The following is a 115,343-nucleotide window of genomic DNA, read 5'->3' as shown; positions in this document are numbered from 1 at the left end:
CGAACTGAGCGCTGGCGGCTATCGGCTGGCCTGATGACCCTCGATTCACAAGACGAACGTCGCTGGCGCGGTGACGGGTCTGGCGCCATAGTTTTGCTTCCGTGGCCAACGTTGCCCGCCCATAACAAGACAGAGACTGGCCATGACCAAGACTCTCCATCATCGTGCATGCCATTTGTGCGAAGCCATCTGCGGCCTGACCATCGAAACCACCGAGGTCGAAGGTGGTAACGTCCAGATCACATCGATCAAGGGCGACCCCCAGGATACGTTCAGCCGTGGGCACATCTGCCCCAAGGCCGTGGCCCTGCAAGACATTCAGAACGATCCGGATCGCCTGCATCAGCCCATGCAGCGGGTGGGCAATGAGTGGCAGCCCATTGAGTGGGAAGCGGCATTCAATCTGGTCGCCGAACGCCTCGCCGCCATTCAGGATCGTCACGGGCAAAATGCCGTGGCGGTCTATCAAGGCAACCCGAGCGTGCACAATTACGGGCTGATGACCCACAGCAATTACTTCCTCGGCCTGCTGAAAACCCGCAACCGGTTTTCTGCCACCTCGGTCGATCAATTGCCCCATCACCTGACCAGTCATTTGATGTACGGCCACGGTTTGTTGCTGCCAATCCCGGACATCGATCACACCGATTTCATGCTGATCCTGGGCGGCAATCCACTGGCTTCGAACGGCAGCATCATGACCGTGCCGGATGTGGAAAAGCGCTTGAAGGCGATACAGGCTCGAGGCGGCAAAGTGGTGGTGGTCGATCCGCGCCTTAGTGAAACGGCTGCGATTGCCGATCAGCATCTGTTCGTGCGCCCTGGCGGCGATGCGGCGTTGTTGTTCGGCCTGCTTAACACGTTGTTCGCTGAAGGTCTGACCTGCGACAGCCATCTGCCCGTAGACGGTCTGGAGGACGTGCGGGAGGCCGTCGCGCGGTTCTCCGCCGAGGCCATGAGCCCGTTGTGCGCCGTACCAGCGGAACAGATCCGCCAATTGGCGCGGGACTTCGCCGCGGCACCGAGTGCAGTCTGCTATGGCCGCATGGGCGTCTCGACCCAGGCCTTCGGTACGCTGTGCCACTGGGTGGTGCAGTTGATCAACCTGGTCACCGGCAACCTCGATCGCGTGGGTGGGGCCTTGTGCACTGAGCCGGCGGTGGACCTGGTGGCGACGACTTCGGGCGGGCATTTCAACTTGTGGCAGAGCCGGGTTTCCGGGCGCCCGGAATACGCCGGAGAGCTGCCGGTATCGGCGCTGGCCGAAGAGATGCTCACCGAAGGGGACGGGCAGGTACGGGCGTTGATCACCGTGGCGGGTAACCCGGTGCTGTCCACACCCAATGGCCGAAAACTCGAGCAGGCGCTGGACGGGCTGGAGTTCATGGTCAGTATCGACTTGTACATCAATGAAACCACGCGTTACGCCGACCTGATCCTGCCGTCCACATCGGCGCTGGAAAACGACCATTACGACACGACGTTCAACCTGTTTGCAGTGCGCAACGTCAGCCGTTTCAACCGCGCAATCCTCGCCAAACCCAAAGGTGCATTGCACGACTGGGAGATCTTCGTCGGGCTGGCCAAGGCATTTGCCGCCAGGACCGGCAAAGAGTTGAAGCCGACCATCGCCCCGGCGCAAATAATCGATCGCGGCCTGCGCATGGGGATGTACGGCGACACTTCAGAGCACAAGCTGTCATTGGCGACTTTGTTCGATCATCCCCATGGCGTCGATCTGGGAGCGCTCAAGCCCAACCTGGCACCACGCCTGAAGACGGCCAATCAACGCATCCAGGCCGCGCCGGCCGCGATTCTCGCTGACCTGACGCGCTTCGCAGCCTTGCAGGCGCCGGCCGCCGACGAGTTGTTGATGATTGGCCGCCGACATGTGCGCAGCAACAACTCATGGATGCATAACTATCATCGGTTGGTGAAGGGCAAGCCACGTCACCAGTTGCTGATGCATCCGGACGATCTGGCCAGTCGCGGGCTCAGCGACGGGCAACGTGTGCGGGTCAGTTCACGGGTGGGTGTGATTGAGGTTGAGGTGCTTGGCAGTCTGGATATGATGAAGGGAGTGGTCAGCCTGCCGCACGGCTGGGGCCATGCGCGGCCGGGTGTGCAAATGACGATTGCCAGCAGCCAGCCGGGGTCCAGCGCCAACGACCTGACCGACGACTGCCAGATTGACGAGTTGTCGGGCAATGCCGCGCTCAATGGCGTGCCGGTGACCGTAGCGGCGGCTTGAATCAGTCTGACGGAGAGACCAAGCAGGGCGCTCGGCTTTCCGTTACAATGCGCCACCGTGCCGACCCATGAGTCGGAAAGTTCAGCCGAGGTGCTCCATGGATATCATCGAAACGATTAAAGAGCAGATTGCCAACAACACCATTCTGCTTTACATGAAAGGCTCGCCGAATGCCCCGCAGTGCGGCTTCTCCGCGAAAGCCGCGCAGGCCGTGATGGCGTGTGGCGAAAAGTTTGCGTACGTGGACATCCTGCAGAACCCGGAAATCCGCGCCAACCTGCCAAAATACGCCAACTGGCCAACCTTCCCACAGCTGTGGGTTGCCGGTGAGCTGGTCGGCGGTAGCGACATCATGACTGAAATGGCTGCTGACGGTTCGCTGCAGAGCCTGATCAAGGAAGCCGCCGCCAAGGCCGCTGCTGCCAAGACCGAAGCCTGACCGACACCTCCTATGGGAGCGAGCTTGCTCGCGATGGATTTGAGGTTGACGCGTTTAATCAGGAAGCACGCGTTATCGTTAACGTCCATCGCGAGCAAGCTCGCTCCTACGGAGACAGCAGGTATTAAAAAGCCCCGCCACTCGAAAGAGGGCGGGGCTTTTTATTGCGGCAGCTCCTACTCGTCTTCGCCCATCTGCGATTGCAGGTAGTTTTCGATACCGATTTTATCGATCAGGCCCAACTGGGTTTCCAGCCAGTCGATATGTTCTTCTTCGGACTCGAGGATGTCTTCAAGCAGTTCACGACTACCGAAGTCGCCAACGGTTTCGCAATGAGCGATAGCTACTTTGAGATCTGCGTGACCAATGCGTTCGATACGCAGGTCGCACTCGAGCATTTCCTTGGTGTGTTCGCCGATGTGCAGCTTGCCCAAATCCTGGACGTTCGGCAGGCCTTCAAGGAACAGAATGCGCTTGATCAGCTTGTCCGCGTGCTTCATCTCGTCGATGGATTCGTGGTACTCGTGCTTGCCGAGCTTGTTCAGGCCCCAATCTTCATACATGCGTGCATGCAGGAAGTATTGATTGATCGCGACCAGTTCATTGGCGAGGATCTTGTTGAGATGCTGGATGACTGTAACGTCGCCTTTCATGATGGGGTCCTGCCCTTTATTAGCTGTCAATAGAGCAGAGTTTGAGCCGCGCATTTAAGAGTGTCAAACCTAAGTTATTGAAACTTAAATGAAAATTAATCGGAATAAGAATGTTTGTGTTCCGCGTCTAGAGCATAACTAGTTGATTTTGAGGCATAAAAAAACCGGACATATGTCCGGTTCTTTGAAATTCGATATTTAAGCCGCTGTAAATTCTGCTGGAAAAGGAATTGCAGCCTGGGCCGTTTGCAGTTTTGTCAGGGTCTCGCGGACCACTTCCTTGGCGAGGCAGGCACATTTGCCGCATTGACTTGCAACGCCGGTGGCCACACGGACTTCCTTGTAGCTGCAGCATCCTTCATAGATCGCATCGCGGATTTGACCGTCGGTGACGCCAGTGCAGAGGCAAACATACATAAGGAAGGACCGTCGCTGATTGTGACTCAATTGCGATGGATCTTAATGTTAACGAGAATGATTGTCAAAGTGCTTTCAGAGCGCTTTTCCTAATAAGGGTGTGCTCCTGACGAACGGTCTGGCGCACAAAGTCAGTGAAGAAAGCCGAGTGCCGATTTTACCGTCCCGGGAAAAAACAGCTAAGACAGCTCAAACACGCGGTGTATGATGGCCAGTCTTTTGCGACCGGGGATCGTGTCACAGGGCTGTCGCCTCAGGGTGGCAGGCTGGTGCGAACCCTGTTTCTCACGCTATTACACCAGGAGATATCCAATGAGCGTACTCGTAGGCAAACAAGCCCCTGACTTCACCGTACCGGCCGTACTCGGCAATGGCGAGATCGTTGACAGCTTCACTCTGTCTTCGGCGATCAAAGGCAAATACGGCCTGGTGTTTTTCTACCCACTGGACTTCACCTTCGTTTGCCCGTCCGAGCTGATCGCTCTGGACAACCGCATGTCCGAGTTCAAGGCACGCAACGTTGAAGTGGTCGCTGTGTCGATCGACTCGCACTTCACCCACAACGCATGGCGTAACACCCCGGTCAACAATGGCGGTATCGGCGAAGTCCGCTACACCATGGCTGCCGACATCAAGCAGGAAATCATGAAGGCCTACGACGTTCAGTCCGCTGACGGTGTGGCTTTCCGTGGCGCGTTCCTGATCGACGACAAAGGCGTTGTCCGCTCGCAGATCATCAACGACCTGCCGCTGGGCCGTAACATGGAAGAGCTGTTGCGTCTGGTCGACGCTCTACAATTCCACGAAGAGCACGGCGAAGTCTGCCCTGCCAACTGGAAAAAAGGCGACAAAGGCATGAACGCTTCGCCAGAAGGCGTTGCGGCTTACCTGACCGAGCACGCTGCCGCTCTGTAAGGCGCACGCTCCAGCTATAAAAAGCAGGTACAAAAAAACCGGCCATCGAGGCCGGTTTTTTTATGGGCGGGAATTGTTTTGGTCTCTGTAGGAGCGAGCCCGCTCGCGATGGACTCAAGAACACCGCGGGGAACCAGACTGCCCGCGTTATCGTTAACGACCATCGCGAGCAGGCTCGCTCCTACAGAAAGCCATCAGTCGTTGAAATCTTCCCAGCCACCCATTTGTTTCCAGCGATTGACGATGCCGCAAAATAGCTCCGCCGTCTTTTCGGTGTCGTAGCGGGCCGAGTGAGCCTCACGACCGTCGAAGTCGATGTCCGCTGCCTGGCACGCCTTGGCCAACACGGTCTGGCCGTAGGCGAGACCCGCTAGCGTGGCGGTATCGAAACTGGAGAATGGATGGAATGGATTGCGCTTCATGTCCAGGCGTGCAACCGCCGCATTCAGGAAGCCCAGGTCGAAACTGCTGTTATGCCCGACCAGGATCGCCCGTTTGCAGCCATTGGCCTTGAGGGCCTTGCGCACGCCGCGGAAGATATCGTTCAGGGCAGACTCTTCACTCACGGCCATGCGCAGCGGGTGATCGAGCTTGATCCCGGTAAACTCCAGGGCAGCTGCTTCGATGTTCGCGCCTTCGAACGGTTCGACACGGAAGAAGTAGGTGTGATCCGGATAAACAAAACCCTTTTCATCCATGGCGATGGTGGTCGCGGCGATTTCCAGCAGGGCGTCGGTGGCTGAGTTGAAGCCACCGGTTTCTACGTCGACGACAACCGGCAGGTAACCACGGAACCTGGCAGCCATTGGATGACGAGGGCCGCCTCCGCCGCCATTGCCTTCCAGTTCGTCGTCGAAATGGTCTTCACTCACGCGTGTTCCTCCAGCAGGCGCCAGCGCAGTTTTTCACCGGCGCGCAGCGGGATAACGGTCAGCTCGCCAAACGGCAGGCTGGTCGGGGCGGTCCATTCTTCGCGGACCAGGGTGATGCGATCGGTGTTGGCCGGCAGACCATAGAACCGAGGGCCGTAGAGGCTGGCGAAGGCTTCGAGCTTGTCCAGCGCATTGCGCTGTTCGAAGGCTTCGGCATACATCTCGATGGCAGCAAAGGCGGTGTAGCAACCGGCGCAACCGCAGGCCGCCTCCTTGGCGTGCTGGGCGTGGGGCGCCGAGTCGGTACCGAGGAAAAACTTCTCGCTGCCGCTGGTGGCGGCGTCGAGCAGGGCTTCCTGGTGCGTATTGCGCTTGAGGATCGGCAGGCAATAGAAGTGCGGCCGAATCCCGCCCACCAGCATGTGGTTGCGGTTGTACAGCAGGTGGTGAGCCGTGATGGTCGCGCCTACGTTGGCCGAAGCCGAGTTGACGAACTGCACGGCGTCCGCGGTGGTGATGTGTTCGAAAACCACTTTGAGGGTCGGGAAACGTTCGACCACACGGCGCATGTGCTCATCGATGAAGATTTTTTCGCGGTCGAACACGTCGACATCGCCACGGGTGACCTCACCGTGAACCAACAACGGCATCCCGACTTCGGCCATGGCCTCGAGTGCAGGGAATATCTTGTCGATGCTGGTGACGCCAGAGTCCGAGTTGGTGGTCGCGCCGGCCGGGTACAGCTTGGCGGCGTGAATGAATCCGCTGGCCTTGGCCTCGCGAATTTCTTCAGGCTGGGTGCGGTCGGTCAGGTACAGGACCATCAGCGGCTCGAACGAGCTGCCGGCCGGGCGGGCAGCGAGAATCCGCTGGCGATAGCCGTCGGCTTCGGCCGCGGTGCGCACCGGTGGAACCAGGTTGGGCATGATGATGGCGCGGCCAAAGGTGCGCGCGACATCCGCGACGGTATTGGTCAACACGGCACCATCGCGAAGATGAATATGCCAGTCGTCGGGACGCAGCAGGGTCAGGCGGTCGGACATGAGGGGATTCCAGGCGGGTCAAACTCAAGGGAATGCTACCGGAAAAGACTCTTGCAGGCACTCGCTATCAAGTTTTGCAGGAAGCATCCGATATCCAACAGGTATGCCGTAAACATCTGTGTGTCGGTCTTTTTGTTGTAGAAGCCAGTGGAGCCTCCCGTGCGCCAGCGTTATTTAGCCTTGTTCAGTGTGTTTGCCAGCCTCCCGGCAATGGCGCTCACTTTCCAGACCCGTCTGGAGAACATTGAGTGGACGGTCGAAGGAGACAAGTTCGAATGCCGTCTGACGCAACCGATTACCGACTTCGGTACCGGCGAGTTCGTGCGTCGTGCCGGCGAGCAGGCTATTTTTCGTCTGAAAACCTACAACCCGATGATCGGCGGCGGTTCGGCGACCTTGCTGGCCGCTGCGGCACCGTGGCAACCGGGGCGTGACGATATCAATCTGGGCACGGTGAGAATCGGCAGCGGCAACGTGTTGTTCAACAGTTCACAGGTTCAGGCCGGACGCCTGATCAGCGGTCTGATGGACGGTCGCAGCCCGGTAGTTCGCCATTCCTCGGGGGATGGCCGGGTTTCGGAAGTGCGTTTGTTGCCGGTCAGGTTCAACAAGGCTTTTGCCGATTACCAAGGTTGCGTGGCCAAATTGTTGCCGCAGAACTTCGAGCAGGTGAAGCAATCCGAAATCGGCTTCCCAGGCGGCGGAATCGAACTCGACCGCGCCGCGAAGGCCAAGCTGCAGGTGATGCTGGAGTACATGAAGGCCGATCCGACGGTCAATCACATCGAACTCGACGGTCACTCCGACAACAGCGGCAACCGCCTGACCAACCGCGACCTGTCGCGGCGCCGAGCCTTGGCAGTGATGGAGTTCTTCAAGGCCAACGGCATCCAGGAGTCACAGATCACCGTGCGTTTCCATGGCGAACGTTATCCGTTGGCGCCTAATACCAGCAACGCCAACCGCGCGAAGAACCGTCGAGTAGCGGTACGTCTGGAGCGCGGAGCACCCACGGAACAAGTCGCCCCGCAGGCGACGAAAGCGGCCACTTCGGCAACTTCCTGACTTTTCGGTCATCGTCGCGCTCTCGACAGATTCTGTCGCTTTGTCGTCATAAGCTGTCGCGCCACTGTAAATTATCCTGCATGAGCGGTAGACTTCACGGCTTTCCGTAGAACCCCGTGGAGTGATGGCATGGCGGACGTAAACAAGGTCGTTCTGGCATATTCCGGCGGCCTGGACACTTCGGTGATCCTCAAGTGGCTGCAGGATACTTATAACTGTGAAGTGGTGACCTTCACCGCTGACCTGGGTCAGGGCGAAGAGGTCGAACCTGCACGCGCCAAGGCTCAGGCCATGGGCGTCAAAGAGATCTACATCGACGACTTGCGCGAAGAGTTCGTGCGCGATTTCGTTTTCCCGATGTTCCGCGCCAACACCGTTTACGAAGGCGAGTACCTGCTGGGTACTTCCATCGCTCGTCCGCTGATCGCCAAGCGCCTGATCGAAATTGCCAACGAAACCGGTGCAGACGCCATTTCCCATGGCGCCACCGGCAAGGGTAACGACCAGGTTCGTTTCGAACTCGGTGCGTACGCCTTGAAGCCAGGTGTGAAAGTGATCGCTCCGTGGCGCGAGTGGGACCTGCTGTCCCGTGAAAAGCTGATGGACTACGCCGATAAGCACGCGATCCCGATCGAGCGCCACGGCAAGAAGAAGTCCCCGTACTCCATGGATGCCAACCTGCTGCACATCTCCTATGAAGGCGGCGTGCTGGAAGACACCTGGACCGAGCACGAAGAAGACATGTGGCGCTGGACCGTTTCCCCGGAAAACGCTCCAGACAAGCCTCAGTACCTGGAACTGACCTACCGCAACGGCGACATCGTCGCGCTGGACGGCGTCGAAATGACTCCGGCCACCGTGCTGGCGACCCTGAACCGTATCGGTGGTGAGCACGGTATCGGCCGTCTCGACATCGTCGAGAACCGCTATGTGGGCATGAAGTCCCGTGGCTGCTACGAAACCCCTGGCGGCACCATCATGCTGCGCGCCCACCGTGCGATCGAATCGATCACCCTGGACCGCGAAGTGGCTCACCTCAAAGACGAGCTGATGCCCAAGTACGCCAGCCTGATCTACACCGGCTACTGGTGGAGCCCTGAGCGTCTGATGCTGCAACAGATGATCGATGCGTCCCAGGTCAACGTAAACGGCGTTGTGCGCCTGAAGCTGTACAAGGGCAATGTGATCGTTACTGGCCGCAAGTCCGACGACTCGCTGTTCGACGCCAACATCGCTACCTTCGAAGAAGATGGCGGCGCGTACAACCAGGCGGATGCAGCGGGCTTCATCAAGCTCAATGCCCTGCGCATGCGCATTGCGGCGAACAAAGGCCGGAAGCTGTTCTGAGACCTTTGAAATCGTGATGGGTGCCTGACCTCGTCCTCGACGAGGTCAGGCATCTGAAAACGGGGTGTGACGCCAGTTACTACGTTGTCGGGTGTTTTCGTTTCCGCTGACGATTTCCTGTTTTTCTCCTGCCAATAGCCTGTTCTATGGGTTGTTGCTTGCCGGTTGTAAGGCCTGATCAATGACCGACAACCTGTGCGAGTCCAGATTGTAGGCCACATGAAAGGCGGCACTGCGCTTGCTGGCCTGCCTTGAGTGTTCAAGCGCACTGGCTTTCAGTAATTTCTCCGAAACGGCACAAGTGACAAACAGAATCACGTACGCCGACTTTTCCTGTGGCCTCTGGATTTTCTCCAGCAGCGCTTCAAACTCGACCTCTTTGCTCATCCAGCGTACATCGACGATGTACAGGTCTTTTACAAGTTCCGGTAACTGAAGCTGATGCTGAACAAAGACGGTGGTTTGCAGACCAATCTCTGTTGGCGGGTCCTGTGCGCCACAGGGCGTCCGGGCTGACTGACAGTCATTCGTTGACGTTTCCAGCGTGGGGTTTTCAGACGGCTTTCCGGACGCTTTTTTTTCCGAACGCCCAACATCATCCATGACCTTCATGAAGTGTTTTCCCTTTTCAAAGTCGGACGGCGCATAAAGTGATTTGTAGTTGAAGTTGAGTGTCGCAAAAAAAAGCAAAAGTAAGTAAAACGGAAAGCTGATCAGAAACCAGACATAGAGCTCTCTTTCCTCTTGGTCAAGGAAGGGGAGCGAAACGGCCGCCGAAGTTTCAGAGAGTGCTGCGAATATCGCGATAATTGTCATCGGGTTGGTAATTTGTTTTCTTATCATGTTCTGTACTCATACCGGATTGTCTTTTCTCGAATGATTATGACGTTAGTTTGATGTGGCGATTATTGTAGTGATTTTTATTGTTTTCTGGTTTTGACAGGTGTTTTTGTTTGTTTGGTTGCTCTTCGATTTTTTTGGATGTTGGGTGTGTTTTAATGATTGCTCAAAAAAAATTATTTGCTGTAAGAGTAATTGGATGCTTGGTGTGTGATATTTCTTGTGTGAATGTTGAGTGCGTAAATGTCAGTTACATTTTAACGGAGGACTAGAGACTTATGTTTTTCAGGGCGCGACGGTTCAGGCAGGCTCTCGGAAAATTTTGGTCGTAAATCGATAGAGGCGACTGCTGAAAAGTGCGACACACTGACGCTGATACAGTTTTCAACTCATTCCGTTCGAGGGTTTCTTGTAGGAGAAATCCGTGTTGTTTGTAGGGGATGTCTCTTGGTGCAGGTGGCTGGAAGGGGTGACATGCCATGGGTGAAACGACTAGGCTATTGTGCGGGCTCTAAAAATTCGAACAGCGAAAATTGGACTTGCCCATGAATAAAGTGCTGATCGTGGATGATCACCCCGTCATTCGTCTTGCGGTACGTATGCTGATGGAACGTCATGGCTACGAAGTTATTGCAGAAACCGATAATGGTGTGGATGCACTGCAACTGGCCCGTGAACTTATGCCGGATATTGTCATTCTGGATATCGGGATTCCGAAACTGGACGGGTTGGAAGTCATCGCGCGTTTGTCGTCGACCTCAATGCCGATGAAAGTGCTGATTTTGACTTCCCAGGCGCCGGGGCATTTTTCCATGCGTTGCATGCAATCCGGTGCGGCCGGTTATGTATGCAAGCAACAAGACCTGACGGAGTTGCTCAGTGCAATAAAGGCCGTGTTGTCAGGCTACAGTTACTTTCCTAATCAAGCCTTGCATACCGTGCGTTGCAGTCTGGGGAATGCAAGTGAGGCCGATATGGTTGATCGATTGTCGGGGCGGGAAATGATGGTCCTGCAACAGTTGGCTAAAGGAAAGACCAACAAAGAGATTGCCGATGGAATGTTTCTCAGTAATAAAACCGTCAGTACCTACAAGACCCGTCTGCTGCTCAAACTGAATGCGCGGTCTCTGGTCGATCTGATCGAACTGGCACAACGCAATGGTCTGGTGTAATGAGGTAACTGCGCGACAAGGAGCGCCTGCCAGGGCAGCCACCAGAAAAAAAGCCTCCGTTTCGGGAGGCTTTCAGGTGTCATAAGTCAAAATCGTAATCGGCCAACTGCTTTTGCAGTCGGCGCTCCTCCAGCAGATTGTCGATGGTGCGGCGTTTGCTCAGATTAGTTTTCGCTACTTCAACCACCGGCTCAGCGTCATCGGTTTCGGCGGTGGTGAAGTCGTCTTCTACGTCCAATTGCTCTTTGCCAGTACTCATTTAATTACTCCAGGCTTAAGAAGGCCTTTGGCGCTCCTTATATCGACAATCTCCCGGCGGGTAAAAAAGTTTTTTTCAATCGATAATTCAAAAAACCCAAGAGCGCCTCAATCGTCGGAGGTTTTGTGCTTGTATTCGCACAAGTCCTCGATCCGGCAGCTTCCGCATCGTGGCTTGCGAGCCAGGCAAACATAGCGGCCGTGAAGGATCAGCCAGTGATGGGAGTCGAGCAGGTACTCCTTGGGCACGAATTTCATCAGCTTTTTCTCGACTTCCACCACATTCTTGCCGGGAGCAATGCCGGTCCGGTTGCTGACCCGGAAAATATGCGTGTCGACGGCCATGGTCAGCTGACGGAATGCGGTATTGAGTACCACATTGGCGGTTTTGCGGCCGACACCGGGCAGCGCCTCCAGCTCTTCGCGGGTTTGTGGCACTTCACCGGCGTGGCGCTCGACCAGCAAGCGACAGGTCTCGATCACGTTTTTCGCTTTGCTGTTGTACAGACCGATGGTCTTGATGTACTCCGACAGTCCTTCGACACCCAGGGCATGGATCGCTGCCGGGGTATTGGCGACCGGGAACAGTTTGGCTGTGGCCTTGTTGACACCGACATCGGTCGACTGTGCCGAGAGAATCACGGCAATCAGCAATTCGAACGCAGAGGAATAGGCCAGCTCGGTCTTTGGTTCCGGGTTGTCCTCGTGCAGTCTGCGGAATATTTCCAGACGTTTTGCGGCATTCATGGGCGGTGCGTTTCCTCGAAGGCAATCAATGTGTGGGCGTGGGGCGCCAGGCCTGCCAGGCGGCGATCAGCAATCCGAGCAGAATAAACCCGCCAGGGACCAATGTGGCCAGGCGCAGACCGCCATCGGCCATCAGCACCCAGCCTTGCCAGTCAGCTTGCGTTGTACCGGTCAGCCACGACAGGTGGCTTGCGAGTGTCCCGTTGCCGATAATTTCGCGCAGCAGGCCCAGTGCGATCAACAGCGTGGCAAACAGGCCATTGAGGCGCAGGCGTTGGTGCCAGCCGTTCTGAAAGAACCCGGTGTGTTCCAGAACGACGCATTGCACGGCGATCAAGGCGCCATAAAACCCCAGATGCTGCTGCCATTGCAGCGACCAGGCTTTTGCCATGAGTTCCGCACAACTGGTGAGTGTGGCCGCCAACAGGATGCTCGCCAGCAAGCGGGTCGCCGGGACCAGCCGGGATCGCAGGGCGCCCATGGCCAGACTGAACAACTGGGTCACCACCATGAACATCAGGCACAAACCAACTGCGGCTACCAGTGAGTGGGTGGCGCCGATCAGTGGCGTCAGCATCAAGGCGTTGCGCAGAGTCGATGAGTTATCCATGGGCAGGGTTTCCGAGCAGTTGTTGCCGGTGTTCATCAAAGTAGCGCAATGCATCGTGGACGGCATTGATCACCGCTCTTGAGGTGATGGTCGCGCCTGCGATCTGATCGAACTGCCCCTGATCTTTTTTCAGCGCCCAGCCGCTGTCGTTGGGATCTGTTCGAGATTTGCCGGAAAAAATCTGAAGCCAGGTATTGGGCCAGTCGGCGATCCGTGCCCCCAGTCCTGGTGTTTCCGACTGTTTGAGGGTTTTAACGCCCAGCAATCGGCCATTGGCGTCGACAGCGATCAACAGGTCGATGGCACCGGCGTAGCCAAGTGTTTGACTGCGCAGCAACACCGCGACGGGTTGATCGGCCCGGGTCGCCAGATAACCACCGAGCAAGGCGCTGTTGGTCAGGGCGGTTATTTCGATTTTGATGGGGTGTTCGAGCGGTTGATTGTCGTAGCTGTCTGGCGTGATCAGGTCCAGCAGATTACGGCTGTCGATCAGGCGCTGTTCGGCTGCAATGCGCGGCGCGCTGCCGAGCTGCACGAAGTATGTCATGCCGAAGCCCAGTGCGGCCAAAAGCACCAGAAGAGCGATGCTTGATGTCCGGCTCATTGCGCCTCCGGCTGTTGTCTGGCCACCACGAAGCGCTCCAATGCCGGCACGCACAGGTTCATCAACAGCACGGCGAAGGCGATGCCGTCCGGATAGCCGCCCCAGGTACGAATCAGATAAGTCAGAAGCCCGACGCCGACGCCGAACAGCAATTTCGCGCCAGGGCTTCTGGCGCCGGACACCGGTTCGGTGATGATGAAGAATGCCCCCAGCATGGTCGCGCCGCTAAGCAGGTGAAAAAGCGGCGAGCCATGGGAGTCGGAGCCCGACCCGTTCCAGCACAGCAGGCTGATGATGAACAGGCTGGCCAGCATGCCGACCGGTGCATGCCAACTGATCACTCTTCGTTGCAGGAGAAACATTCCGCCAGCCAGAAACGCCAGGTTCACCCATTCCACACCCCGGCCGCCAAAGTGGCCGAATGCCGGGTTGCCGGCAAACAGTTCATCCATGGTCAGGCTTTTGTTGATTCGCAGACTGTCCAGTGCCGTGGCCTGCACCCAGGCATCCGGCGCATGGCCGACACCGAACACTTGCTGCAAGCCACTCAGCAGGTCCATGCCATGGGACGATGGCCAATGGGTCATGGGTTGGGGAAAGGTGACCAGCACCAGAGCAAAACCGAGCATCGCCGGGTTGAAGGGATTCGTGCCGACGCCGCCATACAGGTGCTTGCCGAAAATCATCGCCAAAGCGGCTGCACTGAGGGTCAGCCACCATGGGCAGAAAGGCGGCAGTGCCAGAGCCAGCAACGTGGCACTGACCAATGCGCTACCGTCACTCAGGGTCGGCCTCAGCGGTCGCTTGCGCCAATGCACGACGGCGGCCTCGACGGCCAGCGCAGCAGCGGCTGCCATAACCAGATTGATCAACACGCCCCAGCCGTACAGCCAGAACGCCGCCAGCATTCCCGGCAGCGTGGCCAGCAGCACCAGTTTCATCGCCTGTTGCAGGCGAACATCAACCGCTTCAAGGGCCGGCATGGGCGTTCACCTGGCGTTCGGCTTCGCCGAGTGCGCGCTCCAGGGCTTCGATGTGTTCCGGCGGTGCTTCGTTGGCCTGTGCCTTCTTGAGTTCGGCGCGGCGCATGGCCAACTGGATCTTGGCCCGTTTCAGATCGGCATCATTTGACGGCACGGCTGCGACCGTCGGTGCAGGAACGGGTGGGGCGGCGCTTTCCAGTTGCACCAGGTGTTGTTCGGCGGCTTCGAACTGTTGTTGCAGGACGATCAACTGCGATTGCTGTTCGAAGGTTGGCGGATGTCCGAAGGCCTTCAGCGATTTGTGCAGCTGTGCCCGGCTCATCGCCACATCGATCTTGGCCTTTTTCAGCGCAGCATCGGCATTGGCAGTTTTCTGGGCGCGGACACGCTCGAGGGCGGCCTGCACCGGATCGACTGCCGCTTCTGCAGGTTGCGCGGCTCGCTGTCGGGCCTGGCGCTCGGCGATTTTCTGTTGCTCCTCACGCTGCAAGCGGGCATTGCGCTGTTCGAAACGGCGCCGTGCGTGATCGCGCTTGAGGGTGCGGGCCTGCTGTGCCTGCGGTGTGAGGGCCAGGCCCCCGACAACGGGCAGTACCGTGTCCGGCAGCAACGGGCGCATTTCGATACAGTCCACCGGGCACGGTGCCACGCAGAGATCGCAACCTGTGCACTCATCGATGATCACCGTGTGCATCAGTTTGGCCGCGCCGACAATGGCATCGACCGGACAGGCCTGAATGCACTTGGTGCAACCAATACACTCGGCTTCGCGGATATAGGCGATCTGTGCAGGTGCCGAGCCGCGAGTGATGTCCAGTTCCAGCACCGGCACCTTCAGCAACTCAGCCAGGGCCGCGATGGTTTCGTTGCCGCCGGGCGGGCACTTGTTGATCGGCTCGCCGTTGGCGATGCCTTCGGCGTACGGCTTGCACCCGGGGTGGCCGCACTTGCCGCATTGGGTTTGCGGCAAGAGTGCGTCGATGAGTTGAATCAGACTCATGTTTTGATCAGTCCGCTGAATCCGAGAAAGGCCACTGCGATCAGGCCGGCACCGATCAGGTCGATCGGCAAGCCGCGAAAGGGCAGGGGAACATCGCTGTCGGCCGTGCGTTCACGCAAATCCGTGAACAGGCTCAACACCAGCCAGAAGCCCAGCCCTGCACCGAGGCTCAAGGCTGTGGCGTGAAAGAAACCCTTGTCCTCCTGGGCGTTGAGCAAGGCCACGCCGAGCACGCCTGCGTTGCCCAGCAGCAATGGCCAGAGGCCTTCGAACGACAATGTCGAAAACACCCGCGCCAGTAGCTTCAGCAACGGGTCGATCAGCAGCACGCTCAATGGCAGAAACAAAAACAGGCGCAGCGGCGTCAATTGCAGCGGCACCAGCAACCAGTGATAGAGCGCGTAGCCGAGCATGCCCACGACCAGCATCAGGCATGTCGTCGCAATGCCCAAGGCATGGACCTGGCGGCGCTGGCCGGCCAACAGCGGATCGACGGCCAACGGCCAGTGCAACACGATGTTGTTGATCAGGGCGGCGCTAATAAGGGTAAGAAGTGCTTCGGTCATGATCGTGCCGACAGTTTTGTAGGAGCGAGCCTGCTCGCGATGGACTCAAGAGCGCCGCGTTCAACCTGTGGGCACGCGTTATCGTTAACGACTATCGCGAGCGAGCTCGCTCCTACAGGAGATGTTCTAAAAAGAGTAGGCATTATCCGGCAAGGCGGGAGGGGGGGCCAGACATGAAAATCCCACAGCCGCGCCAGGCACGACTGTGGGATCGGTTTGCCGCGGGAAATTACTTGATCCGCTGACCCGGCTTGGCGCCGCTGTCAGGGCTGAGCAAGTAGATTTCTTCACCGCCAGGGCCGGCCGCCATCACCATGCCTTCGGAGATGCCGAACTTCATTTTCCGTGGCTTGAGGTTGGCGATCATCATCGTCAGGCGACCATTGAGCTTGGACGGGTCCGGGTAGGCACTCTTGATCCCGGAGAACACGTTGCGTTGCTCGTCACCGATGTCCAGGGTCAGGCGCAGCAGCTTGTCGGCGCCTTCCACGTGTTCGGCCTTGACGATCAGCGCGACGCGCAAATCGACTGCCGCGAAGGTGTCGAACTCGATTTCCGGCGACAGCGGATCCTTGGCCAGTTCGCCGTTGCCGGCAGGTGCGGCTTCGCCGGTATCGGTCTGGCTGGCGGTCAGGTCTTCTTTCGAAGCGTCGGTCATGGCTTGCACCTTGACCGGGTCGATACGGGTCATCAGCGGCTTGAACTCGTTCAACTGATGGTTGCTGAGCAAGGTCGCGTGGTCGTTCCAGGTCAGCGGCGCAACGTTGAGGAACGCCTCGGCGTCGGCGGCCAGCAACGGCAGCACTGGTTTGAGGAAGATCACCAGCTGGCGGAACAGGTTGACGCCGGTGGCACAGATGGCCTGGACTTCATCCTGTTTGCCTTCCTGTTTGTTCAACGACCACGGCGCCTTGTCGGCGATCCAGGCGTTGGCGCGGTCGGCCAGGCCCATGATCTCGCGCATGGCGCGGGCGAAGTCACGGGCTTCATAGGCATCGGCGATACCTGGCGCGGCGGCCAGGAAGGCTTCGGTCAGCTCAGGCGCGGCGTTGGTATCGACCATCACACCGGCATTGCCCTTGTTGATGAAGCCGGCGCAACGGCTGGCGATGTTGACGACCTTGCCCACCAGGTCGGAGTTGACCTTCTGCACGAAGTCTTCAAGGTTCAGATCCAGGTCGTCGACGCCACGGCCCAGCTTGGCCGCGTAGTAATAGCGCAGGTATTCCGGCGACAGGTGATCCAGGTAAGTCCGGGCCTTGATGAAGGTGCCGCGGGACTTGGACATTTTCTGGCCGTTGACGGTCAGGTAGCCGTGCACGTTGATCCCGGTCGGCTTGCGGTAGCCGGCGCCTTCGAGCATGGCTGGCCAGAACAGGGCGTGGAAATTGACGATGTCCTTGCCGATGAAGTGGTACAGCTCGGCGGTGGAGTCCTTGCCCCAGAATGCGTCGAAGTCCAGCTCCGGCGTGCGGTTGCACAGGTTCTTGAAGCTCGCCATGTAGCCGATCGGTGCATCCAGCCACACGTAGAAGTACTTGCCCGGCTCGTCGGGAATCTCGAAACCGAAATACGGGGCATCACGGGAGATGTCCCACTGTTGCAGGCCAGCATCCAGCCATTCGGCGATCTTGTTGGCCACTGCATCCTGCAGGGTGCCGCTGCGGGTCCAGGTTTGCAGCATTTGCTGGAAGTCTGGCAGCTTGAAGAAGAAGTGCTGGGAATCCTTGAGTACCGGGGTGGCGCCGGAGATCGCCGACTTCGGATCCTTCAGGTCGGTCGGTGCGTAGGTCGCGCCGCATTTTTCGCAGTTATCGCCGTACTGGTCTTCGGTGCCGCATTTCGGGCAGGTGCCCTTGATGAAGCGGTCGGCCAGGAACATTTTCTTTTCCGGGTCGAAATACTGGGTGATCGAGCGCGTGGCAATGTGCCCGGCGTCACGCAGCTTCAAGTAGATCTGGCTCGACAGCTCACGGTTTTCTTCGGCGTGAGTGGAGTGGAAGTTGTCGAAGTCCACCAGGAAGTCGGCAAAGTCGGCGCTGTGTTCAGCCTGGACGTTGGCGATCAGTTGTTCCGGGGTGATGCCTTCCTTTTCCGCGCGCAGCATGATCGCCGAACCGTGGGCGTCGTCGGCGCAGACATAGATGCATTGATTGCCGCGGTGCTTCTGGAAGCGCACCCACATATCGGTCTGGATGTATTCCAGCATATGGCCGAGGTGAATCGAACCATTGGCATAGGGCAGGGCGCTGGTGACGAGGATCTTGCGTGGCTCGGACATGGGGCTCGGCTACTTGATGAAACGGAGGTCGGCCACTATAAAGCGCCGGCGCATATTTTTCACCCCCGCGACCCGCATCCACGGTCCCCGTAGCAGCTGGCGAAGCCTGCGTTCGGCTGCGCAGCAGTCGCCAATCCGGACAACCCGGGTTACCTGAAACACCGTGGCACTTGGTTTTACGACTGCTGCGCAGCCGAACGCAGGCTTCGCCAGCTGCTACGGGGCGTCTCGTCACAGGACATTTGTGACATTCTGAAAGCATGCCGCCCAGGCTTTAGAACAGGTACGATACCCGCTATCTTTTCCAGTCCTGTTTTCGGAGTTGCCCATGAGCGCCGTCAATCGCGCAGCGGTGGAAGCCGTCCTTCGCCAATACACCGACCCTTACCTGAACCAGGACCCGGTCAGCGCCGGGTGCGTGCGCAACATCGACATCCAGGGTGACCGCGTCAGCGTTCAGCTCGAATTGGGCTACGCCGCCGGCCTGTTCAAGAGTGGCTGGGCGCAAATGCTGGAAATGGCCATTCAGGGGTTGGATGGCGTGACTGGTGCCCGGGTCGAGATCACCAGTGTGATCGCCGCGCACAAGGCCCAGGCGCAGATTCCGGGGCTGGCCAACGTCAAGAACGTGGTGGCCGTGGCGTCCGGCAAGGGCGGTGTGGGCAAATCCACCACGGCCGCCAACCTGGCCCTGGCCCTGGCCCGCGAAGGCGCCAAGGTCGGGATCCTCGATGCGGATATCTACGGCCCGAGCCAGGGCATCATGTTCGGCATCCCGGAGCGCACCCGTCCCGAGGTCAAGGATCAGAAATGGTTCGTTCCGCTCAAGTCCCATGGTGTCGAAGTGATGTCCATGGCGTTCCTCACCGATGACAACACGCCGATGGTCTGGCGTGGTCCGATGGTTTCCGGCGCCTTGCTGCAACTGGTGACCCAAACCGCGTGGGGCGACCTGGACTACCTGGTCATCGACATGCCACCAGGCACCGGCGACATCCAGCTGACCCTGGCGCAGAAAGTGCCCGTGGCCGGTGCGGTCATCGTCACGACCCCGCAGGACCTGGCATTGCTGGACGCGCGCAAGGGCGTGGAAATGTTCCGCAAGGTCAACATTCCGGTGCTGGGCGTGGTGGAAAACATGGCCGTGCACATCTGCTCCAACTGCGGGCATGCCGAGCATCTGTTCGGTGAAGGCGGGGGCGTGAAACTGGCCAACCAGTATGGCGTCGAACTGTTGGCCTCGTTGCCGCTGTCGATGGTCATCCGCGAACAGGCCGATGGCGGCAAGCCTACGGTGATCGCCGAGCCTGACAGCCAGATCGCCATGGTTTACCAGGAACTGGCCCGCCATGTCGGTGCGCGGATCGTGTTGCAGGAAGCGTTGACGCCGGCGATGCCGAATATAAGCGTCAGCGACGATTGATGATCTGAAATACTTTCCCCTGTGGGAGCGGGCTTGCTCGCGAATGCGGTGTGTCATTCAACAGATGGTTGACTGATCTAACGCATTCGCGAGCAAGCCCGCTCCCACATTTGTTTTGTGGTGACCTTAGAGGCGCAACCCGCCATCCATTTCCAGAATCCGGCCGGTGTAGTAGTCGTTCTCGAAGATGTAAGCCGCCGAATGGGCGATCTCCTCCGGCTTGCCCATGCGCTTGAGCGGGATCCCGGAGGTCATCTTCTCCAGCGCTTCAGGCTTCATGCCCAGGGTCATTTCGGTTTCGATGAAGCCCGGTGCAATGCCGGCGACACGAATGCCGTAGCGCGCCAGTTCCTTGGCCCAGGTCACGGTCGCCGCCGCGACGCCGGCCTTGGCGGCGGAGTAGTTGGTCTGACCGACGTTGCCGGCGCGGGAAATCGACGAGATATTGATGATCGCGCCGGTGTTTTTCAGCTCGACCATTTTCGCCGCGACTTCACGGGTGCACAGGAACACGCCGGTCAGGTTGACGTCGATGACCGCCTGCCACTGGGCCAGGCTCATCTTGGTCATTTCGCCATCCTTGACCTTGAGCAGCAGACCGTCGCGCAGGATCCCGGCATTGTTGATCAAGCCATGGATCGCACCGAAGTCCTCAGCGACCCGGGCAACCATGTGGGTCACTTGCTCTTCGTTGGCCACATTGCACAGGTAGGCGCGGGCCTCGACGCCTTGGGCCTTGCAGGCCGCGACGGCGTCATCGAGTTTTTCCTGGTTCAGGTCGACCAGGGCGAGTTTCGCGCCCTTGCCGGCGAGATACTCGGCCATGGAGCGGCCTAAACCCTGGCAACCGCCAGTGATAATGATTACTTTGTCAGTGAGTTGCATTCGCATGTCCCCGGCAGCAGGTCTGAGTGGTTTCCTTGTAGAGAGCCTCTCGATCTGCGCCTGACGTGGTCCGGCTGCACATGAGAACTGCCCCCGATGGCGTGCTGGAACTTTCACCAGCAGCTCGTCCGTTTTTATGACGGATTCTATTTAAGGAGTCATAAATTGAGCGTTGAAGCGGCTAAGCATGCACGAGAATTGCTTCTCAAGGAATACCGTGGGGTGCTCTCGACGCACTCCAAATCGATGCCCGGTTTTCCGTTCGGCTCCGTGGTTCCTTACTGTCTGGACGAGCTGGGCCGGCCGCTGATCCTGATCAGCCGCATCGCCCAGCACACTCATAATCTGCAAAAAGATCCGAAGTGCTCGCTCTTTGTCGGCGAGCGTGGCGCCGAAGATGTTCAAGCCGTTGGTCGGCTGACTTACCTGGCGCAAGCGCAGCAGCTCGAAGACGAGGCCGCCATCGAAGCCGCCTCCGAGCGTTACTACCGCTACTTCCCGGAGTCGCAGGGTTATCACAAGGCCCACGATTTCGATTTCTGGGTGCTCAAGCCAGTACGCCACCGTTACATCGGCGGTTTTGGTGCGATTCACTGGGTCAACGACCTGACCCTGGCCAACCCGTTCGCCGGCAAGGCTGAAGTGAGCATGGTCGAGCACATGAACGCCGATCACGCCAAGGCCATCGCCCATTACGTCGAGCTGGCCGGGCTGCCGAAAAACGTGCCGGCGCAAATGGCCGGTATCGATGCCGAAGGCATGCACCTGCGGATCGGTCAAAGCCTGTACTGGTTGCCGTTTCAAGCGCCTTGTAATACGCCGACACAAGTCCGGGAAGCCTTGGTTTCTCTGGCCCACGCCGAGCATTGGCCGAAAAATGAAGTGTCCGATGCTTGAATTCACGAAACGGCGACGTCATCTAAGGTGAACTGGCAAGGCATTCTTGCGTTGAGGAACCATTTGATGCGCCCTTTTTTGTTGCTCTTTCTGCTGTTCCCGGTGCTGGAGCTGTTCGTATTCGTCAAGGTGGCAGGGTCTATCGGGTTTTTCCCGGCCCTGCTGCTGATCATTCTCGGCTCGATGTTCGGTGTGTTCGTGCTGCGCATCGCCGGCCTGGCCACGGCCCTGCGTGCCCGTGAAAGTCTGAGTCGCGGTGAGCTGCCGGCCCAGACCATGCTCGAAGGCCTGATGCTGGCCCTGGCCGGCGGCCTGTTGATTCTTCCGGGTTTCATCAGCGATGTGATCGGCCTGTTCATGCTGCTGCCGTTCAGTCGCCGCCTGCTGGCGGGTAAAATGCGCCAGCGCGCCGAAGAGCAGGCCATGCGTCAGCGAGCGTTCGCCGATGACCTGCAGGCACGCGGCGGTCCTGCCCCGCGCGAGCCACTGGGTCGTGAGCCGACCGTGATCGAAGGCGAGTTCGAACATCGCGATACCAAGTAAAACCGCTCGGCACACGGCACCTTCGGGTGCCGTGTTCGTTTGCGGGGCATCGACCTGAAAAATTTTCGATCCCCGCCCTTGTAATCAGCTTATGCGCCCTTATGTAACGGTCACCGCAAGGTTTCTGGCGATCACGCCAGACAGACTTCCGCGGTTCGCTTGACGAGCCGCACCCGGCACCGCCGGACTTTGTTAAACCCGCCGGGACTACACCGGCCGATGAAAACCACAATTAGGAGAGATCGACAATGAAGCTTCGTCCTCTGCATGACCGCGTCGTCATCCGTCGCAGCGAAGAAGAAAAGAAAACCGCTGGCGGTATCGTCCTGCCAGGTTCGGCTGCTGAAAAAGCCAACAGCGGCGAAATCCTCGCTGTAGGCACCGGCCGCGTACTGGAAAACGGTGAAGTGCGTGCACTGTCCGTGAAAGTGGGCGACAAGGTTGTGTTCGGTCCTTACTCCGGCAGCAACACTGTGAAAGTCGACGGCGAAGACCTGCTGGTAATGAGCGAGAACGAAATCCTCGCTGTTATCGAAGGCTGATTACCCGTTCATTTTCCGCTACTACAAAGTATTTAAGGAATATCGATCATGGCTGCTAAAGAAGTTCTGTTTGGCGATTCCGCCCGCAAGAAAATGCTCAAAGGCGTCAACGTACTGGCTGACGCGGTAAAAGCGACCCTGGGCCCGAAAGGCCGTAACGTGATCATCGAGAAGAGCTTCGGCGCTCCGACCATCACCAAGGACGGCGTTTCCGTCGCCAAAGAAATCGAACTCGAAGACCGTTTCGAAAACATGGGCGCGCAGCTGGTCAAAGACGTTGCCTCCCGTGCCAACGATGACGCTGGTGACGGTACTACCACCGCTACCGTCCTGGCTCAGTCGATCGTCAACGAAGGCCTGAAAGCCGTCGCTGCCGGCATGAACCCGATGGATCTGAAGCGCGGCATCGACAAGGCGACCATCGCCATCGTCAAAGAGCTGAAAAACCTGTCCAAGCCATGTGCTGACACCAAGGCAATCGCTCAGGTTGGTACCATCTCGGCCAACTCCGACAACTCCATCGGCGACATCATTGCCGAAGCCATGGAAAAAGTCGGTAAAGAAGGCGTGATCACCGTTGAAGAAGGCTCGGGCCTGGAAAACGAACTGTCGGTTGTTGAAGGCATGCAGTTCGACCGTGGTTACCTGTCCCCATACTTCGTCAACAAGCCAGAGACCATGGTCGCTGAGCTGGACGGCCCGCTGATCCTGCTGGTCGACAAAAAGATCTCGAACATCCGCGAAATGCTGCCAGTACTGGAAGCCGTTGCCAAAGCCGGCCGTCCACTGCTGATCGTGGCCGAAGACGTTGAAGGCGAAGCCCTGGCGACTCTGGTTGTGAACAACATGCGTGGCATCGTTAAAGTCGCAGCCGTCAAGGCTCCAGGCTTCGGCGATCGTCGCAAGGCCATGCTGCAGGACATCGCTGTTCTGACCGGCGGTACCGTTATCTCCGAAGAGATCGGCCTGAGCCTGGAAAGCACCACCCTGGAGCACCTGGGTAACGCCAAGCGCGTGACCCTGTCCAAGGAAAACACCATCATCGTTGACGGTGCTGGCGTACAGGGCGACATCGAAGCACGCATCAACCAGATCCGTGCCCAGGTTGCCGAGACTTCCTCGGACTACGACCGTGAAAAACTGCAAGAGCGTCTGGCCAAGCTGTCCGGCGGCGTTGCAGTAATCAAGGTTGGCGCTGGCTCCGAAGTAGAAATGAAAGAGAAGAAAGCGCGCGTTGAAGACGCCCTGCACGCAACCCGTGCAGCCGTTGAAGAAGGCGTGGTACCTGGCGGTGGCGTTGCGCTGATCCGCGCTCTGCAAACCCTGAACGATCTGAAAGGCGACAACGCTGATCAGGACGTGGGTATCGCTGTTCTGCGCCGTGCCATTGAAGCACCGCTGCGTCAGATCGCTGCCAACAGCGGTGACGAGCCAAGCGTTGTGGTCAACGAAGTCAAGAACGGCAAAGGTAACTTCGGTTACAACGCTGCGACTGGCGAATATGGCGACATGATCGAAATGGGCATCCTGGACCCAACCAAGGTCACCCGTTCCGCGCTGCAAGCTGCATCGTCGATCGGCGGTCTGATCCTGACCACCGAAGCCGCTGTTGCTGATGCGCCGAAGAAAGAAGGTGCAGCTGGCGGTGGTATGCCAGACATGGGCGGTATGGGCGGCATGGGCGGCATGATGTAAGCCAGCCTTACCCCTGTACGAAAAAACCCCGCCTGCGAAAGCAGGCGGGGTTTTTTATTGCCCGGACTCTAAAGGCCACAGCCGTTCATTGTGGGAGCGAGCCTGCTCGCGATGGTGTATCAGTCAACATCATTGTTGAATGTTGAACTGCAATCGCGAGCAGGCTCGCTCCCACATTTGATTTGTGTTTCAGACGGCTACAGGTGCCGCGCTTGCTTCGCGATCAGCCTTCAACGCCGGTCGATACAGTACGAAGTAATACGACCCCAAACAAATCAGCCAGCAGAAAACCGCCGTCCACACGTTGTGCGAGAAAAAGTGCGCGCCCTGCATCATCCGCCCGATGGAGAACACCGAACCGAGGGCGAAGGCGAAGACAAATGCTGCGCGAGCCATGCGCGGGCGACGGTCACGCAATACGAAAAACAGGGCAAACAGGGTGAAGCCGGTCGCCGCATGGCCACCAGGCCAGCAACGGCCGGGTTTCTCGGTAGCCGGGCGATGGCTCAACAACTCGCTGTAAGTCTCGTGACCGCCGAACTGCTCAAGGCTCCATGGGCATTGCACTGCCGTCACCGCTTTCATCGGCGTGACAAAGGAAGTCGCCAGGCCCAGGGACAGCACCAGGCAGCCCAGTTCGCGCTTGAACGGTTTGAGTTTGGCCATGAAAAACGAGGCGGCGTAGCCGAGGATGGCGAACACCGAAAATGCAATGACTACCTGCTTGGCGCGGGTATGCAGGATGTTCTCCAGGAAGTAACTGTGCCGTCCGATGAAGTCACCCGCGACCGGGTCGTAGAACAGCTTGGCAAGGTCCATGTCCAGTGAGGTCAGTTCGAGCAACATCAGAATGATCGCCGCAACGGCGGGAACCCCCAGGTACACCCAGAAGTTGAGCGGGCGAGGGGCAGGGCGGACAGCGGTTGATGACATGGTGGATCCTGAACAAAGGAAAAAGCCCCGGGGCATCAGCCCGGGGCGATTCGGTTAACGTTCGCCGACTTGACCGGCACCCTCCTTGGGCGCCTTCCAGCCAAGCAGCTGTTGCTTGAAGCCATAACTGGCGGTTTGGTAATAGGTGATTGCGCGGGTAATCAGCGGGTCATCGGCGGTCGACCGGGATTCGCGACTTTCGGTCAGCGCTTCATCGTGACGACGCAAGCCCTGGCGTGGGCTCAAAATCGCCAGGTCCTTGCCGTCGAACAAACCCAGGTGCTGGTAGTTACCGACCACCACGCGTGGCGGCAGCGGGTTGTCCTGCAACAGGTTACGACCAAAGAACGTCGATTCATAATCCAGATTGAGCAAGCCCAGCAACGTTGGCGCCAGATCGATCTGGCTGGCCAATTGTGCCGTTTCCCGAGCTTCGATCAACTTCGGTGCATAGATGAACAGCGGAATCTGATAGTTGGCGATGGGCAAGTCTTCCTTCCCGGCGCTGCCTGCGGTGTGGTCGGCGACAAAGATGAAGATTGTATTGTCAAACCAGGGTTTTTGACGCGCCTGATCAAGGAACTGACCAATGGCGTAGTCGGTGTATTTTACTGCGCCGTCCCGGCCGTTGCCGGACTTGATGTCGATCCGGTTGTCCGGATAGGTATAGGGGCGGTGGTTGGATGTCGTCATCAGCTGCAGCAGGAATGGCTGCTGCTTGGCATAGTCGGCATCGGCCAGTTTCAGTGTCTGGTTGTAGAGATCCTCGTCAGCCATGCCCCAGGCATTCTTGAAGTGAATCTCTGACTCCTCGACGCTGCTCTGGTCCACGACGCGGTAGCCGTTGCCGCTGAAAAATGCATTCATGTTGTCGAAGTAACCGCGGCCGCCGTAAACAAACACGCTGTCGTAGCCCACGGCATTGAGTTGCTGACCTAGGCTGGCAAAGCCGCTTTCACGACCCACGCGCTTGACGATCGAGCGACCGGGGGTCGGCGGAATCGCCAGGGTGATGGCTTCCAGGCCGCGGTCGGTGCGGGTGCCGGTGGCGTAGAAATTATTGAAATACAGGCTCTGCTTGCGCAGGGCATCAAGGTTGGGGGTCAGGTTACGGTTGTCACCGTTGCTGCCCATGTACTTGGCGCTGAAGCTTTCAATGGTGACCAGCACGATATTGGGTTTGCGCGGTGCGCCCGGGTTATCGATCTGCCTGCGTATGTCCTGCGGGTCCTCACCCACGAAGCGGGCATTGGGCTCGGCCAGTTCGGCGCGAATCTGTTGGGCAACCACGGCCGCCGGCAAAGTGCTGTAGAACTGCGGGTAGTCCAGTTCGTTGTTACGGAACGCGGCGAAGAACTGGTATGGACCGTTGCTCGCCAGTTCGTTCTGATAGGCATTGCCGCCTTGGGCGCGCGGGGCGTCCTGGCTGAGCAGCTGCAGGCTCAGGCCGGCGACGATCAACAAACCGAGTGCATTGAGCAGGCGGCCACGCAGCGGTGGCAAGGGCGCATCAAGTGCGGCGTTGAAGGGTTTGCGCAATGCAAGACTCAGGACCACGGCCAGCACGGCGAGAATGCTCAGCAGCGTGCCGATCGGGTATGACTCCAGCAGGTTGTTCAGTACTTCGTCGGAATACACCAGGTAGTCGACGGCGATGAAATTGAAGCGTACGCCGAATTCATCCCAGAACAGCCACTCGGCCACCGAGGTGAACAGCATCGCGAACAGACTGACGGTCAGCAGCCCCTGAAGAAACCATCGATGGCCACGAGTGCGCCACAAGGCCGGCGGGCACAGCAACAGGTAGAGGCCCATGGGCAGCGCTGCGTAAGCGATAAAGCCCAGGTCGTAAAGCAGGCCGATACCAAACACCGACAGGAAGCCGCTACCGGCCTCATTCAGATGCGTGAGGAGCAGGACTGTTCGAGTCAGAAAAAAAATTGCCAGCCAGGAGCCGGTCACCAGCAGCAAAAAGCGCATGGGTGCCGTCTTCAAATAGTCCATTTTTTGCATTCCTTATTACCAACCGCGTGAGAGTCTCGGCTGACCACTGTAGTCAGCACGTGAATCGATAGTGAAAAACCTGTCAATCATACCTTTCAGTTGATCGAATTGATTCACCCATGGCCTTCCCCTAGCCGTGAGCCACACTTGGCCTTAAGCTGCGCGGGCCATGACGGCCGTTACTGTGGACGGAGAGATACCCATGCGAATTCTATTGGTTGAAGACAACCGCGATATCCTGGCCAACCTGGCCGATTACCTGGGGCTCAAAGGCTATACCGTGGATTGCGCGCAGGACGGTCTGTCGGGTCTGCATCTGGCGGCCACCGAGCACTACGATTTGATCGTACTCGATATCATGCTGCCCGGCATCGATGGCTACACCCTGTGCAAACGCCTGCGCGAGGATGCCCGCCGCGAAACGCCGGTGATCATGCTCACGGCCCGCGACCAACTGGATGACCGTCTGCAGGGCTTCAAGTCTGGCGCCGATGACTATCTGATCAAACCGTTCGCCCTGTCTGAGCTGGCGGCCCGTATCGAGGCGGTCATGCGTCGAACCCAGGGCGGCGGGCGGCGGACCTTGCAGGTCGGCGACCTGAGCTATGACCTCGACACTCTGGAAGTCACTCGCGAAGGCCGGTTGCTGAAACTCAACCCGGTCGGCCTGAAGTTGCTGGCCGTGTTGATGCAGAAAAGCCCTCATGTGCTGCGCCGTGAAATTCTTGAAGAGGCGTTGTGGGGCGATGACTGTCCCGACAGCGACAGCCTGCGCAGCCATGTCCACCAACTGCGCCAGGTGATCGACAAGCCGTTCGCCAAGCCATTGCTGCAAACCGTGCACGGTGTAGGGTATCGCTTGGCCGAGGGGCGTGATGGAGTTTAAGCAGAGCCTTGCTCAACGAATCATCATTGCCTTTGCGCTGATGAGCGCACTGGTGGCGGGGGCCTTTGCCATGGGCATCGTGGCGACCGTGCACCTGGTGGAAGAAAAACTGATTTCGGCAGGCCTGGGCGGCGATTTGCAGCGCCTGTTACTGATGGACAATGTCACGGACTGGAGCCATCGCCCCGAACCGGACCAATTGTTCTACTTCAGCGGTGGACCGGGCGACTTCCAGTTGCCCAAGGATTTGCGGCACCTGGAGCCGGGTTTCCACGAAGTGTTCCGTGAAAACCTGTCGTACCACGCCATGGTCGAAATCGTCGACGGCCGACGTTATGTGTTGTTGCAGGACCAGAGCGACTTCGAAGAACGTGAGCGGGTGCTGTTTGCCGTAGTGCTGGTGGGGTTCGTACTGAGCCTGGCGCTGGCGGTGTTTCTCGGCTGGGTTCTGGCACGCAAGGTCATGGCGCCGGTGGTGCGGCTGGCCCGCCAGGTGCGCCATCGCGATCAACTGCTCGGCTTGGCCCCCCCTTTGGCCCCGGACTATGCCGCCGACGAAGTGGGCGAGTTGGCCGTCGCCTTCGACGCCACCCTCGGGCGCTTGCGTCAGGCTTTGACCCGCGAGCGGTTGTTCACCAGCGACGTCAGCCACGAATTGCGTACCCCCCTGATGATATTGGCCAGTTCCTGCGAGTTGTTGCTGGAAAACCCCGGTATCGATCAACGCGGCCGTGCCCAGGTCGAGCGCATCGCCCGGGCATGTGAAGAAATGCGTGAGCTGGTGCAAACCTTCCTGATGCTGGCCCGTGCCCAGCGCGAAGACGCCAGCATGTCGCCGCAACAGTCCCTGAGCCAGGTGGCCGAGGACCTGCTCGGTCTGTGGCGCGAGCCCATTGAAAGCAAAGGGTTGAAGCTGATCTTCGAACCGGGCGAGCCTGAGGCCAAGGGCTACAATGCAACGCTGCTGCACGCGGTGATGGGTAACTTGCTGCGCAATGCCTTGCACTACACCGAACAGGGCTTCATCCGCCTTACCCTGACGGGCGCGGGCTTTCTGGTAGAAGACAGTGGTGTGGGCATTCCCGAGGAAAAACGCGAGGCGATGTTCGAACCATTCGTTCGGGGCAGTGAACAGCGCGGGGAGGGTTTGGGCCTGGGGCTTTCACTGGTGCAGAGGATCTGTGAAAACCAGGGCTGGAGCGTCAGCCTGACAACCATGGAACCTAATGGCTGCCGTTTTCAGGTGGAGTTGTCCCGAACGTGATCAGTTGAGTCGGGTGCCCGGCAACACCTGTCAATTATGTAAAACCCTGTAATATTTCAGGGTTTTCTACAATGAAATTTTCACAATCGGATCACCTGTCACCAACACCACGAAACCTAAGGTGTTTGCTATCAGAAGTTCAGGAGGCCTGTTGATGGATGGCCCGATCAAGCTCGATTTTTCCGAAAAATACGACGATCAACACGGGCAACGCTATTTGCGCAAACATCAGGACGGTCTCGGACGCCGATTGTCCCATTGGCGTGAGGAGCAACTGGCGCGCAAGGCACTGGCCCTGGTTGGCGAACCTGGCCTGGTCCTCGACTTGCCGTGCGGTGCAGGGCGTTTCTGGCCCTTGTTGGCGGAAAAATCCAACCGCGTGATCATCGGCGCCGATAACTCGGAGTCCATGCTGAAGATCGCAACCCGGGCGCAACCGGCCGAAGTGGTGAAACGGGTACAACCCTTGCACACTTCTGCATTCGACATTGCCTTGCCAAACAATGCCGTCGACAGCATTTTTTGCATGCGCTTGCTCCACCACATCGGTGAAGCCGAGCATCGCATGGCTATTTTGCGCGAATTCGAGCGTGTTTCCCGTGACAGCGTGATCTTGTCGCTTTGGGTCGATGGCAACTTCAAGGCCTGGAAACGCAAGCGTTCGGAGAAAACCCGTGGGCAGGAAGGTTACCAAAACCGCTTCGTGTTACCGGTCGCTACCGTAGAAAAAGAATTTGAGCAGGCGGGTTTCCGCATCCAGGAACAACTGGACTTTTTGCCGCTCTATGCGATGTGGCGAGTTTACGTATTACGCAAGAGGTAACAGGATGGCAGTGCAGTGTGCAGCAGAAACGGAAGTCACTCCCCAGGACCGCTTCGATTACTTTTGGAATCAGCGCGGTGAATGGGTAGAAGAACCCAACGTCCGTCGCGGAGGGGAAAGTGGCGTTCAACGAGTGATGGGCAGTGATGGTCAGTTGCTCTACGTCAAGCGCCAGACCGGGCATATCCACCGTAGCTGGCAGCACCCTTTCGGTCGACCTACAGTAATGCGCGAGCGTGATGCGCTCACCGGTGTGACCGAGCTTGGCGTACGGGTTCCGCATATCGTTTTCTGTGGCGCACAGCGCGATCCTGTGCACAAATGGCGTGCCCTGCTGGTCACCAAGTCGCTGGATGGCTTCGAGGAAATCGAGCACTGGTACGCCGGTGGCGGTCGCGAGCGCCATGGTGAAGCCGTCAACGACCGAGTGCTCAAGGACCTGGCTGAAAACCTGGCCCGTATGCACAGGGGCCGTTGGCAGCACGGCTGCATGTATGAAAAGCACGTATTTGTTCGCGTGACGGGTGAGGGCGAGTCGGCCAGGGTCGAAGTTGCCCTGATCGATCTGGAGAAAAGCCGACAGCGCTTGACCGCCTATCGCGCTTCTACCCATGACATGAAGCAATTGCGTCGCCACTCGTCGTTCAGCGAGGCAGACTGGGAAAAGCTCGTCTACTTTTATGAGACGGCGTTTGGCAGCGCTATCAAGGGTTTATAGCGATGAAACTCGAAATTGCACGAGGTTTGTTTCTGGTAGGAGCCTTGGCAGTTGCATCGATCGCGATGGCAGCCTGGGAGCAACCGCGCCCCCAGGTTCTCAGTTCGATAAGCGCAGATGAACATTGTCCGTTGCCACGGGTTGCGAAGGCATCCGTGGCCACTCAACCCGATCATGATTTGTTGTTGTTCATGTTCGGACTTTCTCAGGGATTGAGGCCGCAAAGTTGAACCGATTGAAGCCCAAATGAAAGGCCTCGCACTTGCGAGGCCTTTTTTTTGGTTCTTCACGGAATCCCGGGAAACTGTAGGAACCAGCTTGCTGGCGATGGACTCAAGTGCGACGCGTTTATCCAGTGCACACGCGTTATCGTTAACGACCATCGCCAGCGAGCTGGCTCCTACAGGGTTCAGTGCTTATCGGGTTTGGCCAGCACCGTGTACACGCAGGGCAACACAAACAGGGTGAACAACGTGCCGATCGACATGCCCGTCGCGATGACCGTGCCGATGTCGAACCGGCTGACGGCGCCAGCACCGGTGGCGATGATCAATGGCACCATGCCGAACACCATCGCCGCGGTAGTCATCAAGACCGGGCGCAACCGGATGGCCGCCGCTTCCTCCACCGCTTCGCGTGCCGTCAAGCCCTTGTCCTTGCGTAGCTGGTTGGCGAACTGGACGATCAGAATGCCGTGCTTGCTGATCAGCCCGATCAAGGTCACCAGCCCGACCTGGGTGTAGATGTTCATGCTCGACCACCCCAGGAACAGCGGTATCAATGCGCCGCAAATAGACAGCGGTACGGTGACCAGGATCACCAGCGGGTCGCGGAAACTTTCGAACTGAGCCGCCAGCACCAGGAAAATGATCGCCAGTGCCAGGGCAAAGGTGACCCACAGGGCACTGCCTTCCTGAACGTACTGCCGCGATGCGCCGGCGTAGTCGAAGGCGAAACCGGCGGGTGCCTCTTCCCGGGCGATCTGGCGCACGAGGTCGATGGCTTCCCCCATGCTCACCAGCGGCACGCCGGAGAGGATGGCCGAGTTGAGTTGCTGGAACTGGTTCAGCTGTCGCGGTCGAGCGCGGTCGGTGACGGTGATCAGGGTCGACAACGCCAACAGTTCGCCCTGGGTGTTTTTCACGTAGTAATTGTTCAGCCAGTCCGGATTATCGCGGAACGGCCGCTCGACCTGGGCGATGACCTTGTAGCTGCGACCTTCAATGGTGAAACGGTTGATCTCGGCTTCACCCAGCAGGGTCGCCAGGGTTCCCCCCAGATCCTGCATGGAAACCCCCATCTGCGCGGCCTTGGCGCGGTCAATATCCACCACCACTTCCGGCTTGTCGAAGGCCAGGTCAACGTGGACAAACGCAAACTTGCCGGATTCCTTCGCACGTTTCTTTACCCGTTCGACCACCTGCAGCAGCAATTCGTAATCGTTGGCGGAGTTGATGACGAACTGGAACGGCACGCCTTCGCCGGTGCCTGGCAGGGACGGCAGGTTGAAGCCGAAAATCTGCAACCCCGGGATCTTTTCCAGTTTGCCCTGCACCTCGGGCAGGATCGCCATTTGCGTGCGACTGCGCTCGTTCCACGGCCTGAGCAGGAAACCGCCAATGCCCGATTGCACGCCGTTGAAACCGTTGATCTGGAACGACGAGTAGTACTCGGGAAACGCCTTGAAGATCGAGATGAACTCGTCGGTGTAGGTGTTCAGGTAGTCGAGGTTGGTCGGTTGCGGGGCGTTGGCTATCATGAAAATGATGCCCTGGTCCTCATCCGGCGCCAGTTCCGATTTGGTGAATTTGAGAAGGACCGGAATCAGACACAGCACGATCACGGCGAACACCAGCACCACCGGCCGGGTGTTGAGGGTGCCGTGAAGCAGGCTCTGGTAGCGGTGCTTGAGGCTTTCGAAAATCATGTCCAGGCGATGGGCCAGGCCGCTGGGATTCTCGTCGTGACGCAGCAGAAATGCACACATCATCGGCGACAGGGTCAGGGCGACGATACCGGAAATCACCACCGCGCCGGCCAGGGTCAGGGCGAACTCCTTGAACAGCGCCCCGGTCAGGCCGGTCAGGAAACCAATCGGCGCATACACCGCTGCCAGGGTGATGGTCATCGAGACCACCGGCATGGCGATTTCCCGGGCGCCTTCAATGGCAGCCTCGAGCGGTGTCTTGCCTTCCTCGATGTGGCGGTGAATGTTTTCCACCACGACGATGGCGTCATCCACCACCAGGCCGATGGCCAATACCATCGCCAGCAGGGTGAGCAGGTTGATCGAGTACCCCATCATCTGCATGAAGAACATGACGCCGATCATCGATAGCGGGATGGTCACCACCGGGATCACCACCGACCGCAGGGCACCGAGGAACAGGAACACCACCACGATCACGATCAGCACCGCTTCGAACAGGGTTTTCACCACTTCATCGATCGAGGCCTGGATGAACAGGGTGGCGTCGTAGGCGATTTCACCCTTGAGGTTCGGCGGTAGCTGGGCCTCCAGGTCCGGCATGATCTTGCGCACTTCCTTGATCACTTCCAGCGGGTTGGCGCCGGGCGTTGCCTTGATGCCGATGTACACCGACGGGGTGCCCCCGAACGAGCTGATGGTGTCGTAGTTTTCCGCACCCATTTCCACACGTGCCACATCGCGCAGCAACACACGGCTGTCGCCATCGACCTTGAGCGGTATGGTGCCGAACGCTTCGGCGGACTTGAGTTCGGTATTGGCATTGATGCTGGTGACCACGTATTCGCCTTTCACCTCGCCGGCGGCCGAGAGGAAGTTGTACTGGCGCACTGCGTTGGTCACATCGCTGGCACTCAGGCCGAAACCCGCCAGCTTCATCGGGTCCAGCCACAGGCGCATGGCAAATACCTGGTTACCGAGGATCTCGGCTTCGGCCATGCCGGGCAAGGTCGCCAGTTTGGGCTGGATCACCCGTGACAGGTAATCGGTAATCTGCGGGTTGCTCAATTCCTTGCTGAAGAAGCTCATGTACATCAGCACTGACGCATCGGCAGACTGTTTGCTCAGCACCGGGTCTTCAGCTTCCTGGGGCAGCTGGCTCTTGACCTCGTTGGCCTTGGCCAGCAGTTCGGTAAACAGACGGTCGCTATTGGAGCCGATGCGCGCGTAGATCGAGATCACCGAGAAGTTCTGGCGACTGACCGAGGTCATGTAGTCGATGCCTTCGGCGCTGGCCAGGCTTTGCTGCATCGGTTGGGTGATGTAGCCCTGGATGGTCTCGGCGTTGGCCCCGGGGTAGGCGGTGGTCACCGTGATCAGGGCGTTTTCCATCTGCGGATACTGGCGCAGTGGCAGCTTGCCCCAGGCCTGGAAGCCCAGCAGCACAATCAGCAGGCTGACCACGGTTGCGAGAACCGGACGGCGGATGAACGGATCGGTAAAAGCCATGGGGATTCCTTGATCAGTCCGCGCGTGGCGGGCTGTTCCGCTCGGCCAGGGTCTTGTCGTCGCTGATGGCAATGTGTGCGCCGTTGTCCAGTTTGAGCTGGCCGGCGGTCACCACTTTCTCGCCGCTCTGCACGCCTTTGGTGATCATCACTTGCCCATCGCGGCGTTCGCCGGTTTCGACAAAACGTCGTTCGGCGATCAGCACCGGTTGACCCTTGTCGTCCTTTTGCGGGCTGCCATCTTCGGCCTTCTTTGGTACGGCCACGTACACCGAGTTGCCGTAGAGCGTGTAGGTAATCGCGCTTTCCGGCACCACGATGCGCGGTTGCGGGTCGGGCAGGAGCACCTGGAGGCTGGCGAACATGCCTGGCATCAATTTGCCATCGGGGTTGGCCAGGGTGGCGCGGACCTGCACGTTACGGGTGCTGTTCTCGACTTTAGGGTTGATTGCACTGATGGTGCCGGGGTACTCCAGGGTCGGATACGCCGCGACAATGACCTGCACTGGCTGGCCGAGAGCAATCTTCGGCACCGACTGCTCGGGCACAAAAAAGTCGACATACAGGCTACTGAGGTCTTGCAGGGTGGCGATCATGGTGCCAGTGGCCACATAGTCGCCGACGTCCACCTGACGGATGCCGATGGTGCCGCTGAACGGCGCGACGATGCGTTTTTTCTCGAGCGCAGCCCTGAGCTGATTGACCGTGGCCCTGCTTTTTTTCAGGACCGCCGAGAGTCGGTCGAACTCACCTTTGGAAATCGCCTGGCTGCCCACCAGCTGGCTGCCACGGTTGTAGTCCAACTGGGCCAGCCCGAGGTCGGCCAGGGCGGTTTCGAGCAAGGCACTTTCCACGGCGCTGTCGAGCCGGACGATGGGTTGACCGGCCTTGACCTTTTGCCCTGACTCGAACTGGACATCAATGACGGTGCCATCGGTCTCCAGGCTCAGGTCCACGCCTTGCAATGCCTTGAGCGTGCCAACGGTAGGCAGGCGGGCTTGCCATGGGCGCTCGCTGGCAGTAGCCACGGAAACGCTGATGGCCGGTCTGGGGGCAGAGTAGCCTTGAACCATCGTGTAGATCGAGAAGGCTTTGTACGTGGCCAGGACCAGCACAATCAGTAGAACAACACCCAACATGAACAGCATGCGGCGACGCAGCATAGTCCAGTTCCTTGGAGAAAATCAGGTGAGACAGTGGGGCTCATTACCGGGAGTGTAGAGGGTAATCCAACTGCCGTTTTTACAGGTTGTGAGGTATTAGAGAGTTGAAAGGCTGAAAAGATTCGCCGCCCCGGGCCGCGCCTGCGGGATCTACGCCATCCCGCAGGCGCGGCCCGGGGCGGCGATCTTTTCAATGATTTACGCCATCAAATGCAGATGGTTGTCCCAGAGCCCTGCGGGTAGCTCCAGCGGTTTTGCAACAAGGTTTGTCTGGCGGCAGTCGTAGTAGCGGCAGCGCCCTTGACCGGAGGTCACGACAAAACCATCGGCCACCGCACCGACCCCGGCACAATCGGGCAGTGGCGCATCCAGGCGTACTTCACCGCTGTCCAGGTCCCAGATGAAAAAGCGGTTGCCACGTGGTGCAGTCAACGCCACCAGACGCAAGTCGCTGTGTACCGCGACGCTGGCGGTGTAATGCCCCATGGCCTGCAACTGGTGCTCGGGCACCGGGAACGCGACGAAAGGCTGACCGGGACGCTTGATCGCCAATAGCTCCGACGACTCGTGGGCCGCGCCCATGAATTGCTGGCTGGCGACGATGGTGCCGTCGCTGGCGATGGCCAAATGGCGCACGCTGTTCATCTGCTGGGCGAGGGTTTCCTTGCTCAGCAGGGTGCCGTCACGGTGCATCAGGACCAGGCTCGGCTCCATGGCGTTGAGATTCATCTCCACTCGGCTTTCGGCCTCGGTGCGAATTCCGCCGTTGGCCACCACCAGGGTTTCGCCATCGGGCATCCACGACACTTGGTGCGGACCGAGGCCGTGGGTGGAAATCTCACCGCTGTGCACCAGCCGTTCGCCTTCGAATTTATACACGCCGAGCAGGCCGCGACCCGGATCGGTGGTGTCGTTTTCGGTGGCATACAGCCAGTCGCCGCTGTGGTGAATGACCGCGTGTCCGTAGAAGTGCCGGTTCGGTTGTGACACCACCGTTTGCAGGAGCGCGCCGTCGCGCAGGTCGATCAGGTAGCTCTCGGTACCCGGACGGCGGGCGACAAACAGCGCAATCGGCAGGGTCGGGTGGTTGATGATGTCGTGGCAACGCTGGCCGACCCGGGTGGCGAACTCCTGGGTGCCATCCAGCCGATAACCGACGGCGTAATGCTGGCCATCGGTATCGTCCCGTGCCGAAAGCAACAACGGACTCCTGTCCTTTTGCTTGAACAACTTCCAGCCGCCCAGCGTCACCGCACCCAGCAACAAGCTACCTAAAGTCAGAACCTGGCGTCGCAGCATGGACCTTGCCCTCATCAGTCACCGTCGTTGGCGTTGAAGCCCAGTTGGATGCCCAACGCCTTGGCCAGGTCAGCCTCGTGCAGACGATGTACAACGTTGAGGCTTTCGTACAGGTCGTTGAGCTGCTGGCGGCCGGTGTCGTCACCGAGCATTTCGGTCAGCGAGCGCTGGTTGCCGGCGAACAGTTTCAGCGAGGCGGCGTAGGCCGCATCGATCTTGTCGGCCAACGGTTTCTGCTCGCTCGGCAACAGGCTGCGCAGGCCTTTGTTATCCACACCTTCCCAGACCGTTTTGGCGGCCGCGAGGCTGGCTTCGAGGCTGGTCAGGGACGACTGGCTACGCCATGCATCGGCCTGGAACGGTTGCGGCACGCCCTTGCTCTGGCGGCCCATCGGCGTGCCGAGTTTTTTCTTCAGGGTGTCGATGGCCGTAACTTGCACGCGCAGCAGGTCGGCGATCGCTTCATGGGAGTCCGCGTAGCGCTGGTTCGGGAATTTGCTCATTTGCGAGAGCATGCCGTCGGTGTTGTTCCAGGTTTGCAGAATGTCTTCGGCCAACTGTTTCTGGCGCTCACCGATGGCGATCAGCAGCGGGCAGTATTTGGCTTTCTGCTCAGCGTTGGCCACGTCAGGCTTGCTGTCGAACAGAATGTATTCGTAAGCCGAAAGACCCTGTACCACAACGCTGGACTTGGCCAGTGCGGCGGCATCGATTTGCGGCTGGGCGATGACCAGTTGCTCGACCTGACGGCCGACCAGGTTTTTCTTGTCCGGCCAGAACTGCACTTGCCACGAACGGTTGCCTTCGGCCAACGGCCCGATCAACAAAGGTTGCAGCTCGGCCCAGGCTTTTTGCGCGTGCAGGAAATCGGCACGGGCGGTTTCCAGGGTTTCCTTGCCTTCGCAGTAGGCGAGGGCGCTGACCGCCAATTGACGGTCGGCTTCAACCCAGCGGGTGTAGGTTGGCAGGATCACCGATTTGGCGATGGCCGCCGACGTGACCGCTTGCGGGTCCTGGGGCGAGCAGGCGCCCAGGGCGAGGGCGGCAAGGCTGGTGAACAACAATTTGGGACGGAACATGTCGGGCTCCCGCGAGTGGAATGCGTGTTAAAGGGAATTCAGGAACGCCAGCAACGCAGCGCGTTGCTCGGCATTGAAAGACAAAACCTGTTGCTGCGCCGCTGTCGCCTCGCCGCCATGCCAGAGCACCGCTTCAAGCAAGTTGCGGGCGCGGCCGTCATGCAGGAACTGGGTGTGGCCGCTGACCGCCTGTGTCAGGCCGATACCCCACAACGGCGGGGTACGCCATTCACGGCCACTGGCCTGGAACTCGGTACGGTTGTCGGCCAGGCCGTCGCCCATGTCATGCAACAGCAGATCGCTGTACGGGCGAATGACTTGATTGGCCAGTTCAGGTTCGGCAGCGTTGGCGGCGGTGGTGTATTTCGGTGTGTGACAGGACTGGCAACCGGCCTGATAAAACAGGGTCTTGCCAGCCAGCACTTCAGGGGCGTTAACGTCACGACGGGCCGGTACGGCAAGGTTGCGGCTATAGAACAGCACCAGGCGCAGAATGTTGTCGCTGACTTCCGGCTCGCCATCCGGGCCGTTGCCATTCGGTGCCTGCTTGCAGGCCGTTTGCGCGTCCGTGCAGTCATCAAAGGGTCTCAGGCTGGTCGTGAGCCCCATATCACCCGAAAACGCGTGAACATTTTGTTGATTGAGGTTCGGTTGTCCGGCTTTCCAGCCAAATCGTCCCAGAACGGTCTTTTGCCGGGCGTCATCCCAGACCCGGTTCGGTCGTCCGCTGATGCCGTTTTCCGCCTTGGCCTGTGCCTCGGCGTTGGCCAGGATCGCCTCGTCGGGGATCGCTTCGAGCAGGCCCAGGCCAATCATCGGTGGCGCAACACGGGCCGAGAAACGGGTGTCGGGGTGCATGGGGCCGTAGCCCAGCTGGGTGATGTTCAGGCTCGGTTTGCGCAGCTCGATTTCAGTACCGTCCTTGAAGCGAACCGGCACGGCGGTGTAATCGACCCGCACTTTGCCTTCGGGGGCCACACCGGGTACGGCCATGTCCTGGAACTGACCGCCGTAGACGGGCTCAGGCACTACGCCGATCTGCTCGATGACCTTGGCATACGCCGGGGCGTCGGGAATCGACAGGCGCACCAGCATCGACACGGCATTTACGTCGTTGGGCGCTGGCGGGTGGCCGCGGCCGTCCTTGATGTGGCAGCCCTGACAGGCATTGGTGTTGAACAGCGGGCCGAGGCCATCGCGAGCGGTCGTCGTCGATGGGGCTATCACCCAAGGGCTGCGGAAGAAACTGTTGCCGACGCTGAAATCCACGCGCCTTGACGGCGGCAGATTCGCCGAGGGCATGGAAAACGCGTTCTGATCGGTCTTGCGCACCGTCGCACTGCCGCCGGAGCGGGCTTCACCGGGTTCTGCCCGGGTGAATTTCGGGGCGTCATCGCAGGCACTCAGGCCCAGGGCCAGAAACAGTGCGGACAAGCGAAGAGGCAGCGGGGGCATCAGACATCCTGCAAGACGAGCAAAACAAGGGCGCAAAGTCTAACAGGGGATGGGAATTTGAATAAGAGGAATTATCGTTTGCTTGATGTGGGGCAGAGTTTATCTGCACACCACGATCCCCTGTAGGAGCGAGCTTGCTCGCGATGAATGTTCAGGCTACGCATTTTTCCAGACAGGACGCGTCACCGTTAACGTCCATCGCGAGCAAGCTCGCTCCTACAGGGGGAGGCTCATTCGGGCAGATATGAAAAAGGCGACCCGAAGGTCGCCTTTTTACTCACTCAGCCAGCGTTGATCAGAATTCGTGATCAGCGTTGTCCGGGTTCAGGTCGTTGATGCCCAGTTTGCCAGCGGCGGCTTCGATCGAACCGGTCTGCTTGACCAGGGATGCGATGGCGTCACGGACGATCTGGTTGCCAGCGGTATTGCCGGCGGCGATCAGCTGGTCGTAGTGCTCACCCTTGTTGGCGTGGTCGACCATCACCTGAATCTTGGCTTCGGTGGCGGCCAGGTCTGCCTTCAGCGCGGTGTCGGCAGCCGGGTCGGCCTTGGCCACCAGGGACGACAGGCTGGCGCCGGTCATTTTGCTGCCGTCTACACGGGTGTACTCACCCAGGTACACGTTACGAATGCCCTTGGCATCGTAGAAGTGCGAGTTGTGGGTGTTGTCGCTGAAGCAATCCTGTTCGTCTTCCGGGGAGTTGGCTTCCAGGGAAACCTTCATGCGCTCGCCCGCCAGTTCGCCCAGGGACAGGCTACCCATGCCGAACAGCATTTTGCGCAGGCCGGACTCAGCCGGTTCCGCTTCCAGGGTGGCGCGGTAGTTGTCGGCCACGTTCGGCTTCCAGTTGCCGACCATTTCTTCCAGGTCGCTGACCAGCAGTTGGGTCACGGCTTTCAGGTAGGCACGACGACGGTCGTTGTGACCGCCGGTTGCACCTTTGCCTTCCAGGTAGTCCGACGCCGGACGGTTGCCGGCGCCAGGGCCGGTGCCGTTCAGGTCCTGGCCCCAGAGCAGGAATTCGATGGCGTGGTAGCCGGTGGCGACGTTGGCCTCGGAACCGCCCAGCTCGTTCAGGCTGGCGAGTTTTTCCGGGGTGATGTCTTTGACATCGACCTTGTCTTCGCCGATCTGAACTTCGGTGTTGGCGATGATGTTGGCAGTGGCACCCGGGTTGCCCAATGCGTGTTCGTAGGACTTGTCGACGTAGTCGATCAGGCCTTCGTCCAGCGGCCAGGAGTTCAGCTGACCTTCCCAGTCGTCAATGATGGTGTTGCCGAAGCGGAACACTTCGCTCTGCAGGTAAGGCACGCGAGCGGCGACCCAGGCAGCCTTGGCGGCTTTCAGGGTGTCGGCGTTCGGCTTGGCGAGGAAGGCGTCTACGGCGGTTTGCAGGGTCTTCGCGGTGGATTCGGCATCGCTGTAAACGGCGAAAACCATGTCGGCGTAATGGGCGACAACGGCTTTGGCGGCGGCTTCGTCGACTTTACCGGCAGCGGCAGGCGCAACGGCTGGAGCCGCCGCAGTGCTGGCAGCTGGCGCAGGCGCGGCAGCTTTTTCTTGGTCTTTACCTTCGCCGCAACCGGCGAGGGAAATAGCGATGGCCAACAGACTGGCGGTAGCCAGAGGCATACGAATCATGGCGAACATCCTGCTTCGATAAGGGGTGGAGTCGTGCTATGCACACGCAAAACTGCGACATAATGCAAATCTTTCGCATTATGTGTAAAGGGTTGTAGCTGGAAATATTTCTTATTCAGCGGGTGGTTTGCGGCAAATCAAAAGATCGCAGCCTTGTAGCAGCTGGCGAAGCCTGCGTTCGGCGGCGCAGCCGTCGTGAGATCAGGCACCTCGGTGTGTCAGGCGAACTGCGTCGTCAGGGTTTACGACGGCTGCGCCGCCGAACGCAGGCTCCGCCAGCTGCTACAAAGGCTGCGTTGTTTCAGAGAATGACCGCATTGCTGCGTTGGGCCTGCTTCAGGTAAGCGCCCAGTTCCCGTGCCGGCAACGGCTTGCTGTAGTGATAGCCCTGACCTTCGTGGCAGCCTTCGGAGATGATGTAGGCCTCTTGCTCGGCGGTTTCCACGCCTTCGGCAATCACCTGCATGCCCAGGCTCTTGCCCAGCTGGATGATGGCCCGAACGATGGTCGCATCGTCGTCGTCATCGAGCAGGTCCTGGACGAAGCTCTTGTCGATCTTGATCTTGTCCAGCGGCAGGCTCTTCAGATAGCTCAAGGACGAATACCCGGTGCCGAAGTCATCGATGGCGATCAGCGCGCCGGAGCGGCGCAGGCTGAGCAAGTGCTGGGCTGCGGTGCTGATGTCTTCCATCAGGCCGGTTTCGGTGACTTCCAGCTCCAGGCTGCGCGGCGGCAAGCGATACATCTGCAGCAGGTTGTTGACCACCCGCGGCAGTTCGGCGTGGTGCAATTGAACCGTGGACAGGTTCACCGCCATGCGCAGGTCACTGAAACCCTGGTCATGCCACTCGCGTAATTGTTTGCAGGCCTGGTCCAGCACCCATTCGCCAATGGCAATGATGGTGCCGTTCTGTTCGGCCAGCGGGATGAACAGGTCCGGTGGCACCATGCCGTGCTCGGGGTGTTGCCAGCGAATCAGGGCTTCGACGCCCACCACGCGGTTGTCGCGATAGCTGATCTGCGGCTGGTAGACGAGGTAGAACTGATTGCGGATCAGGGCATCGCGCAGGTCCTTTTCCAGCTCGCGGCGGCGGCGCATTTCGGTGTCGACGCTGGCGATATAGAACTGATAGCGGTTGCGCGAGCGGGTCTTGGCCAGCGTCATGGTCTGCTCGGCTTTTTGCAGCAATTTTTCGGTGCTGTCACCGTCCTCGGGGAACAGGGTGATGCCGATGGTGGCGCGCAGGCGGATCTCCTGATGGTCGAGGGCAAACGCCGCTTCCAGGTCATCGAGAATGCTTTGCGCCAGCTCGGCAGCTTCGTAGGGCTGCTCGATATCGGCCTGGACCAGGGCGAACTGGTCGCCACCGAGTCGGGCGAGGGCGCCCAGGCGACCGCTATGACCGCGCAGGCGATCGGCCAGGGCCAGCAGCAATTGGTCGCCAGTCTGGTAACTGAACTGCTCGTTGATGCCCTTGAAGTCATCGAGGCCGACACACAACACCGCGACCCGGCGCTGTAGCCTGCCGGCGTCGATGAGGATCTTGTCCAGTTGCTGCTGCAATTGCTGCCGGTTCGGCAGTCCCGTCAGGAAATCGTACTGGGACATGCGCAACAGGCTGTTTTCCGCTTCGTGGCGCAGATGGGTATTGCGTTCGATGGACTCGAGCAACTGGTTGGCGGTGTTGATCCAGATGCCCAGTTCGTTTTTCTCGTGCCCCTTGAGCAGCGGAATCTTGTGCTCGCTGGGACGATCCGGATTGATCTCCGTGAGGTGCTCGATGATCCGCGACAGCGGCTTGGTCAGCAGCCAGTGATAGACCAGATACAACACCAGCCCCATGGCGAGCGCGCGCAGTACGCCGGAAATGAAGATGATCACCGAGCTGACGATGAACCCTTGGCCGTAGGTGGCGGTATCGAGGGTGATGCTCAGGTCGCCGTAATACTCGCTGTACGGCCCGCGACCGACCAGTTGGGTGGTGAAGGTGCGCTCCTTGCCAAGAATCAGGTCGGTCAGCCAGCGGCTGTGGGAGTGCTGCAGTTCGCGGGTTTTTTGCGCGAGCATGGCTTCGTTGGGATGGCCGATGGAAGCCTGGCGCACGGCGGCGTCCTGAAACAGGCCTTCGATCACCTGCATGCCCATTTCCCGGTCCAGGCTGTAGACGGCCTGGGTCGAGGGGTCGCGAAACATGTCGAGGATGCGCTCGGCATCGCTGGCGACGGCCTGACGTGTTTTATAGGCATCGAACACAATCTGCGCGCAGCTCAAGACCACACCGACGATCAATGCCGACAGGAGCACGACCCGAAGCAACTTCACCGACAAGCTGTTCTTGAGTTCCAGCTTCAAAGGGTTATTCCTTGTTCCGTGCGGGTAGCATCAAGTTGCCATGAGTATTGGCAATCCCGTGATGGCAGTCAAAGGGACAATCATCCTTGGGGGATTTTGCCTGCAGCTTGGCTGATTTGCAGTTGTCTTGATGAGTTAGCCTATTAGCACTGTGTCGGTTGTTGAGTCCTTCAACTTGAGGGGCTGGGGTGGAGATATTTTCCTTTTGTTTGATGTTAGTCGTCTGTAGCGGTGGGGCAAGGGGCGCGAGGCTTGTTTCATCGTTGGAAAATGCCTTGGATTCTGTGGGTTGTTTTGGAACTTTAACGGAGTACATATCCATTTCTTCGGTAACGGCGGCTTATGGTTTCGCCCTTACGGCGAGTCACTTTTTTTACAAGCGCCTAAAAAAAGTAACCCAAAAAACGCTCGCCCCGAACGTACGGCCCCTCGCTTAGGCTCGGGGTTCCTTCGCTCCGGCATTCATCCGGGGGCATCGCCTCCGGTCGGCTTCGCGCGACCTCCTCTCGATGTGTTCGGCTACGCCGAACGGCGCTGCGCGCCTCCCCCCCGGATGAACGCCTCCACTCAGCCTGCCGAGGGGGCGGGTGGATCAAGATCAAGAGCTGCAGGCGAGCTAACGCTCGGCCTGTTGAGTGGTGAGAAGCAGTGTGTGTGCACCGATCCATTGTGGGAGCGGGCTTGCTCGCGAAGGGGGCCTGTCAGCCGACCTGAATCTGGCGGATGTACCTCGACCCTGTGGGAGCGAGCTTGCTCGCGATGGCGGCCTGACAGCCGACCAATCTCCCACGCCTCTAAGCTGATCGTTCCCACGCTCCGCGTGGGAGTGCTGCCAGGGACGCTCCGCGTTACGTTTTTGCGAGATGGCGCGGTGTAGGAAAGCGCCAGAAGTTTCCCACGCAGTTTTCAGGTTGTCCGTCGGAAGCGGACTCAATAGCCTCTGACTGTCGCTGAAAACTCAGCGATCGGGTGTGAGAACCCGGCAAGTCATAGTCATCCAGTGCCAGTATCCGCATAATTGCCGCCAGCTTATCTGCTGTCTGTAAGTGCGTTATGGCGGCTGTGTGCGGGCAGACTTTTGTCTGGCCGGGTGCCTATGACCGGTTTTCTCACCTCGCACATAGCTGCCACCTCTTTGCCGTGTGAGAACGGCAATGGGTGGCACCCACCGCATAGGAATATTTCAGTGGATAAGTTAATCCCCGATCCCCCCAGCAGCACCACCAAACCCTACAACCCCCGCACCATGTTCATGATTGTCCCCGACATGGACACAGAAAGCCTTCTTGCCCACGCCTGTGAATCACTGGCTTCAGCCAACGTCATGGCGAGTGATTTCGCCACCTTCCTGACCGGCCCTCAGCGCAACACGGCGTTGGCCATTGCGCAGATCATCATGCTGGCGGAACTGGCGGTGAATCGTGCGTTGGATAACGTCGATCCGCAGGGATAGGTATTCAGTCAGGTTGACCGCGTCATCGTTCTTCGCGAGCAAGCCCGCTCCCACACTGGATCGTGCCGTATACAGATCTACTGTGGGAGCGGGCTTGCTCGCGAAGGGGCCCTGCCGAACGCTGAAAATCCCGGGCAATAAAAAACCCGGCAAAAGCCGGGTTTTTTGACTGGCGTCGAGCTTAAGCGGTGAAGGTTTTGCCTTCGAACTGCTCAGCCACGAATTTCCAGTTGACCAGGTTCCAGAACGCTTCGACGTACTTCGGACGCAGGTTGCGGTAGTCGATGTAGTAAGCGTGTTCCCAGACGTCGCAGGTCAGCAGCGGGGTGTCGCCGTTGGTCAGCGGGTTGCCGGCACCGATGGTGCTGGCCAGGGCCAGGGAACCGTCAGCCTTCTTCACCAGCCAGCCCCAACCGGAACCGAAGGTGCCGATGGAAGTCTTGCTGAACTCTTCCTTGAACTTGTCGAACGAACCGAACGCTGCGTTGATGGCTTCAGCCAGTGCGCCGGTTGGTTGACCGCCAGCGTTTGGCGCCAGGCAGTTCCAGTAGAAAGTGTGGTTCCAGACCTGAGCGGCGTTGTTGAAGATACCGCCCGAGGAAGTCTTGACGATTTCTTCCAGGGTCTTGCCTTCGAACTCGGTGCCTGGCACCAGGTTGTTCAGGTTCACGACATAGGTGTTGTGGTGCTTGTCGTGGTGGTATTCCAGGGTTTCCTTGGAAATGTGCGGCTGCAGGGCATCGTGTGCGTACGGCAGCGGCGGCAATTCGAAAGCCATGATGATTCTCCTAATCAGGTCAGTTGCGGTGAGCGCAAGGCCGATCACGGGCGGCCAGACAAGCGCCGGGGAGTTTGTACTCTTTGCGGCGCAGGGAGTCGGATCATAGCACCGGGGGAACGGCATAACCACGCAACAACTGTGTGGAATAGAGGTTCCGCGAATCAGATGGCTACGATTAACTGCAGCGCTACGGCAAACATCATCACCGCCACCAACAGATCGAGAATTCGCCAGGTACTGGGGCGGGCGAGCCACGGTGCCAGCCATGCCGCACCGAGCGCCAGGGTGAAGAACCAAAGCAGCGAGGCACTGGCCGCGCCTACTACATAAGCGCCGGGCTCGGTTTGTTGTGCGCCGAGGGAGCCGATCAGCAAAACGGTGTCCAGATAGACGTGCGGGTTGAGCAGCGTCACCGCCAACGCACTGAGCATGACCGCCCGCAGTGAGCGCACGGTCTGGCTTTCGCCCTCTTGCAGGCTCTGTGTCGAAAAGGCCCGACGCAGCGCCTGGCTGCCGTACCACAACAGAAACGCTGCGCCGCCCCAGCGGGCAATCGCCAACAGCGTCGGATTTTGTGCCAGTACGGTCGCCAGGCCGAACACTCCGGCGGCCACCAACAGGGCATCGCAGGCCACGCACAGCGCCGCCACCGGCAGGTGATGCTCACGTCGCAGGCTTTGCGCCAGGACAAACGCATTCTGGGTCCCGATCGCCATGATCAGGCCGAAGGCCACGAGCAGGCCGTTCACGTAACTTTGCCACATGATTTTTTACTCCGCGTTGGCTGCCAGATCCCGCAGCACTTGCAGGGCACGGTCGGCGTCGGCCTGGCCGACAAACAAATGGTCGTGGTAGTAGCCGGCAATCACGTTGCAGCTGATTCCTGCCTGGCCAAGTGCCGTGGCGAACGCGGCGGTCAGGCCGACTGCTTCGAGGGCCGAATGCACGTTCAAGGTGATCCAGGCGGCGACGTAGTCGAAGCTCAATCCGGCCTTTTCGGCGTGGGAGCGTTCGAGAATCACGGTCAGGCCTTCCTGTTCGCGGAAGCTGCCGACAATCTCCAGATCCCTGGGCAACTTGCCGTCGCGCAAGGTGCAGAACACGTATTCGCCGGCATTGAATTGCGGGCTCATGCTGCGCAGCAGTGTTGCCAATGAAGTTTCGCCAGCCATGTGGGTGATCCTTGTTCAAGAGTTCTTGCTGGTCATTGTCCTTGTGAAGGCTGTATAAGAAAAACCAATCTTGCTGATCGCTCATTAGGAAAACTGATGTTCGACTATAAATTGCTTTCTGCCCTCGCGGCCGTGGTCGAACAGGCCGGTTTTGAACGGGCGGCCCAGGTGCTGGGACTGTCGCAATCGGCGATTTCCCAGCGCATCAAGCTGCTGGAAGCGCGGGTTGGCCAGCCGGTGCTGGTGCGGGCCACGCCGCCAACGCCGACGGAAATCGGTCGGCGGCTGCTCAACCACGTGCAACAGGTGCGCTTGCTTGAACGGGATTTGCAAAGCCTGGTGCCGGCGCTGGATGAAGAGGGCCTGCCCGAACGCCTGCGGATCGCCCTGAACGCCGACAGCCTGGCCACGTGGTGGGCACAGGCCGTGGGGGCGTTTTGCGCGGAACAACATTTGCTGATGGATCTGGTGGTCGAAGACCAGACCGTCGGCCTCAAGCGCATGCGCGCCGGTGAGGTGGCGGCCTGCGTCTGTGCCAGCGAGCGTCCGGTGGCGGGTGCGCGCAGCGTATTGCTGGGGGCCATGCGTTACCGTGCACTGGCCAGCCCGGCCTTTATTGCCCGGCATTTTCCGCAAGGCGTACGCGCCGATCAGTTGGCCCGTACCCCGGCGCTGGTGTTTGGCCCGGACGATTTCCTGCAGCATCGGTATCTTGCGTCCCTCGGCGTCGAGGGTGGTTTCGAACACCATTTATGCCCGTCCTCCGAAGGTTTCATTCGGCTGACGGAGGCCGGGCTCGGCTGGGGCCTGGTCCCGGAACTGCAGGTGCGCGAGCAACTGGAAAGGGGCGTCTTGCAGGAGTTGCTGCCAGATAAGCCGATCGATGTGCCGCTGTACTGGCATCATTGGCGTAATGGCGGCCAGTTGCTGGGGCTGCTCACCGATCAATTGGTCAGCGTATCGAAGCAATGGCTGGTGCCCTTGGACTGACGCGCAGCGTCAAGACCTCACGTAATACGCAAAACGAAATATTCGGAGCAATTCATGAAGATTCTGGTTACCGGCGCAAGCGGCTTCATTGGCGGGCGCTTTGCGCGTTTTGCCCTGGAGCAGGGCCTGGACGTGCGGGTCAACGGTCGCCGGGCCGAGAGTGTGGAGCATCTGGTACGCCGCGGAGCCGAGTTCATCCAGGGTGACTTGAGCGACCCGGAACTGGCGCGCGAGCTGTGTTCGGACGTCGAGGCCGTGGTGCATTGCGCCGGCGCTGTCGGTTTATGGGGACGTTATCAGGACTTTCATCAGGGCAACGTCCAGGTCACCGAAAACGTGGTCGAAGCCTGCCTGAAGCAACGGGTTCGGCGGCTGGTGCATTTGTCGTCGCCATCGATCTACTTCGATGGTCGCGATCACCAGGGACTGACCGAAGAGCAGGTGCCCAAGCGCTTCAAGCACCCTTACGCCGCCACCAAGTACCTGGCCGAACAAAAAGTCTTCGGCGCCCAGGAGTTCGGCCTCGAAACCCTGGCTCTGCGTCCGCGTTTCGTCACCGGGGCCGGCGACATGAGCACCTTCCCGCGCCTGTTGAACATGCAGCGCAAGCGGCGCCTGGCAATCATCGGCAACGGTCTGAACAAAGTTGATTTCACCAGCGTGCAAAACCTCAACGAAGCGTTGCTCAGCAGTTTGCTGGCCAGCGGATCTGCGCTGGGCAAGGCTTACAACATCAGCAACGGCGCGCCGGTTCCCCTGTGGGACGTGGTCAATTACGTCATGCGCAACATGGAAGTCCCACAGGTTACCCGCTACCGTTCCTACGGCCTGGCCTACAGCGTGGCGGCGCTCAACGAGGGTGTGTGCAAGTTGTGGCCGGGGCGTCCCGAACCGACGCTGTCGCGTCTGGGCATGCAGGTCATGAACAAAAATTTCACCCTGGACATCAGCCGCGCCCGGCATTATCTGGATTACGATCCCAAGGTCAGCCTCTGGACGGCGCTCGATGAATTCTGTGGCTGGTGGAAGGCCCAGGCTAATCGCTGACGCTCGAACAACGACCCTCTACTGAACCGGGAACGGGGCTTCAGGGTCAATGGTTACGGCTGTGGGGTTTATACTGCGCGGCATAAAGCCATTATGTGATTCACAAAGGTTGATTCAATGTCCATGCGAAACGATGCCAACGACGACTTCGACGATGTACCGAGCTTGCGTGCAGACGTTCTCGACAACGATTTCCCGCCCACTGCCCGTACGGTCGTGCATTCGCGCACGGCGCCGGTGATGAAGGTCAAGGCGGCGAGCACCGGCCCCCTTTGGGCGTTGGTCGGGGCGCTGGTCATTGCGTTCGCGGTCCTGGCCTGGTGGAGCTTTCAGCAGATTTCCCTGATGGAGCAGCAATTGGTGGCGACCCAGGAAAGTTTCGCGCGAATCAGCGAGGAAGCGGCGGGGCGCTTGCAGGATATTTCCGGAAAAGTTGTCGCCAGTCAGACCAACGTCACTACCGACAGCGAGGCCTTGAAGCTGCAAATCCGTCAGCTGGAAAGCAAACTCCAGGACCAGAACGCGCAGCAGCAAGGTGTTGCCGGTCAGGCCTCGGACCTGGACAAGCGTCTGGCACAAATGTCCGCGCAAACTACCGAACTGGACAAACGCCTGGCGCAGCTGGCTGCCCAGAACACTGAACATCAGGCAGCCAATACGCAGTTGCAGGCTCAGGTCAAAACCTTGAACGGTGAATTGGCCGCCCTGAAAAATACCCCGTCCGACGCCGACAAACTCGATGCACAGCTGAAAAGCCTGGGCGCCGATATCGTCGCGCTGAAGAAGCAAGGCAACCCGAGCGCCGCCATCGAGCGTCTTGAGCAAGACATGATCGTGCTCAAGAGCCAGCAGGACAACCGTCCGGCCGCCGCACAGGGCTCGACCAACACTGCCGAGTTCGATGCGTTCCGCAGCCAGGTCACCCGCAACATCAACACCCTTCAGGCGCAGATCCAGAACTTGCAGCAGCAACTGCGCACCCGGCAGTAATACGAGCACTTGTGGCGAGGGAGCAAGTTCCCTCGCCACACAAGCCTCATTATTGGATCTCCAGTGATTGCAGCGTTTGTGTACACCAGAGATCACATGTGGGAGCGAGCTTGCTCGCGATTACTGGCAACACGGTCTGTCTAACGAGCCCTGTCCTCTCGCCCGCGCAACAACATGTTCGGCATGGCAATCGCCGCCGCCAGCCCCAGCAACGACACCACCGCACTGACCGTCAGCAAGTGCCGGAACGTCAGCAACAACTCGGCACGCAAGGCGTTCTGTGCATCACCCGGTGCGGCGTTCAAGCCGTCCAGCAACACATTCCCCGAACGGCCTTCGGCAATCAGCGACGAGCCGGCCAGGTGCGCGAAGCTTGAGTCCTGCAACAGCGCGAGCAGCAGCGCCGACATCAATGCGACGCCGACCGCACCACCCAGCGAACGGAACAGATTGGTGGTGCTGGTGGCCACGCCGATGTCCCGTTGCTCCACCGAGTTCTGCGTGCCCACCAATGACGTCGGGAACTGCATGCCGGAGGAAATCCCGCAAAGCAACATGAACAGGCTGCTCACGACGAATGCCTGCGGCGGGCTGAACGCCATGCCAAGAATCGCAATGGGCATCAGCGTGGCGCCGGTGAGGATCATCGGTTTGTAGCGTCCGGTCACGGAGGTGCGGCGGCCGGCGAAATACGCGCCAATCGGCAAGCCCATGGCCAGCGGCAGCAGGTGCAGGGCGGCGCTGTCGGCACCGGCGCCGGTCACGCTCTGGAAGCGCAACGGCATCAATACAATCAGCGAGATGGCCTGGAAACTGGTGAAGAAAATCGTGCACCAGCACAGGATCGCATTGCGGTTGGCGAACAGATGCATGGGCAGCAACGGCTCCCGTGCCCGCCGCTCGTGGGCGACGAACAGCCCCAGCACGAGTACCGCACTCGCCAGCAGCGCCAGCACTTCGGAACTGCGCCACGAATGGCCCTGACCGATCTGCGTGATGCCCAGCAACAACGCCGTCAGCCCGATGATCATCAGCACGGTGCCCAGGTAATCGATGATCGGTTTGCGTTGCGGAATCGGCAAGCCCACCAGCGTGCGACAGGCCACCAGCCAGGCACCCAGGCCCAGCGGCAGGTTGATCAAGAATACCCAGCGCCAGGACAGGTATTCGGTCATGTAGCCGCCGAGCACCGGGCCGGCCACGCTGGCCACGGCGTACATGCTGCTGAAATAGCCCTGATAACGACCGCGTTCCCGGGGCGGCACGATGTCGCCGATGATCGCCTGGCTCACCGAGATCATCCCGCCGGCTCCGATGCCCTGGAAGATCCGCGCCAATACCAGTTGCTCCATGCTCTGGGCCATGCCGCAGAACACCGACGCCAGGGTGAACAGGCCCATGCCAAACAGCATCAGCTTGCGCCGTCCGTACAGGTCGCCCAGTTTGCCGTAGATCGGCACCGCCACGGTCATGGCCACCATGTAGCCGGAAATCACCCAGGCCAGCAGGCTGACGTCCTTGAATTGCGCGGAGATGGCCGGCATCGAGACGGCGACGATGGTCTGGTCCAGTGCCCCGAGAAAGATCGCCAGCATCAGCGCGATCAGCACGCTGCGGATGGCGGGTTTGGGCGTTTCAGGCTGGTGGAGATTGGTCACGGGAAAACCTGTGGGCAGTGATTGACCCGCAAGCAGCAAGGCGAGCGGTAGTGCTCGCCAGTGTAAGTCGGTAGGAAGCTATTCGATAGCCTCGTAAGGAAGCCCGACATAGTTTTCTGCAATGGTTTTACGACCTGCTTCGGAGTCGATGAAATAGTCCAGTTCCGACTCGGCAATGCGCTGGCTAAAGGCATCATGCTCCTCGAAACGGTGCAGCATCGAGGTCATCCACCAGGAAAACCGCTCGGCCTTCCACACCCGGCGCAGGCAGATTTCCGAGTACTTCTCCAGCAAATCAAGGCGATCTTCGCGGTAAACCTTGAGCAGAATGTTGAACAGCGTACTCACATCACTGGCCGCCAGGTTCAGGCCCTTGGCGCCGGTGGGCGGGACGATGTGCGCGGCATCGCCGACCAGGAACAGGCGGCCGTACTGCATCGGTTCGACCACGAAGCTGCGCAGCGGCGCGATGCTTTTTTCGATGGACGGCCCCGTTACCAGGTTGTCCGCCAACGCTTGCGGTAATCGCAATTTGAGTTCGTCCCAGAAGCGTTGATCCGACCAGTTATCGACATGATCGCTGGTGGGCACTTGCAGGTAATAACGGGTGCGTGTCGGCGAGCGCATGCTGCACAGGGCAAAACCGCGCTCATGGCGGGCGTAGACCAGTTCTTCGTGGACCGGCGGGGTATCGGCCAGAATCCCGAGCCAGCCGAAGGGATAGATCCGTTCGAAGATTTTCAGGCTTTCGGCGGGAATCGATTGCCGCGCCACGCCATGGAAGCCGTCGCAACCGGCGATGTAGTCGCAATCGAGTCGCCAGGTCTCGCCGTCCTTCTCAAAAGTGACAAACGCTTCATCGGTTTTCAGGCCGTGGGGGACGACGTTGTCTGCTTGATAAATCGTCTGCGCGCCGGCCTCCCGACGAGCGGCCATCAGGTCGCGGGTGACCTCGGTCTGGCCGTAGATCATCACCGTTTTGCCACCCGTCAGGGCGTGCAGATCGATGTGTACCCGGCGCCCGTCGAGAGCCAGTTCGAAGCCGCCATGGACCAGTCCCTCGGCGTCCATGCGCTGACTCACACCGGCCTGGCGCAACAGCTCTACCATGCCTTGTTCAAGCACGCCGGCGCGGATTCGGCCGAGTACATAGTCCGGGGTCTGGCGTTCTAGAATGAGGGTGTCGATGCCGGCGTTGTGCAGTAACTGGCCGAGCAACAAGCCTGAAGGGCCGGCACCAATGATGGCGACCTGGGTTTTCAGTGTTTTCATTGTTTTTATGACTCGCAAGCTTCACGCGACCAGGGCCGGTGAATGATTTTTATGGATCGAGTGCTTGCATTTTTCCCTTGCGGGTCTGTCAATTGAAGGTGAAAACTGAGCGGATAGCTGTACATTCTGCCAATCGGTGCGATTATCGCCCGTCATCTATTCCGAGGCCTGGATTGAAGTGATGAACAAGCCTGACCTGCCTTCGATTCCGGTGTTCAAGCTCTACGGTGAAAGCCTGGATTGGCCGACCCCGGACTTGCTGCACTGTGAAACCATTTCCAAACGCAGTCGCGAACATCATTGGGAAATCAAACCCCACCGCCACGCGGACTTGTGCCAGTTGCTCTTCGTATTCAAAGGTCAGGCAGAGCTTGAAATCGAAGGCAAACGTACGCAGCTGGTGGAACCGGCGATCCAGATCCTGCCACCGTTGTCGGTGCACGGCTTTCGCTTTTCCGAGGACGTGGAAGGGTTTGTCGTGACCCTGGCCGCGCCGCTGATTGCCCACCTGCAGATGCAGTTGGGGCAATCGGTCAATGCCCTGGCCCAGGCCGAAAGTTACCCGGCAGACAAGGATGCCGAGTATCTCCACAGCCTGTTCAGCGCCTTGCAGAACGAATACACCAGCCATCAACCGGCGCGGGAAATGCTCATGCATTCGCTGGTCAGTGTGATCGTGGTGTGGGTCAGCCGCCAGGTGATCCAGCGTCGCACCGCCATGGCGCGACCGCAGCGGGCCCGGGAATACCTCAACGGCTTTATTCAACTGGTGGAAGAGACCTATCGCCAGCACGTCAAGGTCGAGGACCTGGCGCACCGGCTGGGGATTTCCGTGTCCCACCTCAACGGCACCTGCCGCGAGCTGGCGGGGCAACCGGCGTTGCAGATCATGCACGAACGGCAATTGCTGGAGGCCAAGCGCTTGCTGACCTATACCAGCATGACCATTTATGAAATGTCCGACGTGTTGGGGTTTTCCGATCCGACCAACTTCACGCGCCTGTTCCGGCGTCGTGTGGGAATTTCGCCCAAGGCGTTCCGCGATCGCTTGAAGGCCGATCAGGACAACGAAGCCTGACCCCCTTCGTTACTGGAGGGCGTTGAGGGTGGCGTTGTGGGGAATGCAGCGCTCGAAGTTGCAACTCGCGTATTCACGGGGCAGGTTGCGCAGTTGCTCGACACGCCAGGCGGCAGCGCCATACAACCCGAGCGTGACCGCACAGGTGATGAAAATCGCGAGGTATCTTCTTGTTCTGATGTTCATGGCGTTGACCTCTGAACGAATACCTTTCGGTATTACTTTGAGCATAGGTCAGCGCCGGTGGGTTGCCAGCAATAGCGCAGTATTCAGAACGCTGATGCCCCCCTGTAGGAGCGAGCCTGCTCGCGATAGCAATCGTTCATTGACGAAAATGTTGACTGATCCACCGCTATCGCGAGCAGGCTCGCTCCTACAGGTTTGATCGGGTTACAACCCGATATCCCACGCCGGTTCTTGCGGAAATCTCAGTACCAGAAAATCCAGCAGGCTGCGCAATGCCGCCGGCATGTGCTTGCGTGAGGCATACACCGCATACACGTTCATTTGCCGGGGTTCGGCCGCCGGCAGCAGGCGAATCAATTCGCCGCTGTGGATGTGTACGCCGGCCTGGTAGGTGGGCAGCATCGCCACGCCAGCGCCGGCAATCGTTGCGCGCAACAGCGTGCTGGCCTCGTTGGCGCTGATGTTGCCCTGCACGGGCACGGAAACCTGTTCGCCATCCTGCTCGAAATGCCAGAGGCTTTTGCCGAAGTAGGAATGGGTCAGGCAATTGTGCAGGCTCAGATCCTCGACCCGTTGCGGCGCCGGGTGCTCGCGCAAGTAAGCGGGGGAAGCGCAGATCACTGAACGGCAAACCGTCAGGCGGCGGGCGATCAGGTTCGGGTCCAGGTCATTGCTGGTGCGAATCGCCAGGTCGATACGCTCATCCACCAGGTTCACTGTGCGGTCGAGCATCTGCATGTCGACGCTGACGCCGGGGTAGCGCTTGACGTAAGCGGCCATGGCATCGGCCAGTTGCGCCTGGCCGAACGAGGTGCTGACGCTGATCCGCAGCAGGCCGCGCGGTGCGTCATCCGGCTCGCTGACGGCGGCTTGCATGTCGCTGGACAAGTCGAGCATTTGCCGGCAGCGGGGCAGGATCTCGTTACCGGCGGCGGTCAGGCTCAATTTGCGTGTGGTGCGGTGCATCAGGCGCGCGCCGACCCAGTCTTCCAGTTCCGCCAGATACCGCGACACCACCGGCCGTGACAGCTCCAGATGATCGGCAGCGGCCGACTGGCTGCCGAGGTCGACCACCGTGACGAACACGCGCATTGCTTGAAGACGATCCATGATTTGCCCGCTTTCAGAAACAAACTATGTTCAAGCATCGCATTTTTTGTACCGAGTCAGGCAACTAAGCTCTGTTCCTCTGTAGGAGCGAGCTTGCTCGCGATTGATTCAAATACACCGCGTATCCCCGATAAGTACGCGTCATCGTTTGCGACCATCGCGAGCAAGCTCGCTCCTACAAAAAAGGGCATCCGCCAAGCACTGCATTCGGACAACGGAGCAACAAATGATCGGTTTCAGCACCCTCAAGCGCGTATTACTGGCAAGTGCCGCCCTCGGTTTCGCCGCCCATGCAACCGCCTCGACCCTGACGCTGGATGTCTACAATCCCGGCGGAAAAGCCATCTTCCCGGTGACTTCGGTGCTGGTCAGCGGCGAAAAAGAAGCGATCCTGGTGGATGCGCAATTCGGCAAGTCCCAGGCCGAACAGGTGGTGGAAAAAATCCGCGCCAGCGGCAAGCAGCTGACCACCATCTACATCAGCCACGGTGACCCGGATTACTACTTCGGCCTCGATACCCTGACGGCCGCGTTCCCCAAGGCCAAGGTCCTCGCCTCGCAGCCGACCGTTGACCACATCAAGCAAACCGTCGACGGCAAACTGGCGTTCTGGGGCCCGAAAATGGGGGCTGATGTGCCAGCAAAAACCATCGTGCCGGATGTACTCAAGGGCGACAACCTGATGCTCGAAGGGCAGAAGTTGCAGGTGCTTGGTCTTGAAGGCCCACAGCCGGATCGCAGCTTTGTGTGGATTCCATCGATCAAGGCTGTGGTCGGTGGTGTCGTGGTGGCGCAAAACATCCACGTGTGGATGGCTGACACGCAAACTCCGCAGTCCCATGCCGATTGGCTGACTACGCTGCATTCCATTGAAACCCTGAAACCGAAGACTGTCGTGCCAGGGCATTACCTCGGCGACGGCAACCATGCCCTCGCCGCGGTGCAGTTCACAGCCGATTACATCAAGGCTTTCGACGAAGAAACCGCCAAAGCCAGGGATTCTGCCGCACTGATCGCCGCGATGAAAAAGCGTTTCCCGACCTTGGGTGACGAAAGCTCCCTGGAGCTGAGCGCCAAAGTCGCCAAGGGCGAGATGAAGTGGGGTGAATGAATTTAAGGGGTAATGGGGATTCCTGTGGCGAGGGGGCTTGTCTGTGGCGATCCGACAAGCCCCCTCGCCACAATAGGCTGCGCTGCTTTTCAAATTTGTCATCCACTGGAGAACGTCATGAGCAAAATCGCAATCATCGGTGCCACCGGTCGTGCCGGTAGCCAAATACTGGAAGAAGCCCTGCGTCGCGGTCATAGCGTTACCGCCATTGCCCGTGACACGGCGAAAATCGGCCAGCGTGCCGGTGTGGTCACGCGCAACGTCGACGCTCTGGATGCCAGTGCATTGCAAGCGGCTATCGAGGGGCATGATGCAGTCATCAGCGCTGCACATTTCGCGACCCTGCCTGCCAGCGCCGTCATCGGGCCGGTGAAGAAGGCCGGGGTCAAACGCTTGCTGGTAGTCGGCGGTGCGGGGTCGCTCCTGTTGCCCGATGGTACGCGGGTGATCGACAGCAAAGGTTTTCCGGACGCGTACAAAGCCGAAGCCAGCGCCGGTGCCGAGTTCCTGGGGAACCTGCAACAGGAAAAGGATCTGGACTGGACCTTCCTGTCGCCATCGGCGGAATTTGTCGAGGGCGAGCGCAGCGGAAAATTCCGCATCGGCCAGGATAATTTGCTGGTGAGCAGTGAAGGGCGCAGCTGGATCACATTCGCCGATTATGCGATTGCGCTGCTCGACGAAGTGGAAGCGCCGAAGCATTCGCGGCAGCGCTTTACAGTCGGGTATTGAACTGACTGAACACCTGTAGGAGCGAGCCTGCTCGCGATGAGGTCATCACATTCAACATCCATTTTGAAGGTGAAGCCGCCATCGCGAGCAGGCTCGCTCCTACAGTGGCAAGCAGCAGGATTTTCCGGTTTTACCGAGACTGCGCCTGCTCCACCAACCAGCCCATCAACTCGCGCAACTTCGGTGAAGGTCCGGGTTTTTCGGGAAAAACCAGGTAATACGCCAGTCCCGTTGTCACCTTCAATTCGAATGGCATGACCAGCCGCCCGGCATTCAGGTCATCGCCGATCAGCGACCAATCGCCAATCGCCACCCCCGTTCCCTGGGACGCCATCGACATCGCCAGGTCCAGGGTTTCGAAATGCTGGCCCTTGCCGACATTGGTCAAATGCACATCCGCGGCTTTCAGCCAGGCCTTCCAGTCCCGCTCGTCGCGGGTCGGGTGCAGCAGCAGGTGTTGTTGCAGATCGGCCGGTATCTGCAGGGGCATGGGGCCTTCGAGCATCGGTCTGGAACACACCGGCGTGAGTTGTTCGTCGAAGAGTTTTTGCGACATCAATGAATTGTCCGGCGGTGCGCCGTACATCACCGCCGCATCGAACTGCTCGCGATGAAAATCCACGCCGTGCTTGACCGTGGTGGTCAGTTCCACCGGCACGTCCGGGCGTTCCTTTTGCCATTGCAACAGACGCGGCAGCAGCCAGCGCATGACGCAGGTCGGTGCCTTGAGTTGCAGGGTTTCGCGCTTCTCGCCGATCTGCTCAACCGCTTCGTCGATCAGGCCGAAAATCTGCTGGACCCGTGGCAGCCATTCCCGTCCCTCGGCTGTCAGGTCCAGGCCTCGGGCCTGGCGGATGAACAACTCATAACCCAGATGGTCTTCCAGCCCGGCGATCTGCCGACTCACCGCGCCCTGGGTGATGTGCAGTTGTTCGGCGGCCCGGGTGAAATTGCAGCACTGCGCGGTAATCAGAAAAGTGTGCAGCGCCGGCAGGGGAGGCAGTCGTTTCATTGGGATCCAAGGTATGACGTGAGGACATGGCTAGTATGACTTTTTATCCATTGTTGCGGCTACGTGTCGCCCGTTCCAATGAGGCCATTCCCGGGCCTGCGAATCCATCATAAACACACCGCAGCCCCGGCGTCTCAAACGAACAAAAAGGGCAAAGACATGGCGACGTGTGGCGAAGTATTGGTCAAGTTACTCGAAAACTACGGAGTCGAGCAGGTGTTCGGCATTCCGGGGGTTCATACCGTGGAACTGTATCGCGGGCTGGCCCGTTCGAGCATCAACCACGTCACGCCGCGCCATGAGCAGGGCGCCGGCTTCATGGCCGACGGCTACGCCCGCACCAGCGGCAAACCGGGTGTGTGCTTCATCATCACCGGTCCTGGCATGACCAACATCACCACCGCCATGGGCCAGGCCTACGCCGATTCGATCCCGATGCTGGTGATCTCCAGCGTGCAATCGCGCAGCCAGTTGGGTGGCGGTCGCGGCAAGCTGCATGAGCTGCCGAACCAGGGCGCACTGTGCGCCGGTGTGGCGGCGTTCTCCCACACCCTGATGTCGGCGTCGGAATTACCGGGCGTGTTGGCCCGCGCCTTTGCGCTGTTCCAGGCTGGCCGTCCGCGCCCGGTGCACATTGAAATTCCATTGGACGTTCTGGTTGAAGAGGCTGACGACTTGCTCGCCAGCCTGCCGGTCAATATCGACCGCGCCGGTGCTTCGCCGAGCGCCGTGTCGCGCATGACCGAGTTGCTGGCCAGCGCCAAGCGTCCGCTGATTCTCGCCGGTGGCGGTGCTATCGACGCGGCGGCCGAGCTGACTGAACTGGCCGAGATGCTGGACGCGCCGGTCGCGCTGACCATCAATGCCAAGGGCATGCTCGCCTCCGGCCACCCGCTGCTGATCGGTTCGACCCAGAGCCTGGTCGCCACCCGTGCGCTGGTCGCCGAGGCCGATGTGGTCCTGGCCATCGGCACCGAACTGGCCGAGACCGACTACGACGTGACCTTCGCCGGTGGCTTCGAGATTCCTGGCCAACTGCTGCGCGTGGACATCGACCCGGACCAGACCGTGCGCAACTACCCGCCGCACGTGGCCCTGGTGGCCGACTCGCGCAACGCCGCCCAGGCTTTGCTCAGCGCCCTGTCGCACAAATCCCTGGCCGAGCGCGGCAACGATTGGGGCCAGGTACGCGCTGCACGTCTGCGTGAAGACCTGGCCGCGACCTGGGACGCACCGACCCTGGCCCAGACCCGTTTCCTCGAAACCGTGCTGCACGAACTGCCGGACGCGGTGTTCGTCGGCGATTCGACCCAGCCGGTGTACACCGGCAACCTGACGTTCAACCCGGAGCGCCCGCGTCGCTGGTTCAACTCGTCCACCGGTTACGGCACCCTCGGTTACGCCTTGCCGGCCGCGATTGGCGCCTGGCTCGGCGGCAGTGTTGAAAACGGTGCCCGCCCGCCGGTGGTGTGCCTGATCGGCGACGGTGGCCTGCAATTCACCCTGCCGGAACTGGCCAGCGCCGTCGAAGCGCGTACCCCGGTGATCGTGCTGCTGTGGAATAACCAGGGCTACGAAGAGATCAAGAAATACATGGTCAACCGCGCCATCGAGCCGGTCGGCGTGGACATCTACACCCCGGACTTCATCGGTGTGGCCAAGGCCTTGGGTTGTGCGGCCGAAGCGGTCAGCAGTGTCGAGCAACTGCGTGATGCATTGCGTATGGCCACCGATCGCCAGGGCCCGACCCTGATTGAAGTCGACCAGGCCAAGTGGATGCAGGCGGTGTCGAAATGACGCTTCCTACGACTCTGGATGGCCTGTACATCAACGGCCAATGGTCGGCCGGTAGCGAACACCTGCGCGTGATCAACCCGGCGACCGAAGCCCTGTTGACCACGGTGAATGGTGGCGATGAGCGCGCTGTTGCTCAAGCCGTGAGCGCGGCGACCCAGGCTTTCGCCGATTGGTCGAAAACCACGGGTGCCGAACGCGGTGCGATCCTGCGCAAAATCGCCGTGGGCGTGCAGGCCAATCGTGAAAAATTGATGCACTTGCAGTCGAGCAACAACGGCAAGCCGCAATTCGAAGCGGCGATCGACGTCGATGACGTGATCGCCACGTTCGAGTACTACGCCGGTCTGGCCGAAGGGCTGGATGCGAAACAGGACAGCGCCATCGAACTGCCGACCGACGACTTCAGCGCTCGCCTGCGCCGTGAACCTTGCGGTGTAGTCGGCTTGATCGTGCCGTGGAACTTCCCGATGGTCACCACCGCGTGGAAACTCGCCCCGGCCCTGGCCGCCGGTTGCTGTGTGGTGCTCAAGCCTTCGGAAGTGACGCCGCTGCCGGAGCTGGAACTGGCAACGATCATTGCTCAAGCCGGTTTGCCGGCGGGCGTGTTCAATCTGGTGTGCGGCACCGGCCTGGCCGTTGGCGCGCCGTTGTCGGCGGATCCGCGGATCGCGAAAATTTCCTTCACCGGCAGCAATGCGGTCGGCGTGCAGGTCATGCAGCGGGCGGCGGAAACCGTCAAAGGCGTGAGCCTGGAGCTGGGCGGCAAATCATCGCTGCTGGTGCTGGCCGATGCCGATCTCGACCTGGCGGTGGAAGTGGCCTGCGGCGGTGGTTTCTTCAACGCCGGGCAGATGTGTTCCGCTACCAGTCGCGTGCTGGTTGCCGATGAGCTGGCCGACGAATTCCTTACCCGTGTGAAGGCTCGTGCCGAAGCCATTCGTGTGGCCGACCCGTTCGACCCGAACGTGGAGATGGGCGCGCTGGTCAATCAGGCGCAATACCAGCGCGTGCTCGGTCACATCGATCGCGGTTTGAGCGCCGGCGCCAAGCTGGTTTGCGGTGGCAATCGCCCGGCCGACCTGCCACGCGGATATTTTTTGCAGCCGACGGTTTTCACCGAAGTGCCCCTCGACAGTGCGTTGTGGTGTGAAGAGATTTTCGGCCCGGTGATCTGCGTACGCAGTTTTGCCTCTGAAGCCGAAGCGATTGCCTTGGCCAACGACAGCCAGTTCGGCCTGGTCGCCAGTGTGGTGACGCGCAATGCCGAGACCGCCGACCGCGTCGCCAACGCTTTGCAGGCGGGGCTTGTGTGGATCAACGCACCGCAGGTGATCTTCCCGCAGACCGCCTGGGGCGGCTACAAGCAGAGCAGCATCGGCCGCGAATTGGGGCCGTGGGGCTTGCAGGCTTTCCAGGAAATCAAACACGTGATTCGGGCTGTCTGACGCCGATCACTGTAGGAGCGAGCCTGCTCGCGATGGACGTTAACGATAACGCGGGGTACCTGAATGAGCGCGGTGCCTTTGCATCCATCGCGAGCAAGCTCGCTCCTACAGAAAACCCATCCGCATGCCCCGAAAGAAGGCATGCGCTGGCGTCATGGCTTCAATGAGTTTTTATCGATAGTCAGGTGTTTTACACGACCTCAGGATGACCTTGCTGGTTCAGCCAAGCCCCCGAAAATAGAGGGGCTAACGCTGGTCCAGTCGCGCGGATGCAACAGTTTCGACCTGCCTTATACCTACAAAAACAAAGGGAGTCCGTAATGGGCGAGCATGATCTGAACAGACGTCAATTTATCAAGACCGTGGGCGTAGCCTCGGTTGCAGCGGCAGCCATGAGCATGCCGTTCATCAAGGCCAATGCCAGCGACACACGTTTTGCCGGCAAGACCCTGCGTTTGCTGACCTGGTCCGACGACACCGGCCTGGCTGCACTGCGCAACATCGCCGCGACTTTCGAAGACAAGTACGGCTGCAAGGTCATCGCTGACCGCACCGGCAGTACCTCGGAAATGGTCGCCAAACTCAAGGCCGGCGGTGATCGTCCGCAGTACGACATCATCACCCTGGCAGGCGTCGGCGCCGAAGGTCTGGCCGCCGCCAACCTGCTGGAAAAACCCGACCTCAACCGCATTCCCAACCTCGTCGATGTACCGGAGAAATACCGCACCGGCGCCAACGGTCACGGCATCGGTTACCTGCTGTGGTGCAACAGCCTGGTCTACAGCACCCGCACCCAGAAACAAGCGCCGGACAGCTATGCGGCCCTGTGGGACCCGGAGCTGGCCCCGAACATCTTCCTGCCGCCGCCGAACTGGACCGAGGCCATGGACCTGATCATCATCGCCGCCAAACTGGCCGGTGGTGACGAGCACAACATCGAGCCTGGCTTCAAGAAACTTGCGGAGCTGAAAGATCGTGTGGTGACCCTGGGTGAAAACCCGAACCAGATCGCCGAGCTGTTCCGCACCGGTTCCCTGGACATGGGTGGCCTGTACGCGCCAGCCTTCTTCCCGAAACAGATCCGCGACCCGAACTACGGCCTGGGTGCCACGTTCGGCATGAAGGAAGGCTTCTACACCGACCTGATGCTGTCGGTGATGCCGAAGAACCGTCCGGGCGATACCGACATGGCCTACGCCTTCATCAACCACTCTCTGGACCCGCTGGTACAGGGCAAGATGGCTGAAGACATCTACAACGGCCCGGTCAACGCCAAGGCGATCATCTCCGCCGAAGCGCGCAAGAGCCCGTACATCCTCACGCCGGAGCAGATTGCCGAGAAGGCGATCATGCACGACAACGCCTTCCTGGCGACTGTGCATGACCAGTGGATTCGTCGTTACACGGAAATCTTTTCTTCCTGATCTGTAGGAGCGAGCTTGCTCGCGATGGACGTTAACGATGACGAGGGCTGCCTGAATGAGCGCGGCGCCGTCACGTCCTTCGCGAGCAAGCTCGCTCCTACAGGGGGTCGGGGGTGACACCCCGCTTCCGTGTGCCATTGATCCTCCATTGACGAGACCCTTTGCTATGGAACACCAACCTCTGACTCATCCGTTGAGTGCCGCCCCCGTGCGCGCCGTTCGGGGTGTTTCGCCAACGGCGCGCGCCTGGTTTTTCCTCTCGCCGTCGATGCTGTTTCTGGGTGTGCTGATTGCCGCCAGCCTGCTGGTACTGCGCATGAGCGTGGGCACCAAAGGCGCGGAATGGTCCGGGTTCAGCCTGGCCAGTTACGCCCAATTGCTGGAACCCTATTACCTCAAATCCCTGATGCTGACCTTGCGCCTGGCGCTGATCAGCGCAGTGATCGCAGTGATTCTGGCGATCCCGGTGGCCTACACCATGTCGCGCCTGACCTCGCCGTTCGTGCGACGGATCTTCCTTGCGGCGGTGTTGCTGCCGCTGCTGGTCAACCTGCTGCTGCAAAGCTACGGCTGGCTGGTGATCCTCGGCCCCGGTGGCATGCTCAACCAGACCCTGATGGGCCTGGGGCTGATCAAGCGCCCGATCATGCTGTTGTACAACCAGAACGGCGTGTTGATGGGCCTGGTGCAAACCGCCTTCCCGCTGGCCGTGCTGCCGATTGCCAGCGCCATGCGCGGCGTCGCCCGCAGCTACGAAGAAGCTGCCGCCACCCTGGGCGCGAGTCGTTTCCAGGTGTTCCGCCAAGTGGTATTGCCGATGAGTCTGCCGGGGATCATTACCGGCGCGACCCTGGTGTTCGCTTACAACGCCAGCAGTTTCGTGGTGCCCTTGCTGCTCGGTGGCCGGCGCGTGCCGATGCTGGCGGTGATGGTGCATGACCAGATCGCCCCGCTGATGAACTGGCCCGCCGCGTCCGCTGCCGGTGTGGTGCTGATCGTCACCACGCTCGCGATCATGACCCTGTCCGAATACATCACTGGCCGTCGTCGGCGCATGCTGGAGGCTTCCCAATGAGCACCCTGACCAAGAAGCGTTATGGGCTGTTGCCCGGCGAGACCGGCAAGTTTGCCGGCATCCTTTCGGGCTTCATCCTGCTGCTGGCGGTACTGCCGATCCTGACCATGATCGTCATGTCGTTCAGCGGCGCGTCGAACCTCGACTTCCCGCCGAGCAGCTACAGCCTGCAATGGTACAAGGCCGCCTGGCACACCTTTGTGTCGCCGGACGCCAGCGATGTGCTGAGCCTGGGCAAAGCCATGACCACCAGCCTGATGGTGTCCTGCCTGACCATGGTCTTCGCCACGATCATTGCGGTGCCGGCAGCCTACGCGCTGACCCGTTGCGAGTTCCGCGGCAAGGCCGTGGCGCTGCAACTGATGTCGCTGCCCCTGGTGTTCCCGATGGTAGTGCTGGGCCTGGCGTTGCTGCTGGTGTTCGACAGCCTGCCGTTCCAGATGACCACCTCGCGCCTGGTGATTGCCCACGTGATCCTGGCGTTGCCGTTCGTGGTGAAGAACTGCACGGCGGCGATGCTCTCCATCGGCAGCGAAGTCGAAGAGGCCGCGCAAATGCTCGGTGCCTCACCACTGCGGGCGATTGTCGATGTGGTGGTGCCGTTGATGAAGTCGGGGATCCTGGCGGGCATGCTGCTGGCGTTCATCGTCTCGTTCAACGAATTCACCGTGACCTATTTCCTCTACACCATCGATGTGATGACCGTGCCGATCTGGATGTACAGCCGCACCGTGTCTTCGCTCGACCCAACCGTATTTTCGTTTGCCGTGCTGATCGTGTTGATCGACTTCGTCCTGATCTGGGCGCTCGAAAAACTGGTTGGTGAAGGTGGCGTTTCGTTCTGATTTCTTGAGGTGATTCACATGACTGGTCTGATTCTGGAAAACGTCGAGAAACATTACGGCTCGGCCTGCGCGGTAACGGATGTGAACCTGCATTTGCCCGAGGGCAAACTGGTGTGTTTCCTCGGCCCTTCGGGCTGCGGCAAAACCACTTTGCTGCGCATGATTGCCGGCCTGGAAACCCTGACCGGCGGCGAGATCCGCCTGGACGGCGAGGACATCGGCAACACCCCGGCGCACCTGCGCAACTTCGGCATGGTGTTCCAGTCCCTGGCGCTGTTCCCGCACATGACCGTAGGGGAGAACATCGCCTATCCGTTGAAGCTGCGCGGGGTCAGCAAGGCTGATCAGCAGGCGCGGGTGGTGGAGTTGCTGGAGCTGATCCAGTTGCAGCAAATGATTGATCGTCCGGTGGCCAAGCTGTCCGGTGGGCAACGCCAGCGTGTGGCGATTGCCCGGGCAATTGCCAATCACCCGAAAATCCTTCTGCTGGATGAACCGCTATCGGCGCTGGACGCCAAGCTGCGTGAGTCGATGCAGGTGGAGATTCGTCAACTGCAACAACGCCTGAACATCACCACCATCATGGTGACCCACGACCAGCGCGAGGCCATGACCATGGCCGATATCGTGGTTGTGCTGGGTGAGCACAAAGTGCAGCAGGTGGGCACGCCGATTGAAATCTACCGGCACCCGGCCAACGAGTTCGTCGCGGACTTCATCGGCTCGGGCAACATCTTCCCGGCCACGGCGCTGGGTAACGGCAAGGTCAGCCTGCCGGGCGGCGATGCGCTGCAAGTGCCGATCTGCAGCAGCATTGTGGTCGGTGAAAAAGTGAAGATGCTGATTCGTCCGGAAGACCTGCAACTGTCCGCACCTCAGGCGACCGCGGGTAACCGCTTGCTGGGCAAGGTAACGTTCGTGCGCGATATCGGCGCGACCATCGAGACCACGGTGGAGTGTTCCGGAGTGTCGTTTACCGCGCTGAGTACGCCGTGCCAGGGCTTTGGCCTGAGTGTTGGGCATCCGGTGTCGGTGACCTTGCCGGTGGAGGCTTGCCGGGTACTTGGGGCTTGATCCAGGTTTGATGCTGGCCTCACTGGCTTCATCGCGAGCAAGCTCGCTCCCACATTGGACGGTGTACGCTGGACCCTGTGGGAGCGAGCTTGCTCGCGATGAGGCCGGTACCGTTTGCAAAGAAACAAGCTCAAACCGTCAAGCGCAACCGCGCCAGATCCCGCAACGGCGGCGCCCCGAACAACCGGCTGTATTCACGGCTGAACTGCGACGGACTTTCATACCCGACGCGATACCCCGCCGCCGAAGCCTCCAACCCTTCGGCGAGCATCAAGCGCCGCGCTTCTTGCAGACGCAACTGCTTCTGATACTGCAACGGACTCATCGCCGTCATCGCCTTGAAGCGGTGATGCAGCGTCGATACGCTCAGGTTCACCTCTTTGGCCAAATCATCGATGCGCAACGGCTGTTCAAAATTGCCGTTGAGCCATTTGATCGCCTGGCTGATGCGATGGCTCTGACTGTTGGTGATGGCGATTTCGTACAGCCGATGCCCTTGCTTGCTGCGCAGCAGTCGATAGAGGATCTCCCGGCGAATCAGCGGCGCCAGCATGGCGATGTCTTTCGGCGTGTCCAGCAAGCGTGCCAGGCGCAGCACGGCGTCGAGCATGGCGGTGTCGAGCCGTTCGACATACAGTCCGCGCCCGGTCGGCCGGGTGGGCACGCCGAGGGGGCCGGCGTCGGCGATTAGCGCGGTGATTTCCGCCGGGTCGATGTCCAGGCGCAAGGCCAGGATCGGCTCCTCGGCCGAGACATCCACCACCCGTCCACTCAGCGGCATCGAGACCGAGACCACCAGGTAGTTCAACGGGTCGTAATTGAAGTATTCATCGGCCAGCCGAACTTCCTTGCGCCCTTGGGCCATGATGCACAGCGCCGGTTGCGCCAGCCCCGGGGCGAACTCATGGGACTGGCTGTGGCGCGACATGAACAGCGAACCGATGGCCGTGGCATAACTGCCATCTTCGGCGGTGTTACGGCGGATGATCGCCGCCAGTTCCGCGCGCTGCTTTTCCATGTCGGTGTCCAGCGGGGCTTGAAAGTGATCGAGCGTCGACATGCGCGGCATCCTCGGCAAGGCATGTAGGGAATGGAGCAGAGCATAAGTTTGTGCAAGTGGCAGCGGTAGACACATCCTGTCAGATGCTTGCCTGATTCTGCCTAGGGTCGACCGGTGGCGTTGCCACTAGAGCCTTGTGCCTGAAAAACTTGCTTGAAACTCGTATGACGGAACCGTGACAGGGTTTACCGCTTGTTACAGGCTGTCCATGCAGTTTCGCAGGATTGTGCAACACGCCGGCAGGAATCGACTAACGAGACAGGCGTCGCGGCCCTTAACCTTGGATCCTGTCGCAGCCCGTCCCCCGGCTGCCACGCGACTCCCCGGGAGGGTTGAACATGTCCAAGCAGATCCCCGTCAGTCATATGGCCTTCGTTCGAGCGCGCGCCGGTCGTTCGGCGGAACTCGGTGTACGCCTCAGCGCCCTGATCGAACCGTCCCGCGCAGCGCCAGGCTGCCTGAGCTTTGCCTTGCAGCATTCGCAGTGCGACCCGCAGCTGTGGCTGGTGTCCGGTTTCTGGAGCAATCAACAGGCCATGATCGCGTACTTCAGCACGCCGGCGATGGAGGTTTTTGCCGAGCTGGTGCAGGATTTGGTGGTCAACAGCCTGGATTTCCACACCTTCAAGGATGTGTCGGCGGCGCAGGCCCTCGGTCAGTCCGGGGCAGAGGTACACAAACTGGCCGGTTGAGGGTTTAATGACAGCATTCTCAACCAGCCAGGATTCGCGACATGGCACGTAAAGCCTTTGATCACTTCGAAGCTGTTTCCGCTGTAGTACCGGGCGAGGGTGGTTACCACGCCGCTATCGCTGTCAAAGCGCTGGATGGTTCCGGCGCCCCGCGTTTTCACAAAGTGCTGGAAGGCCAGGTCTTTAAAACCGCCCATGATGCCGATCTGGCCGCCGCCAAAGAGCTGCTCCATCTCAAGGACGTCAAAGAAAACACTGACCTGCTCTGGTAATGACTTCACCGCCCCGGGCGGTACATCTTGAACAAGGCCTCAGGCCCCAGCTGGAAATAATCCGCCGGCCCGCCGCCGCGCAGAATCGGTTCTGCCGCGGCGGTGTCGTATATCCCATCCTTCAACAGCCATTTGGCGATATGCACGGCGACCACTTCGCCGAGGATCAGCCAGGTTGGCACCACATTGCCGTCCGCCCGTTGCAACTGAATGATCTGCGTGACCTTGCACTCGAAGGACACCGGGCTTTCGGCAACGCGTGGCGCCTGGATAATTTTTGAAGCAACGGTGGTCAGTCCGCTCAATTCGAATTCATTGATATCCGGTCCGACATTGGCGCAGCTCTGGTTCATCTGTTCAGCCAACGGCCGAGTGGCCAGGTTCCAGGCGAACTCGCCGGTCTGTTCGATGTTGTTCAGGCTGTCTTTGCGACCGATGCTGGAAAAGCCAATGATCGGCGGAATGTAGTTGAAGGCGTTGAAGAAACTGTAGGGCGCCAGGTTCAAGCGGCCCCCGGCATCCTGTGAAGAGATCCAGCCAATCGGACGCGGGCCGACGATGGCATTGAACGGATCGTGGGGCAGGCCGTGGCCGTTGGCGGGTTCGTAGAAGTGGATGTCGTCGGGCATGGGGTGAGTTCCAGAAGGCAGCATTTGAATATCGACCATAGTGCTAGGGCCGGACGCTGATTTCCAGTCAGATATAGAGCCTTGTGGGAGCGAGCTTGCTCGCGATTGCGGACCGACATTCAGCATAGATGTTGACTGAATGTCAGTCATCGCGAGCAAGCTCGCTCCCACAGGTTTTATGTGATTACCAGACTTTGTGTTCCCCCCAAAATGACTAAGCCCGGCCGAAGCCGGGCTGTGAACTTCCCTCCACATTCAGCCGATAGCTTCTGCGCTGCCGGTTTTATCGAAGCCATCGGAGGCATAGGCGCCCGAGTGGCTGCGTTCGATGGCAGCGCTGGTACCGGCGCCGTAGGAGGCCGAGCCGGTTTTGTCGTAACCGTCAGCTGCAAAGGCATTGGCAGCCAGCACGGAAAGGGTCAGGGCAAGGATCAGTCGGGTTTTCATGACGGGTACTCCAGGTACGTTCGCAATGGTTACGTTCAGACGCTCTTTCGAGGCCTGTAACGGATATACGTGCGTCCTGTCGATTTGGATGCACTCGGCTGCAGGGTGCGGCCGGTGAATTAACCGATGATTATCTTGCTGGAGGGGGAGATGAATGGTGCCCTTCGCGAGGTCGCTCGCGAAGGGCCATGGCACTCACTGTTGCAGTGAGCGCCGGTTGGCGATCAGTCGGTGACAATCCGCGAATGCTTGCGGGTGTCTTTCATGGTGACGTACACCAGCAACGACACGGCAATGCACGCCGTGACGTACCAGTAGTAACCCGTCTCCATGCCGATGCTCTTGAACCACAGCGCGATGTATTCAGCGGTGCCGCCGAAGATCGATACGGTCAGTGCGTACGGCAGGCCAACGCCCAGGGCACGGATTTCGGTCGGGAACAGTTCGGCTTTCACCACTGCGTTGATCGAGGTGTAGCCGCTGACGATGATCAGCGCCGCCATGATCAGGAAGAACGCGCCCCACCAGGTCTGGATGGTGTGCAGGGTGGTGAGGATCGGCACGGTAAACAGCGTACCCAGAATGCCAAAGGCAATCAGGATCGGCCGGCGACCGATTTTGTCCGACAGCCCGCCGATGACCGGTTGCAGGCACATGAACAGGAACAGCGTGGCGGCGGAAATGGTGGTGGAGTCGGAAATGCTCATGCCGACGGTGTTCACCAGGTATTTCTGCATGTAGGTGGTGTAGGTGTAGAACGCCAGGGTGCCGCCCATGGTCAGGCCGACCACAGTCATCAGTTCCTTGGGATGACGCATCAAGGTGCGCATCGCGCTTTCCTTGGCTTTTTCTTTCTTGGTGAAGGACTCGGTCTCTTCCATGCCGCGACGCAGGTACAACGCAACCACGGCACACAACGCGCCAATAGCGAACGGGATGCGCCAGCCCCAGGCGTAGAGCTCTTCGGTGGTCAGCAATTGTTGCAGCACGATCAGCACCGCCAGGGCGATGAGCTGGCCGGAGATCAACGTCACGTACTGGAAGCTGGAGTAGAAGCCGCGACGTTCCTTGGTCGCCATCTCGCTGAGGTACGTGGCCGAGGTGCCGTATTCGCCACCCACCGACAAGCCTTGCAGCAAGCGCGCGAACACCAGCAGGATCGGTGCGCCGATGCCGATGACTTCATAGCTTGGGCTCAGGGCGATCAGCAGCGAGCCGAAGCACATCAGGTACACCGAGGCCATCAGGGCCTTTTTGCGCCCGACTTTGTCCGCATACAGCCCCATCAGCCAGCCACCGATCGGGCGCATCAGGAAGCCCACGGCGAAGATCGCGGCGGTGTTGAGCAGTTGGGCGGTGGTGTCGCCTTTGGGGAAGAAGGTCTTGGCGAAGTACAGGGAAAAAGCGGCATAGACGTACCAGTCGTACCACTCGACCATGTTGCCAACGGAGCCGCTGAAGATCGATTTGATGCGGCTGGACGTGGTTCTTTCTTTGGCCGGCACGGCAGCCGACCCAAGCGGCAGGGAGTTGGAGTTATCCATTGAAGGATCCTTCGTTTAATTGTTTTTGTGGAGCGCGTTTAAACGCAGCCTGCAGGGGCTATAGCAGGAGCTGTGCCAAGGGGGAGAGGGCCGGTTTAGAGGGGGCAGGGTGTTTCGGTGAGCGGAAATCCGCTTATCTGTGGGGAGTGGTGAGCGGAAAGTTGCTTATCTGGCGGTGTATTTGTACTGCCTTTGCCGGCCTCATCGCGAGCAAGCTCGCTCCCACAGTGGGTCTGTGTACGCCAAACATTGTGGGAGCGAGCTTGCTCGCGATGGGGCCAGAACAGGCACCGCAAAAAACTCAGTTCTCCTGAAGGAACATCTCCCGGCTCAACCCATGCCGCTGCATCTTTTCATTGAAGGTCCGGCGCGGCAGTTGCAGTTCTTCGAGCACCGCTTTCACATCGCCCTTGTGCCGGGTCAACGCGGCGCGCAGGCATTGCGCTTCGAACGCTTCCTGCTGCGCCGCCAGCGACTGGCCGGGCTCTATGCCCAAGGGCTCCGGCTCACCGAGCCCCAATACCTGACGCTCGGCGACGTTCGCCAGTTCGCGCACATTGCCCGGCCAGTCGTGGCTCAATAGATGGCTCAACTGCGGACCGCTCAACGGCGGTAAGGTCCGGCCCAGGCGTTCGGCAGCGTGGCGGGCAAACGACTCGTAGAGCAACGGGATGTCCTCGCGCCGGTCGCGCAACGGCGGCAAACGCAACTCGGCGACGTTCAGACGATAGGCCAGGTCTTCACGAAAACGTCCGGCCCGCGCCTCGTCGAGCAGGTCCGGTTTGGTCGCGGCGATGATGCGCAAATCCACGCGGATGCTCTGGTTCGAACCCAGTCGCTCAAGTTTTTGCTCTTGCAACACCCGCAGCAATTTCACCTGCTGGGCCAAGGGCATGCTTTCGATTTCATCGAGAAACAGCGTGCCGCCGTCGGCGTATTCCAGTTTGCCAATGCGCTTGCCGGACGCCCCGGTGAACGCGCCGCTTTCGTGGCCGAACAGTTCGGCCTCGAACAGTTGCTCGGGGATGGCCGCGCAATTGAGCGCGACAAAGGGCTGGTCGGCCCGTGGCCCGAAGTCGTGCAAGCAACGCGCGACCAGTTCCTTGCCGCTACCGGTTTCCCCGCGAATCAACACGTTGACCGGCAGGGCTGCCAGGTCCAGCACCTGCCGACGCAGGGTTTGCAGGCCACGGGACACGCCGAGCAGCGTGGCATCCAGTTTGGCGCGGTTGTCCGCCTGCTCGTGCAGCGCGCGGTTTTCCAGGACCAACCGGCGCTTGTCGAGAGCGCGGCGCAGACTGCCGAGCAGGGTTTCCGGGCTGAAGGGCTTTTCGAGGAAATCGTAGGCCCCGTCGCGCATAGCCTCGACGGCCATAGGTACATCGCCGTGTCCGGTCAGCAGGATCACCGGCAAATCGGCATCCCGTCGTTGTACCTCGGCCAGCAGTTCCAGCCCGGTCATGCCGGGCATGCGCACATCGCTGAGAATCACCCCGGCAAAATGCTTCGGCAACTGCGCCAGGCACTCGTCGGCGCGGCTGAACAGCTGCACCTCGAAGCCCGACAGGCTCAACCATTGCTCGACGGCACTGCGGATGCTGCTTTCGTCGTCGACCACCATCACTGAGTTCAGCATGGTTCATGCACCTCCTGGTCGATGGGCAAGGTCAGGGTAAACACGGCACCTTTGTCATGATTGCCGGCACTCAGGCGCCCGCCGGATTCGTGAACGATGGCAAAGGACACGGCCAGCCCGATCCCCAGTCCTTCGCCCACCGGTTTGGTGGTGAAGAACGGATCGAAGACTTTGGACAGATTTTCCTCGGCAATGCCACCACCGTTGTCGATGACGCTCAGGCGCCACAATTGTTCGTCGGCCTCCAGGCGGATTTCCAAGCGTTTGCAGGGTTTATCCTGCATCGCATCGAGGGCGTTGCGCAGCAGGTTGATCAGCACCTGTTCCAGACGAATCGCATCGCCACGCACCCAGGCAGGGCGGGTCAGGTGGAGCACCGTGCTGACCTGTTCGTCGCGCAGCCGGGTGTCGAGCAGTTGCAGCGACTGGTCGACCACCGCCGCCAGGTCCAGGCGTTCGCGCAAGCCGCTGGGGCTTTTGCGGGCGAAGGTTTTCAGGTGGCCGGTGAGGGCGGCCATGCGCGTGAGCATTTCATCCACCGGTTTGAGCGCCTTGTAGGCGTCGTCGACCCGGCCGTGGTCGAGCAGCAGGCGCAAGGTCGCCAACTGCATGCGCTGGGCGGTGAGCGGCTGGTTGATCTCATGGGCCAGGGCGGCGGACATCTGCCCCAGCGCCGCGAGTTTGGCCGATTGCACCAGGCCTTCCTGGGCGGTGCGCAGGTCGCGGGTGCGTTCTTCTACCAGTCGTTCGAGTTCTTCGCGACTGCGCTGACGCAGTTTGGCCAGACGCCAGCGCTGGTTGAGAAACAGCAACAGGAACACCAGGGTCAGCCACAAACCGGCCGCGGCAAGCGCGGCGTTGCGACTGTCTTCGAAGGCGACCTGCGGGCGACGCAGCAGGTGCAGGGTCCAGCCCTCAGTGCTCAGCGGCAGGGATTCCCACAGGTAATCCGCCTTGCCGTCCGGGCCATTGACCCGGGCCAGATCGCTGTTGTCGTCGAAACGCCGCAACGATTGAAACTCAAGCGGCGTCAGAGGCTGCTTGTCGTACTGGCGGGTGGCCTTGAGTTCAGTGTGATCGCTGTCGCTCAGCGGCTTGAGCAGGCGATAGCGCCAGCCCGGCTGGTTGGCGATGAAGATGATCCCGCGTGCATCGCTGACCAGCAGCGTGTCGCTGCCCTGACGCCACTCGCGTTCCAGTTCGGGAAACTCCAGTTTCACCACCATGGCGCCGAGGAATTGGCCGTCGTCATCGCTGACCGCGCTGGAGAGGAAGTAACCGGGAATTCCGCTGGTCACCCCCACGGCGTAGAAGCGCCCGGTGCCCTGGGTGCGGGTCTGGTTGAAATAGGGCCGGAAACCGTAGTTGTGGCCGACATAACTGCTGGGCAAACGCCAGTTGCTCGCCGCCACGGCGAGGCCGGTGCGATCGAGCAATTCCAGGGTCGAGGAGTTGGCGGCGCCGTTGATCTTTTCCAGTTTGCGGTTCAGCACATCCTGCTGCCCGGGGCTCACCGGCCCCTTGAGCGCCGAGCGCAGCTCCGGATCCAGCGCCAGCACGGCGGGCAGGGCACGGTATCGTTCGATCAGGGTATGCAGGGACGTGGCATACAGCGCCAGTTGCTGATTGGCACGGGCGGCATCTTCGACCATTGACTGGCGCACGGCGTGGCGCATGGCCAGGGTGGCGGCGATGGCGGCACCGGCGATGATGAGCAGTACGTAGAACATCATGCGCGGAAAGCGGGAGGTCAAAATCATTGGTCAGGAAAGGGGAGTGTCAGGGTGGAGCACCATAGCATGCGCTCCACCGATCTCCTTCCAAATGGTGCAGTTGAAGAGGTGACAGTCAAGGCGCTGGTCAATTCCAGCGTACCGACGTCTCGCCATGTCTGACTACACGATTGAGCTGTCGACTCGAACTGGAGACATAGCGCAAAGGCATATCAAAGACAGTCTGTACATAGAATATGTGGTTGTTGGTAGCGGCCTTGGTTAATTGCAGTCCTTCGGTGTTGATCTCGAAATAGTGAGTCATTTTGTCCGGGTAATTGCCATGTTTGCGGATGCCAAAAATGCTCTGCGAGGTGGCTTGTTGTGACTGGGTCTCGGGTGCCAGATCGGTAAGGTAATGACGATTGATGTTTTTATGGGGCGTCCCGTCGAGATCCTTCGAGGAAGGAGTGAGCATCCAATCGCGCATTATCGCGGCATGCCCGACCTTGTTGGTGTAATGGAAGTAAACATTGCTCGGGTCGACAGGCGTTGTCAGTTCGCTTTTCTCCCCTGGAAACGCTTCTCGGTGCAGCCGTGTTTGTTGCTTTCCAGATGGAAAAGAACCGGTAGATGGTAGAAATGACGAAATCGATGCCGGCGGTTCATCGATTTTCAATGCGCCAAGTCGCGAGGTAGGAGGTGAGCCTCGCCGGTCCGTGGACTGGGATGCGCGAGGATGTTCGAAAGGATGGTATCTGGAGGACGTTGACCGATGGCTCAGAGACTCTCGAGAAGACCGTGACGAGGAAGGTCTTGACGGACTGGGGTCGCCGAACAGCCGCACCACCTTTGCGCGCAGGTCGCTCTTTCGACGATCACGGTTGTGCTCATTTTTGTACCTGATGGTGGCCGGCCTTTCTTCCTCCGAGTCTGACGCCAGCCCCATCCAGTCTTTGAATGCCATTGGGTTGTTGCGAACCATGCAATACAAATTCAAGCCATCCACGCTACCTGCCGGATCAGGGTTGATCCAGCTTCCCAGCCACGGTGCGTAATACCGAAATCCATAATAGTAAAGCCCACTGGCATCCCGCTCCTTCCCCGAATACCGAATGGTCTTGTAATCGGCATCGACCTTCGAGCGGGCAGCCCACCATGCCGTGCCCCCGTAGGGGTAATAACCCTCGTGACTGATGACGGCGGCCTGTTGATCCAGTTCCAGGCAACTGGAGCCCAGGTGATCATCGATGCTATAGCGCAGTTGATCGTTATCGATACCGTCCGGTGTTCCCTTGACCCAATGCAGGCACCGCACGCTGCCACGGGCCAGTTGTACGTGAATAACCTGAAGCTCCTCGCCGTCGTCGGCGGTGCGCACTTCCAGGCCCGGGAGATAGTGCACAACATCTTGATGGGTCACAGTGCGGGCCCGTCGGGTGCAAAGCTTGACGACCCGCTCTCCGGCAGCGTTGTAGCGATACCATTCACCGTCATTGATCCCGGTCGGGCGCTGGACATTGATGACGCTTTGCAACTGATTGCGTGCATCCCAGGTCAGCGGTTGGGCGCCTGAGGCCAGGTATTGCAAGTTGCCGTTAGCATCGAATTGACGCTCGAAGTCGGGAACGTCCTCCCCCTCGCACCATGGCAACGCGCGGTTGCTTTGTGGGTCGACGTACATCAGGCGACTGAACGGATTTTTATCACTCTCATGGCGCAACGAGGTCCGATTGCCGCCAGCGTCGTACTCGTAATATTCGCTGTAGTTGAGCAAACGGGCAGGGTCGATGGGGCTGGGGATGTTCAGCTCCGGCAACCCCGGGTTCTGGCCCGCACCCGCCGTTTCACGCCCCTTGGCGCTGGTCAGTTGGTAGAGGCTGTCGTAGGTATAGGTGTTTTCGGCTGCCACGCGCTGATTGTCGAAATAGCTGTCTGCTTGTGTGTGATCCATGAGCCGGAGGATGTTGCCGACCGGGTCGTATTCGTAATTCATTTCCTGCAAGCGCCGGTGTGTCGAGGTGGTCGCGGTCAGGCATTCCAGTCGCCCGTTTTCAGGCTGGTAGCTGGCAACGCTGGTGACGTTGTTGCCGGCAATCTGAGTGAGCAGTTTTCCTGCTGCGTCGTATTCGACAGCGCTGAGCAACGGCTGCGATGGCCGCCCCCTGAGCGTCAGGTCGATGCGTTGCAGTTGCCCGGCGCGGTCGAAGTTGAATTGTCGTCGATGGCCGCTGGCATCGATCTGTTCCAGCATTTCACCTGACGGGCCGTATCGATGTTCGCTGATGTAGCCTTCACCGGGTTGCAGTAACGGATCGCGATCAGCCTCGTTCGCCGGCCAGTTGGCTGACAGATCCGCCTGATCCGGCAGGAAACGCCGGACCTGGCGGATCAATTCGCCATTCAGGGCGTTTTGCTTGAGCCACAGCGAACCGGCCGAGTCGTCATGGCGGATCAAACTCCCGCACTGGTTGCGCTCGGCGAACTCAGACGAGTTGTCGGCATACGTCAGGCGCTCGACGGTGCGTAAGTCCACGCCCAGGGCGTACTCATGGAGAGCGATTGGCCGGCGCAGGTCGTCGTACTCGTACTGCCAATGACTGCCTCGGCGGTCCCAATGTTCGAGCACTTGTCCGGTTTCCCCCGTCAGGCTCAGGCGCCATCCCGCATCGACGCTGTCAGTCACCAGCACCGCGTCCGACAGGCTGTAAAGCGTTGACTGGTTCGGCCGGGTTGCTGCTGAAAAGAAACGTGGATCGCGCTGAGCCACTAGCCGCCCGGCGGCGTCATGTTGTTGAGTGGAATTTCGCGCAACGGGGTTGTCAGACACCACTGCGCGAAGATAAGCGACTTGCCGTACCGCTATGCCACGACCGTCTGTTGCCGCCAGTTCTGGCGTATGGCGATGGATATTTGAATTCAATGGATTGTCCAGTTGGAGCGCCGTTGTGCGGGCGGTGGTTCAAATAAGTCGTTCTCATCGAACGCGATGGTGTACCAGGTGCGATAGCGCTGTTCGCGACGCAACGGCTTTTCTTCAGGTGGATTGCCCTGCAACATTTTTTTCGCCAGCACGGTGTGGGTCGGCCGACCGGCGGCATCGTAGAACTGCTGGTCGTGATAACCGGACTCACGGATCGCCGCATCATTGATGTAGCGGTACGCGCTGGCGAAGTACGGCCGATAGATACGCACGGTTTCGCCTTTGTTGTTGTACTCGACCCGTTCGCTGACTCGCCAGCGCCGGGCCGCCTGTTCTTCCCGGGGCCGTCCGTGCTCGTCGAGGTCCAGCTCGCCTTTGTCGTTCACCACCCAGGCCATACCAGGTTCCACTTCCTGTTTGGCTTGCAGCACACGCCCGAAACCATCCCAGCAGGCGATGCCCGCGCGGATTTGCAGCTCCGGATCGCCGGGGTAGCGGTCGGCCTGCAAGATGACGCGGTACACGGGGGCGCGACGCGCGTCGTCGAGGTATTGCTGAAGCTGCCGCTCGTTCGCGGAAGGGTTTTGCAAGCCCTCAAGATGCACGCGGGCGCGACTGCAGAGGTGGCCGTCGGGTAATACAAAACCTTCGGCGCGGGCCCAGTCCAGCCAGGGGGCGGGGGCTGTCCGGGGAACTTCGCCCATCCAGCTGAAGGGTGCGGAGAATGTGGCGGTGGCGTAGTTGCCGATGGCCTTGTGCTTGTCGGCGATAGCCCCGGCCGGTGTGCGATCCTCCGGTGGCTCGTAGCCGCTGAGAGGGTCGAAACCGACCTCGACCCCCAGTTCGGTGCCGTAGAAACTGGTCACCAGCACTTCGCCGAATGCGTTGTAGCGCGCCTCCTGGGTATTGCGATTAGGGTCCTCGATAGCGGCAGGCAGAAACGAACGGTAGTCGACGTCGAGGATGCGCGTGGTGCAACCGTCCGGCAGCGTGACGGCCGTGGTCAGGCACCAGTGGTCGTCATAGGCGACGCTGGTGATGCCGTGGCTCTTGGTCTGCTGGAATTCTTTGACGTTATAAAAACCTGCGAGGTAATGGTAGGTGGGGAAGCTTTTGCGTACTGACCACAGGTAGTTTTCGGCATCGGTTGGATCTTCGGGGTCACCCGCAGGAGCATCTGGCAAGAATAGATCCATGATGTGGTAGCCGACCTCAGGGGATTCGAGTTTCTCCTTGAGGTTGAACGGCATATTGCCGTGTTCATCCCTTAGATAGCGGTAGGCTTTCAGGGCTTCTTTACCCAGCTCGGCGGTTTCCACATAGTCGGGCAGGGCGTTGAAGATCAGTTTGTCCGGGGCCAGTAAATTGCCCGTGTCCGGATCCTGATAGCGCTGCAACGACAAACCGGTCAGCACCGCTTTGGCTGACCAGGCCCCGTTATCCACGCTCCAGCCAAGGAAGTTTTCGTAGTTGATGTCGGCGGGCTTGAGTTCGTCTTTTTCCAGAACCAGCGCATTGCCGCGCTGACGATAAGGCAGACCCAGGCGCCAGCCATCAAAGTCTTCCAGATGGCTGTACTCGGCCTTGGCCTGGGTCAGATACCAGCATTGTTGAGCTTCGTCATGGGCGTCCAGCCACCACCTGTTTTCGTAGTCTTCATCGCTTTCGTCACCAGGTGTAGCGACGGTAAAGGGCGGGGTGTCCTTGTCGGTTTTGCGCCGGGCGTAGTGCACGACAAAACTGTGGATCAGGCTGCCGAATTTGTCCCAGTCCAGATTGATCGTGTGCTGGACCAGCGGGTCGTCGGCCAATTGCGGTTCGTACTGGTAGGCGATGCTTTCCAGCGCCAGCGGTTGCAACACGGCATAAGGATGATGGTTGCCCTTGGGCCGGAGTTCGCGCACCAGAAAGCGGTTCTCCTGCACGGTGTAGGGCACCGCTGTTGCGGGATCGTCGTCGGCAGCGAAGACTTCCGTGCGCAGCATCGAGCCACTGAGTGCGCGGGCCATTTCGCGGGCGAGGTCCTCATCGGGATCGATGGAGCGACCGGCCGCATCGCTGAGGTGATATTCCTGCAATAACGTTTTACCCAGCGCCTCGGCCAGTGGGTCGCGGCTGTAGTAACCGTCGTCGCGCATGTCGACGGCAAGCCCGGTGTGGAACCAGGTCTTGCTGAGGATCGGCGCGGTAAAACCCGGGTTGGCGCGCTCGGCGACTGAGGCTTCGGTATCGGTTTGCAGCAGCAGGCCGAAACCACGGAATTCACGCTCGACGCTGTCGTAAAAACCTTGGCGGTAATTGAAGTTCTGGGTCAGGCGATTGCCGGTAATTTCATCGAGTTGGGTCTGCTGGCTGACCAGATGCATGGCGAACGGCAAATGAGAAACCGCGGCTTTTCCGGCCGCAATCAGCTCGGCCTTTTCGTCCAGCCATTCCTGGGCCGAACTGCGGTAACTCACACCCGTCACGGCGCCCATGTTGTTGTGGCTGGCATTCACCAGATATGGCTTGGCGCTGACGAAGTCGTAACGCCAGTGCCGAGGTTCCATATGCGCAACGGTCAGGATCAGACTGGAGCAGCCAAGCCCTTGCAGGTCGGCGATGCTGACCTGGCAGAGGCGGTCGTAACGCACACCTTCGGGCCACGGCATATCGACTGACACCTGATCGAAGCCATTACCGCCATGGTTCATGAACACCCGGAAATGGTCGGACTCGAGGTAGATCAGATCAACGGCACCGGAGCCATCCAGGTCCGCCAGCCGCACCCGCGAAGCATCGAATTCGGCGTAGTCGAAGGGTAAGGCGCAAAGCACAAAGCCTTTGCCGAATTTGCCATGGCCCAGGTTCGGCCAGCATTTGACTTCGTTGTGGCGGATGCGGATCAGGTGTTGTGCACCGCTGCCCAGTGGGTCGCTGAACGCCACCAGTTCAGTCTGGGCATTGCTCAACACTGGCAGAGCGTCGTCATCGTGAGGAACGTCGGCACCTTGGCTGAACCCGATTTCACGACGGCTTGAATACAGCCGCACGCTGCGGGGGCCGATCAGTGCCAGGTCCGTCAGGCCGTCACCGACCAGATCCGCCAGCTGCGCCATCGGATGAAAAAACTCCGTGGGGAACGCATCGTAGGCTACGAAGTTCGACCAAGAGCGGTCGGGATTGAGGGTGAAGAACCCGGACAGACCGGGACGGGCGATCACCCAGTCGAGCTTGCCATCGCCGGTCAGGTCACTCAGGGACTGGCGAATCGGTTTGCTGCTATCGGCCACGGGAATGGCGGGCAATGCCTCCCAGTCGCCATAACTCACGTCGTTGCCACCGGTGGCGGCGCGCAACGGTTCGCGGTAGTACCAGGCCTTGTCACTGCTGAACAGCACCCCTGGCATTCCCTCGCCGTACAAATCCACCAACTGGTAACGCTGACCGTCATTCAGGCCGGGCATCGGGGCAAACGCTGTCCAGCCTTGACGCGCCGGATAGACTTCGAAACGGTTGTAGAAGAATTCCATGGGTGGGCGACTTTCCATCTGCCCCTGATTGTCATAGGCCTGAATGTGAGCGGCCGTCAGATGGTTGTAGCCCAAGGGGCTCCGACGGTGTTCGAGCAGCAGGCGCTGGACCAGCACCGGTTCGGGTCCCAGTTCATCGGTAAACTGATGAAACATCAGCACCTGCCGGCACAGTCGCCGATTACCCAGTTCGAAGCCGTAGGCGTAGTTCCAGAATGAGTCTGATCGTACCTGCCAGTCACCGGTCGGTTGATAGGGCGGAACTTGCGTCAGGTCGGTGCTGCGTTCGCCATAGTCGAACAGCAAGTGGAAATGCCATTGCACATTTTTCCAGCCGTCGGCACTCAAGGAGTACAAGTTGGCAGATGCCTGCGCGTTGCCGTAAAGCACTTTGTGCAGGTAACGCTGGGCACGGTAATCGCGAAACTGCGGGGCGGTAGGCGCGTCGGTTTCAGCCTTGTACTCGTACACCACGTGTTCGCCACGCAGGTTCAGGCTTTCATCGATCAGCCACACACCGACGCGGGATTTGTCATTCGGGTCGGCCCGGCGCGATGCTTCGGTTTTTCCGTAGCAATGCAGGCTGCCGTCGGCGCCGTGGATCAGCCAGAAGCCGGCCGGGTTGTCCGCATCGTCAATATTGGTCCAATGCTCGATCCGATCGAAAGCGCCTTCGACCCGCGGCCAATAGCGCACGACCAGGTGCATGCCCAGTTGAACGCCGTTGTACTCGGAAACCGGTTGGGCGATGAGTGAGCCGTCGTCACTCTTCTCTGGCATCCACACGTCACCGCCGGGGCCGACCACCTGATCGCTACCGTCGTACCTGGGCACGCCCCTGGTGGTGCGCAGGGTGATGGCGTTGGTAGTCAGGCGCCAGCCGATGCCGAACGGGCTGTTGCCGACGTCGCTGCTGTAGCCCAGGCCCAGGGCTGGGACCATGTCACGGTTGGGAGCCTTGCTGATCGGCAGCGGCAACTCCAGCGATGCCGCACCGCTGGTGCCTACCGCCCCCCAGCCCTTGCCGATGCTCTGAATGGCTCCGCCGCCTTTGGGCAAGGAGGGTGCATTGATTTCCAGAGGGGTTTGAGTTTGTTCGTTCATTGCAAACCTCCACCGGCCCTGGCGGTGTAGGAAACATGAATGATGATGTCGGTCAGGGATTCAAGCATCGCCTTCTGCGCAATCAGGTTGGGGAATGTCAGGGTCCAGCGTGAAATCGCGCCGGTGTATTCGAACGGCAAATAGCGTTCGTCCTGGAAGTTGAGTTGGAACAGACCGTTGTCATCGACGCCATGGGATAGGGCAATCTGCTGGCTGGCTCTCAGGTTCTCCTTGACGTTGCCGGCCGTGGCGGACATTTCCACCTTGCTGTAGCTCTGGCTCAGGACGGCGCGGATGTCTTCATAGGGCCCAACGGTGACGGGCAGGGACACGCTGATGGTTTTGATCCGCCGCAGGTAGTGATTCTGGCCGGCGTAATCGTCTTCGAACATTTTTGCCGTCAGTTCGAAATCACAGGTGCCAGTGCTCGTCAGAGCAGTTTTGATGTTCTCCCAGGTTTTGTTGATCGTCGATTCGGGATCCTTGGCAATGAGCGTTTTCAACGACACGGTTTTGCGGATTTCCAGGTCGCGTTTATTTTTTTGCACGTATTCACTGTACATTCGCTGCAAGCTCATTTTCAGCTCTTCCCCCGCCCCCAATCCGCGGTAGCTGTTATTCCATGTCCCAGGACGAATGAAGGTCTGAGTGAAGTCGCCCATTTCATACTGCCAACAGGCCTCGGCGGCCTGGCATAGGGACTGTGCGGTGTTGAAGGCGGTGTAGTAGAAGCCGGCGAACTTGCTGTTGAGCCAGTCGTAGGTCTGGGACTTGCTGAAGCGGTTGCTGCTCAGCAGGAAGTCGTGGGTGGCTTTGGCCTGGTTCAGTGCGGTTTGCGCTTGGCGCAGTTGCAGTTGAGTGGCGGTGTGTTGTGCCTCGAAGACTTCCAGTTGAGCCTTGATTTGCTCGGCTTCGAGTTTTGCCTGGTCACGGGCCTGGGTCCATTCCTGGGCGCGGCGACGGTATTGCTCATAAACAGCGATGGCTTCGCCTGCGCCATGTTGGGCGGTTGCCGAAGCTTGTAGCAAGTGCATCGGGGCTTGGAAAGTACCTTCCAGGCGATGGCCACCGGTTGCCATCCCGAAAATATTTGGCGCCGCTTTGACGGTTTCCGCATAGAACCCCAACATACCCATACTGATTTCCGCTACGCGACCGCCCAGGTGTAAGGATCCGGCTAGAATTTCTCCGACGCTGACGCCGTCATTCACCAACTTTTCGTAATATTTCAGACGCCCTTGAATGATCTCTTGACTGGCTAGCAGCGCTTTTTTGTTTGCTTCATCGATCTTTCCGGCCTGGACCTGAATGTCGACAGCCACTTTCGCCAGGTTCCAGGCCTGTTGCTGTTGCAGTTCCAGGTATTGCGCCTGCTCTTTACGCTCGATCAACGACAACAGGGTCGAGCCGAATTGCATGACACCCTCCACCGCATTTTGCGCAAGCGCAAACATGAAGCTGAAACGGTAGTGTGGAATCTGCGGACTCAACAAACGGTTGAGTGCCGCCCCGGACAATCCCTGGGCTTGGGCGGCGAGCAGCGCTCTAGGGTCCAGCGGCGCGGCAAACAACGGCAGGTTCAAGGCATTGCCCGCTATGTCAAGGTTGTGCCGCAGGTTGTACAGGCGGCCCTCGACCCGTTCCCAGCGCTGGATCAGCTCGGGGTTGAAGGGGCGGCGCAAGTACGGATTGTCGACGCAAGGCACCGAGGGGTCGGGGGTGCAAGGCCGCAGGCACAGCAGTGGAGCAACTTCTGAGGCCGGGGCGTTTCCGATCCGCAAAGGCGGGTTGTGCTCAAGGCGCTGTTGAGCCTCGATCAACTGTTGCTCGAACTTGCGTAACTCCGGGTTTTTCGCCGTACTCAGTTCCTCCAGGCTGACGGGCTCCCAGTCGTCGGCTTGCTTGACGTCCGGGCGCGCGCCCAGCATATCCAGGGTGTGGGCATAACGCAGCTTGGCTTCTGCCAGCCCGTCCGGGGTCAGTTCCCGGTAGGCTGCGTCTGCCTGGTTGCTCTCGATATCGATATAGAGGCCATACAGCGCCTTGCGAAAATGCACTGGGAAACTCAGGGCAATCTGGTGCGGGTCGTCCGGGTACAGGATGGCCTGGCTCGGGTTCGGCGGAGTCGGCCATACCGGCTCTTCCAGCGGTACTGACTGCCAATAGTCGGGACGCCCCGGGGTGTTGCTCTGGCGCGATGGATCAAAGACAAACGCCAACCAGCGCTTGGCCTCGTCGTATTGCTGCTCCTGGTTCAGGCGGTGCGCCACCAGCCAGGGCAGGTACAGGAACAGTTCGAGGAAGTACAGGTAGTAGGCGCCCGAGAAGTCCATGGGTTCGGCGCCTTGGCCGTTGGGGATGGCGGGTTCTTTCATGTGCTGGGTGTCCCAGCTCAGCAGCGACGCCATACCGGACTCGGCGCGTTCGATCAGCTGCCTGGAGAAAACGGTGTTCATGCGGATAGGGTCGCGTTTTGTCGAACTGTCCAACCCATCACTGTATTGGATGCTTGAACCGGTGAAATCGATGAACTGCGCTTCGCCCAGAGAGAGATTGTCCTCTGGGATCGAGACTGGCAGCTTGTGGACGCTCGGTGCGATTTGTGTCTCTTGCTTCTCCACGGCACCCCAGCCGATGCTCAGCGTCTTGAGCGCCCCGCCTTTGAGCTGCCAACTATCAGAAGGGGGCCAAAGCACACGCACCTGCTCATAGACCAACACCCCATAGATCAACGGAATCTTCAGATCTTCAGAAGCTTCAGGCCAGGTGACAGGCCAGCCATCAGGTCGATGGGTGGTCTGGTCGATGGAGAATGAATAGCGCAGCGTCGAGTCCCTGCCCAGGCTGGTGGCTAAGCTGGTCGCATGGAGTTGGCGCAAATCTGCAAAATTCATGGGGGGGGTATTGGATATGACATCCTTAGGGTGGCCGATGAACAATTGGTAGCGGAAAGGCCCGTGTTTAGAGCTATTAACGTTTTTGCCAACTTTGAACTTGTCGGTCTTGGAGGTATATCGCCAAAACTCGCTGAGCTGGTTTTTCGGCGAGCTGATGATGTCTTCGAGCATGTGCTTGTACAGGCGTTTGCCTGCCAGTGAGGCCGGATCGCCCATTTTGGTCTGGGGCAACGAGAACTTATCCCCGCCCGCGCCAGCTTCAATAATCAGGTTTTTCCAACCGTGGCTGGTCACGAACGAGTATTGGGCTCCTTGCTGATCCAGCCAGTCGGTGCCCACAGGCACGAGGACTGAACCCTCCAGTAGCGTATAGCGCTCATCGTGATAACTGGACTCGTTGTATACCAGCACCATGGTGAAGAGCGTCTTGGTTTTGGCATCGTCTTCGTAAATGCTGAGCGTGACTATCTTGATGTCATCGAACCCTTCGTCCAGGCGTACCGTCAAATCGATGTTGGAGCGGGTTCTGTCATAAACCAGATCGACATCTTTTGCGCTATGTCTGATTCTCGATTGCCATTGGTTGAAGTTCCAGATATCGCTCGGTGCCTTCGGAGCATCATGCTCGACCGCGCCGAAGTCAGGAACGCTGGAGGGCAGCCAGTATTGAAAACGACCTTCATTTTGAAGGGTGTGGGCGAAGATGTGACCGATCAGCAGCACGTGTCCCCTGCTGGGGTCGTCTTCAAGAGGCGTGGCCGCCGCCGGGGTCGGCTTGATGTTGGGAACGAAGCCCTGCGAGGGGTACATCGCAGTCACATTGAAGTTCTTGTCGATGCGCACCGTTCTCAGAAAGTCATAGCTGTCTTTGTCACCCGAGGCATCGTCATCTCCGACATAGTTGGAATACAGCATCAACACCATCGATTCAGGGGACGTCGAATTGTCGTACACCGCGATCGTCCGGGTTTGACGCTCGATTTCCTCCGGCGTTTTTGCAATCAGGTCTGGGGTCTGGCAATAGTTTTCAATGTAGACCCGTGGCGTACTCCAGCTGTCATCGTACTTTTTATAACTGCCGTACAACCGGAACAGCGGATGAGCCTTGATACTGTTTTCGGTGCTTTTTCCGGTAGGTCCGGGAGCCATCATGTCCGGATCCTGGTACTCCACTTGAGCCCAGACCACAAACAGGCGCTTGTTGAACCAGCACGGGCGAATCGTGTGATCCAGGGCTTTCTCCGGGATTGGCACATTGGCCCTTTTCCAGTCCGTCCAGGCGTTGGGCAAGGGCTTGTCGAACTTGTAGACGGATTTGTCGCGCTGGGCGCGCTGGGCCATGTCCAGCGAGCGCCAGTACCAGGCGTTTTCGGCGGGTGACTTGGCGATGAAATAATAGGTGCTGTTGGCGAAATCCTCTCCGTCGATGTAGCCATTACAGATCTTCAGGTTGGCGATTTCCTCGAACCGTGCGATATAGGCCAATACCGCGGCCTGTACGGTATCGGGCTGAATCTGCGCCTGGTTGATGTCGTTTTCCAGTTGCTCGAAGCTGTCGGTCTTGGTCAGCCGCAGGGTCGGGTCCAGGTAAATATCCGGGAAGTAATGCAACTGCTGCAGCGCCGCCCAGATCGGATAGCGGTTCAAACCGTTCTGCCAGGTCCTGATTTGTGCACTTGTCGGGCTGGTGTTCTGGTAGCCGGGTTCCATGTTCAGCAGGATGCCGTTGATCAACTGTTGCAGGCTGGCAATGGCGCAGGCGACTGGGCTGGTGGGCACGTTCTGGCTGATCAGCACATCCAGCAACCAATACTCATACAGATCGTTCGCGGTCTTGATGAGGTCCACCAGGCCGTAGTCGATCATGGTCTGATCCTTGGGCACGGCTTCGTGCAAGTACAGCGCTAGCATCGCGTCACGCAAGGACTCATTGAGGGGGGCATCGAAGTCAGAGGTCATGATTTTTCCTTAAACACTGGCGGGCGCTGAATTGGCGGGGGTGTGGGTGGCCATGACGGCGTCACCGACGGTTTTCCAATCGTTGAGGGGGCTTTGATCGTTGAGCGCGGTGGCCAGCAGCAGTGACCTGGCGGACAGTCCGCTGGCGATGCAGGTCGCCTGGCAGCGGCGAACCCAGTCCACCTGTGCCATCGAGCAGGCCCGGGCCTCAGGCAGGGTGCCAGTCAGCTCTTGCACTTCATTTTCAGACCAGCCCAGCAACCGGGCCAATGCGGCATTGGCGGTTTCGCTGGCGGCTTGACGCAGCGCTTTGTTTTTCAGTTTGGCGCTGCCTGGGTTGGCCAGGCTGAAATAGCTCAGCAGGACGTCCTGCGGCAGCTGTTGGTTATTCAGCCAGTGACTGAAGCGCTCCAGCAGGTAAAGGTCAGGGAGCGTTGGTTTGCTGTTGCTGATCGGGTAGTCCCCCAGCCACTGGGGGTTGAGCAAAAACATACGCAGCGCGACGTTGCTCAATCGTAGATGTACAGCGATTTCTGCGTGGCGACAGATGCGCTGGAAGTCCGTGATCAGTTGGTCGCTGGGTTCTTGCCCGGCATCGAGTGCGGTTTGCAGCAAGCCATACACCGAGTGAAAGGCCCAATACATCACCGCGACAGTTCGGTCCGACGGCAGTTGCGCGGTTTCCTGGAACAGTGCTTCGAGCAACTGTGTTTGCCGGTCATGGGCACCGAGCAACAGCGTGGTCAGTTGCTCCTTGCAGCGCTGCTTGACCGCTGGGTCCAACTTTATGGGGGATAGCATCTGGTCAAGGTCAGTGCCCAGCCACGTGAGTGGCTCATCGATCAGGGGCAGCGGGTTGTCCAGTCCAGGCAACAGGCCCTGTTCATCCAGCAGTCTCTGGTTGATCAGATGTTCGAACCACTGGATTTTCACCGGGTTGCCGGTGGCATTGTCGTCATAAAGCGGCAGCTCCAGGGCCGCGACCTGCTGCCGGTCGACCACGTTACGGCCAATGTCCAGATTTAGCCGGATCAGACGCGCACGCAAGTCATCACTCAACGGTCCGGGTTCAAGCGCTTTGGCTGGCGGATCGTCTTGCAAGTCTTCGGTTTGCACCAGGGGAATATCCGGCCCCAGGCGCTGTTGCAATTGCGTGACCGTCTGCTGGCTGTCCTTGAGCCAATCGATGGCCCAGTCCAGCTGCATCAGCACATCGAGGATGTCTGGGGTTTGTGGCGATGTGCGCGGGCTCAGTTGGCCGCTGGCCAGTGCCGTCTTGTATCGCTGGCCACCGAGCAGGGTTGCCAGTGTCAGCAGGTCGGCCACCGGGAGGCCGAAGAGCCGGGCAATACGCGCCTGGCGGAACAGCGAGGAGACGGTCGGCAAGTTGCGTTTGAGCGTGTTGCCCTGCAGCCTCATGGTCTGTCTGGCGATCAGCAGCAAGGAGTCTTCGGTCGGTTGCAAGCCCAGGCCGGCGCACAGTTGCAGCAGGGTTTTCTGGTTGGCGGGCGTGGTGCCGGTCAAGGTGAACGCGACATCGTCGAGGACCAGTGGCGTGTCGAACAATTGCATCCGGTTGAACACCTGGTCGAACAGGGGCAACTCGTCCTTGCTGGTGGTGTAGGGCGTGAGGTCGTGCATCAGTGCCGCAAATTCCTGCGGGTCAATGCCATGGCGCCGGTTCAGGTAGCGATACACCCCCAGGGCACGCAAGGTATTTTCGTTGAGCTCCATGCCCAGGTTGTTTTCGCCTTCGGCGCGAATCGCGCAGATGATCAGGGTGTCGAGCTTGGCGAAGGGTATGCCGGTCCAGCGTTGCAGGCGGATCATGCGTTGCAGGCGATCGAAACGGTTGAGGGAGGTTTTGCTCAGGCGCCAGGTTTTGCTGTCGCCGATTTCGACGTGTTCGAGGTCCATGGCGTTGTCGAATTTATCGCGCAGGATGGATTCGGCGGTGGGCGGCATCACGCTGTCGTAGCGACCGGCTCCCGTGCCATTGACGTAACAGGCGCCGTAGTGGCTGGGATACGGAAATTTGATAACGGGGTTATTGGCTTGCAGGTTTTTGCTCGGGCAGTTGGGCGATAGCCTTACCGCGTGGGTACGGCGCGACAGCAGCATCTCGACCTGCTCGGCGTGCAACCCGGTGTGTTGCATGAAGGTATTCAGGTCGGCCAGGAACGCGGTGTCGGGTGTGGAGATCTCAACGCCGTAGGCCTGTTTGAAGTAGGCCTGTTCTTCGGCTGTCAGTTGGTATTGCTCGTCCAGCGTAAGGGTAAAACGCCTTCTGAGCAGTTTCGTCCAGGCACTTGTGGAGCCGGTGGCAATGTTCAGGTCGAACCTGACGGTGTAGCCCGCCGTGGCGGGAACGGGGAGTGCCGCGGAGGCAGTGATGCGGGTACAAATGGTTGCAGTTGTGGAACCGTGTATGGAACCCAGTTTGTAGGTGCCGGTGTTTGCAGCCGAGCCGCTGCTCAGCCTCAGCGTCACTGGGTGGGTCGTGGTCTGCCCCGTATTGCGAAAGGTCACGGGGACCGAGGTGGTCGCGTTAATGATTGCGACGGGAACGCTGGCGGCGGGATTGGCGGTGCCAATATCCGCTTGCCCTGTGGGCAACAAGTAACAGGTTGGCATTACCGTGTGGGGGATCAGTTGAGCACTGCCATCGCTTTGCCAACCCGTACTCAAATTGCTCAGGTCACCGCGGCTCAAGTAGAAATCACTGTAGGGTGACGGCTCGATCAGCAAGCGCTGTTGCTCCGGGCTCAACCCGGTCAACAGTCGTTGTGCCTGCAACACCGGATGTTGTACGGCGCCGTAACGGTTCGTGGCGTCCTGATCGATGGGCAACCACACGCTGGCCCGATAATTCAGCTCCCCCAGTTCCGGCTTTTTACCGGACAAACCCAGCTGGCATTGATGGTGATAAAAGTCATAGGGCAACTGGAAGGGGTAGCGACGCTCGTTCAGCACCTGGTAAAGGGGCCTGTCCTTGTCCGCCGGAATACCTTGCAGGTAAGCCCTCAGGTTGCGGGCCAGGGTATCGTTGACGATCTCCAGCATCGGCCGCGGCTTGAAGGTGCTCTCCTGGCTGATCAACAGGTCCTTCAGGTCGGGGCGACGCTTGTCCAGCAAGATCCGATCGGGCTCCGCGGGCTGAAGGGTTTCCAGTACGCGGGCAAACGCCATCAACGCACTCAGGTAGGCCACCGGTGAGTCGACCGCGGCCAGGGCCCCGACCTTGCAGAATTCATCCCAGTTTTCGTTGAACAGGTTTTTGAAGGTCGGGCCCAGCGGCACGAGGGCGCGCACCCCACTGCGCTCGGCCAGCACCTGGAATTTGCCGGAGGACGTCTGGTACTCGCGGTAAAGGCGCGCCAGCAGGCTGGCATAGCCCATGGCGTTGTCATAGGCCAACTCGGCGTCGACGTCGCAGAGCCGGGCCAGTTGCCAAGCGAAATCGGACTTGCTCAGGCGGACGATGTCGAAGACCGAGGTAAAGCCCATTTTCTGCATGGCTGCCTCGAACGTGATCCGCCCTTTTTCTGGTGTGCTTTGAGCGTTGACGAGAGCGTTCATCAGCGAGTGTTGTTCGACGGCCATCTAATATGTCTCCTGCGAGGTAAGGAGGGCATTGGTGTGCCCGGCAGGATCACGCTAGAGATAAAAGATGGCCGTGTAACCTGTCAGGTCTGACAGGTTGGCGTGGGTTTGTTAGACGGATTTGATACTAAGAAGTGGCGGATTATTGCTTATGGTCCTTGACGTTCCGTTTCCTTGTTTCCTCATAGGAGTTTAAACCGCTGGTCGCTACTGTCAGATCTGACAGGTGTTCTGGAATAGGGAAATGGATAGAAATGGCGCTGTAGACGCTGGCGACAATGCCGGGTAAAGGAGCGCCGATACCGTGAAAGACATTACAGACATTACAGACATTACAGACATTACAGACATTACAGACATTACAGATGAAACAGACGGAGCAAGTGCGCAAGAGGGGGGTGTCGCACCACTCTTTTGGCCTGCCCCTACCGTTAGCCAACCTAAAACCTTCGACACGGTGCAGCGTGGTTTTTTAATCAAGGCCGAAGGGTGGGCAGTTTCTACTCCTATTCATAAGTGGAACGTATTTATCAGCTTTCCTGGTCGAAATCGGGCGCTGCATTACAAGCCAAGTTTCGAGACGTACTTTGTGGGTGCGAGCTGGTATTCCCGAATGCAATTCAATGTGCCCTTCAATGCTGTTCCCCAGACCGATGACTTTTGGCTGGAGATAGAGTTTCAGGCGACGGCTTACAGTGATTCGGCATGGGTTCACAAACTGAAGATGCAGGGATTACCCAAACCGTCGATCGCCAACCCGGGCACGGTATGGGTTCTACTCCCCACCATCAGAGGGACGGGTGTTCCGGGCTCGACGGTCAAACTGGCTCAAGCCAACTCGGGCACTATTCTCTTCGCCACCACCAGGGTGCTGCCGAACGGGACATGGAGCGTAATGCTCAGCCATCCGTTGTGGATGGCCGACCCTTTCCGGCTGACGGCCTCGCAAACCTTGAACGGTGAAACATCCGAATGGGCTAATGACGTCAGTTTTGCGGTGTTGTTTACCCCCGCGATAACCACAGTGACGGTCTCTGCCGATGGCAAGCCTGCCATCAGCGGAATAGCAGGGTTAGCGGGCGCGACCCTGCAAATCTGGATGGATGGGGGCAACGGTGGTGTCCGGCTGAGCACGAGGGTCCGGCCTGATGGCAGTTGGTCGGTTGCCGCCGCTACCGCCTGGGCCGTTGGCACACACCGCATCACCGCCAGGCAAATCGGCCAGGCAACCGGGGCCTACTCCGACTGGGCGCCTGCCAAAGAGTTCACGATCAAACCGGCGCCACCGGTGGCCGACAATCCGGGCTTTGTCAAAACGGCTCGGCCAACAATCAGCGGAAGAGGTGCTCCCTTCGCCACGGTCCGCTTGTATCAGCACAATGTCATTTCGAACCTGCTTGCAACCACTCAGGTATTGCATGACGGTCAATGGAGTGTCCAGCTGACACGGGACTTGTGGATGGCTGATCCCTATTCAATCAATTCGAATCAAACCTTGAACGGGGTTGAATCGGACTGGGGCATTCCTTTCAGCTTTACCGTTTTGTTTGCGTTGACGATCGAAACCGTCACCGTTTCCGCTGATGGCAAACCTACTTTTAGCGGCTACGGCGGGCTTGCGGGGGCCAAGGTTGAAATCTGGCGGCAAGGGGGAGAGGGAGGCGCACTTCTAACCGGGACCGTTCAAGCAAATGGTCGCTGGACGGTGATCTCATCCACGGCGTGGGCGGTAGGCACTCACACCGTCACGGCAACGCAGGTAGGGAAAAACCCTCAGCACACATCTGACAGGGCCACGCATGTGGTCTTTTTCGTCCAACCGGGCAAGCCGACGATCAGGGCCCTGTCCGGCCCGGTGTTTGCCACACAGGTGCTGACTATTGAGCGAGTGCACGCTGGCGCTGTCACCTTGACGCTGCTTGACGTTGACTCAGGCGGCACGATCGCCGGTAACTACAGTGGTAGTGGTAGCAGTCGCGAGTTCACGCCTGATCAACAGTGGCGACTGGGCACTCGCCGGGTCAAGGTGCTGCAGACGGTCAATGGCGTGTCGTCTGAACACAGCGATGTATTGGTATTCAACGTGGTGCTTGTTTCCCCACTTGTCCACACGCCGGGAGAGAATGGTTTCCTGGAGTCGGGCAGTGTGTTTTCGGGGACGCGGGGCTGGTCCGGACCAGGGTCCAGGGTGGTCCTGTATCCGCTTGTCGGCAACAACGAAGTGGCCTCGGCAGTACCGCAGAGCAATGGCAGCTGGACGTCCACGCCACTCTCATTAGCCCCGGGCGCACATACGCTGCGGGTATTGGTCAAGGTAGGCGATCAGCTTTCCGATGCGCAGGCTAGATCCTTCAGAATCAGGCCTTCCCGTCTTGCGATCTTGCCAGTGTCCAGCCCCGTCGGAGTGAAGCAAGCGCTGGAGATTACCAATGTGAATTCCGGTGCCGTCACCTTGAGACTGCTCAATGCCGATAACAGCATGGTTGCCGGCAGTTTCAGCGGCAGTGGCAGCAGCCGCAGGTTCACCCCGACGCAAGACTGGTTGCCGGGTGAGCACAAGGTCAGGGCCGTGCAGGTGGTCAACAGCGTGGAATCTACCCCGAGCCTGCAATTGACGTTTAAAGCCAGGCCTCATCTACCCGGCATCGATGTGCCCAGGGAACAGTCCCTGCAGCCCGCCGATTTCCAGATGAGTGGCACCTGCAGCGCGGGGGCCACGGTTTATGTGCTGAATCTCGATGATAATGTCATGGTTCAGGCATGGGTAACCGGTAACCGTTGGACGGCGGACTACTATTGGCAGACGCCGGGCCTGACCGGAAAGCGCGTGATGCAAGTCGTCAACAATGTTGATTCCTATCCAACAGCCCCCCGCATGTTCTATATCAAGCCGAACACTCTATCAATCATGCCTCCGGTTAATCCGGCCTCGCCACGACAGGTGCTGAGCATTGAAGGCGTCTTCACACCGGGCATCGTCGAACTGAGGCTGCTCGACGATAGCGATAAAGAGATAGCGGGGGATTTCACTGGCATCGGCACCAACCGTCTGTTTACTCCGAAGCAGGACTGGCCGGTGGGCGCGAGCACGGTCCGTGTGGTGCAGCGTGTGAACTCCGTGGATTCTGAGCCAAGCATCCCGCGGGTGGTCTGTGCCCAGCCGCTGAAACTGACGATTCTGACGCCGCCGGATTTCGGCGAACCGGCACAGCAACTGAACATTGTCGGGGTGCATGAAGCGGTCTCGGAGTTGCGTATATACAGGCAGGGTGGGCGGGTTTCCGGTAGCTTCAGCGGAACTGTCGGGGCTTACACTTTTGTTCCCGATCAGGAATGGATGCCAGGCACCAATACCGTCTGGGCGACACAGGTTGTCAACGATCGGGAGTCCGAACCGAGCGATCCGTGCACCTTTAGCGCCATGCCCTTTGCACCGGCATTCGATGAACCCAGGAATGGCGCCAGCTATGGCGTCGGTTTTGAAATGAGCGGTTCAGGCTGGCAAGGGGCAACGATTTACTTGCGCAACCTGGATGGCACCACCCTGGGCTGGTGGACGGCGGATGGCGAGCGTTGGGTGGCACCTTATATCTGGGACGTGCCGGGGTTTAAACAAAAGCGCTTGACCCAAGTGATCAATGACATTGAGTCCAAACCGGGGCCGGTGTGCGATTTTTACATCCGGCCACCGTCACTGACGATCATTGAGCCTGGCAATTGGATAGAGCCGGGCAGCGTACTGGAAATCGCCGATGTCTACTCCGATGCTGCCGTATTGAAGCTAATCCGTGATTCCAAAGAGGTTGCCGGCAGCTTCAGTGGCACAGGGGAGCGCCGTACCTTTACCCCCGCCAATAATGAATGGTTACCGGGAAGTTACTCGTTCACGGCGGTGCAGGAGGTGAATGGGGCTGTGTCGACCCCAAACCCTCGGGTCCACGTGATTGTCCGCCCTTACCCACCGGTGATCGATGCGCCCGAGGAGCAATCCCGGCAGTCCGCCGATGTTCAGTTCAGTGGCACCTGCCATGTTGGAGTACGGGTCTATCTGCTGGATAAAGAGGGTAACATCCTGGTCGAAGGGCAGGTCACGGGTAACACCTGGACGGCGTCTTACCATTGGCAGGAGCCGGGCTTTACCCAGGTCAGATGCAGGCAAACCTTGATCAGCAACAACATTCCTTCCTTGCCAGGCCCCCTGCGGGCTTTCTATATCAAGCCCGCCACTCCATCGATTCTGCCGCCCACCGAACCGGTTACGCCGCGGCAGCCGTTGACGGTAACCGACGTTTACCCTGGTGCCGTCACGCTGACCGTGTTTGACGAGGTGGGCACACCGGTGGATGGCAGCTTTACCGATGCAGGGTCTATTCGCCAGTTCACACCTGACAGGAACTGGGCGAGCGAAAACCGCTTGTATGTGGTGCAAACCGTCAATGAGGCAGTGTCCGATCCCAGCGAAACCTGTACGTTTTCCGTGAGGCTGTCGGCACCGGTCATCGAGTATCCGCAGCATGAGCAGGTGATCGATATCGCGCAGCCGTTTACTGGAAGTGCAGGGCGCCCTGGCGCAGGGGCCTATGTGAGTTTGCATGATCCGCTGACAGGCGATGAGTTGGCTTTTGCGTTACCGGATATTGACGGACATTGGAAAACACCGGCGCTGCTTCATGGTCCGGGTTTCCACGAGGTCCTGGCGCGAATCTACCTGGATAACCTGGTTTCCGAGGACGCCCATCGTGCGTTCAAGGTCAGGCCGCCCAAGCCTGTGATCATGCCACTTGCAAGCCCGGTCGAGCGGTTGCAGCCATTGATCATTACCGACGTTTATTCGGCCTTGGCGACCTTGAACGTATTCGATGGCGCAGGCCGTCCGGTTGCCGGTGCGGTGGTCGGCAGTGGTGAAGACTATGCCTTTACCCCGGATCTGGAATGGGCTTACGGCGAGCACAGGATCAGCGTCACGCAAGTGGTGGAGGGCGTCGAATCTGTTCCAAGCGAGGTCTGTGTATTCAAGGTGGAAGAGGAGGCAATACCCGAGGCGCCGCACTTCGAGCTGCCGCTGTCGGGTTCGTCTACGCCTTCGCGCCCGCCGGTCAGGGTGATCGGCCTGCCCTTGGCCGTGTTCAGCGTGCGGATTGCGCAAGGGGAAGTGTTGCACAGTCAAGCGGCTGATGCCGACGGTGTGCTGGAGTTTGTCGTCGCCGATCGCCTGCTCCCCGGCCCCGTTTCCCTGCAGGTCAAGCAGCAAGCCGATGGTCCTGAGTCGGATTGGAGCGAACCCCATGGCTTCACCGTGCTACCCCAGCCCAATACCCCCGTTATCAAAACGCCGACCCCAGGCAGCCCGGTCTCTACCCGGCCGTCGTTCTCGGGCACTGCTAGAACCGGCGGAGCGATCGAGCTGCGTCGGACAGACGATCTGACCAACCTGCTCGTCTCAATCCGGGGCGTGAGTCAGTGGAACTGGACCGCTACTGTGCCATGGACCCCGGGTACTTATGGCGTGCAGGCACGGCAGGTGGATCGCGGCGATGACTCAGAGTGGTCAGAGCCACGTACCTTCGAGGTGGTCAGTACCCGTTTCGAGATCGCTGAGGTCGAGCCTGTGCTGGCCCAACCGGTCGTCAAAGAGCACGAGAGCGTGTTGTTACGCATGCAGGTCGTGACTGCCGAGACCTGGGAGGGACACGCGGGGCTTGAAGTGCGTTGGTTCATTGATGGGCAGCAAGAGATCCATACGATCACACTGACCGATGAGCACGGCTGGGCCGAGTACCGCTATGCACCGGACACGGTGGGTGTGCACCAGGTCCTGGCCGATGTTTCCCACGAGAATGAGGGGGTCATCACTAACGGGGCGTTTGAAGTGACCGCGCTGGCAGAAAATACCTGGTTGCGGGACTTCACGCTGTACCTCAATGGCCAGCAAGTTGACCCGGGTAAAGAAGATTTGTCGATACGACGCGGCATGGCTCATGAGCTGGAGCTCAGAATCAACGCTGGCAGCAGTTTGATCGGCACCACGGTCACCCTGGACGATCTGGCGAATGCCGTGTCGCAGGGCTTGCTGTTCGCTCCGGATCTGGGCGTGCCACAGACGATCGGGAGTGATGGCGTACGGTGGTCCATTACCACCCTTTTGGGTGAAGAAGGCTATTTCGGCTTGAAGCTGAGCAGCCCGAACCTGCCGGACTGGCATGTGCCGGGGCATTTGATGTCGGATGACCTGGTCGACCAGGTGGAGGTTCAATTCGATACCTTTGCCGACAAGGCATTCGGTGAAACGCTGTACCCCTGCCATGGCGCCAGGCACAGCATTACCCTGCGACCCAAGCCAGGCAGCCAGATCGTGGGTCAGGACGTGACTCTGGAGTGGATGGGGGATGACGCCCAAGAGCACAACATCACCTTGAGCCCCGCTGGCGATGTTCCGCAAAGGATGGATCCCGATGGCGTGACCTGGACGCTCGATTGCAGTGAAAGCCGTCGCGATGCGTTGTTTGTCTTGCAACTGAAGATCGCGAAATGGGGCTTCACCTCCAGAGGGTTGCCGATGTCACTGGCGCATAACAAGGCCAGGTTCTCGGAGTGGGAGGGGCCGAAGGACATGGGAGGAACGGCACATTATTATCTGTACGGGGCTCGAGTCACTTCCGTGTTCACCGGGCAACCAGTTGTCAATTTGCCAGTGACTGTGGTGAAGACCGGCAATGAAGGCTATACGACTACAACCAGCTCAACAGGCTGGGTCTATGTCAACTACAACCTGGGCCAGTCTGCGTACTTCAAATTGATCAACCCTTATGACGGCAGTAGTGCCTAACCGTCTAGTCTGCGGTTGCTAGTACTTGTACTCTTTCGAGAGGGAAGCATCATTGACCGCAACAAAAAAGCCACGCTATCCGTCCAGACAGCGTGGCTTTTTCTATGACCGCTTAAGTGCTTATTGCACTTCCACCGCCAGGCTTTCACTGATCTTTTTCTGCCAGATGGCAGGACCGGTGATGTGTACGGACTCGCCCTTGCTGTCGACCGCAACGGTCACCGGCATGTCCTTGACCTCGAACTCGTAGATCGCTTCCATGCCCAGTTCGGCGAACGCCAGCACCTTGGACTTCTTGATCGCCTGGGCGACCAGGTAAGCGGCGCCGCCGACGGCCATCAGGTACACGGCCTTGCTGTCCTTGATCGCTTCGATCGCGGTCGGGCCGCGCTCGGACTTGCCGATCATGCCCAGCAGGCCAGTCTGCTCGAGGATCTGGCGGGTGAACTTGTCCATCCGCGTGGCGGTGGTAGGACCTGCCGGGCCAACCACTTCGTCACCGACCGGATCGACCGGGCCGACGTAGTAGATGAAGCGACCCTTGAGGTCCACCGGCAGGGTTTCGCCCTTGTTCAGCATCTCGACCATGCGCTTGTGCGCGGCGTCGCGACCGGTGAGCATCTTGCCGTTGAGCAGCACGGTTTCGCCCGGCTTCCAGCTCTGCACGTCTTCCGGGGTCAGGGTGTCGAGGTTGACGCGACGGGCCGACGGGCCGGCTTCCCAGACGATTTCCGGGTAGGCGTCCAGCGGTGGCGCTTCCAGCGAGGCCGGGCCGGAACCGTCGAGCACGAAGTGCGCGTGACGGGTGGCGGCGCAGTTCGGGATCATGCACACCGGCAGGGAGGCGGCGTGGGTCGGGTAGTCCATGATCTTCACGTCGAGCACGGTGGTCAGGCCACCGAGGCCCTGGGCGCCGATGCCCAGTTGGTTGACCTTCTCGAACAGCTCGAGGCGCATTTCTTCAATGCGGTTCTGCGGACCACGCGCTTTGAGCTCATGAATGTCGATGGATTCCATCAACACTTCCTTGGCCATGACAGCGGCTTTCTCGGCGGTGCCGCCGATGCCGATGCCGAGCATGCCCGGTGGGCACCAGCCGGCGCCCATGGTTGGCACGGTCTTCAGAACCCAGTCGACGATCGAGTCGGACGGGTTGAGCATGGCCATCTTCGACTTGTTCTCGGAGCCGCCGCCCTTGGCTGCCACGTCCACTTCCACGGTGTTACCCGGAACGATGGAGTAGTGGATCACGGCCGGGGTGTTGTCCTTGGTGTTCTTGCGAGCGCCCGCCGGGTCGGCGAGGATCGAAGCACGCAGGACGTTTTCCGGCAGGTTGTAGGCGCGACGTACGCCCTCGTTGATCATGTCGTCCAGGCCCATGGTGGCGCCATCCCAGCGCACGTCCATGCCCACGCGGACAAACACGGTGACGATGCCGGTGTCCTGGCAGATCGGACGGTGGCCGGTGGCGCACATGCGCGAGTTGATCAGGATTTGCGCCATGGAGTCACGGGCCGCTGGCGATTCTTCGCGCAGGTAGGCCTCGTGCATCGCCTGGATGAAATCCACGGGGTGGTAGTAGGAAATGAATTGCAGGGCGTCGGCAACGCTCTGAATCAGGTCGTCTTGCTTGATCACGGTCATGAGTCGCGCTCCTCTAAAAGACGGGAACATTCAATAAGGTGCTTGCAGCTTGGGTGCATCGGTCGGTTGCAAGCACCTTTCAAGGCACGCCGGGCATGCTGGCGCGACGCTAAAAAGGCGCGGCAGTATAGCGCGCCTCGCCCAAGGGCACACGCGCCGGTAGTCAATCGTTGGTCTTATAAGATGCATAAAACCCTGTAGGAGCTGGCTTGCCAGCGAAAGCGGTGGATCAGGCGACGACCGCACCGCCTGCGAGTACGCCATCGCTGGCAAGCCAGCTCCTGCAGGGGGGGATGACTCAAGCGATTGAGGTCACTTATCCACCCCGAAAATTGAATGGTCATTTATCGGCCACGCCACTAAAGTGACATACGGTCTGTAGAGTAGGACGCTCTGTCAGTCTCCTTTCATTTGGTGAGTCAACGATTGACCCAAAACGCCATCCAGCGCCTGTTGCTCAAACGTTTCACCCTTGCGGCCGGCACCTATGCCCTGGCCTTGCTCTTGCTTTGGCTGGCATTTTTCACTGGTCACTACGACGCGCCGCTTTCCAGCGTCGCCATCGGCAGTGCGCTGGTGGTGATCAGCCAGGCCACCCTGTTCGCGGTGTTTTACAGCGGCTGCAACCTGCGTTTCGCCGACCCCAGCCTGACCGAGGCACAAGTGTTGCTGGGGCTGGGCTGGCAAACCTGGCTGATCGCCCATCTGGACGAAGCCCGGGGTGCGTTTCTGGTGTTTTACGTCCTGATCCTGCTGTTTGGCCTGTTCCATTTGTCGCGCCGATCCTTTGTGCGTTGCGCGTTGCTGGTGTTTCTCAGTTTCATTGCGATCACGCTGTGGGAGGGTTACCACTTCCAGCTGCCCGACCCGGCCATGGCGGTGTTGCAGGTCTGCGTGCTGTTCATCGTGCTGGTGTGGCTGGTGCTGTATGCCCGCCATGTCCAGGCCTCGCGAAAGCGTATGCGCCAGCGGCGTTTTGCATTGCAGGCGCACCAGGACACTCTGCGGGGAATGATGCGCCAGCTTGAAGGCCTGGTGGCCACCGACGAGCTCACAGGCCTGTTCAATCGCCGGCATTTTCTGCGCCTGGCTTCCCGCGAGCTGAAGGCCATGGAGGCTGGTGTCGTGCATGGCCTGGCGCTGATCGACCTCGACCATTTCAAGCGCATCAACGACCTGCACGGTCATGCCGCAGGTGATCAGGTCCTGCAAGCCTTTGCCGGTGTTGCCACCGCGTGCCTGCGCGACGGTGATGTTCTGGCCCGCTACGGCGGCGAAGAGTTCGTGGTGCTGCTGCCCGATTGCGATGCCGACAGTTTGACTTCGTGCTGCGAGCGGCTGCGCATCGCGTTCACCGATGTCGAGTTGATCGGTCTGAATGTGCGCAACCTCAGCCTGTCCGCCGGCATGACCCTGCTGGAGTTGGGCGACGACCTCGATGGCGCCCTGCAACAGGCCGATCAGGCGCTCTATCGCGCCAAGCGTGACGGTCGTAACCGATGCGCGGCGGCGTGGGAGAACATCGATGCCTGAGCTGCGGGTTGGCGAGCGGCACTGGTCGGTGGCGACGGGCAGCAATCTGCTCGACGCGTTGAATCAGAACGGCGTTACGGTGCCATACAGTTGCCGCGCCGGCAGTTGCCATGCGTGCCTGGTGCAATGCGTGCGGGGCCTGCCGAGCGACAGCCGCCCCGATGCCCTGAGTGCACAGCAGCGTGAACAGGGCTGGCGCCTGGCGTGCCAGTGCCAGGTGGTCGAGGACTTGCAGGTGCACGCCTTCGACCCGCAAACCGATGGCCGACCGGCCGAAGTGGCTGCCGTCGATTGGCTGAGCACCACGGTGCTGCGCTTGCGGGTGATCCCGCAGCACTCATTGCGCTATAGCGCCGGCCAGCACCTGGTGTTGTGGGCGGGCAACGTGGCGCGGCCGTATTCCCTCGCCAGCTTGCCGCAGGAAGACCGTTTTCTGGAGTTCCATCTCGATTGCCGCAAGCCCGGGGAATTCAGCGATGCGGCGAGGCAATTGCGCATCGGCGATCCGATCCGTCTCGGTGAACTGCGCGGCGGTGCCTTGCATTACGATCCGGACTGGCACGCCCGGCCGTTGTGGTTGATGGCGGCCGGTACCGGGCTGGGGCCATTGTTTGGTGTGTTGCGCGAAGCGCTGCGTCAGGATCACCAGGGCGCCATTCGCGTCATTCACCTGGCCCATGATGCCGATGAACACTATCTGGCCAAACCACTGCAGGCCATGGCCGCCAGCCGTCCGAACCTGAGTGTCGAGCTGTGGACCCCGGCCGGGTTGCCAGCGGATTTGGCGCAACTGCGGCTTGTTTCCCGGCAAACCCTGGCCTTACTCTGCGGAGCCCCCGACAGTGTCGACGTCTTCGCCCGGCGCCTGTACCTGATGGGATTGCCGCGCAATCAACTGCTGGCCGATGTGTTCTTGCCCCGTGGTTGAGCGCTGACTTTTCAGACGCGAGACCTGCCATGACCGATGCCATCCAAGTTGAACGCGAACGCGGCCTGTTGACCCTGCGCCTGAATCGCCCGGACAAGAAAAATGCCCTGACCCGCGCCATGTACAGCCGCTTGGCCGAGGCGTTGAAACAGGCCGACGGCGACCCCGGGATCAACGCCGTGCTGATCACCGGTTCCGCCGAATGCTTCACCGCCGGCAACGATATCGCCGATTTCATCCAGCAACCGCCGAGCGGCCTCGACAGCCCGGTGTTCCAGTTCATGCTCAACTTGCTCGAATGCCGTAAACCGGTGGTCGCTGCCGTGGCGGGGGCGGCGGTGGGCATTGGTACGACGATGCTGCTGCATTGCGATCTGGTCTATGTCAGCCGTGATGCGCGGTTGCGCATGCCGTTCGTCAACCTTGGTTTGTGCCCTGAGTTCGGTTCCAGCCTGATCCTGCCGCGTTTGCTCGGGCAGGCTAAAGCGGCGGAGTTGTTGCTGCTGGGCGAGGGCTTCAGCGGTGAACAGGCGGCTGCGTGGGGCATTGCCAATGAAGCCTTGGGCAGTGGCGAAGAGGCCCTGGCCAAGGGGCGGGAGATGGCCTTGCGCTTTGAGTCGCTGCCGCCGGAAGCGGTGCGCATCAGCAAGCAATTGATGAGAGCGCCGGACCGGGAGCTGTTGCGCAATGCAATAGAAGAGGAGGGGGGGGTGTTCACCCAGCGGCTGCGTTCGCCGGAGGCGTTGGCGGCGCTGTCGGGGTTTATCAACAGGCATTGAAATTTGTGGTGGCTGGGCGGGCCCTATCGCGAGCAAGCTCGCTCCCACAATGGTCGGCGTTGTCAGCAAATCACTGGATCACCACAAATCCCTTGTAGGAGCGAGCTTGCTCGCGATGAGGCCGGCCTGTACAACACAACTATTGGATCAGAATGCAAAAAGCCCCGCCATTCACATGGCGGGGCTTTTGTTTTTCAGCAAGCGGTCACTCAGACCATCGGATCGCCAACGTGCAGGATCTTCATGCCGTTGGTGCCGCCGGTGGTGTGGTAGCTGTCGCCCTTGGTCAGGATGACCCAGTCGCCTTTCTCGACCACGCCGCGCTTGACCAGCTCGTCGATCGCCTTCTGGCTGACTTCGTTCGGCGCCAGCGAGGCTGGATCGAACGGGATGGTGTACACGCCACGGAACATCGCCGCGCGAGCCTGGGCTTCGCGGTGTGGGGTGAACGCGTAGATCGGCACCGAGGAACGGATACGCGACATGATCAGCGGGGTGTAGCCACTTTCGGTCAGGGCGATGATCGCCTTCACGCCCGGGAAGTGGTTGGCGGTGTACATGGTCGCCAGTGCGATGCTTTCGTCGCAGCGCTCGAACTCTTTGCCGATGCGGTGGCTGGAGGTCTTGCTGGTCGGGTGCTTTTCGGCTCCGACGCAGATACGCGCCATGGCCTGAACGGCTTCCAGCGGGTACAGGCCGGCAGCACTTTCGGCCGAGAGCATCACGGCGTCGGTGTAGTCGAGTACGGCGTTGGCTACGTCGGACACTTCGGCGCGGGTTGGCATCGGGTTCTGGATCATCGACTCCATCATCTGGGTCGCGACGATCACCGCCTTGTTGTGGCGGCGTGCATGCAGAATGATCTTCTTCTGGATGCCCACCAGTTCGGCGTCGCCGATTTCCACACCCAGGTCACCACGGGCAACCATCACAGCATCGGACGCCTTGATCAGGCCGTCGAGGGTTTCGTCATCGGCCACGGCTTCGGCGCGTTCGATCTTCGCCACCAGCCAGGCAGTGCCGCCGGCTTCGTCGCGCAGTTGACGGGCGTATTCCATGTCGGCGGCGTCACGCGGGAAGGATACCGCGAGGTAGTCGACTTCCATTTCCGCAGCGAGCTTGATGTCAGCCTTGTCTTTTTCAGTCAGGGCCGGAGCAGTCAGGCCGCCACCGCGACGGTTGATGCCTTTATGGTCGGACAGCGGGCCGCCGATGGTCACGGTGCAGTTCAGTTCGGTGGCGGTGGCGGTATCGACGCGCATCACTACGCGACCGTCGTCGAGCAGCAGCTCGTCGCCCACGCCGCAGTCCTTGACCAGGTCCGGGTAGTCGATGCCGACCACTTGCTGGTTGCCTTCGGTCAGAGGATGGCTGGTGGAGAAGGTGAACTGATCACCGATCTTCAGCTCGATCTTCTTGTTGGCGAATTTGGCGATACGGATTTTCGGGCCTTGCAGGTCACCCAGCAGGGCGACGAAGCGGCCGTGCTTGGCGGCAAGGTCACGCACCAGCTTCGCGCGAGCCTTGTGCTCGTCGGGGGTGCCGTGGGAGAAGTTCAGGCGGGCGACGTCCAGGCCAGCCAGAATCAGCTGTTCGAGAACTTCCGGCGAGTTACTGGCCGGGCCAAGGGTGGCGACGATTTTGGTACGACGGACGGACATGCAAAGACTCCTGAGTTCAAGCGCTGAGTGAGGCTACTATGCTCCGAAGTTGTAGTCATTGTTCGAATGCACTACTTATCGCTTTCTTTATTGAACCCCACAACTTTGCATCCGCAGCCTGAAGATTTCCGACCACGGGTCGATACAGGGTTCAAGACAGGAGATCCCCCCATGCGATTCGTGCTCATTGCCGCCCTAGCCATCAGCGCCCTCAGCGTCACGGGCTGCACCCGTTGGTCGATGAACCATCATTTGAACAATGCCTACAGCGCCTACGACCGGGGCAATTGCGAGCAGGTGATGCTTGAACTGTCCAAGGTCGAACGCGACAGCCGCGCGCGCCCTTACGTGTGGCCGGAAGTGTCGATGATGCGCGGCCTGTGCCTGGAGCGACAGAAGATGTTTATCGATGCGGCCAAGACCTATCAGTTCATCATGGCGTCCTATCCACAGAGCGAGTACGCCTACCGCGCCCATGCCCGCATTGAAACCCTGCAGAGCCTGGGCCACTATCCGACGCGCAGTGCAGCGGCCGTTAAACCGACGCAGTTCTGATGGCGGTAACCTTCTGATCGCTGGATCACCGGCGGTGGTGAGCTATAGTCCAGGGAACCGGCTTTAGAGCCTTGCCTCTGAACCGGGGCAACACCTGTGACCGGCACAAGCAGGACTCAGCGCTGTCAGGACTGGCGCACCGGGAGCGGGGAGAGCGGGCAAAGACTTGATGCGTACCCGTTCCGAAGCAGTAGTGCGGCTCTGCTTAAGGGCCTTGTATAGCGAAATTGCACATGTTTACCGACCGCCGAATCGAGCGGCATCAACTGCCGTCCTTCCTGAAAGTGTTCAACAGCATCACCGGCAAACCCATAGGCTATCTGGGCAATGTCTCCGAAGACGGGCTGATGCTGATCAGCCAGCTGCCGATGATGATCGGCGCGGACTTCAACCTGCGCCTGAAAATTCCCGCCAGCGAAGGTGGCCAGCGGATCATCGATCTGCAGGCCTGTTGCCTGTGGTGTCACGAAGACGCAACCCCTCACCACTATGACGCCGGCTTCAGCCTGCAACGGGCTCCTGCGGAATATCAGCAGTTGGTGGGGGCGCTGAAGCAGTATTTCAGTTTTCAGACGTTGCCGGCTTCGGCCTGAGATCATTGCAAAACCGGCTGTGAGTGATTGCTCAGGCTCAGAGTCCAGTTCTTTTCCAACCCAGGTACCGAGTCACCAACCTGGCCCCCAGCTCACCGGGCCGCGCATCCATCACCGGCACTCCATGGGCGTTCAAGCGTTCATGGAGTTCAGCGCGTGCATTCAGGTAATCCACGGTCCCGCAATAGGCCAGTGCCTCGGGCAAGGTCTGTACCGGTGTCTGGCGTAAAGTGTCGAGCACGTCTTCGCGCAGGCTTGCGACCAGCACTTGGTGCTGCTGGCTCAGGCGCTTGACCGCCGAGAGCAACTCATCGTCGTCCTCTTCGCGCAGGTTAGTCACCAGCACCACCAGTGCCCGGCGTTTTTGCCGTGCCAGCAGTTGCGTTGCGGCGGCCTGATAGTCGGCGCTGCGTTGGCTGCTGTTCAAGTCATAGACGGTGTTGAGCAAGGTGTTGAGATGGCTGGTGCCTTTTACCGGCGCAAGATAGCGCGGCCGTTCGTTGGCGAAGGTACTCAGGCCCACCGCGTCGCCCTGACGTAAGGCGACGTAGCTGAGCAGCAAACAGGCATTGAGTGCATGGTCGAAGTGCGACAGCTCATCGTCCTGGCTGCGCATGTGTCGACCGCAATCAAGCATGAAGATGATCTGCTGGTCGCGCTCGTCCTGATACTCCCGGGCAATCGGCGTGCGTTGACGGGCGGTGGCTTTCCAGTCGATCTGGCGCAGGCTGTCGCCCTCACGAAATTCGCGCAATTGATGGAATTCCAGGCCCAGGCCCCGTCGTTGCTTCTGGCGTACACCGAGCTGGCTGAGCCAGTTGTCCACAGCCAGCAACTGCCCTTCATAGAGGCGGGCGAAGTCGGGGTAGACGCGGGTGGCATCGGGCAGGTCGAGCAAGCGTCTGTCAGACCAGAGCCCCAAGGGACTTGGCAGGTTGATTTCGCAGTGTTCGAAGCTGAAGTGGCCACGCTTGAGCGGGCGCAGGCGATAACCGGCCAGGCTGTGCTGACCGGGTTGCAGTTCGACCGTCAGCGGCAGGTTTTCGAAGCTCAGGCCCGACGGTACGTGGTCGAAGACTTGTATGTTCAGCGCTTGTGTAAAATCGTGTTCGACAGTCAGTTGCACTTCGCTCCATCGACCCAGCGCCAGGCTGCCGGGCACCTGGCGTTTCAGCCGGGGCGAAGGCAGGCGCTTCACGCGAACAGCGTCCAGCAGGGCCAGGGCCAGCAGCGCCAGGAGCAACCCCCAGTTGATCGCCATGAGATTCGCCGGAACCGCGAACTCCAATGCCCGCAAAGTGCCCGATGCAATGCCGCAGGCCAGCAGGATCAACAGCCAGGCGAGCATCAGGCGCGAGGGTTTCACAGGCGCGGCGCAGGCACTTGGTCGAGCAACTGCTGGAGCACCTGATCGACGTCCAGCCCTTCGATGTCCAGTTCCGGCGCGATGCGCACACGATGGCGCAGCACGGCCAGGGCGCAACCCTTGATGTCATCCGGAATCACGAATTCGCCACCGCGCAGCAGCGCCCTGGCCCGGCCGCAACGCACCAGCGCGATGGAGGCACGCGGTCCGGCACCGAGGATCAGACCCGGCCAACTGCGTGTAGTGCGGGCCAGGCGCACAGCGTAATCGAGCACTTGATCGTCCAGTGGCAAGTCGCTGGCGATGCGTTGCAAGGCCAGCACGTCCTTGGCCTGCAACAGCGCACGCAGCGGTTGTACATCAAGCATGTCGGCCCGGGTCGAGCGGCTGACCTGACGCACCATGTTCAGCTCTTGCCCGGCGTCGGGATAATCCATGCGCACCTTGAGCATGAAGCGATCCAGCTCGGCTTCCGGCAGCGGGTAAGTGCCTTCCTGTTCGATCGGGTTTTGCGTGGCGAGCACCATGAACGGTTGCGCAATGGGCAATGGGCGGCCTTCGAGGGTGACTTGCCGCTCCTGCATGGCTTCGAGCAGCGCCGCCTGGGTTTTCGCCGGGGCACGGTTGATCTCGTCGGCCAGCAACAGATTGGTGAACAACGGGCCTTTGCGCAGTTTGAATTGCTCGGTCTGCAAGTCATACACCGCGTGCCCGGTGACGTCGCTGGGCATCAGGTCCGGAGTGAACTGGATGCGCGCGAACTCACCGCCGAAGCAACGGGCGAGGGCGCGTACCAGCAGGGTCTTGCCCAGGCCCGGTACACCCTCGATCAGCACATGGCCACCCGCGATCAGCGCCGTCAGGACGTCGTCGATCACACTGTCCTGACCGATCAATGCTTTTTGCAATTCAAGGCGTACGGCCTGGGCCAGGTGGCTGGCACGCTGACGTTGTTGAGCGGCATGGCTTGCTGCGTCGGGCTCGATCGGTTCACTCATTTTTTCCGGAACCCTGTTAACAGTTATGCGATTTCTTTTTTGGGGGGATGCCACCAAGGGCGATGTTTATCCGTTTGTGATTGTAGATTCAGATCCATCGCGCATCCCGGTAATGAAGTCGAATACGTACAACCTTTGGTGGCAGGCAGCAACATCCACCTGATTGCCGCCAAAGCCACCATGGCCTTTGATGGGGGGAGGGGCGCAGGCTGCCGGAACTGAGACGAGGCGGGCCCTGCATGCCAGGCCCGCGGTTCAGCAGGGTTCAGGCAGGGAAATGCTGGTTGGCGATCGCCACCACTTCCTGCTCGGAGATCGGCGCAAGTGCCGCCACCGCCCACAGGTCATAGGCCGGATGGGCACGCTGGATCGGCAGGACCATGTCGAAGCCGGCCGCTTGCAGGGAGCCGGTCAGGACCTTCTTGGTGAAGCCGCAGCGGTGCGCCATGAACACGTTGCCGTTGGCCATGGCCGGGCGATGGCCGTAGAGGATGTCAATGGGCGCGATCGGGCCGGCCGGCGAGAGGTAGGCCTCATCGGTCAGTTTGTCTTCGGCCACCAGGGCGCACACCGATTGCAGGTCCGGGCAGGTAATGATCACGAAGCCGCCAGGCTTGAGGACGCGCTTGAACTCCGCCAGGGCTACCGGCACTTCATGGGGATAGAGATGCTCGATGTTGTGGCTGGAGAACAGCGCATCCACCGAAGCGTCCTTGACCTGGGACATGTCGGTCATGGTGCCGACGATGTCCGGGTTGACACTCTCATCGATATCGAAGCGCAGTTCCTGCCACTGCTCCGAGGCGAAGCCCTTGGTCGTGCTGTTCTTGCTCTTTGGACCGCAACCTACATGGAGGAAGGTTTTCACAATCAGTTACTCGATCAAGGCCCTTGCCGGATGGCAAAAGGGGAAATGGGGGCATGTTCCGCTGGCCAATGCCTGCCAACGGATGCCCGCGCACACTAGGGGAAGTGCTGGGCAAGGGTCAAGGTCATGGCGGCACAAGGGTGTGCCCTTTGGTCGCTCGCAAGGAGTGGCGTAATCCACGAATAGTGGCTATATGATATCGTCGCTTTACTATCTGAGCCTATAAAACAAAGTTTTTTTATAACTGAAAATTTATAAAAGGCAAAAAGCCATCAAAAAACAGTCTTAATGTTTTTACCGAATGTGTCGCTATTGACACGAGGGCTACCAAATTTTCGCCCAAGGCTACGGCGACAACGCTGGCAGCGCCGTAAATGACCCCTATACAGGATGCGTCCATGAGCTTCATTTCTTCGTTGACCCCAGCGCAAGTCGCTGCCTTGAGTACAACCACCATTGCTGGGCTTGCGACCCAGGACATTGCTGCCTTGAGCACCGCTCAGATCGCCCAGATGACCGTTGCGCAGATCGCGGTCATCACCGCGTCGAACATTGCCGCATTTACGACCGTGCAGGTACCGGCACTGACGACCGCGCAGGTCGTAGCCCTGACCACCGCTCAGGTCACCGCACTGAAAACCACGCAGATCGCTGCGCTGACAACGACGCAAGTCGCTGCCTTCGAAACAGCGGATATCGCTGCGCTGCCTGTCGCCTCGCTCGTCAGCCTGACTACGGCCCAGACCGCCGCACTGACCACCGCACAGGTCGTGGCATTGACCTCCGCTCAGGTGGCCGGGCTGAAAACCACACAAGTCGCAGCGCTGACCACCACACAAGTGGCGGCCATCGAAACCGCTGACATCGCCGCGCTGTCCACCGCCAGCGTCGTGGCCCTGACCACTGCCCAGGTCGCTGCGCTGACCACGGCGCAGGTCGCGGCACTGAAGTCGACCCAGGTCGCGGCCCTGGAAACCGCCGATGTGGCCGCCTTGACCACGGCTCAAGTGGTGGCCCTGAGCACCGCCCAGGTGGCTGCGCTGACCACCGCGCAAGTGGCTGCATTGACCACCACGCAAGTGGCGGCCATGGAAACCGCTGACATCGCCGCCTTGCCAGCGACCAGCATCGCGGCCCTGACCACCGCGCAGACCGCTGCCCTGACCACCGCCCAAGTGGTGGCCTTGACCACTGCCCAGGTGGCCGCACTGAAACCGGCCCAAGTGGCTGCACTGACCACCACGCAAGTGGCGGCCATGCAGGCCGCCGATGTCGCTGCGCTGACCACCGCCAGCATCGTGGCCCTGACCACCGCTCAGGTGGCTGCGCTGACCACGGCCCAAGTCGCCGCGTTGACCCCGGCCCAGGTCGCGGCCATGGAAACCGCTGACGTGGTGGCACTCACTACCGCCCAGGTGGTGGCACTGACCACGGCCCAAGTCGCCGCGCTGACCACCGCTCAGGTGGCTGCCCTGACCACCACGCAAGTGGCGGCCATGGAAACCGCGGATATTGGTGCACTGACCACCGCCAGCGTCGTGGCCTTGACCACCGCTCAGGTGGCGGCGCTGACCACGGCCCAGGTGGCGGCACTGAAGGCGACCCAGATCAGCGCTCTGCAGACTGTCGATGTCGCCGCGCTGACCACTGCCCAGGTGGTGGCGTTGACCACGGCACAAGTCGCCGCGCTGACCACCGCCCAAGTGGCGGCATTGACCACCACGCAAGTGGCGGCCATCGAAACCGCTGACATCGCTGCCTTGCCGGCGACCAGCATCGCGGCCCTGACCACCGCGCAGACTGCTGCCTTGACCACCGCCCAGGTGGTGGCATTGACCACCGCCCAAGTGGCCGCGCTGAAACCGGCCCAAGTGGCGGCATTGACCACCACGCAAGTGGCGGCCATTGAAACTGCGGATATCGGCGCATTGACCACCGCCAGCGTCGTGGCCCTGACCACTGCCCAGGTGGCGGCGTTGACCACGGCCCAAGTGGCGGCCCTGAAGGCGACCCAGATCAGCGCCCTGGAAACCGCTGACGTGGCGGCACTCACCACCGCCCAGGTGGTGGCATTGACCACGGCACAAGTCGCAGCGCTGACCACCGCCCAAGTGGCTGCCCTGACCACCACGCAAGTGGCGGCCATTGAAACCGCTGACATCGCTGCCTTGCCAGCGGCCAGCGTCGCGGCCCTGACCACCGCGCAGACCGCAGCGCTGACCACCGCCCAGGTGGTGGCGTTGACCACCGCTCAGGTGGCCGCGCTGAAACCGGCCCAAGTGGCTGCTCTGACCACCACGCAAGTGGCGGCCATGCAGACCGCCGATGTCGCCGCGTTGACCACCGCCAGCGTTGTGGCCCTGACCACCGCCCAGGTCGCTGCGCTGACCACGGCACAAGTCGCCGCACTGACCCCGGCCCAGGTCGCGGCCATGGAAACCGCTGACGTGGCGGCACTCACTACCGCCCAGGTGGTGGCACTGACCACGGCCCAAGTCGCCGCGCTGACCACCGCCCAGGTGGCTGCCCTGACCACAACGCAAGTGGCGGCCATGGAAACCGCGGATATCGGCGCATTGACCACCGCCGGCGTCGTGGCCTTGACCACTGCCCAGGTCGCTGCGCTGACCACGGCGCAAGTGGCGGCACTGAAGGCGACCCAGGTCGCGGCCCTGGAAACCGCTGACGTGGCGGCACTCACTACCGCCCAGGTGGTGGCATTGACCACGGCACAAGTCGCTGCGTTGACCACCGCCCAAGTGGCTGCATTGACCACCACGCAAGTGGCGGCCATGGAAACCGCTGACATCGCTGCCTTGCCAGCGACCAGCATCGCGGCCCTGACCACCGCGCAGGCCGCTGCGCTGACCACCGCCCAGTTGGTGGCATTGACCACTGCCCAGGTGGCCGCGCTGAAACCGGCCCAAGTGGCTGCCCTGACCACCACGCAAGTGGCGGCCATGCAGGCCGCCGATGTCGCTGCGCTGACCACCGCCAGCGTCGTGGCCCTGACCACCGCCCAGGTGGCGGCGCTGACCACGGCCCAGGTCGCAGCACTGACCACGGCCCAGGTCGCGGCCATGGAAACCGCTGACGTGGCGGCACTCACTACCGCTCAGGTAGTGGCACTGACCACGGCACAAGTCGCAGCGTTGACCACCGCCCAGGTGGCTGCCCTGACCACCACGCAAGTGGCGGCCATGGAAACCGCGGATATTGGTGCACTGACCACCGCCAGCGTCGTGGCCTTGACCACCGCTCAGGTGGCGGCGCTGACCACGGCCCAGGTGGCGGCACTGAAGGCGACCCAGATCAGCGCTCTGCAGACTGTCGATGTCGCCGCGCTGACCACCGCCCAGGTGGTGGCACTGACCACGGCCCAAGTCGCCGCGCTGACCACCGCCCAGGTGGCTGCCCTGACCACCACGCAAGTGGCGGCCATCGAAACCGCTGACATCGCCGCATTGACCACCGCCAGCGTCGCGGCCCTGACCACCGCCCAGGTGGCTGCGCTGACCACTGCCCAGGTGGTGGCCTTGACCACCGCTCAGGTGGCCGCGCTGAAACCGGCTCAAGTGGCAGCCCTGACCACCACGCAAGTGGCGGCCATGGAAGTCGCGGATGTCGCCGCGCTGACCACCGCCAGCGTCGTGGCCCTGACCACCGCCCAGGTGGCGGCGCTGACCACGGCACAAGTCGCCGCGCTGACCACGGCCCAGATCGCGGCCATGGAAACCGCTGACGTGGCGGCACTCACTACCGCTCAGGTAGTGGCACTGACCACGGCACAAGTCGCCGCGTTGAAACCGGCGCAAGTGGCTGCCCTGACCACCACGCAAGTGGCGGCCATGGAAGTCGCGGATGTCGCCGCGCTGACCACCGCCAGCGTCGTGGCCCTGACCACCGCCCAGGTGGCGGCGTTGACCACGGCCCAAGTGGCGGCCCTGAAGGCGACCCAGATCAGCGCCCTGGAAACCGCTGACGTGGCGGCACTCACCACCGCCCAGGTGGTGGCACTGACCACGGCACAAGTCGCTGCGCTGACCACCGCCCAAGTGGCTGCGCTGACCACCACGCAAGTGGCGGCCATCGAAACCGCTGACATCGCCGCATTGACCACCGCCAGCATCGCGGCCCTGACTACCGCGCAGACCGCGGCCCTGACCACCGCTCAGGTGGTGGCCTTGACCACCGCCCAGGTGGCCGCGCTGAAACCGGCCCAAGTGGCTGCCCTGACCACCACGCAAGTGGCGGCCATGGAAACCGCGGATATCGGTGCATTGACCACTGCCAGTGTCGTGGCCCTGACCACCGCCCAGGTGGCGGCGTTGACCACGGCCCAGGTGGCGGCCCTGAAGGCGACCCAGGTCGCGGCCATGGAAACCGCTGACGTGGCGGCGCTCACCACCGCCCAGGTGGTGGCACTGAGCTCGGCCCAGGTCGCAGCGCTGACCACCGCGCAAGTGGCGGCATTGACCACCACGCAAGTGGCGGCCATCGAAACTGCGGATATCGGCGCGCTGACTTCTGCCCAACTGGTAGCGTTGACCACTGCCCAGGTCGCTGCCCTGACCACGGCCCAGGTGGCGGCCCTGAAGGCGACCCAGATCAGCGCTCTGGAAACCGCTGACGTGGCGGCACTCACCACCGCCCAGGTGGTGGCGTTGACCACGGCACAAGTCGCAGCGCTGACCACCGCGCAAGTGGCGGCATTGACCACCACGCAAGTGGCGGCCATCGAAACCGCTGACATCGCTGCCTTGCCGGCGACCAGCATCGCGGCCCTGACCACCGCGCAGACCGCTGCCCTGACCACCGCCCAAGTGGTGGCCTTGACCACCGCCCAGGTGGCCGCGCTGAAACCGGCCCAAGTGGCTGCCCTGACCACCACGCAAGTGGCGGCCATGGAAACCGCGGATATCGGTGCGCTGACCACCGCCAGCGTCGTGGCCCTGACCACCGCCCAGGTCGCTGCACTGACCACGGCGCAGGTCGCGGCACTGAAGTCGACCCAGGTCGCGGCTCTGGAAACCGCTGACGTGGCGGCGCTCACTACCGCCCAGGTGGTGGCGTTGACCACGGCACAAGTCGCCGCGCTGACCACCGCCCAAGTGGCTGCGCTGACCACCACGCAAGTGGCGGCCATGGAAACCGCTGACATCGCCGCATTGACCACCGCCAGCGTCGCGGCCCTGACCACCGCGCAGACCGCAGCGCTGACCACCGCCCAGGTGGTGGCCTTGACCACCGCTCAGGTGGCCGCGCTGAAACCGGCGCAAGTGGCTGCCCTGACCACCACGCAAGTGGCGGCCATGGAAGTCGCGGATGTCGCCGCGCTGACCACCGCCAGCGTCGTGGCCCTGACCACGGCCCAAGTGGCTGCGCTGACCACGGCCCAGGTCGCCGCGCTGACCACGGCCCAGATCGCGGCCATGGAAACCGCTGACGTGGCGGCACTCACTACCGCTCAGGTAGTGGCACTGACCACGGCACAAGTCGCCGCGTTGAAACCGGCGCAAGTGGCTGCCCTGACCACCACGCAAGTGGCGGCCATGGAAGTCGCGGATGTCGCCGCGCTGACCACCGCCAGCGTCGTGGCCCTGACCACCGCCCAGGTGGCGGCGTTGACCACGGCCCAAGTGGCGGCCCTGAAGGCGACCCAGATCAGCGCCCTGGAAACCGCTGACGTGGCGGCACTCACCACCGCCCAGGTGGTGGCACTGACCACGGCACAAGTCGCTGCGCTGACCACCGCCCAAGTGGCTGCGCTGACCACCACGCAAGTGGCGGCCATGGAAACCGCTGACATCGCCGCATTGACCACCGCCAGCATCGCGGCCCTGACTACCGCGCAGGCCGCGGCCCTGACCACCGCCCAGGTGGTGGCCTTGACCACTGCCCAGGTGGCGGCGCTGAAACCGGCCCAAGTGGCTGCCCTGACCACCACGCAAGTGGCGGCCATGGAAACCGCGGATATCGGAGCATTGACCACTGCCAGTGTCGTGGCCCTGACCACCGCCCAGGTGGCGGCGTTGACCACGGCCCAGGTGGCAGCGCTGAAGGCGACCCAGGTCGCGGCCATGGAAACCGCTGACGTGGCGGCTCTCACCACCGCCCAGGTGGTGGCACTGAGCACGGCCCAGGTCGCAGCGCTGACCACGGCGCAAGTGGCTGCATTGACCACCACGCAAGTGGCGGCCATCGAAACTGCGGATATCGGCGCGCTGACTTCTGCCCAACTGGTAGCGTTGACCACTGCCCAGGTCGCTGCCCTGACCACGGCCGAGGTGGCGGCCCTGAAGGCGACCCAGATCAGCGCTCTGCAGACTGTCGATGTCGCTGCGCTGACCACCGCCCAGGTGGTGGCGTTGACCACTGCCCAAGTGGCGGCCTTGACCACCGCGCAAGCGGCGGCCTTGACCACCACGCAGGTGGCGGCACTTGAAACCGCGGACATTGCCGCGCTGACAGTGAGCGACACTGCAAGCCTGACCACCGCGCAGACGGCTGCCCTGACCACCGCCCAGGTGGTGGCCCTGACCACCGCCCAGGTGGCGGCCCTGACCACCGCCCAGGTCGCAGCCCTGACCACCACGCAAGTGGCGGCCATGGAAACTGCGGATATCGGCGCGCTGACTTCAGCCCAACTGGTAGCGTTGACCACTGCCCAGGTCGCGGCCCTGACCACGGCGCAGATCGTGGCCCTCAAGCCGACCCAGATCAGCGCCCTGGAAACCGCCGATATAGCGGCACTGACCACCGCGCAGATCGTGGCGATCGAAACCACCGACATGGCGGCGTTGACCACGGCGCAAGTCGCGGCCCTGACCACGGCGCAAGCCGTAGTCCTGACCACGGCGCAACTGTCGCACCTGTCGATGACCCAGGTTGATTCGTTCACCACGGCGCAACTGCAGGCGATGAGCGCCACCCAGATCGACGCGCTGGCCCTGTCCACGCCGCTGGTCCTGGACCTCAACGGTGATGGCGTGCAGACCACCCACCTGAGCAACGGCGTCAAGTTCGACCTCAATGCCGACGGCCACAAGGAAGCCACCGGCTGGACCGCTGGCGGTGACGGCCTGCTGGCGCTCGACCTCAATGGCGATGGCCAGGTCAACGATGGCTCCGAGTTGTTCGGTTCCTCGTTCCGTCTGCCGGACGGTTCGTTGGCCAAGGACGGCTTCGAGGCCCTCGTCAGCCTGGACAGCAACCATGACGGCGCGGTCAACGGGGCGGACCAGCTGTTCGCGGCGCTGCAAGTCTGGGTCGATGCGAACAACGATGGCGTCAGTGAGAAGGGCGAGATGCACACCCTCAAGGAGCTGGGCATCACCCAGTTCAACCTGGATGTGGCCAAGACCGCCGAGCTCAACCATGGCAACCTGATCGGCCTCGACAGCAGCTACGAAACCAGCGATGGCCAGAGCCATACGATCGCCGACGTCTGGTTCCGCACCGACGCCAATGGCAATCAGTCCCTGGACCTGACCAAGCTGGATTCGCCGGCAGTCGAAGCCCACTCCCTGGGTGCAATCGATCTGGCGGCCGATGGTGGCAAGGCCAGCGTACTGACCGTCGATGCCGAGGCAGTCGCCAAGCTCGGCCAGGCTGGCCAGGTGGATGTGGCCAGCGGTGCCGCAGCACCGGTGCAGATGATCGTCAACGGTGACCACAACGACACGGTCAACATCACTGGCGACAGTGGCCAGTGGCAGGCGGCGGGGACCACCACGGTCGATGGCGCCAGCTACAACGTGTTCAACGACGGCGACGTCCAGTTGTTGGTCGCAACCGACGTGCAGACTTGGATTCACTGAGCTTCAGTGGTAAACCTTGACTGATCCGATACCGGGCTCGAAAGAGCTCGGTATTTTTTTATTGGAAGAGAACTTCGCGCAAATGCTTAGACAGAATCTTGAGAGCCCGAACCTCGATGTCGTGCTGGCCGCAGCCCTGCAGCTGGCCGAGGGTATCGCTCTGGAACCGATGAAGTTGCTCGAAACCGCAGACCGGCTCAATGGCGCGCAGCGCGTCAAAGATGTCGCGACGCTCTACCAGCGCTGGCTGCAGCACTGCCATTCGTCGGTCAATTACATTATCCAGTTCAACCTGGGGACCACGCTGTCGCAACTGGGGCAGATCGAGGCCGCAGAGGCAGCCTATCGCGCCGCCATTGCCCAGAACCCGGAATTCGCCCAGGCGTGGTTCAACCTGGGGACGCTGCTGGAGCGTCAGAACAAACCGC

At 60.2% G+C, this 115,343-nt stretch carries 85 protein-coding genes (1 of these 85 running past the window's edge); 39 read left to right on the top strand and 46 right to left on the bottom strand.

Annotated features, from left to right (window positions below; all coding sequences use genetic code 11):
• Positions 1-142: 142 nt before the first annotated feature.
• Together ACEN8Z_RS26345 and grxD are read left to right on the top strand one after the other, a co-directional pair.
• Positions 143-2,251, top strand: a complete 2,109-nt coding sequence (locus ACEN8Z_RS26345) for a molybdopterin oxidoreductase family protein (RefSeq protein WP_495596147.1) — start codon at positions 143-145, stop codon at positions 2,249-2,251.
• A gap of 97 nt (positions 2,252-2,348) precedes the next feature.
• Complete coding sequence (grxD, locus tag ACEN8Z_RS26340; RefSeq protein ID WP_204932209.1) at positions 2,349-2,690, top strand: Grx4 family monothiol glutaredoxin; 342 nt, start codon at positions 2,349-2,351, stop codon at positions 2,688-2,690.
• Between the two features lie 176 nt (positions 2,691-2,866).
• Here the strand turns inward: grxD and bfr are convergent, their stop codons facing one another.
• A complete protein-coding gene (gene bfr / locus ACEN8Z_RS26335; protein ID WP_007997488.1) occupies positions 2,867-3,343 on the bottom strand; it encodes a bacterioferritin in 477 nt (158 codons plus the stop codon).
• A gap of 198 nt (positions 3,344-3,541) precedes the next feature.
• The gene (locus ACEN8Z_RS26330) at positions 3,542-3,760 is read right to left on the bottom strand and encodes a bacterioferritin-associated ferredoxin (RefSeq protein ID WP_008053520.1); all 219 of its coding nucleotides are present in this window, start codon (positions 3,758-3,760) and stop codon (positions 3,542-3,544) included.
• Between the two features lie 312 nt (positions 3,761-4,072).
• Here ACEN8Z_RS26330 and ACEN8Z_RS26325 point away from each other — a divergent pair, with 312 nt between their 5' ends.
• Entirely contained in the window at positions 4,073-4,675 is a 603-nt protein-coding gene (locus tag ACEN8Z_RS26325; protein ID WP_007971324.1) for a peroxiredoxin, read from the top strand.
• A 194-nt stretch (positions 4,676-4,869) separates the two neighbouring features.
• On the opposite strand, the gene rnt is transcribed toward ACEN8Z_RS26325, so the two are convergent.
• Entirely contained in the window at positions 4,870-5,547 is a 678-nt protein-coding gene (rnt, locus tag ACEN8Z_RS26320; RefSeq protein WP_007997489.1) for a ribonuclease T, read from the bottom strand.
• On the bottom strand, positions 5,544-6,590 hold the full coding sequence (gene pyrC / locus ACEN8Z_RS26315) for a dihydroorotase (protein WP_495596146.1): 1,047 nt from the start codon (positions 6,588-6,590) through the stop codon (positions 5,544-5,546). Before pyrC ends, rnt begins: the two co-directional genes overlap by 4 nt.
• A 159-nt stretch (positions 6,591-6,749) precedes the next feature.
• Here pyrC and ACEN8Z_RS26310 point away from each other — a divergent pair, with 159 nt between their 5' ends.
• Together ACEN8Z_RS26310 and ACEN8Z_RS26305 are read left to right on the top strand one after the other, a co-directional pair.
• Positions 6,750-7,655 (top strand): flagellar protein MotY, encoded by a 906-nt coding sequence (locus tag ACEN8Z_RS26310; RefSeq protein WP_495596145.1) that lies wholly within the window; start codon positions 6,750-6,752, stop codon positions 7,653-7,655.
• Positions 7,656-7,784: 129 nt separating this feature from the next.
• Positions 7,785-9,002, top strand: a complete 1,218-nt coding sequence (locus ACEN8Z_RS26305) for an argininosuccinate synthase (protein WP_007985864.1) — start codon at positions 7,785-7,787, stop codon at positions 9,000-9,002.
• A gap of 144 nt (positions 9,003-9,146) precedes the next feature.
• On the opposite strand, the gene ACEN8Z_RS26300 is transcribed toward ACEN8Z_RS26305, so the two are convergent.
• The gene (locus ACEN8Z_RS26300) at positions 9,147-9,845 is read right to left on the bottom strand and encodes a hypothetical protein (RefSeq protein WP_495596144.1); all 699 of its coding nucleotides are present in this window, start codon (positions 9,843-9,845) and stop codon (positions 9,147-9,149) included.
• Between the two features lie 542 nt (positions 9,846-10,387).
• On the opposite strand from ACEN8Z_RS26300, the gene ACEN8Z_RS26295 reads away from it, so the two are divergent.
• Complete coding sequence (locus tag ACEN8Z_RS26295; RefSeq protein WP_007997493.1) at positions 10,388-11,014, top strand: response regulator transcription factor; 627 nt, start codon at positions 10,388-10,390, stop codon at positions 11,012-11,014.
• A gap of 79 nt (positions 11,015-11,093) precedes the next feature.
• Here the strand turns inward: ACEN8Z_RS26295 and ACEN8Z_RS26290 are convergent, their stop codons facing one another.
• From ACEN8Z_RS26290 to metG, 8 genes are all read right to left on the bottom strand, one after another.
• On the bottom strand, positions 11,094-11,273 hold the full coding sequence (locus ACEN8Z_RS26290; RefSeq protein ID WP_007972325.1) for a PA3496 family putative envelope integrity protein: 180 nt from the start codon (positions 11,271-11,273) through the stop codon (positions 11,094-11,096).
• A 107-nt stretch (positions 11,274-11,380) separates the two neighbouring features.
• Entirely contained in the window at positions 11,381-12,019 is a 639-nt protein-coding gene (nth, locus tag ACEN8Z_RS26285) for an endonuclease III (RefSeq protein ID WP_007997495.1), read from the bottom strand.
• A gap of 25 nt (positions 12,020-12,044) precedes the next feature.
• The gene (locus ACEN8Z_RS26280) at positions 12,045-12,629 is read right to left on the bottom strand and encodes an Rnf-Nqr domain containing protein (RefSeq protein ID WP_495596143.1); all 585 of its coding nucleotides are present in this window, start codon (positions 12,627-12,629) and stop codon (positions 12,045-12,047) included.
• Positions 12,622-13,233, bottom strand: a complete 612-nt coding sequence (locus tag ACEN8Z_RS26275; RefSeq protein WP_495598197.1) for an RnfABCDGE type electron transport complex subunit G — start codon at positions 13,231-13,233, stop codon at positions 12,622-12,624. The genes ACEN8Z_RS26280 and ACEN8Z_RS26275 overlap by 8 nt, the downstream gene beginning before the upstream one ends.
• Positions 13,230-14,216 carry an RnfABCDGE type electron transport complex subunit D gene (locus ACEN8Z_RS26270; protein ID WP_495596142.1) on the bottom strand — a complete coding sequence of 329 codons (987 nt, stop codon included), beginning with the start codon at positions 14,214-14,216 and terminating at the stop codon, positions 13,230-13,232. Before ACEN8Z_RS26270 ends, ACEN8Z_RS26275 begins: the two co-directional genes overlap by 4 nt.
• Positions 14,203-15,216: an electron transport complex subunit RsxB gene (gene rsxB / locus ACEN8Z_RS26265; protein WP_495596141.1), complete on the bottom strand. Its 1,014-nt coding sequence runs from the start codon at positions 15,214-15,216 to the stop codon at positions 14,203-14,205. Before rsxB ends, ACEN8Z_RS26270 begins: the two co-directional genes overlap by 14 nt.
• Complete coding sequence (locus ACEN8Z_RS26260) at positions 15,213-15,782, bottom strand: Rnf-Nqr domain containing protein (protein ID WP_495596140.1); 570 nt, start codon at positions 15,780-15,782, stop codon at positions 15,213-15,215. The genes rsxB and ACEN8Z_RS26260 overlap by 4 nt, the downstream gene beginning before the upstream one ends.
• A 229-nt stretch (positions 15,783-16,011) precedes the next feature.
• The gene (gene metG, locus ACEN8Z_RS26255) at positions 16,012-18,063 is read right to left on the bottom strand and encodes a methionine--tRNA ligase (protein WP_495596139.1); all 2,052 of its coding nucleotides are present in this window, start codon (positions 18,061-18,063) and stop codon (positions 16,012-16,014) included.
• 328 nt (positions 18,064-18,391) lie between these two features.
• Between metG and apbC the strand changes: the two genes are divergently transcribed.
• Positions 18,392-19,486, top strand: a complete 1,095-nt coding sequence (gene apbC, locus ACEN8Z_RS26250) for an iron-sulfur cluster carrier protein ApbC (RefSeq protein WP_495596138.1) — start codon at positions 18,392-18,394, stop codon at positions 19,484-19,486.
• 126 nt (positions 19,487-19,612) lie between these two features.
• Here apbC and ACEN8Z_RS26245 read toward each other — a convergent pair whose 3' ends face one another.
• Complete coding sequence (locus ACEN8Z_RS26245) at positions 19,613-20,371, bottom strand: SDR family oxidoreductase (RefSeq protein WP_495596137.1); 759 nt, start codon at positions 20,369-20,371, stop codon at positions 19,613-19,615.
• 165 nt (positions 20,372-20,536) lie between these two features.
• Between ACEN8Z_RS26245 and ACEN8Z_RS26240 the strand changes: the two genes are divergently transcribed.
• From ACEN8Z_RS26240 to groL, 4 genes are all read left to right on the top strand, one after another.
• On the top strand, positions 20,537-21,268 hold the full coding sequence (locus ACEN8Z_RS26240; protein WP_495596136.1) for a HugZ family pyridoxamine 5'-phosphate oxidase: 732 nt from the start codon (positions 20,537-20,539) through the stop codon (positions 21,266-21,268).
• Positions 21,269-21,334: 66 nt separating this feature from the next.
• Positions 21,335-21,811: an FxsA family protein gene (locus tag ACEN8Z_RS26235; RefSeq protein ID WP_108228577.1), complete on the top strand. Its 477-nt coding sequence runs from the start codon at positions 21,335-21,337 to the stop codon at positions 21,809-21,811.
• Positions 21,812-22,059: 248 nt separating this feature from the next.
• Positions 22,060-22,353 (top strand): co-chaperone GroES, encoded by a 294-nt coding sequence (locus tag ACEN8Z_RS26230; protein ID WP_007985847.1) that lies wholly within the window; start codon positions 22,060-22,062, stop codon positions 22,351-22,353.
• A gap of 48 nt (positions 22,354-22,401) precedes the next feature.
• Positions 22,402-24,048 (top strand): chaperonin GroEL, encoded by a 1,647-nt coding sequence (groL, locus tag ACEN8Z_RS26225; protein WP_007993914.1) that lies wholly within the window; start codon positions 22,402-22,404, stop codon positions 24,046-24,048.
• A gap of 189 nt (positions 24,049-24,237) precedes the next feature.
• Here groL and ACEN8Z_RS26220 read toward each other — a convergent pair whose 3' ends face one another.
• Positions 24,238-24,981, bottom strand: a complete 744-nt coding sequence (locus ACEN8Z_RS26220) for a phosphatase PAP2 family protein (RefSeq protein ID WP_495596135.1) — start codon at positions 24,979-24,981, stop codon at positions 24,238-24,240.
• Positions 24,982-25,035: 54 nt separating this feature from the next.
• Entirely contained in the window at positions 25,036-26,985 is a 1,950-nt protein-coding gene (locus tag ACEN8Z_RS26215) for an LTA synthase family protein (protein WP_495596134.1), read from the bottom strand.
• 202 nt (positions 26,986-27,187) lie between these two features.
• Between ACEN8Z_RS26215 and colR the strand changes: the two genes are divergently transcribed.
• The 5 genes from colR (at position 27,188) to ACEN8Z_RS26190 (ending at position 30,906) form a co-directional block, all read left to right on the top strand.
• The gene (gene colR, locus ACEN8Z_RS26210; RefSeq protein ID WP_007985839.1) at positions 27,188-27,871 is read left to right on the top strand and encodes a two-component system response regulator ColR; all 684 of its coding nucleotides are present in this window, start codon (positions 27,188-27,190) and stop codon (positions 27,869-27,871) included.
• Entirely contained in the window at positions 27,861-29,135 is a 1,275-nt protein-coding gene (locus ACEN8Z_RS26205; protein WP_495596133.1) for a sensor histidine kinase, read from the top strand. The genes colR and ACEN8Z_RS26205 overlap by 11 nt, the downstream gene beginning before the upstream one ends.
• Positions 29,136-29,289: 154 nt before the next feature.
• A complete protein-coding gene (locus ACEN8Z_RS26200; protein ID WP_495596132.1) occupies positions 29,290-29,958 on the top strand; it encodes a class I SAM-dependent methyltransferase in 669 nt (222 codons plus the stop codon).
• A 4-nt stretch (positions 29,959-29,962) separates the two neighbouring features.
• Positions 29,963-30,676 (top strand): lipopolysaccharide kinase InaA family protein, encoded by a 714-nt coding sequence (locus ACEN8Z_RS26195; RefSeq protein ID WP_495596131.1) that lies wholly within the window; start codon positions 29,963-29,965, stop codon positions 30,674-30,676.
• 2 nt (positions 30,677-30,678) lie between these two features.
• Positions 30,679-30,906 (top strand): hypothetical protein, encoded by a 228-nt coding sequence (locus tag ACEN8Z_RS26190; protein ID WP_277531404.1) that lies wholly within the window; start codon positions 30,679-30,681, stop codon positions 30,904-30,906.
• A gap of 179 nt (positions 30,907-31,085) precedes the next feature.
• Here ACEN8Z_RS26190 and ACEN8Z_RS26185 read toward each other — a convergent pair whose 3' ends face one another.
• The 7 genes from ACEN8Z_RS26185 to ACEN8Z_RS26155 form a co-directional block, all read right to left on the bottom strand.
• Positions 31,086-34,112 carry a multidrug efflux RND transporter permease subunit gene (locus ACEN8Z_RS26185; protein ID WP_495596130.1) on the bottom strand — a complete coding sequence of 1,009 codons (3,027 nt, stop codon included), beginning with the start codon at positions 34,110-34,112 and terminating at the stop codon, positions 31,086-31,088.
• Between the two features lie 13 nt (positions 34,113-34,125).
• On the bottom strand, positions 34,126-35,274 hold the full coding sequence (locus ACEN8Z_RS26180; protein WP_495596129.1) for an efflux RND transporter periplasmic adaptor subunit: 1,149 nt from the start codon (positions 35,272-35,274) through the stop codon (positions 34,126-34,128).
• Between the two features lie 198 nt (positions 35,275-35,472).
• A complete protein-coding gene (locus ACEN8Z_RS26175) occupies positions 35,473-36,573 on the bottom strand; it encodes a DUF1513 domain-containing protein (protein ID WP_495596128.1) in 1,101 nt (366 codons plus the stop codon).
• A 14-nt stretch (positions 36,574-36,587) separates the two neighbouring features.
• A complete protein-coding gene (locus ACEN8Z_RS26170; RefSeq protein WP_007993930.1) occupies positions 36,588-37,652 on the bottom strand; it encodes an imelysin family protein in 1,065 nt (354 codons plus the stop codon).
• 27 nt (positions 37,653-37,679) lie between these two features.
• Positions 37,680-39,107, bottom strand: a complete 1,428-nt coding sequence (locus ACEN8Z_RS26165) for a di-heme oxidoreductase family protein (protein WP_495596127.1) — start codon at positions 39,105-39,107, stop codon at positions 37,680-37,682.
• Between the two features lie 295 nt (positions 39,108-39,402).
• Entirely contained in the window at positions 39,403-40,749 is a 1,347-nt protein-coding gene (locus ACEN8Z_RS26160; protein WP_495596126.1) for an imelysin family protein, read from the bottom strand.
• Positions 40,750-41,050: 301 nt separating this feature from the next.
• The gene (locus ACEN8Z_RS26155) at positions 41,051-43,102 is read right to left on the bottom strand and encodes a putative bifunctional diguanylate cyclase/phosphodiesterase (RefSeq protein WP_495596125.1); all 2,052 of its coding nucleotides are present in this window, start codon (positions 43,100-43,102) and stop codon (positions 41,051-41,053) included.
• Between the two features lie 1,186 nt (positions 43,103-44,288).
• On the opposite strand from ACEN8Z_RS26155, the gene ACEN8Z_RS26150 reads away from it, so the two are divergent.
• On the top strand, positions 44,289-44,555 hold the full coding sequence (locus ACEN8Z_RS26150; RefSeq protein ID WP_007993621.1) for a DUF6124 family protein: 267 nt from the start codon (positions 44,289-44,291) through the stop codon (positions 44,553-44,555).
• Positions 44,556-44,736: 181 nt separating this feature from the next.
• Here the strand turns inward: ACEN8Z_RS26150 and ACEN8Z_RS26145 are convergent, their stop codons facing one another.
• The 3 genes from ACEN8Z_RS26145 to ACEN8Z_RS26135 form a co-directional block, all read right to left on the bottom strand.
• A complete protein-coding gene (locus ACEN8Z_RS26145; RefSeq protein WP_007986065.1) occupies positions 44,737-45,333 on the bottom strand; it encodes a superoxide dismutase in 597 nt (198 codons plus the stop codon).
• Positions 45,334-45,497: 164 nt separating this feature from the next.
• Positions 45,498-46,100: a LysE/ArgO family amino acid transporter gene (locus ACEN8Z_RS26140; protein ID WP_442097085.1), complete on the bottom strand. Its 603-nt coding sequence runs from the start codon at positions 46,098-46,100 to the stop codon at positions 45,498-45,500.
• A gap of 6 nt (positions 46,101-46,106) precedes the next feature.
• Entirely contained in the window at positions 46,107-46,508 is a 402-nt protein-coding gene (locus ACEN8Z_RS26135) for an ACT domain-containing protein (protein ID WP_495596124.1), read from the bottom strand.
• A gap of 96 nt (positions 46,509-46,604) precedes the next feature.
• Here ACEN8Z_RS26135 and ACEN8Z_RS26130 point away from each other — a divergent pair, with 96 nt between their 5' ends.
• From ACEN8Z_RS26130 to ACEN8Z_RS26120, 3 genes are all read left to right on the top strand, one after another.
• Positions 46,605-47,498 (top strand): LysR family transcriptional regulator ArgP, encoded by an 894-nt coding sequence (locus ACEN8Z_RS26130; RefSeq protein WP_495596123.1) that lies wholly within the window; start codon positions 46,605-46,607, stop codon positions 47,496-47,498.
• A 54-nt stretch (positions 47,499-47,552) separates the two neighbouring features.
• The gene (locus tag ACEN8Z_RS26125) at positions 47,553-48,545 is read left to right on the top strand and encodes an NAD-dependent epimerase/dehydratase family protein (protein ID WP_495596122.1); all 993 of its coding nucleotides are present in this window, start codon (positions 47,553-47,555) and stop codon (positions 48,543-48,545) included.
• A gap of 117 nt (positions 48,546-48,662) precedes the next feature.
• Positions 48,663-49,535, top strand: a complete 873-nt coding sequence (locus ACEN8Z_RS26120; RefSeq protein ID WP_495596121.1) for an ATPase — start codon at positions 48,663-48,665, stop codon at positions 49,533-49,535.
• 140 nt (positions 49,536-49,675) lie between these two features.
• Here ACEN8Z_RS26120 and ACEN8Z_RS26115 read toward each other — a convergent pair whose 3' ends face one another.
• Together ACEN8Z_RS26115 and pobA are read right to left on the bottom strand one after the other, a co-directional pair.
• Complete coding sequence (locus tag ACEN8Z_RS26115; RefSeq protein ID WP_495596120.1) at positions 49,676-51,193, bottom strand: MDR family MFS transporter; 1,518 nt, start codon at positions 51,191-51,193, stop codon at positions 49,676-49,678.
• A gap of 78 nt (positions 51,194-51,271) precedes the next feature.
• Positions 51,272-52,456 carry a 4-hydroxybenzoate 3-monooxygenase gene (gene pobA / locus ACEN8Z_RS26110; RefSeq protein WP_495598196.1) on the bottom strand — a complete coding sequence of 395 codons (1,185 nt, stop codon included), beginning with the start codon at positions 52,454-52,456 and terminating at the stop codon, positions 51,272-51,274.
• 190 nt (positions 52,457-52,646) lie between these two features.
• Here pobA and ACEN8Z_RS26105 point away from each other — a divergent pair, with 190 nt between their 5' ends.
• A complete protein-coding gene (locus tag ACEN8Z_RS26105; RefSeq protein WP_007993640.1) occupies positions 52,647-53,543 on the top strand; it encodes a helix-turn-helix domain-containing protein in 897 nt (298 codons plus the stop codon).
• 9 nt (positions 53,544-53,552) lie between these two features.
• Here the strand turns inward: ACEN8Z_RS26105 and ACEN8Z_RS26100 are convergent, their stop codons facing one another.
• Together ACEN8Z_RS26100 and ACEN8Z_RS26095 are read right to left on the bottom strand one after the other, a co-directional pair.
• Positions 53,553-53,729 carry a hypothetical protein gene (locus ACEN8Z_RS26100; RefSeq protein ID WP_007993642.1) on the bottom strand — a complete coding sequence of 59 codons (177 nt, stop codon included), beginning with the start codon at positions 53,727-53,729 and terminating at the stop codon, positions 53,553-53,555.
• Between the two features lie 204 nt (positions 53,730-53,933).
• On the bottom strand, positions 53,934-54,839 hold the full coding sequence (locus tag ACEN8Z_RS26095; protein WP_495596119.1) for a LysR family transcriptional regulator: 906 nt from the start codon (positions 54,837-54,839) through the stop codon (positions 53,934-53,936).
• Between the two features lie 226 nt (positions 54,840-55,065).
• Between ACEN8Z_RS26095 and ACEN8Z_RS26090 the strand changes: the two genes are divergently transcribed.
• On the top strand, positions 55,066-55,950 hold the full coding sequence (locus tag ACEN8Z_RS26090) for an MBL fold metallo-hydrolase (RefSeq protein ID WP_495596118.1): 885 nt from the start codon (positions 55,066-55,068) through the stop codon (positions 55,948-55,950).
• A 117-nt stretch (positions 55,951-56,067) separates the two neighbouring features.
• Entirely contained in the window at positions 56,068-56,682 is a 615-nt protein-coding gene (locus tag ACEN8Z_RS26085; protein WP_495596117.1) for an NAD(P)-dependent oxidoreductase, read from the top strand.
• A 130-nt stretch (positions 56,683-56,812) separates the two neighbouring features.
• Here ACEN8Z_RS26085 and ACEN8Z_RS26080 read toward each other — a convergent pair whose 3' ends face one another.
• Positions 56,813-57,694 carry a LysR substrate-binding domain-containing protein gene (locus ACEN8Z_RS26080; protein WP_495596116.1) on the bottom strand — a complete coding sequence of 294 codons (882 nt, stop codon included), beginning with the start codon at positions 57,692-57,694 and terminating at the stop codon, positions 56,813-56,815.
• Between the two features lie 159 nt (positions 57,695-57,853).
• Between ACEN8Z_RS26080 and ACEN8Z_RS26075 the strand changes: the two genes are divergently transcribed.
• The 6 genes from ACEN8Z_RS26075 (at position 57,854) to ACEN8Z_RS26050 (ending at position 65,354) form a co-directional block, all read left to right on the top strand.
• The gene (locus ACEN8Z_RS26075; RefSeq protein ID WP_495596115.1) at positions 57,854-59,491 is read left to right on the top strand and encodes a 5-guanidino-2-oxopentanoate decarboxylase; all 1,638 of its coding nucleotides are present in this window, start codon (positions 57,854-57,856) and stop codon (positions 59,489-59,491) included.
• Positions 59,488-60,936 carry an aldehyde dehydrogenase family protein gene (locus ACEN8Z_RS26070; RefSeq protein WP_495596114.1) on the top strand — a complete coding sequence of 483 codons (1,449 nt, stop codon included), beginning with the start codon at positions 59,488-59,490 and terminating at the stop codon, positions 60,934-60,936. The genes ACEN8Z_RS26075 and ACEN8Z_RS26070 overlap by 4 nt, the downstream gene beginning before the upstream one ends.
• Positions 60,937-61,256: 320 nt before the next feature.
• The gene (locus ACEN8Z_RS26065; RefSeq protein WP_007986100.1) at positions 61,257-62,360 is read left to right on the top strand and encodes an ABC transporter substrate-binding protein; all 1,104 of its coding nucleotides are present in this window, start codon (positions 61,257-61,259) and stop codon (positions 62,358-62,360) included.
• Positions 62,361-62,526: 166 nt separating this feature from the next.
• Positions 62,527-63,435: an ABC transporter permease gene (locus ACEN8Z_RS26060; protein ID WP_007993653.1), complete on the top strand. Its 909-nt coding sequence runs from the start codon at positions 62,527-62,529 to the stop codon at positions 63,433-63,435.
• Positions 63,432-64,280, top strand: a complete 849-nt coding sequence (locus ACEN8Z_RS26055; RefSeq protein WP_007986104.1) for an ABC transporter permease — start codon at positions 63,432-63,434, stop codon at positions 64,278-64,280. The genes ACEN8Z_RS26060 and ACEN8Z_RS26055 overlap by 4 nt, the downstream gene beginning before the upstream one ends.
• A gap of 18 nt (positions 64,281-64,298) precedes the next feature.
• A complete protein-coding gene (locus ACEN8Z_RS26050; protein WP_007986106.1) occupies positions 64,299-65,354 on the top strand; it encodes an ABC transporter ATP-binding protein in 1,056 nt (351 codons plus the stop codon).
• 130 nt (positions 65,355-65,484) lie between these two features.
• Here the strand turns inward: ACEN8Z_RS26050 and ACEN8Z_RS26045 are convergent, their stop codons facing one another.
• Complete coding sequence (locus ACEN8Z_RS26045) at positions 65,485-66,414, bottom strand: AraC family transcriptional regulator (protein ID WP_495596113.1); 930 nt, start codon at positions 66,412-66,414, stop codon at positions 65,485-65,487.
• A 338-nt stretch (positions 66,415-66,752) separates the two neighbouring features.
• Here ACEN8Z_RS26045 and ACEN8Z_RS26040 point away from each other — a divergent pair, with 338 nt between their 5' ends.
• Both ACEN8Z_RS26040 and ACEN8Z_RS26035 read left to right on the top strand, forming a co-directional pair.
• Complete coding sequence (locus tag ACEN8Z_RS26040) at positions 66,753-67,106, top strand: putative quinol monooxygenase (protein ID WP_495596112.1); 354 nt, start codon at positions 66,753-66,755, stop codon at positions 67,104-67,106.
• 41 nt (positions 67,107-67,147) lie between these two features.
• Complete coding sequence (locus ACEN8Z_RS26035; RefSeq protein ID WP_108228609.1) at positions 67,148-67,378, top strand: hypothetical protein; 231 nt, start codon at positions 67,148-67,150, stop codon at positions 67,376-67,378.
• Between the two features lie 5 nt (positions 67,379-67,383).
• Here the strand turns inward: ACEN8Z_RS26035 and ACEN8Z_RS26030 are convergent, their stop codons facing one another.
• The 9 genes from ACEN8Z_RS26030 to ACEN8Z_RS25990 all read right to left on the bottom strand — a co-directional run bounded on the left by ACEN8Z_RS26030 (position 67,384) and on the right by ACEN8Z_RS25990 (position 89,344).
• Entirely contained in the window at positions 67,384-68,007 is a 624-nt protein-coding gene (locus tag ACEN8Z_RS26030) for a flavin reductase family protein (RefSeq protein WP_495596111.1), read from the bottom strand.
• A 255-nt stretch (positions 68,008-68,262) separates the two neighbouring features.
• Entirely contained in the window at positions 68,263-68,454 is a 192-nt protein-coding gene (locus ACEN8Z_RS26025; protein WP_108228611.1) for a hypothetical protein, read from the bottom strand.
• A gap of 224 nt (positions 68,455-68,678) precedes the next feature.
• Entirely contained in the window at positions 68,679-69,998 is a 1,320-nt protein-coding gene (locus ACEN8Z_RS26020) for an MFS transporter (protein WP_007986116.1), read from the bottom strand.
• 301 nt (positions 69,999-70,299) lie between these two features.
• Positions 70,300-71,634, bottom strand: a complete 1,335-nt coding sequence (locus tag ACEN8Z_RS26015) for a sigma-54-dependent transcriptional regulator (RefSeq protein ID WP_007993665.1) — start codon at positions 71,632-71,634, stop codon at positions 70,300-70,302.
• Positions 71,628-73,394 (bottom strand): sensor histidine kinase, encoded by a 1,767-nt coding sequence (locus tag ACEN8Z_RS26010; RefSeq protein WP_495596110.1) that lies wholly within the window; start codon positions 73,392-73,394, stop codon positions 71,628-71,630. The genes ACEN8Z_RS26015 and ACEN8Z_RS26010 overlap by 7 nt, the downstream gene beginning before the upstream one ends.
• Before the next feature lie 100 nt (positions 73,395-73,494).
• Entirely contained in the window at positions 73,495-76,269 is a 2,775-nt protein-coding gene (locus ACEN8Z_RS26005; RefSeq protein ID WP_495596109.1) for an RHS repeat-associated core domain-containing protein, read from the bottom strand.
• Positions 76,266-80,885 (bottom strand): SpvB/TcaC N-terminal domain-containing protein, encoded by a 4,620-nt coding sequence (locus ACEN8Z_RS26000; RefSeq protein ID WP_495596108.1) that lies wholly within the window; start codon positions 80,883-80,885, stop codon positions 76,266-76,268. The genes ACEN8Z_RS26005 and ACEN8Z_RS26000 overlap by 4 nt, the downstream gene beginning before the upstream one ends.
• Positions 80,882-85,741 (bottom strand): Tc toxin subunit A-related protein, encoded by a 4,860-nt coding sequence (locus ACEN8Z_RS25995; protein WP_495596107.1) that lies wholly within the window; start codon positions 85,739-85,741, stop codon positions 80,882-80,884. The genes ACEN8Z_RS26000 and ACEN8Z_RS25995 overlap by 4 nt, the downstream gene beginning before the upstream one ends.
• 9 nt (positions 85,742-85,750) lie before the next feature.
• On the bottom strand, positions 85,751-89,344 hold the full coding sequence (locus ACEN8Z_RS25990) for a Tc toxin subunit A (RefSeq protein ID WP_495596106.1): 3,594 nt from the start codon (positions 89,342-89,344) through the stop codon (positions 85,751-85,753).
• 304 nt (positions 89,345-89,648) lie between these two features.
• Between ACEN8Z_RS25990 and ACEN8Z_RS25985 the strand changes: the two genes are divergently transcribed.
• Complete coding sequence (locus ACEN8Z_RS25985) at positions 89,649-96,170, top strand: hypothetical protein (protein ID WP_495596105.1); 6,522 nt, start codon at positions 89,649-89,651, stop codon at positions 96,168-96,170.
• 120 nt (positions 96,171-96,290) lie between these two features.
• On the opposite strand, the gene ACEN8Z_RS25980 is transcribed toward ACEN8Z_RS25985, so the two are convergent.
• The gene (locus ACEN8Z_RS25980; RefSeq protein ID WP_007986121.1) at positions 96,291-97,814 is read right to left on the bottom strand and encodes a fumarate hydratase; all 1,524 of its coding nucleotides are present in this window, start codon (positions 97,812-97,814) and stop codon (positions 96,291-96,293) included.
• 426 nt (positions 97,815-98,240) lie between these two features.
• Between ACEN8Z_RS25980 and ACEN8Z_RS25975 the strand changes: the two genes are divergently transcribed.
• The 3 genes from ACEN8Z_RS25975 to ACEN8Z_RS25965 are packed head-to-tail and all read left to right on the top strand — an operon-like array spanning position 98,241 to position 101,054.
• The gene (locus ACEN8Z_RS25975; protein ID WP_495596104.1) at positions 98,241-99,347 is read left to right on the top strand and encodes a GGDEF domain-containing protein; all 1,107 of its coding nucleotides are present in this window, start codon (positions 98,241-98,243) and stop codon (positions 99,345-99,347) included.
• Positions 99,340-100,275, top strand: a complete 936-nt coding sequence (locus tag ACEN8Z_RS25970) for an iron-sulfur-binding ferredoxin reductase (RefSeq protein ID WP_495596103.1) — start codon at positions 99,340-99,342, stop codon at positions 100,273-100,275. The genes ACEN8Z_RS25975 and ACEN8Z_RS25970 overlap by 8 nt, the downstream gene beginning before the upstream one ends.
• Before the next feature lie 29 nt (positions 100,276-100,304).
• A complete protein-coding gene (locus ACEN8Z_RS25965; protein ID WP_495596102.1) occupies positions 100,305-101,054 on the top strand; it encodes an enoyl-CoA hydratase-related protein in 750 nt (249 codons plus the stop codon).
• Between the two features lie 209 nt (positions 101,055-101,263).
• On the opposite strand, the gene pyk is transcribed toward ACEN8Z_RS25965, so the two are convergent.
• On the bottom strand, positions 101,264-102,715 hold the full coding sequence (gene pyk / locus ACEN8Z_RS25960) for a pyruvate kinase (protein ID WP_495596101.1): 1,452 nt from the start codon (positions 102,713-102,715) through the stop codon (positions 101,264-101,266).
• A 171-nt stretch (positions 102,716-102,886) separates the two neighbouring features.
• Between pyk and ACEN8Z_RS25955 the strand changes: the two genes are divergently transcribed.
• On the top strand, positions 102,887-103,270 hold the full coding sequence (locus ACEN8Z_RS25955) for a tetratricopeptide repeat protein (RefSeq protein ID WP_495596100.1): 384 nt from the start codon (positions 102,887-102,889) through the stop codon (positions 103,268-103,270).
• A 233-nt stretch (positions 103,271-103,503) separates the two neighbouring features.
• Positions 103,504-103,863, top strand: coding sequence for a PilZ domain-containing protein (locus ACEN8Z_RS25950; RefSeq protein ID WP_495596099.1), 360 nt, complete (start codon positions 103,504-103,506; stop codon positions 103,861-103,863).
• 37 nt (positions 103,864-103,900) lie between these two features.
• Here the strand turns inward: ACEN8Z_RS25950 and ACEN8Z_RS25945 are convergent, their stop codons facing one another.
• From ACEN8Z_RS25945 to ACEN8Z_RS25935, 3 genes are all read right to left on the bottom strand, one after another.
• Positions 103,901-105,229 (bottom strand): DUF58 domain-containing protein, encoded by a 1,329-nt coding sequence (locus ACEN8Z_RS25945; RefSeq protein WP_495596098.1) that lies wholly within the window; start codon positions 105,227-105,229, stop codon positions 103,901-103,903.
• On the bottom strand, positions 105,226-106,227 hold the full coding sequence (locus ACEN8Z_RS25940; protein ID WP_495596097.1) for an AAA family ATPase: 1,002 nt from the start codon (positions 106,225-106,227) through the stop codon (positions 105,226-105,228). Before ACEN8Z_RS25940 ends, ACEN8Z_RS25945 begins: the two co-directional genes overlap by 4 nt.
• Before the next feature lie 265 nt (positions 106,228-106,492).
• Positions 106,493-107,095, bottom strand: coding sequence for a class I SAM-dependent methyltransferase (locus tag ACEN8Z_RS25935; RefSeq protein ID WP_007978448.1), 603 nt, complete (start codon positions 107,093-107,095; stop codon positions 106,493-106,495).
• 398 nt (positions 107,096-107,493) lie between these two features.
• Here ACEN8Z_RS25935 and ACEN8Z_RS25930 point away from each other — a divergent pair, with 398 nt between their 5' ends.
• Complete coding sequence (locus tag ACEN8Z_RS25930) at positions 107,494-114,915, top strand: SPM autocatalytic domain-containing protein (protein ID WP_495596096.1); 7,422 nt, start codon at positions 107,494-107,496, stop codon at positions 114,913-114,915.
• A gap of 82 nt (positions 114,916-114,997) precedes the next feature.
• On the top strand, positions 114,998-115,343 hold the start of the coding sequence (locus ACEN8Z_RS25925; protein WP_495596095.1) for an O-linked N-acetylglucosamine transferase, SPINDLY family protein. 1,490 nt of this gene lie beyond the right edge of the window; only the first 346 of its 1,836 coding nucleotides appear in the window; it begins with the start codon at positions 114,998-115,000; the stop codon falls past the right edge of the window.

This window comes from Pseudomonas sp. Pseusp10, from assembly GCF_059492225.1.
This window is presented reverse-complemented; position numbering and strand designations above follow the sequence as displayed.

Bases quoted from the DNA above. Each gene is read 5' to 3' on its own strand.
- ACEN8Z_RS26245 (WP_495596137.1), bottom strand. From the start codon at position 20,371: ATGCAACTCACTGACAAAGTAATCATTATCACTGGCGGTTGCCAGGGT.
- ACEN8Z_RS26170 (WP_007993930.1), bottom strand. From the start codon at position 37,652: ATGTTCCGTCCCAAATTGTTGTTCACCAGCCTTGCCGCCCTCGCCCTG.
- ACEN8Z_RS26185 (WP_495596130.1), bottom strand. From the start codon at position 34,112: ATGGCTTTTACCGATCCGTTCATCCGCCGTCCGGTTCTCGCAACCGTG.
- ACEN8Z_RS26160 (WP_495596126.1), bottom strand. From the start codon at position 40,749: ATGATTCGTATGCCTCTGGCTACCGCCAGTCTGTTGGCCATCGCTATT.
- ACEN8Z_RS26045 (WP_495596113.1), bottom strand. From the start codon at position 66,414: ATGTCGACGCTCGATCACTTTCAAGCCCCGCTGGACACCGACATGGAA.
- ACEN8Z_RS26290 (WP_007972325.1), bottom strand. From the start codon at position 11,273: ATGAGTACTGGCAAAGAGCAATTGGACGTAGAAGACGACTTCACCACC.
- ACEN8Z_RS26205 (WP_495596133.1), top strand. From the start codon at position 27,861: ATGGAGTTTAAGCAGAGCCTTGCTCAACGAATCATCATTGCCTTTGCG.
- apbC (WP_495596138.1), top strand. From the start codon at position 18,392: ATGAGCGCCGTCAATCGCGCAGCGGTGGAAGCCGTCCTTCGCCAATAC.
- pyrC (WP_495596146.1), bottom strand. From the start codon at position 6,590: ATGTCCGACCGCCTGACCCTGCTGCGTCCCGACGACTGGCATATTCAT.
- ACEN8Z_RS26015 (WP_007993665.1), bottom strand. From the start codon at position 71,634: ATGCTGAACTCAGTGATGGTGGTCGACGACGAAAGCAGCATCCGCAGT.
- ACEN8Z_RS26305 (WP_007985864.1), top strand. From the start codon at position 7,785: ATGGCGGACGTAAACAAGGTCGTTCTGGCATATTCCGGCGGCCTGGAC.
- ACEN8Z_RS25940 (WP_495596097.1), bottom strand. From the start codon at position 106,227: ATGAGTGAACCGATCGAGCCCGACGCAGCAAGCCATGCCGCTCAACAA.
- ACEN8Z_RS26055 (WP_007986104.1), top strand. From the start codon at position 63,432: ATGAGCACCCTGACCAAGAAGCGTTATGGGCTGTTGCCCGGCGAGACC.
- rsxB (WP_495596141.1), bottom strand. From the start codon at position 15,216: ATGAGTCTGATTCAACTCATCGACGCACTCTTGCCGCAAACCCAATGC.
- ACEN8Z_RS26075 (WP_495596115.1), top strand. From the start codon at position 57,854: ATGGCGACGTGTGGCGAAGTATTGGTCAAGTTACTCGAAAACTACGGA.
- ACEN8Z_RS26145 (WP_007986065.1), bottom strand. From the start codon at position 45,333: ATGGCTTTCGAATTGCCGCCGCTGCCGTACGCACACGATGCCCTGCAG.
- ACEN8Z_RS25930 (WP_495596096.1), top strand. From the start codon at position 107,494: ATGAGCTTCATTTCTTCGTTGACCCCAGCGCAAGTCGCTGCCTTGAGT.
- ACEN8Z_RS26175 (WP_495596128.1), bottom strand. From the start codon at position 36,573: ATGCTGCGACGCCAGGTTCTGACTTTAGGTAGCTTGTTGCTGGGTGCG.
- ACEN8Z_RS26020 (WP_007986116.1), bottom strand. From the start codon at position 69,998: ATGGATAACTCCAACTCCCTGCCGCTTGGGTCGGCTGCCGTGCCGGCC.
- ACEN8Z_RS26060 (WP_007993653.1), top strand. From the start codon at position 62,527: ATGGAACACCAACCTCTGACTCATCCGTTGAGTGCCGCCCCCGTGCGC.
- ACEN8Z_RS25970 (WP_495596103.1), top strand. From the start codon at position 99,340: ATGCCTGAGCTGCGGGTTGGCGAGCGGCACTGGTCGGTGGCGACGGGC.
- ACEN8Z_RS26035 (WP_108228609.1), top strand. From the start codon at position 67,148: ATGGCACGTAAAGCCTTTGATCACTTCGAAGCTGTTTCCGCTGTAGTA.
- colR (WP_007985839.1), top strand. From the start codon at position 27,188: ATGCGAATTCTATTGGTTGAAGACAACCGCGATATCCTGGCCAACCTG.
- ACEN8Z_RS26190 (WP_277531404.1), top strand. From the start codon at position 30,679: ATGAAACTCGAAATTGCACGAGGTTTGTTTCTGGTAGGAGCCTTGGCA.
- ACEN8Z_RS26330 (WP_008053520.1), bottom strand. From the start codon at position 3,760: ATGTATGTTTGCCTCTGCACTGGCGTCACCGACGGTCAAATCCGCGAT.
- ACEN8Z_RS26105 (WP_007993640.1), top strand. From the start codon at position 52,647: ATGAACAAGCCTGACCTGCCTTCGATTCCGGTGTTCAAGCTCTACGGT.
- ACEN8Z_RS26000 (WP_495596108.1), bottom strand. From the start codon at position 80,885: ATGAACGAACAAACTCAAACCCCTCTGGAAATCAATGCACCCTCCTTG.
- ACEN8Z_RS26135 (WP_495596124.1), bottom strand. From the start codon at position 46,508: ATGGCTGGCGAAACTTCATTGGCAACACTGCTGCGCAGCATGAGCCCG.
- ACEN8Z_RS26220 (WP_495596135.1), bottom strand. From the start codon at position 24,981: ATGTCATCAACCGCTGTCCGCCCTGCCCCTCGCCCGCTCAACTTCTGG.
- ACEN8Z_RS26345 (WP_495596147.1), top strand. From the start codon at position 143: ATGACCAAGACTCTCCATCATCGTGCATGCCATTTGTGCGAAGCCATC.
- ACEN8Z_RS26180 (WP_495596129.1), bottom strand. From the start codon at position 35,274: ATGCTGCGTCGCCGCATGCTGTTCATGTTGGGTGTTGTTCTACTGATT.
- ACEN8Z_RS26040 (WP_495596112.1), top strand. From the start codon at position 66,753: ATGTCCAAGCAGATCCCCGTCAGTCATATGGCCTTCGTTCGAGCGCGC.
- bfr (WP_007997488.1), bottom strand. From the start codon at position 3,343: ATGAAAGGCGACGTTACAGTCATCCAGCATCTCAACAAGATCCTCGCC.
- ACEN8Z_RS26010 (WP_495596110.1), bottom strand. From the start codon at position 73,394: ATGATTTTGACCTCCCGCTTTCCGCGCATGATGTTCTACGTACTGCTC.
- nth (WP_007997495.1), bottom strand. From the start codon at position 12,019: ATGAATGCCGCAAAACGTCTGGAAATATTCCGCAGACTGCACGAGGAC.
- ACEN8Z_RS26295 (WP_007997493.1), top strand. From the start codon at position 10,388: ATGAATAAAGTGCTGATCGTGGATGATCACCCCGTCATTCGTCTTGCG.
- ACEN8Z_RS26100 (WP_007993642.1), bottom strand. From the start codon at position 53,729: ATGAACATCAGAACAAGAAGATACCTCGCGATTTTCATCACCTGTGCG.
- ACEN8Z_RS26125 (WP_495596122.1), top strand. From the start codon at position 47,553: ATGAAGATTCTGGTTACCGGCGCAAGCGGCTTCATTGGCGGGCGCTTT.
- ACEN8Z_RS26065 (WP_007986100.1), top strand. From the start codon at position 61,257: ATGGGCGAGCATGATCTGAACAGACGTCAATTTATCAAGACCGTGGGC.
- ACEN8Z_RS26025 (WP_108228611.1), bottom strand. From the start codon at position 68,454: ATGAAAACCCGACTGATCCTTGCCCTGACCCTTTCCGTGCTGGCTGCC.
- ACEN8Z_RS26165 (WP_495596127.1), bottom strand. From the start codon at position 39,107: ATGCCCCCGCTGCCTCTTCGCTTGTCCGCACTGTTTCTGGCCCTGGGC.
- ACEN8Z_RS25950 (WP_495596099.1), top strand. From the start codon at position 103,504: ATGTTTACCGACCGCCGAATCGAGCGGCATCAACTGCCGTCCTTCCTG.
- ACEN8Z_RS26260 (WP_495596140.1), bottom strand. From the start codon at position 15,782: ATGACCGAAGCACTTCTTACCCTTATTAGCGCCGCCCTGATCAACAAC.
- grxD (WP_204932209.1), top strand. From the start codon at position 2,349: ATGGATATCATCGAAACGATTAAAGAGCAGATTGCCAACAACACCATT.
- ACEN8Z_RS25955 (WP_495596100.1), top strand. From the start codon at position 102,887: ATGCGATTCGTGCTCATTGCCGCCCTAGCCATCAGCGCCCTCAGCGTC.
- ACEN8Z_RS26215 (WP_495596134.1), bottom strand. From the start codon at position 26,985: ATGGACTATTTGAAGACGGCACCCATGCGCTTTTTGCTGCTGGTGACC.
- ACEN8Z_RS26280 (WP_495596143.1), bottom strand. From the start codon at position 12,629: ATGGATAACTCATCGACTCTGCGCAACGCCTTGATGCTGACGCCACTG.
- ACEN8Z_RS25965 (WP_495596102.1), top strand. From the start codon at position 100,305: ATGACCGATGCCATCCAAGTTGAACGCGAACGCGGCCTGTTGACCCTG.
- ACEN8Z_RS26275 (WP_495598197.1), bottom strand. From the start codon at position 13,233: ATGAGCCGGACATCAAGCATCGCTCTTCTGGTGCTTTTGGCCGCACTG.
- ACEN8Z_RS25995 (WP_495596107.1), bottom strand. From the start codon at position 85,741: ATGACCTCTGACTTCGATGCCCCCCTCAATGAGTCCTTGCGTGACGCG.
- ACEN8Z_RS26270 (WP_495596142.1), bottom strand. From the start codon at position 14,216: ATGCCGGCCCTTGAAGCGGTTGATGTTCGCCTGCAACAGGCGATGAAA.
- metG (WP_495596139.1), bottom strand. From the start codon at position 18,063: ATGTCCGAGCCACGCAAGATCCTCGTCACCAGCGCCCTGCCCTATGCC.
- ACEN8Z_RS26030 (WP_495596111.1), bottom strand. From the start codon at position 68,007: ATGCCCGACGACATCCACTTCTACGAACCCGCCAACGGCCACGGCCTG.
- ACEN8Z_RS26140 (WP_442097085.1), bottom strand. From the start codon at position 46,100: ATGTGGCAAAGTTACGTGAACGGCCTGCTCGTGGCCTTCGGCCTGATC.
- ACEN8Z_RS26120 (WP_495596121.1), top strand. From the start codon at position 48,663: ATGTCCATGCGAAACGATGCCAACGACGACTTCGACGATGTACCGAGC.
- ACEN8Z_RS26130 (WP_495596123.1), top strand. From the start codon at position 46,605: ATGTTCGACTATAAATTGCTTTCTGCCCTCGCGGCCGTGGTCGAACAG.
- ACEN8Z_RS26300 (WP_495596144.1), bottom strand. From the start codon at position 9,845: ATGATAAGAAAACAAATTACCAACCCGATGACAATTATCGCGATATTC.
- ACEN8Z_RS26195 (WP_495596131.1), top strand. From the start codon at position 29,963: ATGGCAGTGCAGTGTGCAGCAGAAACGGAAGTCACTCCCCAGGACCGC.
- ACEN8Z_RS26050 (WP_007986106.1), top strand. From the start codon at position 64,299: ATGACTGGTCTGATTCTGGAAAACGTCGAGAAACATTACGGCTCGGCC.
- ACEN8Z_RS26200 (WP_495596132.1), top strand. From the start codon at position 29,290: ATGGATGGCCCGATCAAGCTCGATTTTTCCGAAAAATACGACGATCAA.
- pyk (WP_495596101.1), bottom strand. From the start codon at position 102,715: ATGTCCGTCCGTCGTACCAAAATCGTCGCCACCCTTGGCCCGGCCAGT.
- ACEN8Z_RS26325 (WP_007971324.1), top strand. From the start codon at position 4,073: ATGAGCGTACTCGTAGGCAAACAAGCCCCTGACTTCACCGTACCGGCC.
- ACEN8Z_RS26095 (WP_495596119.1), bottom strand. From the start codon at position 54,839: ATGGATCGTCTTCAAGCAATGCGCGTGTTCGTCACGGTGGTCGACCTC.
- ACEN8Z_RS26070 (WP_495596114.1), top strand. From the start codon at position 59,488: ATGACGCTTCCTACGACTCTGGATGGCCTGTACATCAACGGCCAATGG.
- ACEN8Z_RS25990 (WP_495596106.1), bottom strand. From the start codon at position 89,344: ATGGCCGTCGAACAACACTCGCTGATGAACGCTCTCGTCAACGCTCAA.
- ACEN8Z_RS26235 (WP_108228577.1), top strand. From the start codon at position 21,335: ATGCGCCCTTTTTTGTTGCTCTTTCTGCTGTTCCCGGTGCTGGAGCTG.
- ACEN8Z_RS25980 (WP_007986121.1), bottom strand. From the start codon at position 97,814: ATGACCGTGATCAAGCAAGACGACCTGATTCAGAGCGTTGCCGACGCC.
- ACEN8Z_RS26085 (WP_495596117.1), top strand. From the start codon at position 56,068: ATGAGCAAAATCGCAATCATCGGTGCCACCGGTCGTGCCGGTAGCCAA.
- ACEN8Z_RS26080 (WP_495596116.1), bottom strand. From the start codon at position 57,694: ATGAAACGACTGCCTCCCCTGCCGGCGCTGCACACTTTTCTGATTACC.
- ACEN8Z_RS26230 (WP_007985847.1), top strand. From the start codon at position 22,060: ATGAAGCTTCGTCCTCTGCATGACCGCGTCGTCATCCGTCGCAGCGAA.
- ACEN8Z_RS26090 (WP_495596118.1), top strand. From the start codon at position 55,066: ATGATCGGTTTCAGCACCCTCAAGCGCGTATTACTGGCAAGTGCCGCC.
- groL (WP_007993914.1), top strand. From the start codon at position 22,402: ATGGCTGCTAAAGAAGTTCTGTTTGGCGATTCCGCCCGCAAGAAAATG.